Source organism: Entomobacter blattae, assembly GCF_014672835.1.
GTDB lineage: Bacteria > Pseudomonadota > Alphaproteobacteria > Acetobacterales > Acetobacteraceae > Entomobacter > Entomobacter blattae.
In genome coordinates this window covers 1,015,686-1,131,028 of sequence record NZ_CP060244.1, presented here as the reverse complement: position 1 = coordinate 1,131,028, position 115,343 = coordinate 1,015,686, and the positions used below count along the sequence as shown (strand labels likewise).

Here is a 115,343-nt window from a genome sequence, read left to right as displayed (position 1 = left end):
CTCAGCGCAGAAATGACGCTAAAAACCGTTAAGCTTGCCTCAGCCCGTCAACTGGATAACCTACCCACCACCGGCTCTGCCCAGGGCCGCGCCTTTCGTGATAGAGAACTGGAAGCCGAAATTCTGACCCTGACCCGCCAATTTGGTATTGGGGCGCAATTTGGCGGCAAATATTTCTGCCATGACGTACGGGTCATTCGCCTGCCGCGCCATGGGGCCTCCCTCCCTGTGGGGATTGGGGTTTCCTGCTCAGCCGATCGGCAGATCCGTGCCAAGATTACCCCTAAAGGCGTGTTTTTGGAGGCTTTGGAAAAAAATCCGGCCCGCTTTCTCGAAAACATCACCCATCATCATCTCGGCCCTGCCGAAGCGGTTCCCATCTCCCTACACCAACCTATGGACCAGATCCTTTCTGCCCTTTCTGCCCTGCCACCTGGCAGCCGTATCACCCTGACGGGGCCCATGATTGTTGCCCGTGATATAGCCCATGCCCGCTTTGATGACCGACTGAAAAAAGGCCAACCTTTACCGGACTATCTCTTAAAACATCCTATTTATTACGCCGGACCTGCTAAAACGCCGGCCCATCGGCCTGCTGGTTCCTTTGGCCCGACTACGGCAGGCAGGATGGACCAATATATGGAAGCCTTTCAAAAACAGGGGGCTGCACTGATTACCCTTGCTAAGGGTAACCGTTCTGCCATTGTACGGAAAAGCTGTAAGAAATATGGTGGCTTTTATCTGGGGTCTATCGGTGGGTCAGCCGCAGAGCTCACCCAGGATTCCATCCGCACCATGGAATTGCTGGATTTTGCCGATTTAGGCATGGAAGCCGTTTGGAAAATTGAAGTACAAAATTTCCCCGCCTTTATTATTATTGACGATAAAGGACATGATTTTTACGAGAATTTAATATAATCTTTACTTATTCTTTGGTTTCTGTCTTATTTTCGGGCCTTGTACCCAAGGCAGAATCGCCATGACCGCCAACCCTATTCATGAGTGACAGGTTTATACCCATTATGCGCTTTACTGTTGACAGACTGGACCATATCGTCATCACTGTTCGGGATATTGAAATCTCAGCGTCATGGTATCAAAGAGTACTAGGCATGGAGCGGATAGAATATGGCCGCCATAACAGGACAGCCCTTTTATTTGGTGGCCAAAAAATTAACCTGCGCGCTTATGGCAATAATGAATGGAAAAGCGCTGAAGATGCCCTACCCGGCACTCAGGATCTCAGCTTTGTTACAGCCGTAAAGGCAGAATTTACAGCCCAACATCTGCAAAAATGTGGGGTGAGCCTTGTTGAAGGGCCCGTAGCCCGTATAGGGGCTCTTGGGCCTATCACCTCGCTTTACTGCCACGACCCCGATGGCAACCTTATTGAAATTGCCACTTACCAAAACTAGATTTCCCTTTTTTAAAGATTCCCCTCACAAAGCCCAGAACCAGGGCTTATCAAAGGAGCTCTTAAAAAAAAGCCCGGGCCATAAACCTGGGCCAACGACCCTTCCCTCTCTACCCTGCTGACGAAACTTTGTATCATCACGCGGCTTGCATCATCCTACGCGAGAGGGTTATTTCAACCTTTTACATTTCTTACTCATCTCTTTTCCATACCCGCATTTTCCATATCCGCATATGATGACACCCTCAAAAAACAACCCAGACCCTTTTTCAGTCCCTTCCTCCACAACCCCTCCCAAGGCCCCTTTCAAGACCCCTGCCAAAAGCGAGCCCTCGTCAGGCCTCCCCGAAAACCCACCATCTGCAAGCCTTAAAAAGGGTTCTCATTCTCGCTATCGCTGGGCCGATCGCTTTTTATACCCTTATATTAACGACCGCCCCCTGGCAGGCGAGCCCAGATCAGACCGCCCCTATCACCCCCGCCTTTATGCCTGCGAGTTTGCTGCGACAACCATTCTTATGCTTTTTGGCATTTGCAGCAACGTGATTATTGGCTCCCCTTATAGCCCCATCAGCCATTTTCTCTCACAAACACCCACCCTTCAAGTGGCCCTTGAGGGGTTGCTGTTTGGTTTTGGGGGTACCTTGGGAGCAATTTCCCCTTTTGGCCGGGTCAGTGGTGGACACCTTAACCCCTCTGTCAGCCTGGCCTTTATGATCTCCAGTAAATTGGTCTGGCGCGACATGCTGGGGTATATGGCCGCCCAGATCACGGGGGCCACGTTTGCCACCTTCCTGGTTGTTTTCCTAGGGATGTTATGGCCCTTATGGGGGTTGTGGGCTTCCTCTCTGCATTATAGTGCTACCATTCCTAACCCTCATTTTCCTATTGGCATTCCCCTTTTGGGAGAAATCTGCGCTACGGCATGCTTGATCATCATGATCTTTTACTTTGGCTCGCGAACCAATAGCTTTTACCAAAAGCTTACCCCATGGTTGGTAGGACCACTGTATTTCATGATCAACCCTTTTGAAGCCTGGTTCTCTGGCGATAGCACCAACCTTGCCCGCAGCTTTGGCCCAGCCTTGGCTTCTGCCCAATGGTATCAGTTCTGGATTTATGTCATTGGCCCTTTCATTGGGGCAGCCCTGGTACCGTTACTGCTTAAAGCAAGCTCTTTTGGTATTCTGAAAATTCGCGAAGCCCGTATTACCAACTTTGGCCATCGAGGTTACGCCCCTTACCTTATTCCCCCTGAAATTCCACTTCATCACCTTCACCCCCTGCCTCCCCAACAAGCTTCAACCACCCTTGCAGAGCACCCTACCCCTTTAGAAGAAAAATAACCCCAAGAATCAAGAATGTTGGGCTGGCTTTCTCTTGCTCTTGCTCCACCATCTCAGAACAGCCCACCCCATACCCCCTTCTCACGAGAGACCCCCAACAAAGAGGAACTCTTACTCCCTCCCCCCTGCAAAAACCAACAATACAAAGCGGGAAATCCATGGACAAAGGGTGTAAGAAACGGCTGAAGCCTAGCTCATCCCCCCTCCTATGGGGGATGCTTTCACGGCCGGTATACCCACTTTACCAGAGGCTGTAATCCTCCAAGGGTGAAGAATACCAAACTATACCTTTTTGCTTGGCTATATTCCAAGCCATTTATCCCCGCGTAGGCGGGGAAAGCCTTTGGTCATATACCTTGCTATACACCATTCAGGTTCATCCCCGCGTGAGCAGGGGCTCTTATCTTACCGATAGAACAATAAATTTTCAACCCGGCTACTCATACCCTCTCTAAAAGAATATACCCCCAGCAGAAATATACCAATCACCTCAATGAGTTTCCCCGCGTGTGCGGGGAACACGTTCCGGCGCAGGAATACCTTACCGTCACGGTCGGTTCATCCCCGCGTGTGCGAGGAACACTACAGGAGAATATGGGGGTGGGCGATGCAGGGCGGTTCATCCCCGCGTGTGCGGGGAACACCTCTAATAACGTAAAAAACGATGTAATTTCCACGGTTCATCCCCGCGTGTGCGGGGAACACAAGGGCAACCCCTATATGACCCACCCTTTCGCGGTCACCAATATCCTTGATGATCGGCCATTTGCACCTTGAGAAAAAACCAAAAAACCATCCCATCCCCTTCTGCCTGATAACACCCCTAAAAAAAATCAATCCTCTCTTGCCAAGAGACTCTCGCTCTAGGGGAAATCCGTGACCTGATCTCTCACCTTAAGAACCATGGCATCGAGATGTTTATCGATCATCATGTCAGAGAGACGCGAGAGATTATTGAAGAGATCTCTTTATGAGTTCGGCTATTTGGCTACTCATTGACCGAAAGGTTCTGGCCGCTAGTTTTACCCACTGAAGGGAATAGGCATGATATAAAAGAGACCCATTTTATGGAAAATACAAATTACAGAGAATATAAGGGGCCAAAATCCTCACAAAATGCCTCACTCAGGAACCGGGACCGCATTGAGCCAAGAGCAAAAAAAGCCTGAAAAGGGCCATCTATCAAGGTGCCTTCTTCTAAGGATAATCCAAAGATAATCCAAGGTATGTTAATCTCATAAAAACCTGCCCCTCTCCCTTGGCATCCCTTTTGGCGTCCCTTGTAAAGACCCCTTTTTGGAGCGCCTACCCCTCCACATTACCCTTTAGGGGCCCTTACACCATTAACACGCTATTACCGCATTCTTCGAGTGTAAGCCCCGATTCTCAGCCACTGCGAACGTTCCAGATCCCTTTCGCTCTGTGAATAATTTCTAAAAGCTATCTTTCTATTTTTAAGGATTGTTCTTCCAAAAAAAGCTTGCCGCCTGGAATTTAGCGTTTTATCTATAAAACCACCTTATAAAGAATTTCTTTTAAATCTTACTGACACAAACGATTAGTCATTGACACAAAAATGTTTAATAGTGTCGAGAACCCGCGAGTAAGCCCTTTTTTTATTAAAATAATTTTCATTTTTGGTCCCTTTAGTTTATCAGTAGGGGTCTCTCTTATAATTTGTTATTTCTTTTGCCAGGCTTTTATTTTCTTTTTTCTCTATGCCTTTATCCATTTCTGATTTTGATTTTCCTCTTCCTGCAAGCTGTGTAGCCCAGCATCCGGCCACACCGCGTGATAGTGCCCGCTTGCTCTGTGTCCAACCCCATGTCCCTTTCAGGCAAACCCATATGAACGCCCTGGCCGAAGAGCTCCAAGCGGGGGATGTGCTGGTGGTCAACAACACAAAGGTTATCCCTGCCCAGCTGGAAGCCCTTAAAAACACCACACGCATTGGTATTACCCTTGACCGACCCTTACCAGCAGGCCTGACAGATCCTCCCCATCCCCTTTACCCCCCCGAGCCAGAACCCCCCTCCCATCATGCTTCTGGCCAGTCTCCCTTGGGGCAGCCTCCCTTGCCCGAACGGCCTTATGGGCAGACTTATGGGCAAACTCATGGAGGGCAAAAGCTCGCCGAACCCTTTGCTTCAGCCTCCGGCACCAAGACCCAAAACCCAAAGGCCGCGAGTGCCCCCTTGATCCCTCAGGATAAAGAAAGCCCACAAGATAAGGAAAACCCCACAGCACAGAACATCAAGGAGCGCCCAATCCTCTCCCACCCCAATGGGGAAGGATGGCCAGAAGAATGCTGGCATGTGCTGTTTCGTAAAGCCAAGCGCCTAAAAGTAGGCGATATCCTGCATTTTTCAGGCCATCCCGGCACGGTTCATATCCTCCACCTTGAGCAAGGAGGGGCAGGAATTGTCCATTTTGACACCAAAGGGGACAGTTTCGATGATTTCCTGAACACGGTAGGCCAACTGGCCCTGCCCCCTTATATTACCCGCCCCAACGGCCCCACCGAGCAGGACAACGCCCAATATCACACCATGTTCTCTCGCTATAAGGGCGCCATTGCCGCCCCCACAGCTGGGCTTCATTTTACCCCAGAATTAATGAACAAGCTGGAGCAGAAAGGCATTATCTGCAAAGCCGTAACACTCCATGTAGGCCCTGGTACCTTTTTGCCGATCCGCGGAGATGACTTGACCCACCATATCATGCATGCCGAAAATGGCATGCTTGATAGCGAAACAGCCGCCTATCTTAATGCTGCGCGCAATGAAGGCCGTCGAATTGTTGCGGTAGGCACCACAACCTTACGCCTATTGGAAAGTGCGGTAGATGAGCAAGGCCAGCTCCAGCCCTTTGCTGCAGATACTCGTATTTTTATTAAACCTGGTTATCAGTTTCGTGTGGTTGATATTCTTCTCACCAACTTTCACCTTCCCCGCTCCACACTTTTTATGCTGGTCTGTGCCTTTTCTGGGGTACAAACCATGCAGCAGGCCTATGCCTATGCCATAGAGCAGGGGTTTCGTTTTTACTCCTATGGGGATGCCTGCCTGCTTTACCGCACCCCTAAGAAGGATACGCCATGACCCCCCTTTACTGGCAAAAAAATGCCCAAGACCATCTTGCCAGAGCGGGGAGCCTCCATACAGCGCATGGCGTTGTGCAAACCCCAACCTTTATGCCAGTGGGAACAGTAGGCACGGTTAAAGCCATGACGATGGAGAGCGTACGAGCAACGGGAGCCCAAATTGTGCTGGGCAATACCTACCACCTCATGCTGCGCCCTGGGGCAGAGCGGGTCAAAAGGCTTGGGGGCCTGCACCATTTTATGGACTGGCCCGGCCCCATTCTTACCGATTCTGGTGGGTTTCAGGTTATGTCGCTTGGCCCCTTGCGCAAGCTGGACCAAGATGGGGTGACGTTCCGCTCGCATATTGATGGCTCTGAGCATCGCCTGACTCCAGAGCGTTCTACCGATATTCAAAACGCTCTGGATGCCACCATTACCATGTGTTTTGATGAATGCCCTGCCCTGCCGGCGCCCCCTGAAGCCTTAGCAGCTTCCATGCGACTTTCCATGGCATGGGCTGCCCGTTGCCGTGAACAGTTTGTGCCACGTGCAGGCTATGGCCAGTTTGGTATTATTCAAGGAGGAACTGAGCGCCTATTACGGGAGGAAAGCACCAAAAGCCTCATCCATATTGGTTTCGAGGGGTATGCCATCGGGGGGCTGGCCGTTGGTGAAGGCCAGGCGCTGATGTTTAGCACGCTTGATTTTACCGTCCCGCTAATTCCTGAAGGGTCAGCCCGCTACTTAATGGGGGTCGGCACGCCAGAGGATATTTTGGGGGCCATAGAGCGTGGTATCGATATGTTTGACTGTGTCATGCCAACGCGTGCCGGGCGCACGGGGCGAGCCTATACAACACGTGGCAAGCTGAACATGCGCAATGCCATCCATAAGGATGACCCACGCCCCATTGCCCCAGACTGTACATGCCCCGCCTGTACAAAATTTAGCCGTGCTTATCTTCACCACCTCTTTAGAAGCGGCGAAATCCTGGGCCCCATGCTTTTAACCTGGCATAACCTGACTTATTATCAATCTCTGGTGCAATCCATTCGCCAGGCGATTATGGTGCAAAACCTTAAAAACCATGCGACCAACTTACGCGATAACTGGCAAAAGGGAGACTGGACAGAAGAGGACTGGCCCAAAACATTCCCCCAACCCTTCTCAAAACCCTTTTCTGCCCCTTTTTCTCCGCAGGCTTCTGATTCTCCACAAACTTCTAATTCCACCCAAACTTCTGGTTTCCCACAAGCCTCTAGTTTCCCACAAACTTCTGACAGTTCTTTTCCCCAACCAGACTCCACCCCTGTAGCCCAAACGCCTGCCAGCACCTCTTCTAACGTTGTGGGAAACACTCTTGAAGCCCCTCCTGTAGGACCCCATGTAAAACCCAATCCCAATGTAGAATCAGGATCAGAAACGGTTTTGGGCTCATCTTCTGTGTACTCTTCTCCCCTCGTGTCTGATACACTCTCTCATACACTCTCTCATACACTCTCTCATACACTCTCTCATACACTCTCTCATACACTCTCTCATACACTCTCTCATACACTCTCTCATACACTCTCTCATACACTCTCTCATACACTCTCTCATACACTCTCTGGCACGCTCTCTCATACGTTCTCTCATACGTTCTCTGGCACGTCTACGCCTGCCTCTTCTCATGGGGTTTCGCTCTCCTCTTCAGAGCGTGCCTTAGGGGAACATCGTGCGCAGCACTTGCCAGAAACATCACAGCCCCTCCCCGAAACAACCTATCTTGGGACAGCCTATCTTGAGGCAACCTCACCTGGAGCAGTCCATCAAGAAGCCTTTCACAAAAAGCCGGCCCAAAACCCAAGTCACCCGCTAGCACCAGACCTCCAAATTCATGCCCCTCATGCTCAATCCCAGCAGAAAACCCCTGGTGGCCCCTCTCTAAAAGTTTCGCCAAACGAGTTTTCACAAACATCAGAGTTTTCGCAAACATCTTTACCCCACACCACAGAGACACCCTCAGCAGCTCCTCCCCATAGCAGGGGGGATAACCTGTGGAGACCGCTTGACCATGATAGTACCGACGAACCCCTTTAAGCCCGCCTGACAGAAGGGCATTCCTTTCCGCCAGGCAGGCACCTCATTGGTTTTTCTGCTCCTTGCCTTTTTTTTTCATGATCTGTTTACGCTCAATCTGTTTTTACCCAATCTGTTTTCGCTCAAAAGGTTAACCCTATTGTCCCTGCTTTTCGCGACCCTGAAAACCCGTATTACCAGTAAAGCCCATGCCTTGGGGTTTGATACCATAGGGTTTACCCAGGCCATGCTCGACCTTTCCTGCCAGCAACATCTGCGCTGCTTTATCAGAGAGGGACGTTATGGCACCATGGACTGGCTGGCCAATCGGGTGGAGCAACGCAGCGCCCCTCAAGGCCTGTGGCCGGAAGCTATAAGCATTATCTCTCTGGGCACCAATTATGGCCCCCCTTACAATCCGCTGGAGTTCCTTCAATATAAGGAGAAAGGACTCATCTCAGCCTATGCCCAAAACCGTGATTATCACGATGTGGTCAAGGGCAGGCTTAAAGAATTGGGGCAGTTCATTCTTAAAATGGCCCGCCAACATCACCACCCTATCCTCCCTAACCATCATCATCTTACCCCAGGTCTCACCCCGGCAAACCCCCAAAAACCCTCCCTTCTTGATTATTCACCCCTTCCCATGGGGCCACGCCCCCCTGCTGACAGCGCACCCCTCTCCCCCCAAGCGCTCGCTCAGCCCCGCACGACTCTACCTCCCATGAAAAAACCCTCAGAGAAAGCTTCTGGAAAAGCTTCGAGGAAAACTTCGGGGAAACCCTCCCAACCTCTTCTCTCCCGAAGCAGCCCTGAATTCAAAGCCTCTCCCCTTTTTCTTCCACCCACCCCCCAAGGAGCATCCCATGAGCCCCCCCAGGGAACGCCCCAGGGAGTGCTCCAGGGAGTAGTGCCCCAAAGAGTGCTCCAGGAATTACCCCAGGCGAGTGCCTTAAACAGCACTCCAAACAGCCCCCAAAGCAATGCCCAGAGCAGTGCCCAGAGTAATACCCAGAGCCATACCCAAGGCAACGTCCAAAGGAGTGCCCAAAGCGGTATCCAAAGCAGTATCCAAAATGGTGCCCAGAAAAAAAATAGTGCCCAGAAAAACTCCCCCAACAACTCCTCAAAAATCCCTCCCCAAAAACACCAAGAAAGCCCCCTAAAAAGCCTTCAGGAAACCCCTCGGAAAAGATCCCAAGGAGAAACCCAGAAAAGAGAAGCCCAAAAAGAGGCCCCTCAGGGAGGGCTCCCGAAACTCTTGTGGGAAGACCCCCCACAAAATACTGAACATTTGGCCCCACCATCCCGCCCTTCTTATGGCCCTGAACAATCCTCTGAGCTATTCTCTGGGCTATCTTCTAAGCAATCCTCTGGACCATTCTCTGAGTCATTCTCTGGGTCCTCCTTTGAACCATCCTCTCCTCACGATCCACACTTACAAAACCCCCGTTTAAAGGTGTTTGTTGATACGGCACCGGTGATGGAAAAACCCCTGGCCCAGCAAGCCGGCTTGGGTTGGCAAGGCAAACACACCAACTTGGTTTCCCGCCAGTTTGGTAGTTGGCTTTTTCTGGGCGAAATCTATACCACCTTGCCCTTACCTCCAGACCAACCCCATTCCAACCATTGCGGCAGCTGCCAGAGCTGTATGGATATCTGCCCGACACAAGCCATTACTGCGCCCTACCAGCTCGATGCTCGGCTTTGTATTTCCTATCTGACCATTGAGTTTGCAGGGCTTATTCCCCACCATTTACGCCCTGCCATTGGCAACCGGATCTATGGCTGTGACGACTGCCTAGCCGTTTGCCCCTGGAACCGCTTTGCACAAGCCACCCAGCATGCCAAGCTCCAGGGTAGGCCAGAGCTTTTAGCCCCTGATTTGGGCTTCCTCATCGCTTTTGATGAAGAAACCTTTCGGCGCTTTTTCTCAGGCAACCCCATTAAGCGCATTGGTCACAAACGCTTTTTACGCAACGTGCTGCTGGGTATTGGCAATTCTGGCCAGCCCCATCTGCTTGAAAAAGCCCGAAAATTTACCCACCATCCAGATCCCATCCTTGCCGAGATGGCGCAATGGTCTGTCTTTCAACTTGAACATCTTCCCTTCCATAGCCAGCAGAATGATACCCAATGAGTAATACCAAATCTTTACGCTCTGATTCCCACCTGATTAAACGCAGCTTAAGCCTTTCCGGCCACCGCACCAGCATTGCCCTTGAAGCCGAATTTTGGGAGGTCTTGCAGGAAATGGCCACCATACAAGACCTTAAACTGGCCACAATGATTAACCAGATTGACAAAAGCCGCCATGCCGACCATCCTTTGGCTTCAACCTTACGCATTCTGGCCCTTCGCTATGCCTTACATGGAAAAAGAAAAAGCAAAGTTTGAATTTCCTTTCAAATTTTCAGGATTTTACAGTATTCTCTACCCACTCACTTCAGGCCATCCACTTCAGGCACAACCAGGCAAGGAAACCACACATCATACTGTGCGATACCTATAAAGAAGGGCAATCACCCATTAGGCAGCATTTTTAGAAATCACGGATCAGGACATTATGAGCATTTGGGGTAAACTGTTTGGGGGCGTAGCAGGCTTTGCAGTCGGGGGGCCCGTGGGGGGAATTGTGGGCACCATGCTGGGCCATGCAGCCGATAAGGGCTCACTGTTCAATACGCCCCCTGGAGGCTGGTCAGAAGGGTGGAAAAACCGCCTCGCCCCAGACCCTGCCGGGGCATCGGCCTTTATTGCTGCTAAAATGGCTGCCACTTTTGGTCAACGAGAGCAGCTTTATTCCTTATGCCTCATTATTCTCTCAGCCAAGCTGGCCAAAATAGATGCCCCCGTAAACCGCACCGAAATTAATAGCTTTAAACAGTTGCTAAATATTCCTACAGCCCAAACCAAGCCCGTGGGCCAGCTTTTTGATGCCGCCCGCCAGCGCACAGATGATTACGAAAACTATGCTACCCTTCTCGCCCAAAGCTATGCCAACGACCCCTTACCCCTGGAAGACTTGCTGAGAATCCTCTACCGGCTTGCCCTTTCTGACGCAGGGCCCACCAAGGCCCTGCACTCCAGTGAGCTCCGTTTTTTACAGCGGCTTCATGGTATTTTTGGCCTTTCAGATGGCGCATGGGACCGAATCCGCGAGGGGTCTGCCCGCCCGAGCGCTAACCCCCATAAGGCTTATCAGGTTTTAGGGTTAAGCGTTTCAGCGACTGATGAAGAAATCCGCATGAAGTGGAAGGCCCTGTTGATGGAATACCACCCAGACAGGCTTTCTGCCAAAGGGGCCAGTGAGGCAGACATTGCCAAGGCCAGCCAAAAAGTGGCCGATATTAATGCTGCCTGGGACCAAATTAAACGCGATAGAAAAATCTAACCGCCTAAAAATCTAACCGCCTAAAAATTTAGCCGCCCAAATCTGGCCACCCCGTGCATGGTCTTATCCTTTTACCTCTGCCGCAGTTTTCTCATTTTGCAGCTTTTATTTTGCAGCTTTTATTTTGAAAGCGTTGTTGCTGATGGAGGGGCCTCCTCAAGAGTACAGCTTCTATTTGTGCAATTTTGGTTACAAGTGCCTTGCACCATACGGCTAACCCCGTATTATTATGACACCCCAGTTATGACACCCCAGATATTTCCGCTTTATTCCTATTTCTCTTTGATAGGGTTGGGGCTGGTGACTGCCCTGGTTGGGATATTGGTCATGTGGAGTGTTACGGTTTCTAAAAATATTTTTAGGAAGATTCCGGTGCCAGGGTTTATCCGCCCTATGATTGGGGGGGCAATCGTGGGCAGTTTGGGCACTCTCACGCCTGCTGTATTATCATCGGGGCATGCAGCCCTTCGGATCGGGTTGGATGGAGGGTTTTTATTTACGACTGCCCTCCTGGTTTGGGTGCTGAAAACCCTTGCAGTCAGCTTTTCCATTGAGCCTAGTTTTCGCATGGGTCTGACTTTCGTGGGGGCTTTTTTTACCTCTTTATTTTTGGGGGTGCTCACGGCCTCATTTCCTCCCCACACCAGCACGCACAGCCGCATCACTCTAAATCTCTTCCCAGCAGCAAAAGAATGCCTGGTTCCATTGAAGAAATGAACGAATATTTCAAAAAAGCCACTTCTTCTGGCCCCCTAAATAGGCACTTGTTATGGGCACTTGTTATGGCTGCTTGTTTTATGCCCTCCCTATTTTAGATCCTCTGTTTTTATGACCCCTGATTTTTATGCCTCCCTGTTTTTATACCTCCTAGAATAACCTTACCAGAGAAACAGGAATGGCCTTGGCGAGCCCTCTTAAAAATCCCATCCAATATTTCCCATAAGGGCCAAAGGAACCAGTGTGAAGGCCCAATGACGAGGAAACCTCTTAAGGGAAACCCCGTTAAGAGAAACTCTTAACGGGGTAGATAGGAGCGGGGTAGATCGGCGGGTTTCTAGTTCTTGTTAACACCAAAATGATACTGGGTTGTATAGTCAAAGACCTGGCCGGGACGCAATTCCGTACTAGGAAATTTAGGATGGTTTGGGCTATCTGGAAAATGCTCTGCCTCAAAGGCTACAGCATCTGTCTGGCGAAAGGCCTTATGAGCAGCCCCGGCATAGGTGCCATCCAGTGAGTTAGAGGTATAAACCTGCAAGCCTGGCTGAGATGTCAGCACCTCCATGAAGCGGCCTGTTTTTGGATCTTCAATCCGGGCGGCCAGGCGTGGGGCCTTGCCATACTCGCCATCGATCACCCAGTTATGATCGTACCCACGCGCATACATAATTTGGGGCACGTCATCACGCAAATGTGTTCCAATCACCATAGGCTTACGGAAATCAAATACCGTGCCTTCCACGGGAGCAATCTCCCCCGTAGGAATGGCGTACTGGTCCGTTGGGGTGTAATGGCTGGCATTAATCTGCAAAACCTCATCGGCAATGGAGCCAGAACCCTGCCCCCCAAGGTTGAAATAGCTGTGGTTGGTCAGATTCAGCACGGTGGGTTTATCGGTTGTGGCCTTATAATGCAGGCTCAGCGTGTTCTGATCATCCAACGTATAGGTTACGGCCACCTTGAGATTACCCGGATAGCCTTGGTCTCCATCATGGCTTTCCATTGTCAGCTCAGCGCCCACACTATGCTCAGCCACAGGCAGCGCCTTGACATGCCACACCCGTTTATCAAACCCATGAATGCCGCCATGCATGCTGTTGGGCGGAGCGGTAATCGCTAAATGATAGGTATGGTGATCCAGGCTAAAGGTCCCCTTGGCAATACGGTTGGCGTAACGCCCGATCAGGGCACCAAAATATAACCCACCCTTGGCACTGTCCTTGGTGTAGCCATCCAGGTTACCAAAGCCTAAAACAACATTATCGGGTTTGCCATTTTTATCAGCAACGTTGATTTCGGTAATAATGCCCCCGTAAGATATAAAGCTGACCTGCATGCCGTTATGGTTTGTTAGCACCCATCGTTCCACCCGCTCGCGGTTAGACGTCAGCCCATAATAGCTGTGCGTTACAGAAAGCCCCCCTGTCGCTCCCTCCTGGGAACCTTGAGCGGCTTGAGCTGGAGTAGCTTCCCCCTGTTCCTTGGCCTGGCCCGTTATGTTCTGGGCACTGGCATTTCCTGCGAGCCCCAGCCCCAAAAAGCCGGCAGCTAGGCTAAAAGTTGCCATACGAGATGGTTGCGCCAACAACCATGCCCACCCCCCTAGTGAATGCCTTAGTGAATATCTTAGTAAATGTCTTTTCATGCTCTTATCTCCTTGTTCCTATGTAATCTGGGTTCATGTGTCATCTAGATGTGTCATCTGGTAAGCCACAAATTTGGTTCCATCGGGTTTCATGCAATCTGTGGCCTACGGGCAGAATGTCTCTTATAATCCTTTAGCACTGTAACGAGGAAAGCTCTTATCGTCTGTGTTAATAACAACACACACACTATAAAAGTCATCTCACCTTGTCAGAGGTTTTTAAAGCCCAATTGCGTAAAATCCTTTAAAAACTGCCATTTTATTGCAAAGTTGTACTCACTGATTTGACCCATCACCCGACATTTATTCCCCAGCACGATTAAGAATCCCTTGGCAAACACCATCTTTTTGACATATTGAAAAATGCCATAAAGGCTCCACAGGCTTGACAAACCCTTTTATGTCTGGCTGTTAAGGGAAGGGGCAAACCTGCTGCTGGATCGTAAGGACCAACCAGAACAATCAAGTGGAATGTTATCAATGTCTGTAAAAGTGTATTTTAAATCTTTTTTCAAACCGTTTGCAGAACTGTCCTTATCCCGCAGTGTAACACCGCTCTTCCTGGTTGCTGTTTTAGCAACGCTGGCCACTTCCGCCTGTAGTACAGCCCCCAAACCGACAGACCCAGAAGCCCTGGCAGAATATAACGCCACAAACGATCCGTATGAGCCGACAAACCGTGACCTTTATGACATTACCCATTTTGTAGACAAAAATGCCTTTGCCCCTGTTGCACGGGCCTATGTATGGGCTATTCCCGAAGAAATCCGCAACGCATTAGGCAACCTGGTTACCACATGGAACGAGCCGGTCGTCTTCTTCAGTGACGTAGGCAACGGCAAGCCGCGCTTAGCAGGCGATACCTTTATGCGCTGGGTGATTAACATGACTGTGGGCCTAGCCGGTTTTATTGACGTTGCAGGCGATGTTGCCGATATCCATCATCATGATGATGATCCAGGCGTTGTTTTGGCCTCGTGGGGGGTTCCTTCTGGACCTTATCTGTTTGTGCCATTCCTGGGGCCAAATACCTACCGCACCCTTGGAGGGTACGTGCTGGGGATTGGGGTGCAGCCCCTTAACTATGCGCCACGGGGCTATGGCCTTTTAACCTTTAACTGGGCCTACAACATTATGGGCGCCATCAATACCCGGGCCAATTACATTGATGCTATTGACCAACTTGAAAAAGATGCGCTAGACCCTTATGCTACCATACGAAGTGCCTGGATGCAGCAGCGCAAGGCCCTGATTAAAAAAATTCAGGATGATCACCGCGCTACAACGCCAGACTGGTACTAAACAAGGTTAGGATCAACGTATATATGTCTACAAAACGTTTTTTATCTGTTGCCGGGTATGCCAAAAAGGCCGCCAGGTTTGCCGGGTGCAACCTCGCCGCCTTTACATTCCTGGCCGGGGCAGCTCCAGCTATTGGCACTTTATTGCCAACTTCTCATGCCCTGGCGGCAATTTCTCCCCAACAGGCCTCGCAATTTATGCAGGAATTTGGCAACAAACTGCTTACGGTTATTAATAGTGATGAGCCTTTAAGCCAAAAACAGGCCCGCATGGCCCCTTTGCTTTTTAGCAATGTCGATGTAGACGCCATTGGACGGTACTGCCTTGGACGCTACTGGAATGTTGCCACCCCTGAGCAAAGAACACGCTTTCTTAAGCTGTTCCATCAGGTTCTCCTCAATGCTGTAAACGGCAAAATCGGGGATTTTAAAGGGGTTAACTTTACCATTGGTAAGGTCAGCAGCAATGCCGATGGCGATACTGTGGTTGAAACTGTTGTCATCCGCCCTGGCCAACCTCAGGCCAGTGTCCACTGGATTATTAGTTCAGAAAGTGGTCGCCCACAGGTTATAGACCTTATTGGGGAAGGAGCCAGCTTGCGCTTAACCCAACGTAATGACTATTCTTCCTATATTGCCCATAACGGCAACAATGTTGAAAACCTACTCGGGGCCATGCAACGCCAGATTGAGCGCAATGCCCACCCAGCGGGTGAACAATAAGCTCGCAACAATAAGCTTACAGAGCTAACCCATAAAAAACCACCCCAAAGTCAGGGTGGTTTTTTTGGCTGATCTTCCGGAACACTCACCTATCCCCATAGAGGAAGGCTAAGCTTACGCCCCTGCCGTGCTCTATACCGCTATGGCCACCATGGTGTTAAGCTTTGGCTTCTACCAAAATTGTAGACATAAACCCCCTAAAGAACCTCCTCAATGAACAACACGGTCAATTAACAAAACCCAAGAAACCAGTGCTGTTTTCCTTAAAGCCCTTCCCTTTATAGACTTCATATAAAAAATATCTCTTCTATAGCCCGCATCATCTCCTATAAGGGGGCAACCTGTCCGATTGGCTCCTTTTTTAAACCAGAAGCCAACCCAACTTTGAATCTGATACCAACCCAACAATAAGAGAAGTGCTTTTTTGCCTCCCCAGAGTCCGTCCCCAGGGTTGGATGGAAGCGTTATACCACTCAGAAAATTTCCCCTTATTCTCCTCTCTGAAACTCACCAAACAATAGCATAAAAAATTCATCCCCGCGTGTGCGGGGAACACGGCCGATATTTCGGGTGGATTTACTGTCTCGTTGGTTCATCCCCGCGTGTGCGGGGAACACACGGTTTTGGTGGTGGGTGGTTCTTCGGCGTCCGGTTCATCCCCGCGTGTGCGGGGAACACGTTTGTAACAGCAGATTTTACACCCGTTTGGGCGGTTCATCCCCGCGTGTGCGGGGAACACTTGGGAGTGAACATAATGGGCCAGATAAGCTGCGGTTCATCCCCGCGTGTGCGGGGAACACCGGCGGGTAGTGTGTGCTCCACCAGGGGTCGTCGGTTCATCCCCGCGTGTGCGGGGAACACGCCACAATCTAGCATCAGATCAAACATTACCTCGGTTCATCCCCGCGTGTGCGGGGAACACGGCTCCCACGCAGCGGCTGCATCCTTGCGAACCGGTTCATCCCCGCGTGTGCGGGGAACACAGTGGGGCAAGGACGGATAATAATGATTAGGTCGGTTCATCCCCGCGTGTGCGGGGAACACTCCCCATCATAGGTCACCCTGACTATTTTACCCGGTTCATCCCCGCGTGTGCGGGGAACACAGGATTTATACAACCTGCTCAACGCCTGGACACGGTTCATCCCCGCGTGTGCGGGGAACACGGATTTTTGGGCGCTCCTACCTACTACCGCAGCGGTTCATCCCCGCGTGTGCGGGGAACACCAGGACAGGGCATTGTTACGTGAGGCAGAAACCGGTTCATCCCCGCGTGTGCGGGGAACACTTTAGCTATAGCTATTGTACTTAAGATTTCTTCGGTTCATCCCCGCGTGTGCGGGGAACACTCACGGTGGAAATCCCGGAGGGGCAGAAAAAACGGTTCATCCCCGCGTGTGCGGGGAACACGCCATACGTGAGAGGAGGCGGTGATGCTAACCCGGTTCATCCCCGCGTGTGCGGGGAACACGCAGTAATGGCTAGCCGAACAGATTTTGATACCGGTTCATCCCCGCGTGTGCGGGGAACACGTTGAGCTCAGGGTTTATGTCTACAGTATCCCCGGTTCATCCCCGCGTGTGCGGGGAACACCCTGCACCTGTTAACTCTTCTTCCACTGTCAGCGGTTCATCCCCGCGTGTGCGGGGAACACATCTGGCGACCTCTTTGGATTTATTTGTCACCCGGTTCATCCCCGCGTGTGCGGGGAACACCCTTTTGGATAGGATTAGGCCGCTTACAAAAGCGGTTCATCCCCGCGTGTGCGGGGAACACTGCTTCCTTGTTATACAAATCTAATAAATTTTCGGTTCATCCCCGCGTGTGCGGGGAACACTCTTCGTGTAAGTTATTGATTTGGCATCATTATTTTACTGTCAAAGAATCTACCAATAAAAATACACTCTATCAGAGCCTCTAATCCCCTGTCGAGAAAAAGATATCCAGAAGAAACAGAGAGGAGGGCCAAGGGCTCATTTTACAGGAAGGTTGAGCTATTTGGGGTCATAGAGTATGGCAAGGTCATGGGCTGTTGCTTTTAAATATCCCCTTGGATGATGATGCTGGATGGTTTCGTAAGTGATTTTGCTTGCAGGTCAATGCTTCTGCTCTATCTGCTGTAATATTTGGGGCAATATTTTTGGCAATATCGACCAATTCAATGAGGATTCTCATAGGTTATTCTCACAGGCCCTATTGCGCGCCACCACTCTTCTCTACCTCCTGCTCTTCTGGATAATTCACCGCGCAACTCACTCTTTCTATAACGTCGGTTCCCATGATCTTTGCCAGTAAAGCAACCTGCGATAAAACAGCCTGCAATTGGAATTCTACAGGCTATACCTCCTTGCTGAGCAGATTTTCTCTCCCCCAGAGGAAAGTACGCCGCTTCCAGAAATAGCCAACCACACTGACTCTTTCCCACTGGCTTGCCCTGGTAGAAAATACTCGTCTGAAGCAGGTTTCGCATTGATCCCATCGTGAACGCACCCATCATGAAAGAAAAAGCTCTCTTGAGACTAACAGAATACCTGCATTCCTTATGGCCTATTTCCGGTGGGGGCTATTCCAGATTTCGAATCCTACAAAATAATGGGCGCCATGGCCTTAGTGACCGGTTCTGCTACTGGTGGAGGCTCCAAGATAGAATTTCGGTTATGGGATATGTTAACAAGGCAGCAAATTCCAGGGTACAGCTTTTTCTACTGACCAGGCTCATTGGCGCCTCATTGCCCATATGATTGGTGATAGTTTAGGGCCATATTGAGGAACACACGCGGATAAATGGTATGTGCTGCCATAGCAGCCTCGCCAAAACCTTGCAAGATCAGCTTTATTTTTTCTCGGATAGGTTGCAACATCCCCAATGGCGTATATACTCAGGTGAGTGGTTTCACACGAGCTTGGGGTTACAGGGATATGAGTGGCTGTACACTCCAACCCCCATTTAGCAATAGGTCCTAAATCAAAAGCCAACAGATAATCAGCAGCCAGTTGTTTTTTATTGCCATCCAGTATGAACGTATGTTGGGGGGAAAAGCTATTTTGATACCCGCAGCATGGCCTATATTGCCCGTTCTGTACCCGCTCTGTACCTATTCTGGACCATTCAACGTCTGGCCATCCATACACAATCCCCCATAGGCAACAACCAATAGGATACGGGTTTCCCACTCCTTCACCAGAAAAACGAATACGATGTAAGACCCCTCCTCGCACCTCAACCAGGCGAGCCATACCAACCGGCAGAACAGGAACAGAATTGGAGAAGGTCTTTCCCTACGAACCGTGTTATAAGAGGAGTTATCTCCCCAATCGCTTGAAAAAGGACAGGCTGGGGCCTGTATTCCAGCAAATCTCTCCATAATAGCCGCCATAAAACGGTTCATCTGGAATGTTCATAACCTTGGCTGTTGTTCCCAGAACCCAAAAAACGATCAGGCTGCGGCGTTATTCTAACAAATTTCCCTTAAGGAACAAATCGACAAACTATTGAGCAACCAACCCTAAACAGCAGGCCAAAGCCCGTAACAAAGGCCGTAGATGTTATGCTGACCCAATGCTTATTTCTGGACATATCTCAGGGAGAGATCCCTTGGTAAATCTCCCTTGATAAATCCCTTTTTAGGGGTACAAAATTTTTTGCTTTGCCTGTGAGCGATCACTTTCGTAAACTTGCATAATATGGCCAGCCCTTACAAAAGAGTTACAAAGCTGCATACCGATGCTGCCCAGAATTGTGCATGAGGCCACATTTTCCTTACGGGCAACGGCTACAATGCGCTCTATTCCCTGCCCATGGCCAAACCATAAGGCAGCCGAAGCCGCCTCTCGCGCATAACCCTTGCCACGCGCCCAGGCCCATAAGGCAAAACGCAAGCCTATGCCGCGGCCATCGGGGCGTTGGTGCAGGCCTGTTATGCCCACAAACTGCTCTTGTTGCCAAATGGTAAAAATACCCACCTTATGTTGGGCCCAAAAAGAAATATCCTCTGCCATATCCTGCTCGGCCTCAAGGCGGTTTCTAACCCCTCCAAGCATTTGCCCGAACGAAGCGGCATCAGCCTTGAGCTGGCTAATATGCGCCATATCCTGCCAGTTAACCGGCGTAAGCAAAAGCCTTGCCGTTTTAATGGAATATAATGAAGAAGAGCCCACCATACCACGCCCTGAAATACCCCATAGCCCTGAATGCCTCTTTTCAGAATTCTCCCTATAAGGCCGAATCTAGGAAAAATTGGCCCTACAAAAAAACAGCAAGCCCCTTCTCTCTTTGAACATCCCGCAGTCTGGATATTCTTGAGCTTCGAATATCACTAACCGAAAATGCCACGGAGAGAAACAAACTTCTCACTATGCTCCTTAACCCCTTTTAAGAACAAGTCCGCCGATCTTTACTTCCCCCATCGAAGCCTCCCAGCCTGGTTCCCTGGTCCTGATAGTGAAGGCCTGATAGACCTTCTTCATAACTGGCGCAGCGATCCTTTAAAACCCTTTCACCTTGTGCCCAAAACCCCGAATATCCAAAATCCTGAGCATCAAAAATAGGCGTCAAAAAGCCCTCTGGACATCAAGAAACCCTAAGCCCCCCAAACTTTTGGGCACCCAAAATCCTTGGCAAGACTTTGTAGGCTTTTCCCTTTTCTCACGACCCTAGCACATCAAGAAGGCAGAAAAAGGAATAGACCTCCCTAAAGATGCCTCTCACCTCCATCCCGTACTGGCTTTTAACAGCCAGCCCTTCAGGAAATGCCCCCTTAGCTTGTCTTGAGCCCTTAACTGGCCTTGGGCCCTTAACGTGTCTTAGAAACAGGCCTTAGGATAGATGTTTTTTGAGCAAAACAGGCCCAAGAGACCCCCAACCCACGCCTGCACATACCCAATCTTAACGTACCAGTTTTAAAACGTACCAGTTTTAACACGCTATTCTTAACGCACCAATCTTAACGGAATAGGCAGTAAAGAACGCCCCACCAGCCTCAGCCAAAATTTTTGTCATCGCTGCTATGAGGGGGGTCTTCCACGATCAACGTGACCAACGTGATCAACGTAACCAATCGCTCCAATATTACTGTGCGGGTTTCTGCTCAAACTTTGCCTTTGCCATTATTCACTATCTCAGTTTTGGTCCCCACTAGGCCAAAATAGCATTCCGTCTTACAACCGGCCCATCTTAACGGGCCAGTTTTAACGAGCTATTCTTAACTTACCAGTCCTAACGTTCCAGTTTTAACGTGCCAATCTTAACGCGCTAGAGGGCGATATTTAATACGGCTGGGCTCTGTGGCATCGGGGCCCAGGCGGCGGCGCTTATCTTCCTCATAGTCGGCAAAGTTTCCTTCAAACCATTCCACATGGCTATCGCCTTCAAAGGCCAGGATATGGGTCGCCAAGCGGTCTAAAAACCAGCGATCATGGGTAATCACCACAGCACAACCGGCAAATTCCTCGAGGGCTTCTTCCAAGGCGCGCAAGGTATCGACATCCAGATCGTTTGTTGGCTCATCAAGAAGAATAACGTTACTTTCCTTTTTAAGCATTTTGGCCAGATGCACACGGTTACGCTCCCCACCAGAAAGAATTCCTACCTTTTTCTGTTGGTCAGCCCCTTTAAAGTTAAAGGCCCCCACGTAGGCCCGCGAAGGAATGGTCCGCTTGCCCTGATAGATCACATCGGTACCACCAGAAATTTCTTCCCATACGGTTTTGCTCCCATCCAGATCATCACGGGATTGATCGACATACCCCAAAGCGACTGTTTCACCGATGGTCAGGCTGCCAGAATCGGGCTTTTGTGCTCCGGTAATCATCTTAAATAAGGTGGATTTCCCCGCCCCGTTAGGCCCAATAACCCCCACAATACCCCCTGGGGGCAATTTAAAGCTCAGATCATCAATCAAGAGGCGATCGCCAAAGGATTTGCTCAGATTTTTGGCCTCAATCACAGTGCCACCCAAGCGCGGCCCGGGGGGGATAACAATTTCTGCCACACCGGAAACACGCTCCTGGCTTTGAGCCAGCAAATCTTCATAACGAGTGATACGGGCCTTGCTTTTGGCTTGGCGGGCCTTGGGGCTAGAGGAAATCCACTCCTGCTCAGCAGCCAGGGCACGCTGACGCGCACTTTCCTCTTTTTCCTCCTGGGCAAGGCGCTTTCTTTTCTGCACCAGCCAGGATGAGTAATTCCCTTCAAACGGATAGCCCCGCCCGCGCTCAATCTCCAAAATCCAGTTGGTAATGTTATCAAGGAAGTAGCGATCATGGGTAATCACAATCACGGTGCCTTCATAATCCCGTAAAGTACGCTCCAGCCAGGCCACACTTTCAGCATCCAAATGGTTGGTAGGCTCATCCAGCAATAACAGATCGGGCTTTTCAAGCAGCAATCGGCACAGGGCCACGCGGCGCCTCTCCCCCCCAGAAAGATGCTCAATGGAGGAATCAGCTGGGGGGCAACGTAGGGCATCGAGGGCAATTTCTATTTTACGGTCAAGCTCCCAGCCATCCCCCGCATCGATTTTCTCTTGCAGCTCAGCCTGCTCGGCCAGCAGGGCTGTCATCTCATCCTCCTCCATTGGCTCGGCAAATTGCAGGGAAATCTCGTTAAACCGATCAACCGCAGCCTTGAGAGAGCCAAACCCCATCGCCACATTCTCGCCCACTGTTTTTGTAGGATCCAGCTGGGGTTCCTGCTCCAGATAACCAACCCTTACCCCTTCTGCAGCCCAGGCCTCGCCGCCATACTCCTTCTCCTTTCCCGCCATAATCCGCAGTAAGGTGGACTTACCAGCCCCATTCACCCCCAGAACCCCAATTTTGGCCCCTGGCATAAAGGAAAGGGTAATACCCTTAAAAACCTCACGCCCGCCAGGATAAGCCTTGGTCAGATCTTTCATAACGTAAACATATTGATAACTGGCCATAGGGGTTCTCCTAAAGGTAAAGGCTTTTTTAGAGTAAGGCTTAATAAGCGTGAAGGTTTATGATCGTGAGGGTTTTATCACACTCATTGTTTTATCACACTAAGGGTTTTATCATTGGGGGGGGTCATATTCCAAAACGGGGCTGTTCACCTGAAAAGATCATTGTTACAAGGCTGTGATGGAAGTTAGGCATTCAAGAGTAAGATATGCGCCCGGCAGGACTTGAACCCGCAACCTAGCCGTTATGAGCGGCCCGCTCTAACCAGTTGAGCTACAGGCGCATAAGAAGAACTCTGCTCTTTACCATTTTATGCAAATGAGGCATGCAAGCAAATATGTTTTGCCTGAGTGCATGTTTAGTTTTTCTTTGCGTTCTTGGCAAGCACCTGTTTGCATTATATGATTAAAAAATTTCAAAGGAGAATAACTTTATGGATATTTCCAAAATCCCTGCGGGAGAAAACCTGCCTGATGATTTGAATGTGGTGATCGAAATTCCCCAGGGGTCTTCTGTTAAATACGAGGTGGATAAAGCAAGTGGTGCCGTTTTTGTTGACCGATTCTTGTTTACCCCCATGTCTTACCCTACGGCTTATGGATTTATTCCCCAAACCCTGGCTGCCGATGGTGACCCAGCCGATGCCCTGGTGTTAGTGCCCAATAATGTCTTTCCTGGCTCTGTCATTCGCGCTCGCCCCATTGGGGTCTTGAAAATGGAAGATGAAGGCGGTCAGGATGAAAAAATTATTTGCGTCCCCCACACCAAAATTACCTCTTTATTCTCCACCATTCAAACCATTGCCGATTTACCAGAGCTGACCAAAAACAGCATTGAACATTTTTTCACCCACTATAAAGACCTCGAACCCGGCAAATGGGTAAAAATTACAGGGTGGGGCACCTTGGATGACGCCAAAAAGGTTATTATGGAGTCTGCTGCAGCCTTTACCAAATAATAAAAAACCTATTCGCGCGAGGAAAACTCCTCCCCAGACTTTAATTAAGACTTTATATTAGGCTTACAAAAGCCTCATAAAAGGCTCTCCAAGAAAGGCTTGTTCCTCTGCAAGGGGTGTTCAACCTGCCCGGTAAGGGCACCCCTTTCCTCTGAAATACGAAATGCCGCCCGCAAACTCACAGGTCGTGCCCGGACCTTTGTCAATACAAAGAAACCTGCCAGCCATATAATTACGCTATATCCTATAGCAAATACCCAAATGGAAAGGCGCGGAATTTCTCCCATAAGAGGTGCGCGCATAATTTCTATCAGCGGGAAAAACGGGTTGAGAAGCATATATTGTCGCCCAAGATAGATGAGATCAGGTTTCCATATCATCGGGGTCATAAAGAAAAGGATTGGGAGGATACTGGCAATCATGGGAGAGACATCCCTATAACGTGCCCCCAGAGTGCCTAAAAACAAGCATAGAAAAAAGGCATCTACACTAAAACTGGCCTGCAAGAATGGGCATTCCTTATCCAATTTTACTTACCCAATTTTGTTGATGCGGCTACTTCTCATGGTGAAAGACCGCCCTTTTTACCTTTGGGTGTTCCTTTTGTATTGGCCTTGGGGAGGTTCCATACAAACAAAGCATTTGATGTTCTTTTACATGCCGTATTTATGCCCTAACCTGCATGTGATGATTGCTGGAGACGGGCTAGAGCGAATCACTTTAGAGGCGATGGTTGAACAACGAAAACTTCAAGGTCGGGTTCATATGCCTGGGTGGATTGAGCAGCCAGGTCGTTGGATAGCCGCCTGTGATGTTTTTGGTTTGCCCTTCTCGTCATAAGACCAGAGCTGGCCATGTCATGAGCGGGTTAAGAAGAATACGGTCAATGGCCAATACAGCAACGACAACGATCATGTTATGAAGACAAGATAAAGATTACGCATGAGTGTTCTAAAAATATGGATGGAGAAAGGAATCCTTAAGGAGGAAATAATATTTTGTGCTGTGGTGAAGGCTATTGTTCCATCACGAACTGAATGGATTCCCGTTAAAGACCAGAAAAAAATGGATCGCTGCAGAAGAAGCCGTGGAAGATTCTGGTTGGAAGTCCCAAACAGAAGAGGAGTGCTGCGCTACCGGGGTCATGATTGATTCCGGCACCGGGGGGATTAAAAACCATTTATGATGCCTCCATTACCGTTCACGAAGGGAAGGCGCGAAGGCTTTTGGTAGCATGAACACACCGCTACAAGAGGCAGTTCCCAAAGGATTTTCTCAGATTTTTGGCTCAATCGCAGTGCCACTCAAGCGCGGCCCGGCAAAATAATGGAAATGGTTAAAAATGGAAGCTTTCTTTAAGGCTCATATGAAAAAGACAGGCATACAGAAGGAAGATAGGTATACAAAAGAGCAATATGGTTTGGCTGGGTTTTTACCCCTCCTGATCAAATGCTCCTCTTGCTTTGATGAGAGAGGTAAAAAATACCCGAATTTCTTACCATAAGGCCACTCCTCTTACAGTAAGAGGCTTAAACCTCTAGAAATTATTCCCCCCCTAAAGAGGAAAGCCTGAAGAGAAAAACCTAAAAGAGGAAAAATCGTGAAAAAATCCCTAAAAAGAGTGCAAATTCTGGGTCAGGAGATCCCCAGCCAGATCCCTAATAAGGAAGGAAAAGCAATAATAAGCAATGAAGGGGATGGGTTTTACTAAAATTTAGGAGCGGTCTTTGATATTCACTCTATTCCACGCCATGCTCACTTTAAGGCCGCCACCTAGGGAGGGAAAGCCGTGAATACACTCCCTCTCTCTCGGTCTTAACCTTAAAGAGACACTGAGGCTTAAGGCCTCAAAAGCCTCAAAGGCTTAAAAAACTCGCTCAGCTCAGGTAAACCCCACTGAAAACTTATAACACGTAAAAAACCAAACAAACCATAAGCTTTGTGAGAAAGACCCACGCAACACCTATACCGTTTTAAGTCAGTCTGGTTTGGGTATCAGCCCGAGAGGATGATTTTTAAAGAGCATATAAGCTTTCTCTGTGCCCCCCTGCCCCCCTTGGTGCACGCGTGGCCATTGTGGGGCCAACAGGGGCAGGGAAGAAGTCCACCATTAGTCGGCTTTTATTTAGGTTTTATGATGTTAATCAGGTTGCCTGTATGCCGTTTGTCTATGTATGGTTTGCCTGTGTATAGTTTGTCTGTGGCTCTACCAACTGGCAAGCTATGGAATAACCGCCAGCTGGTGGATGAAAGCCATGCTATCTTTGTTCCCCAATCTTATTGCCTTTTTTAACGGGCTTTTTGGCCTTGCTCATTTTAACAGACCGTTTGAAGGCTTCAGCTTTACCCCCTTCTGGACCGGTAACTTCTGGGCTGGCAATTTCTGGACTAGTAACTTCTGACCTAGCACCTTTTGGAGTGGCATCTTTTGGGCTCGTAGAAGAAAAGGCAGCATCACCCTCAAAAAGTTCACTCGTTTTTGGTGAGCTTACTATAGGCTTAGCGGGTGGCTCAGAAGAGATAGCTTGAAGATCTGCCGAGGAAGAATCCGCAGAAGAAGAGTCTGAAGAGAAAGAAGCTGAAGAGTCTTGGGAATCTCGTTTGGAAGACCCTGAGGATCTCACTGAAGAACCCACTGAAGACTTCCCTGAAGAACTCTCTGGGGACCCTACTAAAGGCCCCACTGCTGGCTTTTCCTTTGAGACATCCTGTTTCTCTTCTCTTTTCCCGTCTTCTGACTTTTTAAGTTCTGATTTTTCTTCTTCTGGCTTTTTAAGCGCCAACGCCTTTAAAGCCATCTGTTCTGGCGGAGGAGAAAGCTCAGCTGTGGGAGAAGATTCAGCTGTGGGTTGAGGAGCTGGAGCCGCTGGCTTGGAAGATTTAGAAGAGACCGACATCACCACCACAGCAGGTTTCTTAGCAGTTTCAGAAGCTGGTGGTTCGGCAACCGGCTGCGCTCCCTCCGGCATAACGGCCTCAACAGGAGAGGGTTCGGGAATGGGAGGGGGAGCAGAAACCCCAGCTGGTTCTTCATGAGACCCACGGGCAGCCCTACCTTCCTCAATCACCCGATTGATCAGAGTGTCGTAATTCCGCAGATAATCCGCTAAGGAAAGGTGCGTTTCTGCATAAGAACGAGCATTCTTGCTTATCTTATGGGCTAAGAGTTGGTCGTTCAGAACAGTAAGAACCCCTTCTGCAATCTTTTCAGGCTCATGAAAAGGAACCAAATACCCGTTCTCCATATGGGTAATAAGCTCCTCAACAGGAGCGGTTGCACTCGCAATAACCGAACACCCACTGGCCAAAGCTTCACGCAACGACCATGAAACCACAAAAGGATAGGTGAGATACACATGGGCATCGGAACGTTGAAGCAGGCGGCAAAACTCGCTATAGGGCACTTTACTGAAAAAATGCACCCGTGAGAGGTCCAGCTTGCTGCCCACCTCATTCATCATCATTTCACGCCATGTGCCGTTTGGTAAGCGCGAGCCATAGCTCACACTATCACCGCCAACCAGAACCACCTGAACATCTTCCCGCTCCTCTAAAATTTTGGGCAGGGCACGCATAAATTTGTTAAATCCCCGATAGGGCTCAAAATTGCGGCTTACATAGGTGACCAGTTTGGTGTTGGGCGAAAAGACCTCTCCTTCAAATACAAAATCCTTTTTCTTAACGGTTGGGTCTGGGTAGCAGAGCTCCAAATCCACCCCTTCACGAAGAATGGTAATTTTATCACGAGCCCACTCGGGGTAGGTTTCCAGCTGGAATCGGGTAGGGGTCTGGCCGTAAACAGGGTTTTGCAGGGCTAAAAGGTTTACCCCGTTTTTGGAGCGCACATTGGGAAAGCTGGCACTATGCATGGGGAATTCTGGATCAAACCCCACATCGTTACGATCTGTATGATAGAAAAATTCAAAATATCCCAATACGGGCACACCAGGGAAAACATCTGAAATATTCAGCAGCTCGCCCCATCCTTCATGCCCAATAATAATATCTGGCTCAAAGCCCAGATTTTTAATATTGGTTGCTGTTATGGCAACTTGTTCAGCCCGCCGCATGGCCAGGTCAAACTCATTGGCAGCGGGATGAACCGTTTCCTGCCTATGAGGGGGAAGGTTTAACCGATAAACCGCATGCCTTACCTGCTCCATTTGCGTGTTGCTCGGCATGGAAATAAAAACGATTTCGTTATCCCCTTTTGCCAGAAGGTGACGTATAATATGCAGAAACTGCCCCGGGAAATTCTGGTGAATAAATAAATACCTCACCGCTTGCTCTCTTTCTTGTCGTCTCTATTCATAATTGCTTTTACAGTTCTTGTTTTTTGGAAAAGGAAATTCCCTTTCCTACTCACTCACTACCTGACCTTTTTTGGCTTTGCGTGAAGACGAAGCAGCAGAGCTTATTTCCTTAACCACAGGCTTCTCTTTTTTCTCCGATTTTTCAGCCTGCTCTTCAACAAGATTGACATCTTGTGGCATCATAACGGGCTCTACTGGATTATCCTGGGCTTCCTTGTGGGTAAGAACCTCCAGCCTGAAGGATTCCAACGGGGCCAATGTGTAAGAACTTACGGGCTCACCATCGGTAACTGGGCCTAAATGAGTGCCATCAATAAAGCTTGCGGTCAGCCGGCAGATATATTTTTCGGCAGCCTTACCTTTAAGCCTGACAGCCAAACCCAAGATTGGCAAGGCCATCCCACGGCTTCCGCAGAATTTTCCCCCTTCCTGCCAGGGAGAATACCACCCCTTGCCCAGCACGGCCTGGTACTCAATATCCTCTGGGGCAATGCTGGCAGGTGGGATAATACCAAACCCTTCAATCCAATGCTGACTGCCAGGGGTTCCCATCCATTCCCCAACGGGAAGGGCCACATCGCCTTGCATCTGCAAGTGGGCAACAACCTTCATCCCTTCTTTTTGGAGGTCGAAGCGCAATCTCGGGGCTGGAGCCTGCACTGCTGAGGCCCCAACGGCTGCCTCAGCCGCTTCAGAAGGAACAGGTGCAGCAGCAGGCGCATGATAGGCCGCTTCACTGGCTACAGGAGGGAAGGCCACAAGACTATCGGGGGCATCATTCAGCCTGACCACCTGTAGGCTGGGCACTGGGTGGGCAGAGGATGGGTCTTGATAAATCGTCACCAATACCTGAGTAGACTCTTTTCCGGAAACCTGAACAAGGAGCGCCCCTTTTTCTGCACCAATCCACCCATCCCCTTCAAAACCCGTAATCTGCACATTGGGGTTATGTTTTAAAAAGGGAGGAAGAGAAATACGAATACCAGGAAAACCATGATCATCAGCGGGTTTCTGGTTCTTGGTGTGAAAAATACAATACAGACCAGGATCCAGTGTCATCAGATGGCCTGTTACTTTCAGGTCATAAATTCTCTTTTGTATCGAAGCCTGATCAGGGGTATTGGGCATATTATCTATCTCTCTGCTTCAGCAATAAGGTATGGGTATTCAACTTTTATTTTTATTCAAACGATTATAGTTCATATATTATTTTGAATCATTTTTTAGCGCAAAGGTTCCGTTTCTATCATTTTTTCATTGCTGTTCGTTCATTATTTCCTATCCTGTGATATAAAAACCAGCCTTTTTGATTGTTACACAGCAACAATGGCTAAAAGGTGATCGGCCAAGGCTTTTACCGTTGCTGCTGCCGTATCGCCTGCCTGAGCTGAATAGGCGATTAGCGAAAGGGGCAAAACCTTGCCTCGCCCGGTATGGGTAATCCTTTCTGCCGGTGCACCAAGGTTAAACGATACGGCTTTTAGACCGGCTCGCCAGGCCAAAGCCAGGGTAAAGCTCCATGTTTCTGGCCATATGGCAGGGAAAAAAGCATAATCGGCCTGCTGGGCTTGAATAAGGCCAATGGCTTCTTCCTCTTGATAAGGGCCGGTGACAAACACTTTTCCGGTCTCCAGCAAGGAATCATCATCAATAGTATAACCCACCACAACAAACTCAATCGGTAAGCGTTTTTCCTGGGCATGGCGGGCCAGATCATACAAAATATCAAACCCTTTTTCTATCCCCAATGCACCAATCAGACAAAACCGGGCCACGCCAGCCTTACGGGGAAAGGGGTGTTTCTGCCACTGGGCTGAGGGAGCAGCAAGCGAGGCCAATTGCGCCAGTGTAAGGCTGGGCAGATCATCTTCCAGCTCTTCAACTTGCGGAGCCAAAAAGGGAAAATGGTTTTGCAAGCGCCGAGCGACATCGGCTGAGGGAGCATAGACGGTGCGCGCCTTCTCCAACACGTGCTTTGAACGCCTGAGCATAGCCCGCACAGTGATGGGTTCCACCAACAAGCTCCCTTGGCGCGCAATACAGGCCTCGCATCCTTCTACTGGGGGTTCATAACAATAACTCCGATGAACCCCCACCAAGGTAATGCGCTGGCAAAACCAGGCATAGTCGTGCATATGCACATCATAAGGTAAGTCCATATGGGAAAATAACGTATAAATTGCTGGATGATGGCCAAGAAAATGGTGCCATTCTGCATGGCTGGCCTGCTCTTCCTGAAGCTGGGCCTGCATAAAGGACAAATCATCAGGTAGGTGAAAAATAAGGTTGGGAAACAATCCTTCTAAGGGAGGAGCCCGAAAAACCGAAGCCCCCAACTCCAAACGACAGCCTTCTAGGGTTGGACGCAGCAAAACAACACGTTGCTGACGTTGGGCAAAACGGCGACAACGTTCTTTCACCACCCGTTCTACCCCGCCCCCTTCATCATGGGTCAGGATCACCACCGTGGCGGTTTTTTTCTCCTTATGAACTGTAACCTCGCTATGGCGCCTTTTCTCCCACCGATACAAATCCAGGGCAAAACGATAAGGCCGCAAGGGATCAACAGCTTTCCACTCGGCAATCATCTGGTCATAACCAGGGTGGAGCCGATTAAGAATTTCAAGATTACGACGCATTAAATCCATACGCCGTTGCCCAAAAGAGACCCCCCCACAATGGGCAACAAACACCCCGGGCGCTGCTTTGTGCTGCCAACCCATCTGGCTGGCTCGCAGACAAAAATCGTTTTCCTCCCCATAGCCTTGCGCAAAAATATCTTCCCGTAGCAGCCCAGTTTGCTTAAGGCAATCATGGCGGATATACATGCAAAAACCATTTGCCGTGGGAACATCACAGGCAGCAAACCCATTGGCAGAAAAGGCCGCCTCCATCAGCTGGGCTGTGGCAGAAAGGTCGGGGATGGGGTTTTCCTTCTCAACAGAAGGGTAGGAAAATATGCTTGCCTCGTTGGAAAAAGGTGTAACCGTGCCCGTATTTGCATGGCTGTAGGCCACTTTTTCTAAGACCTCCAGCCAACGGCCACTCACCAACGTATCACTATTGAGCAAAACAGCATCATAGCCCGGCCAAAGCCTAAGGCCAGCATTCACACTGGCTGGAAACCCCCTATTCACAGGCTGAGTGTGCAGAGCAATATGGCCGTGTTCGGCATAATTGGCCAACAGGGCCCGCAAGGCCTCATCGTCGCTGGCATCATCAATCACCTGAACAACCACCTTACGCCCCCTTGGCCCCGCAGGCGCAAGGCTTGCAAAAACACTTTCCAGACAGGCTTGCGTTTCAGCCCTACCCCGATAAACCGGAACAATAATAACAATCCCCTTGACCTTGACAGCAAGAGGTTCAAAGCCCGCAGTTTGAGAAGTGGTAGGGGTGGCTGCCATAGGAGAGGCCGGGCTTTCCGTGCGCATAGCTACGGCATCAGACTGGGCTGCCACGTGAGATATGGCTACAGCATTAGAAGTGAGCGCTAAGGATGAGACCTTCTTAGAAGACGAAGCCTTGGACGTTAAAGCCTGAGAGGCCCCAGAAGGAGCGAAACCGGAAGAAGCGAAACCAGATGGAACTAAATCAGAAGGCGCGGAAAGCGTTTGGGAGAGGGGTTGGCCTCTTCTGCCCCGCACCTTCTCGCCAGCCCTGTCACCAGACTCATCACCAACCTCGTCAGTCGTCTCAGAAACACTCTGCTCGTTAGTGGCCTCGGGAGCAGCCTCAGGAATAGTCTGGATGGGGGGGGACTGTAAAGAGGATTGGGAAAAGGACTGGGAAGGGGACTGAGAAGAGAACTGGCGGAGAGTCTCAGAGGGAGCGGTAAGGGCTGCCGCATTATGTGCTTTGGAGCGTTTGCGCCTTTTTTGGGGCTCCTCTTCCCGATTTTCTTCATTGTCTTCTTCTACTTCTTCTCCTACCAAAAAGGCCGTTGGAGGAGCGCCTTGCAGATCAAGTGCTTCTCCCTTCAAAGCGACGGCTTCTCCCACATCCCTGCTGGCCTCTTCGAGAGGAGCAAGACCATCCGTAAGGAGCTGTGATGCTTCTCGCCCTTCACGAGGAGCAAAAGAGGCAACTGGTAAAGAGGTAATCGGTAAAGACGCCACTGGTAAAGAAGTCACTGGCACGGGCAAAAACCGGCGCATTTTCTGCAAAAGGGCAGCGCTGGCTTTCCCGGTGGCCAAAAACTGGCTTAATGCTTGCCGGGCTGCGAATTCCAACCCAATATCCAAAGGTGAACCAGCCAGGTTATAACCACCTTCCGCCTCTATCCGCAGCACGCCTTCAAGGGGCCCATCCGGCCAGTCTTCCCGTTTAACCTGAAAGCGGTACGATTGACGAAACCCATGCTGGTCTACTTCTTGCTGAAGGGAGGGCGTGTACGCCAACAGGGTTTTCTTCCCTGCGCCTTTTGCACCCTTCCCTTCGGGCTCCATCAGAAAAAACTTAAGGGCTGGCGTATAATCGGGGTTGGCCCTATTGGCAATCCAGCCTGAAAGTGTGCCTTCCTCATCCACCTCAACAAACCCTTCACATGCCTTAAGCCTATGAGCCTGCAAGGGGCACCCCATAAGGGGCTGGCCTGCACATAACAGCTCCACCATCTGGGCCTTCTGCCACAAGGGTTGAGGGATTTTTAAAGGAGAACGCCACTGGGCCACCTTCATCTCTTGCCCATCTATCAGCAAGCTCAGAGGCTTGGCGTAGGCCTCAAACCGTATATTGGCCCCCCCATCCTCTGTAAGCTCAACCGCACACCAGCCTTTAAGGGAAAAATGCTGGCACAATTTCTGGGCAACCGGAACACCCAATGGAGCGTACCCATAGTAGGAAAAGGCCTGTTGTAAAAGCTCTCGCGCCTCTTCCCAACGCTCAAGAAGGGGGCCAAGGGCAGCCTGAACACAAAGAGAGGCGGCAAAGGCCTCCTCCTTGTTAAGCGCCTGGAGCACCGACCACGCCTGAAGGTAACTCCCGCTGCCCATATACTCATTAGCCAAGGCAAACATAATCGTCGTATTCTTAGGCGCTAAGCGCCAGGCACGCTCCAACCATCGCCGAGCTTCATCTGGGCGGGCGGCCTTTTGAAAGGCCATGGCCTTGTCCACAGCAGACTGGGCCTTTCGTTCTGCCCATTTTTTCCAGGTTGCCCGATCTTCACTCGTCACTTCACGCCGCACCAGCTCCTCTTGGCGGTGGGTAGAAGAAAAAGCAGAAACCAGGGCCTTTTCAGAAGGTCGAGCCATAGAATTCCCCCAACAGTTATTTTGTTGGGGTTGTTGTCAGCACAACGCGATAGGGAGAAGAATAAACAGGACGATAAAAAGATGAGGTCTGCGCGGGCTGACCCTGACTTGAAACCGCGCCCTCCGCCCCATTCGGCACGGGGACCTTAACTGGGCCTTGCGGCAAAGACTTGCCTTCTGCCAGGGCATTTTCCTCGGTCTGGCGGATGCGGTCCAGATCCTCCTGGGCTTGCTGAAGACCCTTCTTTAAAGCAGACTCCAAAAGCCTTTTGGCCCGAGGCAAATCTTGCTCACCCCCAAACCCATAAGCCAAATACCGCCCGAGCATCAGCTCCCCTGCTGGAAAGCCTGCATCAGCAGCGTGGGTAAACCATTTCTGGGCTTCCACCTTATCCTCAGGCACATCATGCCCGCCGCCATACATCGCCCCAAGCGAGAACATAGCCCCCACCTGGCCATGCTCAATAGCCCTTTTATAATATTCCATAGCCGCTGGATGGTCTTTCTCACCACCACTGCCATCCACCAGCATGGCGGCATAAATCATCTGGGCCTCTCCCATTCCGGCGTCAGCTGCCGTTTTAAGATGCTTGCGGGCTTCGGTAGGGTCTTTCTCAACCCCTTCTCCCTGCAAGAGCATTCGCCCATAAATCAGCTCGGCGTTCACAATCCCTTTTTGGGCGGCGACCTTCATATAGCGTGCCCCTTCTGTCATATCTACGCCCCCCCCAATGCCATGAATGAGGCAGACCCCATAATTAAACAGCCCCAAGGGAATATCTTTTTCAGCCGATGCCTTGAATTGCTCCCGCAAGGAGGAGGCCTCACGCTTATCGACCTCGCTGGCAATAAGGGTTTTAACCAGCAGATTGCCCGCTTCGTTACTACCCAGTTCCAGGCCGCGCATTAGCCACCGAATGGCCTGTTTTTTATCGGGGATCACTCCCTTGCCTTCAAAAAACAAACCGGCCAGGGCAATACAAGCTTTGGCATGGCCTGCTTCAGCAGCACGAATATACCACTGCACCCCTTCCAGATAGTTGATATCCTTGCCCTCAAGCCCTTGGACATATAAATCCCCCAGCAGGGCAGCGGCCTCCCGATCTCCTCCCAGGGCTGCTCGCCTTAACCAGCTTTCCCCGTGGAGATTATTCTTCTCAACGCCAACCCCTTGAAGCAGGGCCAGCCCATAGCGCGCCTGAGCAGGGCCAACCCCTTGCTCAGCCGCGGCCTTAAAATATTCCATCACTTTTTCAAGATCAGGCCGGCCAGTGACCCCCTGCTCTATCAAACAGCCTAACATATATTGCGCGGTAGAAAGCCCCTTTGCAGCCGCTTCTTCCAAATAGTTTGCAGCCTTTTTACGCTCTTCATCGGTTTGGGCTGCCTGAAGGGTCATCAAACCTAAGCCCAGATAAGCCTGGGGCCTTTCACTGGCCAAGGCTTTTTCGTACCAGATCTTGGCCTCTTCCTTATTCACAATATCTTTCGGGCCTGAAGCCAGGATATAGCCATAGAGCGATTGCGCATCGGGGTGGCCCGCTTCGGCTGCTAACTTGACCCAGTCTCTAGCCTTGTACAGATCTGGCTTAAAGTTCTTACGCTCCTCACCGCCTTCCAGGCTTAAAACCACATTAGCGCCCGGCTTGCCAATCTCTTCAGGCAGCCCATGCAAATACAGCACAGCCAACATATATTGGGCTTCGGCCCACCCTTCAATGGCGGCTTGCTGAAGCCATTTGGCGGCTTCTGTTACGCTGGCAGGCACCCCTTTGCCTTCCATATAGGCCTTGCCCACCAAAAACTTGGCCTCGACCTCGCCTGCCAGAGCGGCTTTACTTAAAAAATCAAACGCCTTGATATAATCGCCAGCTTCTTGAAGCTCTTTGGCATGCTCCAACTGTTTTGATGTTCCAGAAACAGAAGCGATCCAATTGCGAATTACACCAACCATTTTCTTCCTATCCTATTTTATGGCCCGAACCTAAAAACCTCGGGGCTAAAACCTAAAAACCAGAACCTGCATATAACTAACCTGCATATTACTATAGTTCCCCTTCCTTTAGTTAACCCTTTATTGCCTTTTGAGGTTTCCTCTCCTGCAAGGCAATTGATCGGCAAGGCGATGATCAGGGCTCTCGCATTCCTTCTGTCGCAGCAGGAACAACAGTGTTAAGAAAATATTGGACAATCGTCCGTTTCCCAACCTTGATATCAGCCGTCACAGGCATACCAGGCTGGGGATGGAAAAACTCCGGCACCCCATGCAGGCTATAGTGATCAATATGAAGGGTAACCCTATAAAAAGGAAGCTGGTTATTACTAGGGCTGCCCCCACTAGAGGGCATCCCGTTGGGCCCTGGTTTTTCTTCCCCCGCAGTTAAGAAGGAGTCGGCACTAATGTTACGCACGGTTGCTTCTGCGCCCCCATATTGGGTGTAGGGGAAGGTTGCAAACTTGATAAGGGCCTTATCGCCAAGGCGAATAAAGCCGGCATCCTGGCTTCTGACCTGAACCTGAACCTCCAGCCCACTGCCTACAGGCACCAAGGTCAGTAAAGGTGTGCCCGTAGAAATAACCGAGCCTTGGGATAATTTTGAAATAGTGAGCACAATGGCATCTTGCGGGGCTTTCATCAAAACCAGTTTCTTACGCAGATCCGCCTTTTCAAAATTACCCCTTATCTCATAAAGGTGATGTTGGGCCTCGGCCAGCATTTTATAGTTATCCGCCTGAAACGAGTCGATATATCCCTGTTTTTGGGCCTCCATACTCCGCAATTTATCACGCGTGCTATTGGCACTTTGCTGGGCTGAAACCTGCGAGCGCTGCATTTCCATCAGGTTATCCTGTGAGGCCAGGGTGGAAAGCTTACTTCCGACAGACTCCTGCTGAAGGCGCAGGCGCATATTGGTAACATCTTGAGCCACCTTTGCCCGCCCACCATACATGGCCACATTGGCTAAAAACCCTTGCAGATCGCTTTGGAGCTCTGCAATTTTATGGTCAAAATCGGCCACTTTCTGGTTAAATTCCTGACGCCTTTTCAAAAAGGTCTGCCTTTGCTGTAAGGAGGCAGGGTTATTGATATCGGCCTGATAATCCTTCCCTTGCACTTCAGCGATCAGACGATCCACCTCAGCCTGGTAGCTGTCCATCTGCTTACGCAGTGCTTCAACATCGGCGGTGGAAATCGTAGGGTCAAGATGGGCTAGCACCTGACCCTTATGAACAAAGTCTCCCTCGTGCACATCAATGGAATGGATGATCGAGGTATCAAGCGGCTGCACCACAATAGTAGCCTCTGCCGAAGTGATTTTTCCAGGCGAGGTAACAACCTTGTCCAATGGGAAGATGGCCATGCCAAGAAAACAGAAAATAGCCATGCAGGAAATAATCCACCCCATATATTCCGCAGCCGGCGTGGGCGGCAAATTGATCAGGGCTGCACTGGGAGAGTAAAATTCTAGCAAAGCGGGTGGCACGTCGACCAACTCTGGAGACGTGGCATCGAAAATCTGTTGGGTGGGGGGATTTTTATCCACCTCCTGACCTTCAGCCGCTTTGGTAATTTCCTGATGTTTATCGTTCTCGGGAACTGGAAGCTGAGACATTACACTTCTCCCTCTTCTTCCATGGCTGCCGCTTCTTCTTCCTCATAAAGGTGCCTGTTTTGCTGCATCCAAAGGGTGCGATAAATTTCACACCGCTCCAAAAGAATATTATGAGGCGCAATATCGACCATCTTACCAGCATCCATCACCAAGATCAGGTCACAATCGACAAGCGAGGAAAGACGATGGGAAACAATCACCATGGTACGCCCACGCCCAATTTGCGTCAGGTTAGCATTCACCAAGGCTTCACTTTCTGGATCAAGAGCAGAGGTTGCCTCATCCAAGATCATCAATTTCGGATTTGAGATAACAGCGCGGGCAATCGCCAAACGTTGCCTTTGCCCCCCGGAAATATTGGTTGAACCTTCCTCAATAAAGGTTTCATAACCCGCTGGCATTTTCTCAATAAAGTCTTCAGCGCCTGCCAAGCGGGCTGCCCGTACCACATCATCCAGCGTCAGGCCGGGACGACCGGCGGTAATATTGTCTTTCACTGTGCCGCGAAAGAGGAAGTTATCCTGCAACACAACCCCCAAGGAGCGGCGCAGATAATGAAGGTTGATCTCGCGCAGTTCCACCCCATCCAGCTTCAAATAGCCTGAATAGCCCCGGCTGACCCCTTGAAGCAGACGGGTGATTGTGGATTTTCCCGACCCGCTTCGACCAACAACGCCTACCATGGTGCCGGCTGGTACATCAAAACTCACTGCATCCAGGGCTTTCCGCTCAGAACCAGGATAAGAAAAGGTGACATCCACAAAAGAGAGCGCCCCTTTAACAGGGGGACGCATCCCCATGGTCAGGGCCTTACTCTCTGTTGGGTTATTCAGCACCGAACCCGCCTGAGCAAGAGAAGAGCGCGTTTCGTTAATATCATCAAGCAAGCGTGCCATATTCACCAACGGGGCTGCCACACGACCGCCCAACATCATGAAGGCCATAAGCCCACCAGCTCCGATACTGACAGAGCCCGTAATGGCCAAATAGGCCCCGATCAGCACAATCCCGCGGCTAACAAAAAACTCAAAAGGCTGCACCAACGTGCTGGGAATATTGTTCATCCGCCCCACCGCAAGCTTGCGGCGAGCGACTTCGGCTGAGTAAATATCCCATTCCTGCTTACGAGCAGGTTCAAGGGCTAAGGTTTTTACAGTACGAATCCCCGCCACTGTTTCATACATAATGGCGTTTCTATCCATTTCAGCGGTGATCTGTTTTTGAATACGATCTGACACGGGGCGCATAAAAATCACCACAATCAGGCCGATCATCCCGGTGCCGGCCAGGGTCATCCAGGCTAGCGGGGCAGAAAGGTAGAACAGCACTGGCAAAATCACCAAAAGCGTAAAGAGATCGAGGAAAGTGGTCATCAGCTTTCCGGTTAGAAAGTGGCGCACCTTGTAAATTTCCATCACGCGGCCAAGAAGGTGACCAGCCTGCTGGCGTTCAAAATACTCCAGGGGCAACACCAGCAATCGCGAAAAGACGTGGGTGGAAATGCGGGTATCAAGCCGAGTACTGAGCACTTCTGTCAGCTCCCTTCGGCCATAGCTGAGCAATACTTCGTAAAAGCTGAAGATAATCAGAATACCGGAAATGGAGATAAGAGTGGACATGGAATGGTAATTCACCACCTTATCGACAATCTGCATAACGATAAAGGCAGGAGCTAAGGCGAGCACACTCAGCACCATGGAGGAGAGGCCTATATCACGCAAAATTCTTTTTTCATGCAGCACCATGCCCGCCAGCCAGGTAAAGTTGATTTGGGCATCGGCCTCGCTCTGGTTAAGATTTTTCTTCACCAGAAGGATATCGCCTGTCCATACCTGCGAAAGGCGCAACTGGTCTACAGGAACGGGGGAAGCCCCCGCCTCCTTCAACGGGTCTTTAACCCAAACAACACCATGGTCTGGATCGGCGGCCACCATAATGGCTGCTGACCCATCGCGAAACATCAGAGCAATAGGGGGAGCACCCCGCATTTTAACCAGGTAGCGCCATTTCACACGCATCCCTTTGGCGATTAGGCCATATTCCTTTAACCAGCGAGTAAGCGTGGCGGGAGAGGGGCTATCTTCACCGGCTTCGGCGGCAAAATCGCGTAGGTCCAGCTCCACCCCATGGTATTTGGCAATGGCCATAACCGCCTTCAGCCTGATCATGGCAGGCTGGGTGGGGGTTACTGTATGCTGTGTACTACCATTGCCCTTGTGGGGATCTGCACCATCAGTAATTTGTTTAGACTGCTCCACAGAATTTCCTTCACCAGAATAAATTACAGTAGAAAACCGGGCTCAGGCCCAACCTTTTCTGACTGGTTCGCTTCCCACAGGCTGCCCAGGCCTGCCTCCACCTGCCTTGGGCTACCCATATCAAATTGAGATATATCTATCAAATGTAAACAGACCATAATAGTTTTATTTTGTGGAAGGTAACGGATATTCAACATTTTTTCTCAGAAAACATTCCCATAGGGTTGAATTATGCTTTTATTATAAATTTTTCTCCACAATCAATGTAATGACGTTATCATAACCTGATTGGCCAAATGCGTAAATCCCATCTCAAAATCCCTCTTCAAAACGTGGTCAACCTGTCTAGTCGCCAATCATCAATAGGCGGGCAGTTATTGGCATCGAAATCATCCATGCCGGTCAGTGGAGGCCGAAGCGGGGGCCGGTAATGTGAGAGCCAGTAAGTGAAGGCCGAAGCGGAGGCCGGTATGTGGAAGCTAGTACGTGGGGCCTGGTCAGTGGGGGCGGGTAAGCGAGGCAATCCCTGATAAGGCAATTTCCTTGCGAGGATGTAGCCGAGATGTTTGTAATTTTGGCATGGCTCACCTCATTTCATGGCTCACCCCATTTAGAGAAAACGGGGATAGGGCAAGAATCCCACATCAAAAATGGTTGAATCCCCAAAAAATGGTTAACCCCAATGGTTAACCCCTCGGGCGGGTGCCGGGGTGGATATGACAGCGAAAGGCCCCTTCATTGGCACCCGCCTCATACCCCATGGCATACCTCATGATTTTGCCTCTGTTTTGGGGCATAATGGGCATTCTTAAGCCAAGAGCAGGCGATGACTCAGCCCATTCCTTACCCTCATTTAGGTTTCTTTAACCTCGTTTAGGTTTTTAAAATTTAACACACAAATACAGAACACCTCTCCAAAACCATACTTAAGAGGCCAACATTCTATAAAAAATGCTCATCTCTCCTTCATCCCTCTTCTCGCCCACTTAATACCCGATAAGGGCGAGATCATTGCCAAATTACTACCAGATTACTGACAAATTACACCTCTTCCCCGTACGCCTTCCCTCATGTGCCTTCCTCACCAAGACCTCTCTTTATCTACGCCTTAATTTTACGCCCTAAAGCCTTTAAAGAACCTCTTGAAAGCCCCTGCGGGACTGGAAACTAGGGGGTTTCCTCTACTACACTTCATCATGTTTTTCCTCTATTATACTTCGTCATGTTAGTGATGATCCCTTTATTGATCATCCCTTCCTTAAGCTCTTAATGATTTTTCTTAACTGGTCTTAACTAGCCTTAGTCTTACTCTTATTAGAGTGGCTGGAGCAGGCCAGGAAATAAGCACACGCCCCTTTCAGCTGGTTATAGGCCAACGTTCGATTGGTTCAGCTATCTGACCTCTTATTATCACTTTATGGGCTTGCATTCTTGGCAACCCTTGATAAAGCCTTTTGCAGGCCCACTCTCTGAGTGATATCCCTTTTTGGGTTGTCTCCCTTTTGGGTCATATTCCTTTATTTGATCATAGATCTTTTTTGGTTATAGATCTTTTTGGTCAATAGATTTAGGAGAACGCCCAAAGAAAGCCTGCCCTGTTTTTAACCGACCCCATTTTTGTTGTAACAGCTCAAGACCAGAAGAGAAAAGAGACTGTCTGATTATAGACATTACAAGTGTTAAGCTTTAGTCAATCTGATTGTAAAAATTTATGACAAAATTTCTCCTAAGCTTTTTTGTTGCGATACACCCGTGCCTTGGCATAATGCTCAAACAATGCTTTACCTTTTTACTATGCTCCCTCTTTTTTACCTTTTTACCACGTCCCTTCTTTATGGTCATACCGATTATGCTTGAGCCTCTTTTTATGGTTATACAGTTTATGGTTCGTTTGGGCCTACCCCTTCACTATCAAACAGGAAGACCCACCCTATGAGTACCCCCAAAAGCCCCCCTCCCCTTTTGGATCTTCTCTCCTCACAAGTGCTGCTCTGTGATGGCGCCATGGGCTCACGGATCCAGATGATGGAGCTTGATATTGAGAAAGATTTCTGGAACTGTGAAAACTGCACGGAAGTTTTAAACCTGGCCCGCCCCGATATTGTGCGGAGCATTCATCACTCCTACTATGCCGCTGGGGCCGATATGGTGGAAACCAACTCCTTTGGGGGATCGGTAATCACCTTAAGGGAATTTGGCCTGGATGATAAAACTATAGAAATCAATCGCCGGGCTGCCGAGCTGGCCCGCGAGGCCTCAGAAGGGTTTACCGATGGCCGACCCCGCTACGTGCTGGGTAGTATTGGCCCAGGTACCAAGTTGCCCTCTCTGGGCAATGTGGATTACGATACCCTTGTCGATTCGATCTACCAGCAAGCTCTGGGCCTTATCGATGGCGGGGTCGATGCCTTTATGATTGAAACCTGTCAGGACCCCCTACAGATCAAGGCTGCTGTCTACGCCACCCGCAAGGCCAATGCCGCACGCAAAAAGGAAGTTCCCGCCTTTGTTCAGGTTACGGTAGAAACCACCGGCACCTTGCTGGCTGGAACCGATATTGCCGCAGCAGCAACCGTTTGCCACGCCCTTGATGTGCCCTTAATGGGCATGAACTGTGCCACAGGGCCCCAGGAAATGGCAGAACATGTCCGCTGGCTGGCCCAGAACTGGCCGGGGATGATCTCGCTTCAGCCGAATGCGGGCTTGCCAGAACTCCATCATGGCCACACCCATTACCCCTTAACCCAGGAGGAAATGGTCAGCTGGATAGACCGCTTCTTAGAAGAAGATGGCCTGAACCTTATCGGCGGGTGCTGTGGCACCACAACTGAGCATATCCAAGCCCTTGATAGCCTGTTGCGCCGCAAGGGAGGCAACACCCGTTACCGCCCTGCGCCCCTGGAACGTAAACCGGTGTGGATTCCCTCTGTCAGCAGCCTGTATACCCCCACCCCCCTGCGCCAGGAGAACAGCTATTTCTCCATTGGGGAGCGCTGTAACGCCAACGGCTCCAAAAAATGGCGCCAATACCAAGAAGAGCACGACTGGGACAACTGCCTGCTTATGGGCCGCGAGCAAATGGAGGAAGGCTCCAACGCACTGGATATCTGCACCGCCTATGTCGGGCGAGATGAGATTGCAGAGATGAGTGCGGTCATCCAGCGTTTCAGCACCTCGGTTGATGCCCCACTGGTGATTGATTCCACGGAAACCCCAGTGCTAGAGGCCGCCCTTAAGCTTTACGGGGGAAAGGCCATTATCAACTCCATTCACTTTGAGGATGGCGAACAGCACGCCGCAGACCGGATGCGTCTCGCCCGCCAGTTTGGGGCTGCCGTGGTCGCCCTGACCATTGATGAAGAGGGCATGGCCAAAACCCCCACCGATAAGCTCCGCATTGCCAACCGACTGATTGAATTTGCCTGCACACGCCACGGCCTGCCCCAATCTGACTTGCTGATAGACCCGCTGACCTTTACCATCGCCACCGGGGTAGAGGAAGACCGTAAACTGGGGGTCTGGACCCTGGAGGGGATTCGCCTGATCCGGGACAAATTTCCCGATGTCCAGATTGTCTTGGGGCTATCAAACATTTCGTTTGGGCTAAACCCTGCCGCCCGTGCCCTGGTGAACTCTGTCTTCCTTGATGAGGCCCTGAAAGCTGGGATGACGGCAGCCATTGTTCACGTCTCCAAAATCCGCCCTCTTCATGAGCTGGCTCAAGAAGAAATCCAGATTGCCCGAGACCTGATTTTTGATCGTCGCAGCGAAGGTTATGACCCCCTCCAAAAGCTGCTGGAACTCTTTGCCGAGCGTAAAGCCACCGATGTGGTCAAGGCCTCCACGGCCACTACCGTGGAAGAAAAGCTCAAGGAACGCATTGTTAAGGGCCGCAAACCAGGCCTTGAGGATGACCTTACGGAAGCCCTGCAAACCTACTCCCCCCTTGAGATTATCAACACCATCCTACTCGATGGCATGAAGGAAGTAGGAGAATTATTTGGGTCTGGCAAAATGCAGCTTCCTTTTGTGCTTCAATCTGCTGAAACCATGAAGGCCGCCGTAGCCTTTCTAGAGCCATTCATGGAACGTCAAGAGAGCTCACAGAAAGGGACAATTGTGCTCGCAACAGTTAAGGGCGATGTGCATGATATTGGCAAAAACCTGGTGGATATTATCCTCACCAACAATGGTTATCGGGTGGTTAACCTGGGGATTAAGGTTCCCATTGCCACAATGATTGAAGCCCTGAATGCAGAAAAGGCCGATGCCCTGGGCATGTCTGGCTTGCTGGTTAAATCCACCGTTATCATGAGGGAAAACCTTGAAGAACTCCGCCGCCAGCAAATTGATATTCCCGTGTTGCTGGGTGGAGCAGCCCTAACACGGCGTTATGTGGAAGAAGACTGCACCAAAGCCTATAGCCCCAATGCAGAAAGTACGGGCAAGGTGGCCTATGCACGCGATGCTTTTGATGGCCTGACCCTGATGAACCATATTACCGAAGGCTCGTTTGATAGCTACCTTTCTGCAACACAGTCCCGCAGCAACCTGCGCTCTGCCTCTGAGCGCGACAAGCGCGCAGAGCCTATAGCCCCTACCGTGCTCCCACGCGAAGAAGCCCAAGCCCGCAGGCGCACCTTGGAAGAGGGATATGCCATACCCGCACCTCCTTTCTGGGGGGTTAAACATCTATCGGCTTCTAGCCGTGCCTTACTCCCCTTTATTAACGAGCGCTCTCTTTTTCAATTTCAATGGGGATTTCGCAAACAGGGGCGTACCTTGGAAGAATTTATGGATTGGGCCAAAACAGAATTACGCCCGGTATTGAAACATACATTGGACCTTTCCGAATCCTTCCTCCATCCCCAAGCCGCCTATGGTTATTGGAAAGCCGCCGGCGAAAATAACGATCTGATTATTTTTGAAGAGGATGGCACCACCGAGATCACCCGCTTTACCTTGCCCCGCCAAAGCCGCCAGAATGGTGAATGTATTGCCGATTTCGTTAGAGATGTAGATGATAACGAGCGCGACGTAGTCGCCTTTCAGGTGGTAACGGTTGGGGCTGAAGCCAGCCAGAAAGCCCAGGAGTTTTTTACCACCGATCGCTATCAGGACTATCTTTATCTCCATGGGCTTTCTGTGGAAATGGCGGAAGCCATGGCCGAATATACCCATAAACGGATCCGTGCCGAGTTGGGCTTTTCGGGCGAGGATGCCCGCGAGATCGATAAATTGCTGGCCCAAGGGTATCGCGGATCTCGTTATTCCTTTGGGTATCCCGCTTGCCCCAACCTGGCAGATCAGGAACCCATTTTGAAATTGCTGGAGGCTGAAAAAATCGGCATCTCCCTCACAGAAGGCTTCCAGCTTCACCCTGAACAATCCACCTCGGCCCTGGTGATCTTTAACCCCAAGGCCAAATATTTCATTATCTAGCCCAGCCCATTTCATGAGTTTTTGAGATCATGGGTTTTTAAGAGGATTACATACAAAATTGCACTCGTAACCAACAATTTGGAAGAGAAGTTCAGCAACATCTCTTCCAAAAAGGGGTAAAAAGGGGTGGAAGAGACCAAAGCCAGGGCCACCTCCTTTAAGAAAGTCTGTAACCAGCACCGAGATATTATCGGGGGCCCATTATTTCCTATCCCATCCCTGTGGGAACCTATGAAAAGATGTTGACACCATTCTATTGAAATTGCCCAAAAAATGGCGAGCGTCTATGGAAAAGTCAAAGCAGAAAAAGATCAAGATCCAACTGCGATAGAGCCACTGGCCTTTATTTCTCCTAAAGAGCGCAAAGCGGCCTTCGCATTCGCTCCATAAAACACTCATTCCATAAAAATATTTTACGACACCACTCTATTTTAGGGTTGATGTTAACTTCTGATCCACAAACTTATCCACAGAAATGGTAGATTGTTTTCTACAGCAGTGGGTGAGGAGAAGCCGTGGGCAAATAGACGAATAAACTAATAAACAGTTGCCTTCTCTCATTTTGTTATGATATAAGAATAAATCTGACGGGCATGATGACAGACGAAACAAGAAAAACGGGTGCAGCACAGATTAACCAGTCTATACGGGTTAACAGGCCTACTCCTTTCTGATAGGGGGTAGGCTAAAGTGTTAGGGGTACCCTAAAATATGGTTGGCTGCCCATGACGTATCACCCCTTCTACCTCATGACCCTCCTAAAATTACCCGACCGTCTCAATCGCCTAGCCGTCTCAATCTTCTGGGCCGTCCTAATCTCCTAACCATCCCATTCTCCTGACCGTAAAATGGGCTGAATGTACCTTAAAAAAATCGCTCAGCATTTGCCCTCCCCTTGGTCTGTCCTCCTCTAGGTCTATCCTCCCCTTGGTCTGTAAAGAAAAATCTTATGGAAAGTTTTTTAAGGAAAGGGATTACCCTATCGCTAAAGCGGCGTTGCAACATCTGTCCAACCCTTGTAATTTCCAAAAAAACTCTAATATTTTAGGGTTAAGCTAGCCTTCTTTTTTGGTCTTTTGCCCATTTTTTCCGCCCTTTCTGCATGGTTTTTTAAAAACTGGCACAGTTTAGGCATTTTAATGCTTTACAGCATTTAGGCTATTCCTTAATGCCAATGCAGAGCCAATAGGAAAAATCGTCAATTATCGTCTCTACAAGGGCTTCCATACCAAGCCCCAAACCTGAAGGAGCAGTATCTGGTGGGAATCATCGCCTTTATCGATCTGGCTGGCAGTGTTGCCCTGCTCCTGTGGGGCGTACATATGGTGCAGACTGGAGTACAAAGGGCCTGTGGGGCTCACCTAAACCAGTTTCTGGCTCATGCCTTGCGCAACCGCGGGCAGGCCTTTCTAACCGGGCTGGGCATTACAGCGCTACTTCAGTCCTCCACAGCCACGGGGTTGATGATCACCGGTTTTGCCGCCCGGGGGGCCGTACAACTTGTACCCGCCCTGGCAGTCATGCTGGGGGCCAATGTCGGCACCACCTTGATTGTGCAGGTCCTTTCCTTCGATGTGTCCAGTATCGCCCCGTTATTTGTCCTGCTCGGGGTCATTCTTTTTCGGAAAGGCAGCAACAGCATCCGCGATTCTGGGCGTGCCTTTATTGGCCTGGGTCTGATCCTCATCTCTCTTCATCAGTTCCTGGAGCTGCTTAAACCCTACACCAACAATCCCCATCTGCATCAGATGCTGGAAACCTTTTCGGCCCTTCCTCTTATGGAGCTGGTCATTGGGGCCATTATCACCTGGGCCATGCATTCTTCTGTGGCCATGGTGTTGCTTGTTACCTCTTTTGCAACCCATGGAGTTATTTCCCCCCAGGAGGCATTTGTTATGGTGCTGGGTGCCAATATTGGCACCTCGGTTAACCCCGTGATTGAAGGCGGTGCCGTAAGCCCAGAAGCCCGCCGCCTGCCCGTTGGCAACCTGCTCAATCGTTGTGCAGGGGCCTTGCTGGTCTTGGTGTTTATTAATCCCATTGCCACCTGGTTCCTACAGCTTGTCCCTAACACTTCACGCGCCATTGCAGACTTTCATACCTTGTTTAACATGGTCTTGGCTGCAATAATGTTGCCCATCCTTCCGCTTTATGCACGCTTTTTGGCGTGGCTTCTGCCCAAACCCCAAAGAGAAAAGGTAGAAGACCCCTCTGCCCCCCGCTATCTTAACCCCAGCGTGTTAAGTGAAGCCCCTTCCATAGCGGTGGGCAATGCCGTACGTGAAGCGCTGCGCCTGTGCGATAACCTTGATACCATGATTTTAAGTGTCAGAAAGGCCCTGGAGGAAAAAGAACCCCAGCTTGCCGGTGCAGCACGGCGGGTGGAAAACACCCTCGACAAGCTTAATACAGCTATTCGCAATTATGTCACCTCAATCGATACTGACGGAATGAATGAAGAGGAAATGTTTCGGGTAGAGCAAATCCTGTCCTTTTGTACCCAAATCAATAATGCTGGCAACGTGCTCGACCGCAATGTTATTCCCGCTATTCAAAAAATGGCCAAGCAACGCATCGCCTTCCCCCCTGAAATGCTTAAACCCCTGATGACCATGGTGCGGCAGATGTATAAAAACCTGCAAGTTTCCAGCACCTTGCTCATGAGTGAGGATGAAGCCGTTGCCCGTAATCTGGTCGAGCAGAAAAATATTTTTCGTAATATTGAAGCCAGCTCCACGGCCTCTTATTATCGTAAATTGCGTGCCGGCGATAAAACGACCCAAACTGTCGGGCCCTATCTTTTAGAGCTCCTGCGAGACCTTAAAAGGGTAAATACCCATATTATTGCAGCGGCTGCCTACCCTGTTCTGGAACGCCAGGGGGCCTTACTGCCCAGCAAACTCCAGCCAGACTATACCACCGCCACGCCAGAGGATGAGGCTTCTCAAGCCGATGACCTCACCCAAGAAGAGACAGAATCCTTGAAGTTACAGGATTTTGAGGAGAACTTATCAAAAGACGACTTCCCAAAGGACACTATGACAGAAGACGATTTGGCAGAAGAGGGCACCTCCTATGCCACTGCCACCCCCCTGAAAGGCCCCCACCACCAAGAAAACGCAGAACCAGCCCTTTTCACAGCTCTCGATACCCCCAAAAACCCGCCAACGCGCTTGCAGACGCCTCCAAAACCATGACCCAGCCTCCTTCCTCCCATTCCCCCAAAGCTGGCAGCAAGCAGCCCAAGAGCCAACAAGCCCCCATGAGCGGGAAAGTTTTAACCGCGAAAGAGGCTTTTAACCTCCTGGGGCATTACCACAAGCAAAGATCCTCACATGCCCCACCGGCTGCCGCCAAGCACTGTACGGCTTCTATTGTGGCTTTTGTCGCTGAAGACCACGCCCGGCTTAAAAAAGAAAGCGCTGCCTTTCTTGAGCAGCTTTTTCTCATCTGGCAAAATGCGGGCATAGACCCAGAAAAAATCTGGAAAGAACTTAAAAGGCGAGAAACCTTAGGAGGCTTACTGGTTAGCCTGAACAAAAAAATAACCACCCGCAAAATTCCTGGCCAACTCAAAACCCACAGCACCAAACTCCCCTAACCTTGCTAAACCCAAACCTCTCACCTTGAAAAATAAGGCTATTATTATCGAGGACTCTCTTATCGAGAAATCGCTCAAGAGTTTTTTCAAAATCCTATTTTAGTTTTTTCAAAACCCTATTTTGTGGTTCAATGGGCTTTGTGATTCAATGGACCCTAGAGGTTGCAAAACTAATGCAAAAAGTTGCAAAATTGGCGAAAGAAACAAGGCTGATGCAGGAAAATACGGCATTACGCCTTAAGGTTGGCCCCCGATACACCTCTATGCACAAAATTGCACTCGGGCCATGTTCGCCAAGATCAACCCTATACCGTTTGGAAAACTCGTGTTCAGGAAAACCCTCCAGTAAAACCCGTTCCTGTACAATTCTTGTCCCGTATAAGCTTGAGACCCCCAATATTGGTCTTATTGAAGATATAATTTGCTGCATTGTATGGCGAGAGCCAGATTCTCTACAGCGTTAGGAACCAAACAGCCCAATAGGAAGCGTTGCTCTAACCGCCTTACGCATACTAATTTCTGATACCAATTTCTGGCACAGCCAGTACTAGTAAGGACATTGCAGCTATAAACGAGATGTTCAACGTGCCAGCCGCAAAATTGAGCTGCATATTAGCAAAGATCGGCAGTTTGTTCCTATTGTAAAATGACGAGGCAGAGACCAGATCACGGATTTCCCCTACAGCAAGCAGGAAGAGGGTAAACCTATTAACTCTGTCTGAATGATGAGTCATTCAGGAGCCCGTGGGTCGCCAGCGCAGATGAAACAGCTGGCGGGGATGCGTGGGCTTATGGCAAAACCTTCGGGGGAGATTATTGAGCAGCCCATTATAGCTAACTTTAAGGAAGGGCTATCTGTACTCCTACAGCAATAGGGTCGATCCCGGCTAGGGGGTCATCAAGCAGAATATCATGAGATTAGCTTGCCAAAGCCCAGGCGATTTCAAGCAGGCGTCTTTCCCTCCCCCGTAAGGTAAAAGAAGGAGAGTGCTGGAGATGGGGGGAGATGCCAAATTCGACCAGAAAGCCACCCCGTTTAATTCCTGGTGCTTTTTCTTCACCCACAATAATAATCTGAATTTCCACGCGGATATACTGGCCTGCAGCAAGGCGTTGAAAATCCATATGTAGGGGATAATCCCCAACCGGATGAAGCTGGATATCGCACATAAGGCCACGGCCGAAGGAGCCATTTTCCCCCTGAATATCAAACAAGCGTGAGCGCCAACCAGGGCGGCTTAATTCGCGCATAACCAGGTGTGGATCCAAGGCAATAAGGGTTGAGGCTTGTTTATCGCCATACACAACGGCTGGTACAAGACCTTGACGCCGAGCGGCGCGAGCTGTCACTCTACCTGCTTTCTCGCGCATTGTCAATAATTCGGCTAGCCCTTTATGCAATGTCGTAAGGCATTCTGGCACAGTCTTGGACGATTCAGTTGCGTATAACACCATCAACCACAGAGCTAGGCGGTTACCGTCGCTTCCTTAGCCCCTCTTCGGGCCCTCTCTCCCTAAAAGACCCATGCCCATGAACTGGATTGACGGCATCACCCTGATCTTCAAAAGAGAGGCCCCCTCTTCCACCCATCACCCTCTCAAGGTTTCTGAAGGCTTCTGGCCATGGCCTAGTCTTGATGGCCTAGTCTTGATGGCCTAGTCTTGTCAGAATAAAAAAAGGGCACTACAAAAAACAAAGATTCGTAATAATACACTCCATATACTACGCCTCCATGATAAAATACCGAATAATACACCCGATAATACACCCCCATGAGACATCTGCCCTTAGCCCCTCTTCGGGCCCTCTCTCCCTAAAGGATCCATGCCCATGAACTGGATTGACGGCATCACCCTGATCCTCATAAGCGTTGCTGCCCTTTATGGCCTTTTGCGTGGGTTCATTCGGGAAGCCTTTGGCATTTTATGCTGGATAGGGGCCTTCTTTTTTGCAGGCCAGCTCAGCCCGGCCATTCTTCCCGCCGTAGAAAGCCTGGTGAAAACCAAAGGAGATACCCTTTCCGTTATCAGTTGGACGGTAGCCTTTGTTGGCCTGTTGATTGTCTTCTCCCTCAGCGCTTCTCTGTTGGCCAGTCGAGTCCTTCTTCCTCTCTTCGGAGGGTTCTTTAATCATATTCTAGGCGCTGTCATTGGCGCAGCCAAAGGGTTTCTGGTGGTTTGTATCTTCTATCTGGTGGCAAGCGGCTTTATCTCGCAGGAAAACTGGAGCCTCCTAACCCAGGGTAGTGTCAGCAATGCTTATGTGCAGCCTTATGCCCTTTTACTTGAAAAATATGGAGCTCATGCTCTACACTACCTCCCAACAGGGCAGACCCTTCTCCCCTCTGGCCTTTCTGGCCAAACCCCTGCCCCAGAGGGAAACCAGGAAAGGGGAAACCAGGAAGGCGGGTAGGAAGGGGCTCAAGAACATGGCTAAAAAGGGATCAAAAAGAAGCCTAAAATGGAATGCCAAACTCAGAATGGAACACCAAAAGGGGTACAACCCCCTTCACTTTAACCTCTTGCAGTTTTACGTAACACCACATATATGGCAGTAATACTGGAGCATAATACCCACCCCTCATCGGGTGATATTTTACCTAAGGAGTGAGCAGCCTTGATGCCTATCTCGTCCCATTCTGGGTCTATTTCTGGAAACGATGCCCCCACCCCCTGGTATGACGAAGAAAAACAGCAAGAAGAGTGTGGTGTTTTCGGAGTCTGGAATGCGACAGATGCTGCAGCCCTTACTGCCCTTGGCCTGCATGCTCTCCAACATCGTGGCCAGGAAGCCACAGGCATTGTCGCTTACGATGGCAAAGCCTTTTCTGCCCACAAGGGGCTTGGCCTGGTCAGCGATGTTTTTAACGACACCCGCATTATGGCTGGCCTGCCGGGTCATATGGCCATTGGCCATAACCGCTATGCAACAACAGGGGCCACCCTGGTAAGAAACATTCAACCTCTCTATGCCGATTTTGAGTTTGGCGGTTTTGCAGTAGCCCATAATGGCAATTTGACCAATGCCGAAACTCTGCGCAAGGCCTTAGTAAGGCGTGGCTGTATTTTTCAGTCGACCACAGATACTGAAGCCCTGATCCACCTGATTGCCGTCTCCCTCTACGCCAACGTGGTGGATCGCCTGATTGATGCCCTCAAACAGGTTGAAGGTGCCTATTCTATTACGGCCCTTTCTAAAGAAGCCCTGATTGGAGCCCGAGACCCCAACGGGGTACGCCCCCTTGTGCTGGGAAAGATTGAAAATGCCTCCCCCCATAGTACCCCCGCCTGGGTACTGGCTAGTGAAACCTGTGCTCTTGATATTGTCGGGGCCGAGTTTGTACGGGATATTGAACCTGGGGAGATTGTTATTATTAACGATGCAGGCGTACGCTCCCTGATGCCTTTTTCTGAGAAACAGCGCAGGTTTTGTATTTTTGAGTATATCTATTTTGCCCGTCCCGATTCCCTGGTGGATGGGCGCTCGGTTTATAACGCCCGCAAGTTGATTGGCCAGGAATTAGCCCGTGAAAGCGCCATAGAGGCCGATGTCGTAGTTCCCGTGCCAGATTCAGGTGTGCCTTCCGCTATGGGATATTCTACAGAAAGTGGTATTCCGTTTGAACTGGGTATTATCCGAAACCATTATATAGGGCGCACCTTTATTGAACCCACAGACCAGATTCGCCATCTGGGGGTTAAGCTTAAACATTCAACCAACAAGAATGTGCTCAATGGCAAGCGTGTTATTCTGGTAGATGATTCTATCGTTCGAGGGACCACCTCTCGCAAGATTGTCGAAATGGTCCGGGCTGCGGGGGCTACAGAAGTACATATGCGTATTTCCTCGCCGCCAACAACCCATTCCTGTTTCTACGGAATCGATACCCCAGAGCGTAGTAAATTACTGGCTGCCAACCACACGGTTGAAGAAATGGCAAAGTTGCTCGGGGTAGATAGCCTTGCCTTTATTTCTCTGGATGGTCTCTATCGTGCCCTCGGAGAGCATGGCAGGGACATAGAGAATATGCGCTATTGCGATGCCTGTTTTACAGGCTACTATTCTCTTCCCCTTGTAGATAAGGAAGAGGAAAGCCGCCAAAGCCAGCTGCCCCTTTCTGCCCCTTTTCTGAAACAGGTGAGTGGCCTTTAACGCCGCACCTCATTTTTCTCTTATGGCCAAAACAACCCCCGCTACCCTTATCCTTAAGCGCTCAGGCATTGTTTTTGCCCTTCATGAGTACGCCTACAACCCAGAGGCCGACCAAAGAGGTGTGCAGGCTGCCGAAGCCCTTAACCTGCCACCAGACTGTGTTTTAAAAACCCTGATGACTGAAATAGACGGTAAGCCTTATTGCGTTATTATTCCCTCAGACAAGCAAATCAGCATGAAAAAACTGGCACATGCCGTGCAGGGCAAGACCGCCAAGATGATGAGTATACCAGCAGCTGAGCGGAGCACAGGCTATCATGTAGGGGGTATAAGCCCCTTTGGACAAAAACGGGCTGTGCCCACCCTTTTGGCACAAGAGGCCCTCTATCACCCCACCATCTATATCAATGCCGGCCATCGGGGGTTATTAGCCAGCCTTTCCCCCCAGGATGCTCTCACCATTCTACAAGCCCAAACAGCCGACCTTTTAGGCTAAAATCAGGAGTGAGTGATGTTATGGTATTGAGCCTCTTAGGTATAATACTAGGCTACTAGGCTACTAGGCTACTAGGCTACTAGGCTACTAGGCTACTAGGCTACTAGGCTACTAGGCTAGAGGTAGCTGGCCGTGGGGACTTTGGCAATAGCCCCGAGCAAGAATTATTCCATAATGGCCAACACCCCCATGATGATAATTGTAAAACCATAGAAATACGGGGATGAAAACTCTGTACAGTCGTTTTATACGATAGAACAAAAAGTGCTAAAGCGTCTGCAAAGACAGTATAAATTCTGCCCGATATGGCAATTTACAGCTATTTAAAAATGAAGAAGAGAGGATTAGGCACGCCGGTGGGCCTACCAGAACCCACATATCGCAAAAGCTACGGCAGATAGAATATCACCGTGTCACAGCGCGCCCTAGGAGATGACGTAGCACAAACGAGACGAGTTTTTCTATGAAAATCACCAGAGGGGAAAAATGGCCTTTTTAATGATTAAGGACAGTGCTGCACCCATTCGTTCAGCACTACCCTCACTGGTCAACCTGCACAGCCCTGAGATATTGGGTGAGGTTCTCGCAGCTGTTTGGGTAAAACTGGCCACCAAAACCCGGCACAGGATGTTAAAAACGTATCTTCTCTCTTGTCTGCTGGGTTCCCCCCTATGGAAACCTACCCTGGCCATGCCCTGTGCTCTTCTTATCTCTTTATTATCCCTTTCTTATTTTCTCCCTTTCTTGGTTGACAAAGAGGATATTCCATATCTAGGGAAGAAGATGCTTGCTGCCGCTACCACCGCCTGCATCCTGCGGGAGATATTCCATAGCTAGGGGAGAGCACTCGGTATAGAGGTGGATTATTTTCCACTATTTCGGATATTCCACACATAATCGGCAAGGTGGCCCCACCACCGGGCTTTGCGACCTACCCGTATCTGGAGATTATTCCACACCTAAAGGGTAAGGTTCCTACCTCGCTTTTGGTGTCGGATCAACCCAAATGATGAGGCAAGAAGCCCAAGTCCAGAAAAAACTTCATCTTTAGCCTGACCTTTGGCAGAACCATTGTTAAGATGATCAGGATGAAAAGCCTACGCTTTGAAGATGCAGCCCTGCGCTTTAATGACCTGAGCTTTCAGTATAAGAAAGATCCGTTCGATAATAGGTTAAGCCTGCCTTACAGTGGCTTTGCCCTCTCTTATCTTCCCTCCCATAAAACTCGCCAAAACATATTCCTTCAAACAGCCTTCCTTTCGCATGTTTATAAGCACCCCCAAGAGGCATCTCCAAGAAAGTAAAAGATTGAATTTGCTAACATTTTTACTTTTGCAGCTTTACCTTTGCAGTGCCAATTCTCAGCTGAAGGGTCGTGTAGCCCGCTCTCTTTGCTTTTTCTCTCTACAACCTGCCCATGATCACTAGGCAAGGCTGTATCGGAACATGAGTACTGTCTTCTTTGAAGATATGGGCCATCTCTCACTTTTTACGATCCATCCAGTGCTCATCGTCTAGATCTTATAAGCCTTACCCCAATATCCATGCCAACAGCGAGGTCGAACTCCTTACAGGCATTCATGGTAGAACAAGGTTTGCAAAACCACGCTTAAAACCAAGCCTAAATGGAAACTCCTAAAACCATTTTTAACAAAATTTTCTCGAAAAAATTTTCGATCATTGAGAATACTCAACCAACTCCTGCCTACCCACACCCCCCCATACCTTTTGCAGGCCAATAATCTACATTACAGAAACCACCATACCCTCTCCTCTTGAAAGACAACACACTCCTTCTTGATACACTATCCCCGCGTGTGCGGGGAACACTCTTTATAGCCCTCAACGTTTTTATAGTCCATCGGTTCATCCCCGCGTGTGCGGGGAACACCAAAACCTAAAAACTCCATCCCTACTCTCCCGCGGTTCATCCCCGCGTGTGCGGGGAACACTTAACGTAAATATAGGGGTTTATGCCCTCGTGCGGTTCATCCCCGCGTGTGCGGGGAACACAAATGGCTGAATCAAACCGCCAGATAGCACGGCGGTTCATCCCCGCGTGTGCGGGGAACACGAACAGATTGACGTAACCCAAAATGGAAAAGCTGGTTCATCCCCGCGTGTGCGGGGAACACCACTATTTGCTGGACAACAACCGTTTGCGCTCCGGTTCATCCCCGCGTGTGCGGGGAACACGGCTTGTAACATTCAGCCAAACCCTCACTACACGGTTCATCCCCGCGTGTGCGGGGAACACTCTGCACTTTTATTTTTTAACCCTCTTGCGACCGGTTCATCCCCGCGTGTGCGGGGAACACGCATTGGGTCTCGTGGTCAGATGCCTGTTATGCGGTTCATCCCCGCGTGTGCGGGGAACACTCCATTTTCCGGTGCACAAACTCTTATTGTAACGGTTCATCCCCGCGTGTGCGGGGAACACTTATTGAATCTAAAGCAATAAGAGGAAAACAGCGGTTCATCCCCGCGTGTGCGGGGAACACGCTATATTGCTCGCTATAACATCAACCCCTGCCGGTTCATCCCCGCGTGTGCGGGGAACACAATTTTTTGAAATTTTATTTTCAGAAAAATGTCGGTTCATCCCCGCGTGTGCGGGGAACACAGGCATTGAACATAAACACAGGTGGAAAGCCGCGGTTCATCCCCGCGTGTGCGGGGAACACCCTCATTACGGGAGAGCCTGCTCAGCCCCGCCCGGTTCATCCCCGCGTGTGCGGGGAACACCAATACACAGCAAACAGATGTGGACGTTTACGCGGTTCATCCCCGCGTGTGCGGGGAACACCTGTCTGTATCGTTATAGAGGTGGGTCATAGACGGTTCATCCCCGCGTGTGCGGGGAACACCTCTCCACTCTCAATGGCCCTGCGCGCATTGGCGGTTCATCCCCGCGTGTGCGGGGAACACATCCCATACAGGTCAGGGAAGGGGAGATAGACCGGTTCATCCCCGCGTGTGCGGGGAACACGTGACGTAGAGAAATCCGAAATGAAATGTTTCCGGTTCATCCCCGCGTGTGCGGGGAACACACGTTAAATGACAGAAAACCGCCACCTCGCGGCGGTTCATCCCCGCGTGTGCGGGGAACACCTTACTAACCTTTCTTAAGGCTCGTGAAACCTCGGTTCATCCCCGCGTGTGCGGGGAACACTTGATAAAACTGTGAGAAGAGTTATTCGTTGACGGTTCATCCCCGCGTGTGCGGGGAACACTCTTCGTGTAAGTTATTGATTTGGCGTCGTTATTTTTCTGTCAAAGAATCTACCAATAAAAACACACTCTATCAGAGCCTCTAATCCCCTGTCGAGAAAAAGATCTCCAGAAGAAACAGACAGAGAGAGAACAAGCCCACTCTTGGGCAGACTAAAAAACCAGAGGAAAAGATGATCTTAAGGGAAAAAAGAACCCAACCCAAGAAAAAACCAACGAAGAAACCAGAACAAACACAATAAGCAGACACAATAAAAAGTGTAAAGTTGCTCAAGAGAGTTTTGACCAAATCCATGTCCGCGGTGATCATAATGAAGTTCAATACCGGATTAATGGCATTCAACTTCCAGAAGATAAAGAGCCCGCCTAAAAGGGCTACCCCTCTTGGTAATGCCTTTTGAGTGGATAAAATCCTATACTCTAAAAGCTGAAACGAACATTCCGCAAAAAACTTATGCCATGGCCCTAAAGGCTCATTTTGGCTCAACCCGAAGCAATAGGGCAGGCCGTTAGGATGGGGGATGCTGCTGGCCGTTATGTTAAAAATATTAAATCTTCTTTTCTAAAGGCTTATAAAGACCAGAAGCCAGAAACTCGCCGATAAGGGCAATCCCTATATGACCCACCCTTTCGCGGTCACCAATATCCTTGATGATCGGCCATTTGCACCTTGAGAAAAAACCAAAAAACCAATCCCATCCCCTTCTGCCTGATAACACCCCTAAAAAAAATCAATCCTCTCTTGCCAAGAGACTCTCGCTCTAGGGGAAATCCGCCTTTGTGCGGAGTCAGCGCCCTTCATATGAATTGGTGCAATAATAGGGACGACTATCCTCCTCTGCACGGAAGCAGCATTGCTAAAAACTGTTCGGCCTCTAAAGCTGCCGACTATCTACCTCTGTGTGGGGGCAACACCAATAATTAGGCACCCTGTTTTTAAAACAACCCTAAAAACCCATCATCGTCTTTCTTATCCAGCCGCGCCTTGCAGCTGGCATATTGCCTTTTATACCGCTCCGCCCTATTGCTCACTTTCCCAGCAACCCCCATAAGCCATTTTTTGGCACGATAGGTTCCCCGGCGGTATCCCCCCCACCCTTCGTGATAGTTCAGATAATGGGCATAAGCATTGCTATAGGGGACTTTATTGTAATGTCGGCTTTTAGACATATACCAGGCCATAAAATCAAGCGCGTCACCAAAATCTTCTCGATCCGCGCTGGTATGGCCAGTGTTATCTTGGTAATCTTCCCACACTTCATCCTTCGCTTGGGCATACCCATAAGCAGAGCTCACATACCCCCATGGAATAAACCCCAACAAATAGGTTTCAGGCGGGTGAACATCACTTTGAAAGCTTGATTCCTGCTCCATCATGGCCAGAGGAACATAAAAGGGAATATGCCACTTGCCTTGCATCTCTTTGGCAGCGTCGTACCAATCGGATTTTTCAGTAAAGATAGCACACACATTTTCGTGTTGAGCCGGAGGAGACTCAGCACAACCTGTTAGCAGTACGAACACAGTAACAAAAAAGAGAGCTTTGCATAAAGAGCGTGTCATACCTTTTTACGTATCAAAAACATAACAGGAATGCAAAACGGGTTACCACGACCCGCCTTTGAGACTATTTATTCTCCCCCATGATCCTCATGAATCAAATTCTTATTTTAAGAATCATTCTTAAAAAAGTAAAAATTACAATAAATATCTATCATACTAAGTAATAAAATTAGTTATGGAACTAAAAAGAACTAAAATTATTTTTTATTCGTTAACACACAAAGACATATTTTTTCGAATAAATGAAATATAAAAGTAAAATCTATTTTTATATTCGTTTTTTCTCTGTATCGTTAATATTGTTTTTTATATCACTATCTCAAAGAGAGTATAACGTATCATGGCAAGTCAAAATTTTAGCTTTTTAGGTGGCAAACAAAATTATTCAATCTCTACCACAGAAGGTGATGATGTGACGGTCAACGTGACTTCCAACAGTAGTGGCGAGATCAATACCATCCAAACAAGCGCAACAAAAATTGAGCGCCTTTCTATTATTGGTACCCCCACCACAGGTGTTATTGCGATTGACCCTGGTATTGTCCAGTTTGGTACTATTGCTGTTTTTGCGCTGGGAAATGGCTCTTTCCTGAGTCTCGGAGCACCTACGGCAACAAGCAATATTTATGCCACAGGGCACTCCAACACGGACCACTTTATTATTTTTGATAGGAGCAGTGCCGCTGACCCTACTCAGCACCACATTACGGCACTCTATTCAACCATCGTTCTAAATGGAGAGGAAAGCCCTCTTTCCGCCTATGTGACAGATTTAGGGGGCAATGATGTCTGGGCAAACTCTGGAAGGCTTGAGTATGAACTTCAGGCACCGGCCAGCTTGGGGTATCAATCCAACATTTTTGCTGCCAAAAACAGGGGCGAATTCATTATCTATAATGCCCTTCCCACCATCACTGATGAAGGGACATCAGACGAAAGTCCCCAAACAAGCTCTACCGAAAGTATGGGCAGCCTACTCCCTGGTGGGTTAGAGATGAACGGCTCTAAAATGGCAGGCAGCCTTTCCCTTGTGCTGGATGTAGCCCAACGCGATACTTCCGGATATGCCCCTTACTACTATACCGTTACCCAAACCTCCGACGTGCACACCATCCTATACCAAAAAGAGGGGGTTCTGAACTTTTACGGGCAAGATACAACCCTTGTTTTAAACGGGAAGACATCTTCTGTTCTGAGTTCTTTATCCCTCAACGACAACAATACCTTGTGGAATGGTAATAGCACCAGTTTTGTTAATATAGGGGGAACCAACAATAGTATCTATTCATCCGGCAGCGGCGATATCGCCATTAATCTGGGAACGTTTCTAACCCCTTCAGATGGTGGAACCACCGCTCAGGCCAATAGTCTTTCTTTACTGACGCTGCTAGCTAGCGCCTCTAGCCTGGAGCCCTTAGCTGCTGTTCCAGCATCAGACGATTGGGAACCCATCACAGGAACAGAGAAAACTTTGGTCATTAAAGGGGTAGGGGATACAACCGGCAGAATATATTATAACCAGAACCATGAGAATGTTACGGTCTCCGATCTGAAAAACACCTTTATGGGGATATTGCGCGCAGGGGTTTCCAATATTGATGTGGGCACCTTTACTCCCAAAGGCGAAACCACCTTCTATGTGCTGAGCATTGGGCAGGGGGCCGACTCATCTACCGCTCCATCTGCCATCTCCTCTGAAGGAGAAAACCCAGAAACTCCACAATCAGAGACCCCACAAGCAGACTGGATAAACGAGGTGGATGTTACCATTAAAAACTTCTCCCTCTCCCAGGGCATAGACCCCACTTCCCACAATATTCTCCAGCTGGCGACAGGTGTTACGGCTACTTCTTCCTTTGATGGGAAAAACACCATTTTCGCCCTATCAGGGGCCACTACGGGAAGGGTCACCTTTACCAATGTCGACCTTTCAGGAGCAGACCCCTTTACCCACCTTAACGCCTTTTTACCTGGTGCCTGACCCTTCCTCATTTCCTTCTTTAATGTTATTGGGCTTTAATGTTGTTGGACGGAATGCGCGGCATTGCCAATAAGGGGCATCGTACAGAACAGGGTAGCCCGTTTTGGGCCATAATCGGCAAGCCGCACATATCATTAATGAGGATATGATAACTAAAAAAGGTTCCACGCTCACAAATTCAAGCTCACAAAGGAGAATATTATGATTATCGGTGCCGGAATTTTTTCTACGAAATTTTTCTATTAAATTTTTCTGCGACATTTTTTCTGCAACGTTTTTCATATCCCACGAGACAAGAAGTTGAGTAGTCCCCGTATCCCCCATCACTATAGGGGGAATATGTTTGCTAAAGAACCAACCAATAGATGCCCCACATACTCGGGTGACGTTAACTTTTCCAGCAATTCACTCAAGCCGTCATGTTGTCTTTATGTTAAACGGTGCGAGCAAAAAAGAAGTATTTTCTCGCGTTAGGGTTGGTGATCCAGCAGAAGTAGCAAGCCATATTACAACCGAAGGAACACTTGTGTGGTTGGTTGATCCGGTATAGAAATCTTTCTTCTCATTGCCCCCAATAGTGATCGGGAGCGCGTTAAGGAAATGCTTCATGCTTCTGATATGATAGAGCTCATCATTCCACGAGGCGAGAAATCGCTTGTCGGATTCGTTCTTCACGAATCTCGGGTGCCAATGAGGGCCAATGAGGGCCAATGAGGGCCAATGAGGGCCAATGAGGGCCAATGTTAACGCATGCTGAAGGGTTATGCCATATTTATATCCATACGGATGCAGAACTGGAGATGGCCCGTAAGATTTTGCTGAATGCTAAAATGCGCCGGGGAGGGATTTGCGGAGCAACAGAAACGTTATTGATTGATGAAGTCGTTGCACCGTCTTTTTTGCCTGTATTGGTGGAAGATGTACAGCTTCCCCCAAATTTTATTTTTCCACTGTTTTTTATTTTCTCACTATTTTATTTTTTTCCCGTACGACCAAGGCAGAGAAAATGCTCATACGCAACAAGACCGCAATACGGGTTTTGCGAATATCCCCCCAAAGCTGCAATCCCTTCTTCACTTGGCCCTAAAACTACATCCCTTTTCCAGGTGTAAAATGGTCAGCTTCCAAGCTGCTTTCAAAGACAGGGTTCAAAGACGGGGTTCAAAGATGGGAGAAGAATCAGAAAAAGCTCCCACAAAATGACCAATACCCCACTCTAGGAAAGAAGAGGCTTTCCTGAATTTTTTCCTGATCTATGGAAATATGTTTTTTAATAACTTCCAGAATTTCATGGTTAAGTTTTGCTAAAAGATCAGAAGGAAGATCGTTGTTGGAATGCTCATGAGAGAGGAGAATCTGGAGCCTGTCTCGTGCGACGGGGGCAGAGCTATTACGAGCAAAGAAATTGGAAAAGAAACTCATGCAATACTCCTTTTAAACAGGCGGTCAAAGAAGCTCTTCTTTTCAGTAGGAGTTTCTATAAAGAAAATGAAAAAGTTCTTCCCCCTCTTCCTTCCTTAGTTCCTTACTTATTTCCTTGCTTACTTGCTTCCTTCTTTAACTTCTTTGCTTACTTATCTTCCTCACTTCCTACCAGCCGTCACGCCAGAGCCCCTATCATACTATCCCTCAAGACTTATCTCCTGAGAAGATATGGGGGGATAGGGAAGGGCCACTCTTTTACAATGATTTGCGCCTGGGCAAAAACAGCGACGTTCTTTAAAATTTTCACTCCTGTTATCTTAGCACTTATGTCAGCTTAGCATCCATATCAACTTAGCATCCTGCCAGCCTAACACCTATATCAGCTTAGCACTCTGTCAACTTAGCATCCATGTCAGCTTAGTACTCTGTCAGCCTAGAACGTTTAACAAAAAAATGCTAACCCTGCCTTCACTTAAACTAGAGCGAAAAATGCAAGCCTTGAAACCTTGGGCAATAAAAAATAAAAATTTATTGATTGTGAAAAAAACCAAACTCCTCTCCAGACTGTTAAGACAAAAAATGTTTTTTTCGAATGGGCTTTATAACCTGCCACCCTGGTAGCCGTTCGTTTTTTTGACAACCCATTTTTAAGCGAGAAAATACGATCATGACTGATTATTTCTACACTGGCGGCGATCAATCCTTTACTCTTCCTGATAGTGATAATTATATCAATACGCTCCCCGATGCTACCGGCACGATTACCCTCTCTGGTGGAGGAACGAGCGGAAGAGTAACGATTATTGGCAATGAGTCCGCGGGCCCTATTGCCATTGATGCAGGCACACTCACTGCAGTAGCATTTAACGTGTTAGGATTGGGCAATGGCTCTTTCCTCAACATCGGAGCAGGACATGCCACAACAGATTTCCGCACCCAGGGAATCTCAGCCGAGAACAAAATAACCGTTTATGATAATGGCGGCGATACCACCAGCACAGACCCCCGCTCCATTACCGCTCTTTTCTCTACCCTTATCCTTGATGGCGATCAGGGACCAACCGATACAAATATTACAGATATTGGCGGAAATGAAGTTTGGGCCAATTCTGGCACAACCACCTATAACATTCTGACTGATACAGCCAGCTTATTCCCCTCTCATCTCTATGCAAGCAAAAGTACGGGTACTTTTGTTATTGGCAATAGCGCAAACACAAGCGCTGATTCGTCAACAACTAGCCCCTCAGCGGCTAACCCCGTAGCAAATGATAGCCCCGCTGCCCTGAACGTGGTTTTAACAGTTGCTGATTCCACCACCCCACTGGACTATACCGTTACCCAGAATTCCGATGCTACTATCTCCCTTTTCCAACAGCAAGGTACCCTGACATTCACAGGACAAAACACAACCCTGGTGCTGAATGGTGAGAATGCTGATGTCACGAGTACCCTCACACTCGGAGATAATAATACGATATGGGCAGGAAATGGTTCCAGCACCGTAACTGTAAATGGCACAAACAATATTATTAACACCGCAGGCACAGGGGACATAAACATTCAGGCAGGCAGCAGCCAAGTTGCAGATAGCCACCTAAGTATTTTGGGAGCTGGTGATACCACAGGCCAAACCGCTTATCAGCAGGGCCTGGAAGATGTCACTGTTTCTGGCATGCATAACAATTTTATAGCTGCCCTAGGCACCGGTACTGCTGATATTGATGTCGGCACGTTTTCGGCCAATGGGAGCCCTTATCGTTACGGGCTTGAGCTCGCCAGCAACCTCGGCGGCGGCAATATTGAGAATATCATCATCCGGAACTTTACTGCCTCTCAAGCCACAGATCCAACCTCACAAAATATTATTGGCGTAGGAGCCAGTACAACCGTAACGTCAAGCTACGATGGTACAGATACGATCTTTACCCTTGCCGACGGTACTATTGGAACTGTTACTTTCACAGGTGTTGACCTACAAGGCATAGACCCCTTCACACGGGGTACGACATTCTCAGATATCCTTCAGTCCTCTTCTAACGCCCTTATCGCTGCATAAAGCATTGAGATACCCTGTATTCTCACCACACTTACGAGATACATCTATCAGCCAATGAATGCCAAGGCCTACTAGAAGGCAATGTGCCGATGAGAACCCCGCAGGCTTGGCAAAAGCCTCTTTCAACACAGGTTGCCTCTTATCTTTTAATAGGCCGCCTGTTTTTGTTGTCTGTTCTTTTAAGAAGCTACCTGTGTTTTGTTTTGCCTTTTCCCTAACCCTTTTCCAAACTCTCTTGTCAAACATGCCCACCTATCAGGCAAGCCCAGCTGTCAGACAAAACCACCCCGTAGCCCTGCTCTTTATGCCTCCTATCACCGTAATGCCTTATAGAATCTCACGTTTTTTATGAAATCTCACCTTTTAAGAGAGGTTCTATGGTGGGTTCTTATGGTAGGACAGTTCCTGTTTACTGGTCAGCTAAAGGTTCTTCAAGAGATCATTATCCATGGAAAAATACCCAAAATATCCGCCAAAATATCCATGGGAAAAATGCCGCCGATCTTGTTATGATGGGTGAGAGTGACCTTCTGAGAACGTGTAGAAGCTCCTCATCAGGGGAAAAAATACCTTATTCGCTTTACAGCGCCAGAATGTACCTCTCTCTGCCCCATTACTGGGCAGCCAGATTTTGCGCATATTGTTATTGATTACATTCCTCAAAAATGGATTGTAGAAAGCAAATCCTTAAAGCTCTACCTGCATAGCTTTAGAAACCACGGGGCTTTTCATGAGGCCTGTACCCTTTTTTTCCTCCGCTCTTATAAAAACGTCTTGAACCCTTCTGGTTACGAATAGGAGGGTCTTGGTACCCCCGTGGGGGTATACCAATAGACATTTTCTGGCAAACAGCACCCCCACCAGATAAGGTTTGGATTCCCAATCAAAATGTTCCCCCTTATCGCCTGTCAACCCTTATCACCTGTTAATAAGATAGGAAGTCTTAAAGATAGTATGGTAGAAGACGATATGCTGGAGAGGGAGGTAATCTTGATTATTCCCTTACCGCTTCTGACAGATTTCAGGCAAATTTCTGACAGTCCTTTGGCAGTCTTCTCGTAGATTCCAGGCAAACTTCTGGTAAACTTCTGGTAAACTTCCGATAGGCTTCTGATAAACTTCTGATAGACTTCTGGCCCAAAGCCATGACCTTAGGCGGGTTCTGTAAAGACTCTTTATTTTTTGTTAAAAAATGAATTTACAATTGCACGTAAATCGTCAACAAAGAAAAGGGCTTTTCATGTAAAATCAGCTTATAAAAAGCTAGAAAGGGTGTGTTATGGATCAGGATGAACATCATTTTCGCCGTCGTCTTTCTACATTTGATCTCACCCTTATCGGTTTTGGGGCCATTTTTGGCTCTGGGTGGTTATTTGGTGCAGCCCATGTGGCAGCCATTGCTGGCCCTTCCAGCCTTATTTCCTGGCTCATTGGGGGAATAGCCATCCTTCTGCTGGCCCTTGTTTTGGCAGAATTGGGCGCATGCCTGCCATTAGCTGGCGGAATTATCCGTTATCCAGACTATACCCATGGGCCAGTAGCTGGTTTTATTATGGGGTTTGTCAGTGTCATCTCCCTTTCCAGCATGAGTGCCATTGAAGTGGTGGCTGCCCGTTCTTATGCCAATAGCTGGGTTCCCGGGCTGACACAACCTAATAGTGGAGATCCCACCCTTATCGGGTGGGGATTGCAAGCTTTCATCTTGCTGTTGCTCTACCTTATCAACCGGCAGGGCATTACCTCTTTTGCCATTACCAACCTGATTATGACGGTGATTAAATTTGTCGTTCCGGTGCTGGTGGTGGTCTGCCTTCTGGTCTATTTCCAGCCTTCTCAAATGACCCAGCATGGGTTTTTTGCAGGCGGCTTTTCTGGTATGGAAGCTGCCATTTCCACTGGAGGTATTATTTTTGCCTATTTGGGGCTAACCCCTATTATTGGCGCTGCCCGAGAGGTTAAAAACCCCCATAAGGCAATTCCCATTGCCGTAATCTCCTCGGCATTGCTGGCTACAACCATTTATTTTCTGCTGGAAACCGCCTTTCTGGGGAGCATCCCCCCCGCTTTTATGACCACAGGCTGGGTCGGGATTGAAAAGAAATTTGCTCTACCCTATCACGATATTGCCCTGATCTTGGGGTTAGGATGGCTTGCCACCCTGGTGGTGGCCGATGCCATTATCTCCCCAACAGGGGCAGGAAATATTTACCTGAACTCGACCTCCAGAATGATTTATGCCTGGGCAAAAACAGGGACGTTCTTTAAAGTTTTCACCCATGTTAACAAAAAAAGTGGCAACCCCGCCCCCGCCTTAAACCTCTCCTTTGGGCTGGCCTTGTTCTGGACGCTGCCTTTTCCTTCCTGGCAAGCCTTGGTGGGGGTTGTTTCTTCTGCGACCATCCTCAGCTACGGGATTGCCCCCGTTGCTGCAGCCTCGCTTCGGTTTTCCTCTCCCACTTTGAACAGGCCTTTCAAAATCCCTTTTTTCAATATCATCACCCCAGTTGCCTTTGTCATTTCCACCCTGATTGTTTTTTGGTCAGGCTGGGAGATTGACTCCTGGCTCCTGTCAGTTACCCTCATCTGTGCTTTACTGTTCATGGCATGGAGAAGCTATAAAAGCCATAACCCTTTTGAGGAGGAATTTATAGCTCTTCTACGGCCTTCCGCATGGCTGCTGGTGTGGTGTATGGGGCTCATCATTTTTTCCTGGGCAGGGCAAATGGGGGGCATCGGCCTGATTCCCCACCCGCTTGATGACGGGCTGATAGCCCTTTTCTGTCTGGGTATTTATCACTGGGGCAAAACCAGTGGCAAACCCACCATTGCCCAAGAGGAGTCCATAGAGGAAACTATGGAAGAAACCATGGAGGAAGCCCTGCCAGGCAAATAAGTCCTGTTTTTCGTCAGGAAAGTTTTTGGGGTTTGTAAGCCTGCCTTTATTATCGCCTTACCCCAACAATTAGCCTTATAGGCTCAAAATTGATCTTACAAAATTGGCCCTATAGGAAGATGTGCTGTGAGAAGGAGATGAGGCCAATCCTCTCACAAATCTTCTCACTGAGGAAAAGACTCACCCCCTCCTCAAACCTTTCCCAAACCTATGGAAAAGATAAGGGTTAGAATGTTCTGAACACTTATTTCAGAGCCCTTATTTCTGATTACTTATTTCTGGGCGCTTATAAGAACCAATATTTCTCAAATCTATGGATTTCTCAAACCTAGACAAACCTAGGACAGTACACCAATAGAGCAAAACTCCCCTTGTTGGGCACCATAATCCTTACACATAGGGAAATCACAACTTCTCCATGCTGTTATGCTGGTAGGTGTCCATAGTCCTCACATAGGGAAATGACCAGAACAAACAATTTATTCTAAACCTGTCACGGCCCATAGTCCTCATATGTAGGGCAATTATGTCCCTAATCTTTTTTGTGAGAAAAGCCGTCCCCCTCTATTGTCTTCACATGTAGGGAATCACGACTCACCCAGTGCTGTTATGCCGGTAGGCGTCCATAGTCCTCACATGTAGAGGAAATACGGTTAAAAATGTGGGAGGGATCTTCCTGTCCACAGCTTTCCTCACACGTCCAGAAATTGCCCTTTCTCTTTTTATCCCAGTGTTAAGCCATGATGAGAACAATATTCCTGTTTCGCTGCCCACAGAGCGGGGCGACTATGGCCCTACTCTGATAGAGGCTCTGCACCCTCCCTAAGAAGGATCTTTTGAAGTTACTGTTCAAGAGAAGCCTCACATCGAGAAAGCAATGCCCATGGTGGCTGGACACTGAGCGATACCCCTCGCAGAAAGCCCTTTTTAAGGTTACTGCCCAAGAGAAGCCTCACACAAGAGAGCAACACCCATGGTGGCTGGACACTGAGTGATGCCCCCCCTAAGAAGGACTTTTTGGAATTACTGTTCAATAGAGGCCTCACATCGAAAGAGCACGCCCATGGTGGCTAGACACAGAGCGCAAAAGCGTATTTTGGTATAAATTTTTCTCTCTTTAACCCGCGTAAGCCCTTACCCGCATAAGAAGTTCGCCCCAATGCTCAGACCTGTGCTCCGATCCGTGCTCCAACAAGCACTCCAAACCCTCGTATTTGGATATGGGCTTTTGACATAAACTTTTGACACGGGACTTTTGATATGAGCTCCGACTCTTCTCGGAGGAGAAAAACCCTCGCACCTATTGCCAAAACGCACTCTTTCGTCGGAAATAATATGCAAATCTGATACATATTTTTTGTATGGCTCTTTATTTTTTCAGAAGTATTTTTTTTATTTTGATTTCGATCTTATAATTTTTCTATTATTAGTTTTATCAATGAAAAAGAGAACTTTCATACATAAATCTTATAAATGGCATTCAATGCAAACTTTATCCTTCTTTCAGAAAACCTCTTACTTTTCAAGCTATTGCATCATGAAATATTAAAGCGCGGTTTCCAAATAAAAGCGGATTATTCTTTTTCTTTCCAAGAAAAATAAAGATCTAAACTTCTTAATTATAAATAAAAATCATTCTTAACTAGCAGCTTAATATTATTTCTATACATAAGCAGTACTAATTTAGTTCTGTTTTTCATTAGGTTATTCTTAAAAAAACTATTGAATTCTTTTATATTTCTTGAGAGTATCTTGCTCAAATTGTCTTTTATCAGGAACCTATGCGGCAATAATATTTTAAAGGACTTTATCAACGTCCTCTTCTAGGCGTTCATTTCTGTTAGGCGCTGCATTTTTTGGTTATTCAATTTTCATTATTAATATGTACAAAATATTTATTTTTATGGAATACACAATGACGACATGGCATTTCGGAATTTGTAATGGAGCCCAGGTATGAGTCTTTTTCTCAATCAATTACAGTTTTTCAAACGCGCTAAAGAACCTTTCTCCAACGGCCATGGAATTACCACACAAGATTCCCGCGCATGGGAAGATGCCTACCGTAAGCGCTGGCAGCAAGACAAAATTGTTCGTTCCACCCATGGGGTGAACTGCACAGGGTCTTGCTCGTGGAAAGTTTATGTCAAAGGGGGATTGGTCACCTGGGAAATCCAGGCCACAGACTACCCCCGCACCCATCCGGAACTGCCCAACCACGAGCCCCGTGGCTGTAATCGTGGTGCCAGCTATTCCTGGTATCTCTATTCTGCCAACCGGTTGAAATATCCTCTTGTGCGGCGTCACCTTCTGCAGCTTTGGCGCGAGGCTCGCCAAACCCAAACCCCTGTGGCTGCCTGGAAATCTATTGTAGAAAATCCAGAAAAACGTAAATCCTATACGTCTCGCCGGGGGTTAGGCGGTTTTGTGCGCTCTTGCTGGGAAGAAGTCAACGAGATGATCGCCGCTGCCAACGCCTATACCATTAAAACCTACGGGCCAGACCGCATTGCAGGCTTTTCGCCTATTCCTGCCATGTCCATGATCAGCTATGCCTCTGGGGCCCGCTATCTTTCGCTTCTTGGCGGGGTTTGCCTCTCGTTCTATGACTGGTATTGCGACCTCCCTCCCTCTAGCCCCATGACCTGGGGTGAGCAGACGGACGTTTCAGAAAGTGCTGACTGGTATAATGCAGGCTATCTTATTCTCTGGGGGTCCAATGTTCCGCAAACCAGAACGCCAGATGCCCATTTCTACAGCGAGGCCCGCTATAAGGGCACAAAAAGTGCGGTTGTCTCTCCAGATTACGCCGAAGCCACAAAATTCTCTGATCTGTGGTTGCGCCCCAAACAGGGAACTGATGCGGCTCTAGCCCTGGCCATGGGCCATGTTATCCTGAAGGAATTCCATGTTCAGCGCCAGGTACCCTATTTTAACGACTATGTCCGCCTCTATTCCGATATGCCGATGCTGGTTAAGCTGGAAAAACACGAAAATGGGCTTGTTCCTGGCAAAATGCTGCGTGCTGATGACTTTACAGATGCCTTAGGCGAGCAGAATAACCCAAAATGGAAAACCATTGCCTTTGACGAAAACGGTAACCCTGTTGCCCCGCTGGGCTCCATTGGGTTCCGCTGGGGTGAGGAAGGATTGTGGCACCTTCAACCCCATGACAAAAACAACACCAAGATGCCCCTTAAACTCTCTTTACTAGAGGGCAACACCCAAGCGGAAATTGAATCTGTTCTGTTCCCCTATTTTGGAGGAAAAACAGCCCATGATTTTGCCAGCACAACCCATGGGGAAGTTCTGGAACGCAAGGTTCCGGTAACACGGCTGACCCTTAAAGATGGAGAGGCCCTGGTTACCACAGTTTACGACCTGATCTGTGCCCATTACGGGATAGATCGTGGCCTGAACGATCCTTCTGCTGCCACCAGCTATGATGAAGATAAACCCTTTACCCCGGCCTGGGCTGAACATGTTACAGAAATTCCCCGTAACCAGATTATTCACGTTGCCCGGGAATTCGCCATGAATGCCGAGCAAACCAACGGGAAATCCATGGTCATTCTGGGTGCTGGGCTCAACCACTGGTATCACATGGATATGGCCTATCGTGGCATTATCAACATGCTGGTTTTCTGTGGCTGTATTGGTCAGTCTGGGGGGGGATGGTCGCATTATGTGGGCCAGGAAAAACTACGCCCACAAACCGGCTGGGCCCCTATCGCCTTTGGGCTGGACTGGAACCGCCCACCACGGCACATGAATGGTACCTCTTTCTTCTATACCCATTCCAACCAGTGGCGGTACGAAACCCTGAATGTTTCTGACATTCTCTCTCCCCTTGCCCCGGAAGGGGATTGGAGTGGCTCACCTCTTGACTATAACACACGGGCGATCCGTATGGGTTGGCTGCCTTCTGCCCCGCAGCTCAAGCAAAACTCCATTACCCTGGCCCAAAAGGCTGAACAGGCTGGCCAATCCCCTGCGGAGTACGTCGCCGCTGGCCTGCATAATGGTTCACTGGAAATGGCGTGTGAAGATCCAGACCATCCTGACAACTGGCCACGTAACCTCTTTGTCTGGCGTTCCAACCTGCTGGGCTCTTCAGGGAAAGGCCATGAATATTTCCTGAAATACCTGCTGGGTACAAACCATGGGGTATTGGGCAACGAACTTCCCCCCGAAAGCCCCAACCGCCCGCATGAGGTCCAGTGGCACGAAAAGGCCCCAGAAGGTAAGCTCGACTTGTTGGTGACACTGGATTTCCGCATGTCCACCACCTGTGTGTATTCAGATATCGTGCTACCAACGGCCTCATGGTATGAAAAGAACGACCTGAACACTTCCGACATGCACCCCTTCATCCATCCGCTCAGCGCAGCGGTTGACCCGGTATGGGAATCTCGCTCGGATTGGGATATTTACCGTGAGCTGGCCCGCACCTTCAGCAAGGTGGCCCCCGAAGTCCTCAGCAGGGAGACAGATGTGGTGCTGACCCCCCTCCATCATGACAGTGCCGAGGAACTGGCCCAACCAGACGTAGTGGATTGGAAAAAATCCGGCACGCTGCCGATCTCAGGTGTAACCATGCCCAAAGTCACCACCGCGGTACGTGATTACCCTAATATTTACGAGCAATATATTTCCATAGGGCCGTTGCTAGAAAAAATTGGCAATGGCGGGAAAGGTATTGGCTGGGATACCAAGCATGAGGTGGAATTCCTGCGCAAGCTGAATGGAACGACCGCTACGGGTGGAGCCAGCCTGCACGATGATATTGATGCTGCTGAGGCTGTGCTTTCCCTGGCACCGGAAACCAACGGTGAAGTAGCGGTGAAGGCCTGGAAGGCCCTGGGCAAAATTACCGGGCAAGACCATACCCACCTTGCTGTAACCCGCGAGGATGACAAAATTCGTTTCCGCGATATTGTAGCCCAGCCTCGCAAGGTGATCACCTCTCCGACCTGGTCTGGGATTGAAAACGAAAATGTTTGCTACAATGCCGGCTACACCAATGTTCATGAGATGATCCCCTGGAGAACCCTGAGCGGGCGCCAGGAGCTCTATCTCGACCATGCCTGGATGCGGGCTTTTGGTGAGGCTTTTGTAACCTGGCGGCCCCCAGTCGATACCAAAACCATTGGGAGTATGCTGGGCAAACGCAGTAACGGGAACAAGGAAATTGTGCTCAACTTCCTCACCCCGCACCAAAAATGGGGTATTCACTCCACCTATTCCGACAACCTGCTCATGCTCTCTCTTAACCGGGGTGGTTCCGTTGTCTGGATTAGTGAGAAGGATGCCGCAGAGGCCGGCATTGTGGATAATGACTGGATTGAGGTTTTCAACACCAACGGGGCTCTTACAGCCCGCGCTGTTGTCTCCCAGCGTATTCTCCCCGGTATGACCCTGATGTACCATGCCCAGGAAAAGATTATTAACATCCCTGGCAGTGAGCTTACGGGCCAGCGTGGGGGTATTCATAACTCCGTAACAAGAACCGTTCTCAAACCCACACATATGATAGGTGGCTACGCCCAGTTCTCATACGGGTTTAACTATTACGGCACAGTGGGCTCAAACCGCGACGAATTTGTGATTATACGAAAAATGAAAAAAATTGACTGGATGATGGAAGGGGCAGCCCAATGAAAGTAAGAGCGCAAATCGGTATGGTGCTGAACCTGGACAAATGTATTGGGTGCCATACTTGCTCTGTCACCTGTAAAAACGTTTGGACCAGCCGCGAGGGAATGGAATATGCGTGGTTTAACAACGTTGAATCCAAGCCCGGTGTCGGGTTTCCCAAGGAGTGGGAAAACCAGAACCGTTGGAAAGGAGGGTGGACCAGGAACAGTTCTGGCAATATTCGCCTGCGGATGGGCACAAAAAGCATGATTCTGGCCCAGATTTTTGCCAATCCTCACCTTCCCCAGATTGACGATTATTACGAGCCTTTTACCTTTGATTACCAAAACAACCACACTTCGGGTGATGTTCGTACCATGCCTACAGCACGGGCCCGCTCCTTGCTGACAGGCCAGCCCATGGAGAAGATTGAGGGAAGTGCCAACTGGGAGGAAATCCTTGGGGGAGAATTTTCTAAACGCTCCAAGGATGCCAACTTTGAAGGCGTGCAAAAGGACATTTATGGGGAGTTTGAAAACACCTTCCTAATGTATTTGCCCCGCTTGTGTGAACACTGCCTTAACCCGGCCTGTGCAGCGGCCTGCCCTTCTGGAGCTATCTATAAGCGCGAAGAAGATGGTATTGTTCTGATTGATCAGGATAAATGCCGCGGCTGGCGTATGTGTGTTTCGGCATGCCCTTATAAGAAAATTTACTATAACTGGTCTTCGGGCAAGTCAGAAAAATGCATTTTCTGTTATCCACGCATTGAATCTGGCCAGCCAACCGTCTGTTCAGAAACCTGCGTTGGGCGTATCCGCTCTTTAGGCGTCATGCTGTATGATGCTGATAGAATTGAAGAGGCTGCTTCTGCTGTTGACGATAAAGACCTTTATCAGGCCCAGCTGGATATCTTCCTAAATCCTTATGATCCCGCCGTGCAGGAACAAGCCCGCAAGGATGGCGTTCCCCATGAGTGGATAGAAGCGGCTATGGAGTCTCCGATCTGGAAAATGGCGATTGAATGGAAGGTTGCCTTCCCGCTTCATCCAGAATTCCGCACCCTTCCCATGGTGTGGTATGTTCCCCCGCTTTCCCCTATCCAGAACGCTGTCGCCCGCGGTAACCTCGGAACAGAAAATGGCATGCCCGATGTAAGCTCATTGCGCATTCCGTTAAAATACCTTGCCAACCTGTTAACCGCTGGCGATGAAAAACCTGTTGAGATTGCCCTTAGAAGGATGCTGGCGATGCGCAGCTATATGCGGTCTAAAAAAATTGCAGGCCAGGCCGATGAATCCCTAGCGCAAAATGTTGGGCTAACCGGTGTACAGATCGAGGAAATGTACCGCTATATGGCCTTGGCCAATTTCGAAGACCGCTTTGTTATTCCGACCACCCATCGTGAGACCAGTGAAGATGCCTATGACCTAAAAGGCAGTTGTGGCTTTACCTTTGGAAATGGCTGCCAGGGCGATGGCAAAACCACAGGCTTTGAGCTCTTTGGTAAAACCGTTTCCGTCCCTGCAGTTGATTCAGTAGCGGAATAAGGCCATGTCTCATAAGCAACCTTCTCCCTCCCCCTCTTTGGCGCATCCGCCAGAGGAGGGGGGCGATAACCCCACAAAGATGCACATCCCACAACCAGGGACGACAAAACCGCAGGGCGTAACTTTTCGGGTGCTCTCTATCCTCCTTTCCTATCCAACAAAAGGAATGCAGGCTGCCCAGGAGGAAATGATTGCAGCCATCGAGAACGAGCAGCTGCTCTCTGCGTCTTCACAGCAAAAGATTACCGCCCTGATCAAACAAATGGCCAATACCAACCTCTACGACCTGCAAGAACAATATGTAGAGCTTTTTGATCGCTCACGAGAACTTTCACTCCACCTATTCGAGCATATCCACGGGGAAAGCAAATCGCGTGGGCAGGCCATGGTGAGCCTAAGCCAGCTTTATGAGCAATATGAGGTTTTTAACGTCACCAATGAACTGCCAGATTACCTACCCCTGTTCCTTGAGTTCCTGTCCATTGCTCCGCAGGAAAAGGTAAAAACCACCCTGGTAGAACCTTTGGCTATTTTTAAGGCCCTTACCGAGCGGCTGGAAAAACGCGATTCCCCCTATGCCGTAGTACTTGCCGCCTTAACTGAACTGGCTCAAAACTATGCTGATCAGCTAACCCAAGCAGTTAAGACCCAAGCAGTTAAGACCCAAACGGTTAAAATACCGACGGTTAAAACACCGATAGTTAAAACCCAGGGGGCTAAGACTTCAACGGCTAAGATCCAGGCCGCCAATAAGGCAAAGCCAGCGTAATGGGTCTAATGGGTCTGTATATTATGATACAACACAAAATATTACGATAAAACAACAAAATTATTTGAAGAGGGTCGACCAATGAGCCATTGGTTAAATACATTTTTATACGGATTTTATCCCTATATTGCCTTTACTGTCTTTATCCTGGGCAGCTGGGCACGTTACGATTATTCCCAATATACTTGGCGTTCGGGCTCCAGCCAATTGCTGCATCGTGGCCAGTTGATGATTGGCTCCAACCTATTTCATATTGGTATTCTTATTCTTTTTTTCGGGCATTTTGTCGGATTACTCACCCCATTCTGGGTGCTTGATGCCTTACATATCAGCCATGGGTTCAAGCAGGTTATGGCCATGATAGTTGGAGGTATTGCTGGAACTGCCGCCTTTATTGGGCTGACCTTGCTCATCCATCGGCGCTTGTTTGTAGCTCGTATCCGGGCAACGTCCTCTACGGCTGATATTGTGGTGCTCCTAGCCTTGTATGCCCAGCTTATCTTAGGGCTGTTAACCCTACCGCTCTCTGGCCAGCATCTGGATGGATCAGAAATGGTCAAATTCATGCATTGGGCTCAGGGGATTGTGACCTTCCAGGCCGGGGCTTCCGCCTATGTGATGGATGTGCCCTGGATTTTCAAGCTGCACCTGTTTTTGGGCATGACCTTATTCCTGATCTTCCCCTTCACACGTCTTGTCCATATCTGGAGCGCACCCGTATGGTATTTGCTTCGCCCAGGCTATCAGGTTGTCAGAACTAAACTTAAAAAATTGCAATCCTAGCCTTTCTTTCAAGGCCGTAAAATACTGTCTTCCTTCCTAAGCCCTTAACACCATCCCCTATGAACTGGAGCGTTCTTATGGTTTTCCCTGTTTTTAAACTCTGTCAAAAAACAACAGGGATTTTCTCCCACACGATTTTTTCGCTTCTTGCTCTTACGGTTTGGTCTAGGGTTGGGTATGGGCAAACTTGCCCACAAAACCAATGGATTTTTGGAAAAACAGAAAAAACAGCAAAGCTGGCATCAACCACCTCTCCAACGCCTGCACCGGTTAGCGCTTCTACTTCTTCCAAAACCCTGACTTCCTCCTTGGCTTCAGCTTCCGCGGGAGGTGTTTCTTCCTCTGCTTCCAAACCCGCTACGATGACGGCTAAGGATATTATGGTGGAGGCATTTAAAAAAGAATATGGCGTGTTTAGCGCTCAAAATGGTGCGGCCAGTGGAATGGGTGCTATTGGCAATGCCGACTGGGCCCTGGATTGGGGGGGGCTGTGCGGCAAAGACCAGAAAGATTTTCTTACCTCCCTAAAATATATTCCCCTCAATGACGATGGCGATATTTACCTTACCCTCAGCGGGGAGGCACGGTTGCGCTATATTTTTGATAGCCACCCCCAAATGGGGCAAGCCGGTGTGAGCAATGCCAGCCGCGTGCTGAACCGAGAGCTTTTCGGAGCTAATCTGCGAATTGGCCCCCATATTAACACCTACGTTCAGTTTGTGCATGCGGATGCGGGGGGGTCTAACACATGGGGCTATGCCACTGGCTTTCAACGCTCACGCATTGATCTGCAGCAAGGAATCTTGGAAGTTAAGGGAGAAGTGTTAGGGGCAAAGGTTGGGGCCATTGGAGGGCGCATGTTTTTTCTGGATGCCCCACCAGCCTTTCAAGCCAAGCGCGACCTTACCAACCTGAACCAGACATGGGATGGTTTCCGTGGCTATGCCCGATGGGAGCGTTTTAGATTTGAAGTGTTTGACCTCTGGCAAACCAATCTTTCAGACACCGATGCCTTTGCCCATACCACCAACTGGAATGCCCGCCTGTATGGGGCCTATACCAGCTATGCCTTGCCAGACTTTCAAGCGTTGGATAAAAAAAGCCAACTGTTTTTTGATGTCTTCTTTTATGGCTATCTTTATGGGGGCACACCAGCAAGCTTTGCCACCGCCACCCCTCTTGGGGGAGCCAGCACCTTTAGTGGTTCTTCTCGCAGGGACAATATTGGTTCACGGCTCTGGGGCAATGTGGGGCCGTTTTCTATTGATATTGACGGTGTCTACCAAGGCGGTGAAGTGCGCCCGGCCAATCAGGGCCAAAGCAGGCCAGTGCGGGCCTATGCCTTTAACTCCACCATTTCCTATCATTTTAACGAAAAAGATGTACCAGGAAAACTTTCTATCGGCCTGCAAAGTGACTATTTCTCGGGCGGAAACTACAACAAAAAAAGCGGCTCTGTCGGAGGGTTCCAGGCTCCCTACTTTCCCCTGCCAGACTATAATGACCTGACCACAACCCTAACCTCTACCAATGTCATCAGCACGGGACCCCTCATCTCTTATAACCCTACCAAAGGGGTATTCCTAAAACTGCATGTCCCTACCTTCTGGCGTGCTAGCACCAACGATGGCCTATACAGTGTAGGGAAAATTTACAGCTTTAGAGATAACCTGCAAGGCGGCTTTGTGGGATCTATCCCCCAGTTCAAAGTGGCTTGGAGTTTTCTACCACATTTCACCTGGACCCATGATTTTGCAGGTTTTATTGCCTCGCACGGTGTGCATAAAGCCGGCGGAAAAAGCAGCGTCTTTTATATGCAAACACTGGATTTCTCCTTCTAATCCCCTAGAGGGCCCTTTACTGGTAGAAAACCCTTCTAAGGGGGGGTAGATCCTCCGTTTGTCTTTTGGCCCTTTCAAAAATGTTCCTTATTTTTGTTTAATCCCTTATTTTTATTTAAATAGGATACTCTTCTATTATTATGCTTTGGAATAATAGCTCTTCTTTAACATCACGTTGAATAAGAAAACTTATTTGTTCATAATACTTTGTTCACAATAAAGAAATATAATAACGTTATAGAAACTATTTCCTGAATACCTATACATATACGCTAAGCCCACCTTGCCACCATAGAGTGTGGCTCACCATGCACTGATCGCCTACTCTCTTTATCATATACCTTGCAAGTTATCAGGTACCTTACAAGAAATGCAATATGGTACACATAGCTATTCATATACATCACCTCTTTTATGGAAGAGTCGTCACATCAACCTTTTCAAGGTGGATATGACTGCTTTCAAAACTGTCCAGTTTCATAATCCCATTAATCCACGCTTTCATATTGGTCACAATCTCGTCTTTCTTCGGGATGTCTTTAACGTAAATCGCAAAATGAGCCCTTTTACTACAACCCTCTGTACCCACTGGAGCACAAGGATAGTAAAGAATACCAGCCCCCACCATCTTCCCCTTCTCCGTAAAAACAGCTATACCTTTTTCAAACAGTGACTGATATCTTGAACCGGTAAGGTAATAATAAATACCATTTTGCTTTATTGTTACAAAAGCTGTAAAAACGTCCCCAAACTGTTTAAATAGTTTCCCATTATACAAATAGGAAACAATTTTATCATTCTTACTACCAATTAAATAATGAAACTTACGCCTTAATTCTAGTATATGTATATAGACTATACTACCATGGGTATTACATTGATCAATCTTATCAGTAGTGCATGAGTAAGTTCCTAGATCAGCTGCTTGTTTGGCGTAACTAAAATTTAGACTAATAACATGTAAAAACACCATAATCCAAATAGACAACAATGCTTTTTTCACTTTCCCTCCCTATTTCAACCGATCAGGTTTCAAATACCCAGCCCTGATATCCGCTTCTATCAACAATGTACCTTCAAAAGGCAATGCAAGGCACTTTTCCAACCTATGTCCGACCCAAACACAACCAGCAACACCACCGTTTTTCTCACTGGAAATGGTAAAGAAGCTCCCCTGCAGAGAGTATTTGATACGCTTTTTTCCCCAATATTCCTTTAGTACTGCTCCGTAGAGCCACTCTATTTAAACCATGCCAAAGCTTAAAATTAAACCATGCCAAAGCTTAAAACCCATATTCTTGCCCAAGCCATGATCCGATAGGCAGAACTTGCCAATGCATGGCCCATGCTCATCACCAAAGGAGATGACGATACGGGAAGTATTCTGATTTTACTATACAACTCTCACTATATTAACCAAAATAATGATTAACTAAAATAATATTGAGCCCGGAATATCGCGCCTAAAATGTCAAGCTGAGAATGTCGAGCTTGGCAAGAATGCTCTTATTGGGTATCGGGTCAATCGTAGTAAGGATAGAAGCCTTCATATTTCCCCGAAAGGCACACAAACCAACGGTACCAGGATTTGCTGACTAAAACTTTAAAACTTAAACTTTAAACTGGGCCCCTTTGATAATGACCAGGTACTGGCTACTTCTCCTGATCATTCACCCTTATATGCCACCAACCCTGGCTCTAACACCATTGTGGCTTTCCATATCCCACTCGATGATGTATTGAAGGACATTCCCAGCTGGCCTCCCTCCCGATAGCAACAAGCCGTGAAACCCCGGTTTCTATTGGGGTAGACCATGATGGGCCTAACCCTTCTCAATAGAGGTAGTAAAGCATAGGGATAGTAAAAGCCCAAATGTAGAAAACCCAGCAGAAGAAAATCCAATAGCAGAAGGTAAGGCGCCTCATTCCAGCACTTATGGTAACCTCAAACAAAAATTCACATCAATTCTCGGAAAAAAACGTCTACTTCAGCTTGGATATATCGGGCATTGCCAATTCCGGTTTAGACGATAACGTACTCTATCGGTCTCATGACATTACCTTTGGTAAAGACAATATCTTTGGTACAGGCCATGATGTGCTAAACACCTTTCCCTCAAAGCCAACACCTCATGCAGACTCTCACTATGCCCATCTTTTTTGGGCCCATCTTCTTTTAGGTTCATCTTCATCTGGGCCATCTTCTTTTGGCACAAGAGCAAGCTATTGTGGGCAGCATTTTTGCCTACGGGAATACAACCTTAAACCTTAATACCGGCAATATGGTTGTCTTTACTCAGTTCTCTTTACTGGTGCTAAGCTTAAAAGCAGCCGTTTTCGTCTAATGCCTTCTTGCTTTAGTCTCTCCTCACTTACTCTTCTCCCTAAGAAGAAGGAGTTTTTTATTCCCTATCGTTTTCCACAGACTATGGTTTAATATTCTGATATACTCTTCTGCGTTCATCCGTTTTTACTCTTTTTTGTTTTTTATCACTGTCTGGCCATGATCACCCACGATAATATTCTTTTTCTGCTCATCCTTTTCGTTTTGTTCCTTATGGGCTGTATAGCCTATTTTGTGCCTTCCCTTATTGCCTGGTATAAAAAACGCCCTAACCTTAAAAATATTTTTTTGCTCAACCTTCTTTCAGGGTGGACAACCCTTGGCTGGATTCTGGCATTAATTTGGGCTTTAAGCGATGTTAACAAGGTGATTATCGTCAATAATGGTAAAGGCCCCTCTTCCCCCTCGGAGGGAAAGGGGAAAATTATTGATATGTAGCCCTTTTTAGGGCGTATAAAACCGTAAAAGAGCTCTGTACCAAACAGATGGCCCATTGACCTTTACGGGTAAAAACACGAGCATTTTTCTGCAACATATAACAAAAAATGCTCGTGTGGGCTTTCATCAAATACCCTTCGTAACAGCCCCAAGATACCTATTTATAGAGCCTGTTCTAAAGCACATATGCCGAGAATATTGCTTGGGTAATATTCTCAAGCTGACCAAAGGAAAGCCCATTATTATGCTGCCCCAGAATTGGACTGACCCAGAATTGTGCTGACTCAGAATTGTGCTGACTCAGATATTTTGTGTCCGGGCCTTCTCATCTTGCCCCCCTGTGCTTAGCCATAGATCTGACAAGAGAGAAAGGAGAGACAGGGCCAGCTGGTAAAGACAGAGGCTACGCACCCGATGGGCAAGAGAGGGATGTTGAACAGCGAAGAAATACGCATATGCACGCTACGCCCTCGATAGGCGAGGGAAAACTCTACCCCTCATGAAGTGTGATTAAAATTGAGTGTAATCAAACAAAAAAGCAAGATCTGCACCCATTAAGAGGCAATGGAGACTGAGGAATACGTTGTTTGCCAGACTGGGATGACCACACCGGAAAAGATGCACAATCACAGGGTTCCTCCCAAAACCCAGCATGCTCCTTTACCTTTATACATAAACAGCGTACCCTTCCTGTAACAACAAGTCTCTGTCATGACTCTCAACAGCTTTATAGGCTGGTGGCTGTAGAGATCTTCCTTCTAGGGGTTTTTCCCTACTAGAGGGGGGTTGTTTTCCCTCATTTCTTGTTTGATTTTATTTTGTGCCCAACCGAAATTGCCCGCTAACCAGCTGATCATCTGATAAGCATAGACCAGTTTGCTGCCCTCTTGCGGGGGCTTAACATGGGAGGCAATCAAATTACAAATAATCACCAAAAGTGCAACATAACAGGAAATATCTGAGGGAAGCAGATTCATATCTCCACTGACGACCGCCAGCATAATACCAAGCAAATAAGTGGTAGCCATTTTCGATGGTTTCATCATCTTTCTCCTAGTCTTTCTCCTGGGAAGCCCTTCCTTACCCACAAGGGGAAGGGATAATTTGGTACGGGATAGAACAATCGACATCGGTTCTCCCATACCCACGAAGATAAGGGTAACCTTTGCGCACACTGGCCTAAAAGCCAGCCCCACGACATCTTCCCCCACGGGGGAAGAGTAATCTGGAACAGCGCATGTGATGGAGCGATGTGGAAGCCATCTTCCCCATGAGAGGAGGGTAATCTTCCATACCGTCCCTTTTGCAGATGGGACCCTTTTGCAAATGAACTATTACCGCACTTATTTATGCGGCAATGGCATCGGCAAAAAACTGGACATTTCTTTCTGGATCCGCCTTCCCCTGCGCTGTGTTGTAAACCTGTTTATGGTACAGGCTTAGGGCCTTGGCATCGGCTGCATTGGGCAGAGCCAAGGATGAGCGTAAATAGAGGATACGACACATAACGGCAGCATAGGCCAAGTTCGTAACAAGTTGCTGCTTTCTATCCTGGGCTGTCATAAGAAAATTTATTTTTGCCGCAAGATCCTTGTGGTAATAAAGAAAATTGACCCAGATATCCTTATGAGTGTCTGGTTCCATCTGCCACAAACCCAGGGCAGGGCCACCCCCAAATTGGTATAAATACCGGCAATGGCTTTCAGCAATAGCGGTACCTGTCACCAAATTAATAGCAGCGCCCTCATCAAGGCCAACCGCTTTAAGGGCAGGGCTTACAACCCCATTTTTTATATGGGAAATATCTAACCCATATCCGTTTGTGATAAGCATTGTTTTCATCCAATAAAAAATCACCCTTCGGGGTGATTGCCATTATTCAGATGCTGACCTTTGATTGTCCTCTATATTATACCATTCCCATGACACATACCGCTTATGGCTCCATAAGCGCCCCCATACGGCCTTTGCATCTATATTCACACATGTCCGGGTTCACTCATACCGGGTTCACCCATGTCCGGTTAGGCTAACATAAAGGTATAGAAACCTTTTTTAACCTTTATTATTTTTATTTTTACAGGTCTTGTCTTTACAGGCATCATCCTTTGCCACTTCCCGCTCAAACATAAATTTCTGTCGCTTATAATCAAAATATAAGCGAATAACACTGTGCAGGGCATGGAGTATAAACATGCCAAAAACGGGTAAAAGTGTAATAAGCAGGTAAATATCAGGATGATGAGTAGCAAGCCAGGCAAGTTGTGAAGCATCCATATCATCTCATCCCTCCGAGACTGCGGCTAAAAGCAAATACATTCACACCAGCCCAACCAAGCGAGAGCGCAAGCCCAGGATGAAACCCGTATCCAAAAGAATAAATATTCAGGGTAACCCAGCATGCCAACCAAAAAGCCAACACCGAGAAAAACCCCCTTAAAAAGGGTTTTTCAACCCCTAATGAAATCAACTGTCCAACTCCTGTTACCAGCATAATTCCCTGCCATACCGTATCGGGCAATACATGGGTAAACCCTAAATCCGGTGGCCATTCCCTATGAGCCTCAGGCATATCCACCTTAGCCCATAGGGCATAACAAATAAAAACAATGGATGACCAAAACTCGGCATACCAGTGTTCCTTCTGTACTAGCCTTTTTGCCAAATTTTTAAAAAAAACAAACATAACCCCCTCTTCTCAAAAAAACCCTCTCTATAGAAAAAGAGAGAAATAACAGAAATGTTAAAGCCTTTTTAAGGCCCATCCTCCCCGACTTTTTTTGGAACAGAACCCCAATAATGGCCTTTATCAAGGCCATGAAATATGAAGGGCTAAATGATTTTCATCAGCCTTATGCCTTTCACAGGATGCGTCTCTTGGAAGAGAGAAAAATCACTCTTGCAATATAAAACCGGTCAACATCGACCTTTCCTGTAATTTTCTTTGATATTTTATTGGAAGCCTATGATTTTGATGCCCTGTCTATTCAAAATAGGCTATTCAAAATAGGACAACATTCTTCAAACCGCATTTGAATACGGTTTCCACTTGGGCTGATAGGATGGGGAAAAAGCTTCTTTTATAAAGTAATGACAAGGAGGGAAAAACCCACCACTACTGCCCTTTTTATTACACTTCTCCCTTATAGAAAGGGCAGATCAATGAATTTGTAAGCAGTTAATAGAAAATGATTACTTTATTCTTTATAGATAGCATAAATGTGAAGTTTTAAAAAGTTAATTCTCTTACTTTTACTTCCTAAAGGGGACGAAAATTTCTATTTTCCATCAAAATTATTCTTAATAAAATACCGCTTCATAAAATACTGCTGCTCTGTCTCCCGCAAAAAGGGCTAACTTCTCAAGCAGAAATTTCAGGCTCTGAAGGCTCTGAAGGCTCTGAAGGCTCTGAAGGCTCTGAAGGCTCTGAAGGCTCTGAAGGCTCTGAAGGCTCTGAAGGCTCTGAAGGCTCTGAAGGCTCTGAAGGCTCTGAAGGCTCTGAAGGCTCTGAAGGCTCTGAAGGCTCTGAAGCAAAAACCACCTTTTTCAATAATAATCAAGCACTATGAGCTCTTTTCCCAAAAGAAAACCGCCTTCCCCTAAAGGAAGACGGCAGAAGGATGTTTTTAGAAAATTTTAAGCCACTTTTTTTAACCTTATATCCTTCTGTTTTAACTTTAGTTTGAGTATGTGTTTTTTATATGAAAAATCTATGCCTTTATCGAGAATAATAATAGGAAAATCTTATAAAGATGATCATAAATCATAGGGTAATTTTTATTAAAATTTACTCTAGCAATAAAAGGCTAAATCCCTAAGGATTGATATCCCTAAAAATCGATGAATGACCAAGACATTAAAATCTCTTTATAAAAAAGAGAGTCTTATGGTTTTTTACCATACTTGTTCGAGGGTAAGGTCTTCGAAAGTAAGGTGCCTGTCTCGATCATCTGTCATCATTCGTCTTGCAAAGCTGAGAGTTCACCCAATTCATCTCCTCAGTCTCTCAGTCCTGGGGGTATGGGGCTTTGGGGTTTATGCCCTGGGTATGATATGTGCTCGCCCGCTATTCCCCCTCAGGCGCAAATGGTACGACTGATGGAAAAAGCGATGAAAACCTTACCTAATCAACCGACTTTGGATTAATCTAGATTATGGGCTTAAAACAAGGCGGTGGGAAGAGGTTCTTCCCTCCTTGCGTCATATGGTTCAGGCAGCTATTCAGTTACGCGAGAAGGTTAAGACGCTCCGATTGGCTGAGTAATACTGAATAGTCAGCCCCTTCAAAGCTTACACAGAGGTGTAAAATCCCTTTCTTTTCATAAAAATCTCCTAAACTGGCTGCCATTCTGTACCCCACGTCCACGAAAGCCCTACCTAAAAGGAGAAAAGCCACACCAACAGGAGAGGCATACCCCAAGGAAAGACATACCCCAGCGTGCATAAAAATTTTAAGGGTGCTACGTTATCATGCCGATTGAAAAGGGGACCTTGCAAATGATCCCTCCTGTAGGAGCTCCTCAAATTTATAGGATTAATGGGCGTTATATACCCGCCTGCTCTACCCCTTGCTGAGGGATCCTGAGTAAAGCTCTGCTCTAAAACTGGACGTCCCCCATCCTACGCTCAGCTTTACTCACAAAGGGGAATAACCACTTCAGAAAGACAGAGATCTGTTCTAGAATCAACGCCAATAAGCTCAAAGCGCTCATCTTTCTCGGTGTAATCAGGTCTGGGCAAGCGGCATATAGCTCATGTTATTAGAGTCCTTACAACCACGATGAATACAATGCTTGATCATACGATACTTGATCATTTTGGCCTCTAAAAGCAACTGGTGATTAGAAGAAAGCAGAAATAAATCCAGCTTCCCATTACGCTTATTCGTACGTCCGCCATGTGTTGTAACCAGACTCTTACTTGAAGCAGACACTTATAGGAAAAGAGGAGTGTCCAGTGACAAATAGCATATCTTCATAAACAGGTGTTTCATATAACTGAAGCAGAAAATGCCGGAATGAGTTTCTTCCTTAATTCCCTGTTGATTGTGGGGAAGGTCGTAATTCCCCTTACCCCTTAAGAAGCCCCATTGAACAGCGGATAACACCCTTTCCTGAAGCTTCATTCTCAAAAGAATAAGTCATATTCCCGCTTTACGACTCCCGCCCACGTTTGATAGAGAGAGCCCCCATACTCAAAGGAAAATCTCTATTTCTCTATCAATACGAAAAATTCTCTGTGAATAGGAAAAAGCATCTGTGAAAACAGATTAGGCCCCGATCTTTTACAAAATAAAAAATACCCCCGCTCATATCTCTGCTGATGGAGAGCATTGCAAAATCCATAGACTACTGTTTTGAAAAGACGACCTCCCAAGTTTTATCCTCATACATCTGCCTTATATACCTGCCTGCAAGACCCATACTCAACCCAACGAAGCCCACCCTCCATTTTATCCTCACATACCTGCCTGCTAGGGTTCTCTACCCAAAAGCCAGGTCTCTCTAACCCCAAAAAAAGAATAATTCCTTTTTTAAAAACATTCTGGACTAAGCCCACTTTCCCCTCCTTTTTCCCATAAAACAGGAATATTTTACCGAAAAACCTTACCCTTACCCGAGTGGAGAACAAAAAATACACCCGTGAAGAAGAAAGAAACTCCGAGGAGACTAAAAATATTTCTTGATTTATATCTTTAGATATGTTTTAAGATATATATCCAAAGATATAATAAGGACTTTTATTAATGACGATAAAACTATTTAAAATGAAAAAACGCCATCACCCTTTGACCCGTAATCCCTTTTTTGACCCTGCGCATGCTCGCCATCATTCTCAGGAAAGAAAACCGCACCGGCATCCCTTTAAAGGGGGCAGCAGAAGAGAGGGTGGCATTCCCATGCGGTTAGGGCGTAAGTTGCGCTCTGAAGATTTGCAACTTCTTCTTTTAGCCCTGCTTGCAGAAGCCCCCGCGCATGGATACGAGCTTATCACTCGTCTAGAAGCCCTTTCTCAAGGGTTTTACAAGCCCAGCCCGGGAATGATATATCCGGCCTTAACCTATCTGGAAGAAGCGGAATACGCCACGGTGAATCAGGAAGGATCCCGAAAACTTTACGCCCTAACAGAAGCGGGCCACCACACCCTGGACCAACAAAGGGAGCTAGCCAACCAGTTGAAAGCCACCCTCATTTCGATGGGAAAAAGAATGGCTGAATGGCAAGATACTTTCTACACAGAAGGTGATCCCGCCCACGAAGGCCATACGGAGTATTTCCAGGCTCGTAAAGCCCTTAAAGAGGCCCTACATCAAAAAAAAGGATGCTCCCCCGAACAGGAGAAAGCCCTCATCGCCCTATTAAAAAAGACCACCCAGGACATTCTGGATATTTAGCCCAAATTGGATATTTAGCCTAGATTGGGTATTTAACCCAGGCCTTATGTCCACAGGTTTTATGCCCCCAGGTCTTATGCCCAATGGACCTCCTCGTAAGTGGGAAAAACTTCCCACTATCCCCGAAAGGGAGCCATGCCACTAGGGCAACATTAGAGCAAACTGGGATAAACTGGGGCAAAACGATAGGAAAACCCTCTTCTCCCACGGGCAAGTTTTACCCATAACGATGAGTACTGGGGGGATTGACGAGAAATACTCTTTATTTCTTTTTTCTCCCCTCCTTTATTATCCACAATTTATTATCCATAATAAGGGAGAAAGCAAAAGCTCTTCTCATGGGCTCTATCATGGTGGTAATCCTCACACATGGTGGAAAACTTCACAAGGGAGAAAACCTCTCCACCTTGCCGAAAAAAGGGGGTATCACACCGCCTCTCTCCTATTGCCAATTCTCCATAGCGCACCTCGCAGGCGAGAAAGCTCTCCTCTCCTCTCCTCTCCTCTCCTCTCCTCTCCTCTCCTCTCCTCTCCTCTCCTCTCCTCTCCTCTCCTCTCCTCTCCTCTCAAAGATCCTACCATACACTCCCCTGCGTAAAGCATTTTTCTTCTTCAAACCCAAATCTTTATCCCCGACCAACCCCCTTGTGGACAAGAGCGATCTGAATGGCCGGAAGACTCCACGCGCATCTATTGAGCTGCCAGCTCTATGGAAAGGGAAACTACAGGGCATAATGTTCCACTGTCTTTTTTTTGATAACCTGATAGCTGTGGGTAGGGGAGCTACGTTGTGCTTGTTTCTAAAATAGAGGTCTTTGTTCTGACAGCTCTGTGGAGAGGGGAACTACGAATAAAATCCTGGTAGGCTGGTAAGAGAATCTGACAGCTCTATTGATAAGAGAGCTACTCCAGACCATGATCTCAAGCAAACCAAACCGTCATCTCAAGCCAAAATTCGTTGAACAATAAGCTTATTCTTACATTTTCCTAAAGAACACACCCCTTTTTTACACTTATGAAGAGGTGCGGCAGGCCTGATTCAGCACCGCTGAGGAAGGCGATGCGCTTTGAAGGTAAACATTTAAGGGTGAATATAAGAAAACCTCTTTAAAGCAGCCCCTAAGCCAGAAGGGAAATACCCACACCGACAAGCAGCTCAACCTTACGTTTCCCGGCCCAAACCGCAAACAGCCTGCACAAGGTGGAGGACACTGGACCATCCTTTTCATGGCCAATGGCTTTTAAAGCGGCTTGCATATCTCCTCCCTAAGAATCTCCTCCCTGAGAAGAAGAATTGTGGTCTTTTCCCTTTTCCTGCCCTGAAGTTTCCTTCCCTGAGGAAAAGCAGGCTGCCTGCTGGTTTTTTTTACCGTAAAGAGAAGGGTCTACCTTATTCCATCACAAATACATTCGATCACAAACAAAGTAAAAAACAATGTCGTGAAAATGGGCTTTTTGTCCATTTATCCCCCCCCTTTTTAAGGTCATTCTATGGGGTGCGGATTGACACCAACCATCATAATACCAGCTAAAAACGCGTGTATATTCGAGGCGTTATCACACTATGAAATAAGTTCACACCCTGCAACAAACTGGCAGAGGCAATGATAGAGGGACTCTATAACACCGGTAGAAAAACACCAATGGAAAAATACTAATGATAGAAAACACCAACGGTGGAAAACACCGCAAAGACAAGGTAGAGATTCTTTCTCTTAAAATAATGCCCACCATTCCACCTCCATCTTCAAACGAGCAAGCGCAAGAGTAAACAGGCCTGAATCAACAAACCTTTGGAACATGGCCCTATTTTTTTGAGGATGTAAACACAAGAGAACGCTTTAGAAACAGCGATCTGGTGGAGGGGGTTGGATTCGAACCAACGTAGGCGCACGCCAGCGGATTTACAGTCCGCCCCCTTTAGCCACTCGGGCACCCCTCCAGCTTTAGGTATTGGATAGGCAATTAGGGCCGATTGAAAAAAATGTCAATATCCTATGAGGATTTTCTGGTATTTTCTCTCAAATCTTTTATTTTTTTGCCTCTATGAGCCAAAAACAGCCTTAAGACTTCCAAAAACGCCCAGGACCCAGTAAGAAATAAAAATGACCACAAGAGGTCAAAAAATCCCAAAAGAGGCTTTCGCCTTTCCTCCTCATGCGCCATTTCCAAGTACCCTTTCATGCCGAAACCCCCTTCTTCCTTCAAAAATACCCGAGCTCGGCCTAAAAAAAATAAAAAGGCTGGCTTGCCTTTCTCTTCCGCCCCAAGAGCTTTACCCTTAATAAAAGACCGTAAAGCCAAGGGAGAACCCTTTGCACCTGGCACAAAAGCTGATCGGTCTGCTTTTAAAACCGAAAATGGAACTTATTGGCTTTACGGCCTTCACCCCGCAGAAGCTGCCTTACTCAACCCCCATCGAAAAATCCGCCATATCCTTGTAACGGCTGAAACCGAACTACAGCTCCTCAAGCGTCTTTCTGAGCGAGAGCCGGATTTTCGCTGGCCAATCCCCCCAGAGATCACCCAGAAAGAGACCTTAACAAAAGTCTGTGGGGAAGAAGCCGTACACCAAGGGGTTGTCTTGCTTGTTTCTCCACTTTCCCCGCCAGATATTCTAGACATTGCTGAGCAGCAGCGCACCCCTCTTTTGGTATTAGACCAAGTCACAGATCCCCGTAATATCGGGGCCATACTCCGCTCTGCTGCTGCTTTTGGGGTCGGCGCAGTGATAATGCAAACACGCCATGCCCCAGCAGAAAGTGGTGTTTTGGCCAAAGCTGCATCGGGGGCCCTAGAAAAAGTGCCCCTGCTACAGGTTGTTAATCTTTCCCGTGCCTTGGAAAGCCTAAAAAAAGCAGGATATTGGGTTGTAGGCATGGAAGTTTCTGAGAACATCCTGAACGGGGAAGCCTACCACGGCAAGCCAACTGTTTTGGTATTGGGGGCAGAAGGCAGCGGCTTGCGTCGCTTAGTAAGAGAGCATTGTGATGAACTTGCGGGACTTAAAATCCATAACCAAATAGAAAGCCTGAATGTCTCCAATGCTGCAGCCATAGGGCTCTATGAGCTTACCCGTAGCACGCGCACACCCTCATAAACCAACCTAACTCCCTCATCCCCACACCAAGCTTTTAACCCCAACACGCCTGACCAATACACGGAACAACGTGCCCTTATTTTTTGCAGGTGCCAGCTCATTGCAGCTTCATGAACATTTCCACGATATGACCCCATAAAACCACCTATTGCAAAACCTTACCCTCTTTAAAACCATGCCACTTTGCCGCGAGCTCACACTCTGGCTGACAAAAAGGGCTCCTTTCTAAGCCAGGAGAGAAATTAATCTAAGAGTAGATCATTGCAGAAGGGTGATGGTGACTTGGGGGACTATCTTTTCCACATTACGAGATGTTTTGTCTAATCTCGCTGCATGAGCGCCATCTATGGGGGATGATGAGCGATGTCGAGTAAGCCTGTTTTACTCCACAAAGTTTTTCCACCTATCGGTCAAGTAAGACAACCTCTCCCAATAAGACCAGAGGGGAGGATGACCACTCCTCAGCACCGCTCAACTACCCTTTGAGGCAGCATCAATCGAGCAGCCGTTCAAATCTCCACACGACCCAAGCCCCTGAGATAGGCCCTTGAGATAGGCCCTGGGATATTTCTCCAGCCCCCCTGAAGCAGGGATAGCCCAAACAAAAACACCGAACGTTCAAGAAGGCTGAAAAAGCCAAAAAACGCTTTTCCAGCCCAAAAACCTTCCCAAAAACCTCCGTAGAAAAACCCCCAAACCATAAGGGCCAACCTCTCCCAAAGAGACGAGAAAGCCATCGTTTGTTTCATTTCTATGCTTTTATAATAACAGAAAGGAAGAAGCCCCGCAAAACCCGCTAGATGATATAGTCTATGGGGGGTAAGGTTTGATCCATGGTTAAAGCTGGCATTGCGGTATTTCGTACACCCACACGGCGCGCAGGATTGCCTACAACAGTGGTATAGGCATGAACCGATTCCAACACGATGGACCCAGCTCCAATTTTGGCCCCTTCACCAATCACGATATTCCCCAGCACCTTGGCCCCAGCCCCAATCAACACCCCGCGCCTGACCTTGGGGTGGCGATCACCCATATTTTTTCCTGTTCCACCAAGGGTTACCCCTTGCAAGAGGGAAACATCGTTTTCCACAACACAGGTCTCGCCAATGACAATTCCTGTGGCATGGTCCAGAAGGATCCGGCACCCCATGCGTGCTGCTGGGTGAATATCGACCCCGAACACCTCAGAACCGCGGCTTTGTAAATGCAAGGCCAGATATCGTTTCTCCTTCAGCCATAACCAATGGGCCAATCGATAGGTTTGCATAGCATGAAAGCCCTTAAAAAACATAAAGGGTGTAATCAGGTCGGGGCAAGCAGCATCACGCTCAAAAATAGCCTGAAGATCCTCGGCAGCGGCATTCAGCGGGGCGGCATAATTATGGTAGATATCTGCAAAGACATCCATAAGATTTTGGGCAGAAATAGCAGAGTTCCCAAGCTTATGCCCCAGCAAGGTGCAGAGGGCAGAGGGAAGGTTCTCATGTTGGAGAATGGTGGCCTCCAACAACTGGCGAGAAAGAGGGTCACGACAAGATTGGGCCTGCTGACGCATGGTTTGCCATACCTGCAATGTTTCAGCCTTAAGGTGCTCTGCACAATCGTAAAGAGAGGCTCGCCGGTCTTGAACTGTCATATGAATAAACCCCCTTTTATGCCAATTCTTTTAAGCAATCGCTCCATCGTCATTCTCTTTAGCCTAACTTTGCCTAGGGTGGGAAGTGCTTGCCCAGTGCTTGCCCCAAGTCGGTAATGCCCAATCGTTACTGGCAGGGTACTGACTGACAGACCACTGACTGACAGGCTATCCTTATTAAGGCAAGAAAGCATGAAAATATCTTCATAAAAAGAAAAAAAGAAACAAATAACAAAAAAAACTATACAAACCATTCAAATATGGCATGAATAAAGGTATGAAAGGATCCTATTTGCACTTTTTCACTTGCCTCTATAACTTTTTATCCGTCAATAGAATTTTATCCGTCACTACAAAAGGAAGTCCGTCCTGTTCAGTCCTTCCTCCCTTCTTGCTTGATGGCAGGCCAGCCTTTGGATCTTGCTCTCTATTTTTTCTGCCTACCTCCCTATGACGACAGACAGCAAAAGAGAACAACTATGATAACCTCTCCTCCCATAAAAATTCCATTAAGCCTGCTGGCTTTTACCCTCTTTCTTCTCACCCCCTTATTACCCAACCAGGCTTTGGCTGCCTCTCCCCAGATCAACACCGGTGATACTGCCTGGATGTTGATGAGCACGGGCCTTGTGCTACTTATGACCATTCCTGGGGTAGCCCTTTTCTATGCCGGGATGGTCAGGAAGAAAAACGTTCTTTCCACCATGATCCAGTCTTTTGCCTTGTGTTGTATGATCAGCATTGTCTGGGCTGTAATCGGCTACAGCCTGGCATTTGGCACCGGCACCCCTTTTATTGGTGATCTTTCCCAGGTTTTCCTCAATGAGACGGTTGCCCACCTGGTAAAAGGCATCGATACACCCTTTACCTTAGGAGCAGATTCTTCCAACCCCTCAACAATGACAATTCCGGAAAGCGTGTTTTTGGTATTTCAGATGACGTTTGCCATCATTGCTGCGGCCATTATCACCGGTGCTGTTGCGGAGCGAATCAAGTTTAGTGCCTTATGTCTGTTTTCCGTTGCGTGGATCCTTTTGGTTTATATCCCCATTGCCCATTGGGTATGGAGCCCTATGGGCTGGCTGGCGCAGCTCGGGGCTATTGATTTTGCCGGGGGCACGGTTGTCCATATCAATGCTGGGGTGGCAGGGCTTATTGCTGCCCTGGTTGTAGGCCGGCGCACTGGCTATGGGCGTGATGACCTTTCACCCTATAATCTGGTTTACGCCATTATTGGTGCAAGCCTTTTATGGATTGGATGGTTCGGCTTTAACGCAGGCTCTGCCCTGGGAGCGAATGGCCGGGCCGGTATGGCTATGCTCACCACCCAATTGGCTGCTGCTGCTGCCGGCATAAGCTGGATGATCATTGAATGGGCCCACCATGGCAAACCTACGGCTTTGGGCATTATTTCCGGATCTATCGCAGGGCTGGTGGCCATAACACCGGCAGCAGGGTTTGTCCTGCCGGGAAGTGCGATGATCATTGGCTTTATTTCAGGAGCTTTATGTTATTTTTCAGCGACAATCATGAAGCGCAAACTCGGCTATGACGACACACTCGACGCATTTGGCGTTCATGGTGTAGGGGGAATTGTGGGCGCCTTGCTGACTGGCCTTTTTGCTTATGGCCCCCTTTCTGCCACAGAGGCTAACCCCACTGGTACAGTTGGTTCAATGGCGCAAGTTCTTATTCAGGGGAAAGCCGTTGGGGTAACCATTATCTGGTGTGCCGTGGTCAGCTACATCATTCTTAAAATTCTGGATATAACCATTGGCCTACGCGTCAGCCGTGATGAGGAACGTGAGGGCCTGGATATGACCCAGCATGAAGAACGCATAAGTTAAGCCCTTTTAAACCAGGCCCGTTCATAAAGGCCGCTAATAAAAACTTACCAATAGCTCGTTCTGTGCACTGTTTTTTCCAAAATCAAGGGAAAAACAGTGCACAAACAACACAAATCTTATAAAAAACGCATAAAAACGTTATAATTTCCGTAGAGATATCCTGCGTGGAATGTTTTCTTCTGTAGAAAAATGCTATCTTTTCCCTAAGAGTTAATCTGGAGACGACATTTCAATGAATACATCAGAACTTATCAACCAACTGGCTGCCCGGCATAATATTACCAAAGAGCTCAGTAAAGATATTATCCACGATATGCTTCACCTCATCGTTTCTACCGCAGCCTCTGGTCAAGACGTCAGCATTGCAGGCTTTGGCAAATTCAAGGTTACCAATCGCCCAGCCCGTCAGGGAAGAAACCCCTCTACTGGCGAAGTCATCAACATTCCGGCTTCTCGCAAGTTTAGCTTTACCACCGCTAAAGCCGTGCGTGATGAATTGAATGGGGCTAAAGCTGCACCGCCCACCAAAAAGAAAAAATAACCCATTCCCCTTCACAATAATGGCCCCTCCTGGGCTCCACCCAAAAGAGTTTAGAAATCTCTCTACTTCCCTCACAAGAAGTAGCTGTGATGCTCTTTAGGCTGGATTATTAAGGGGCGCATTATTTGATAATATAGATTGCATTTCCTTCTTCTGACCGCTTGTCCTTCTCCTCAGACAGAAATAATAAACCACTCCAGAATAAGGAGTGGCTTATTGCAGCGTTCTCATTACAGAAGGCATCCCGTTTGCCCATTATGACAACTTTGTCAGTTTTTTAGTCCTCTATACAATTTTAGCTCTATACCTACCTCTCTACTTGAAAGAATATGGAGTTCTCGTCACGTGGGCAGTGCTGGCCAGGCTCAGGCCTTCATACCCCAATATAAAAGTCCTTGTCAGCTTCATCTGAATGCGGGTTTAGATAAAAATAAGCCTGCTCCCAAGGCTTTGGCTTTGTTGACTTTCTCAAAGCGGCGCATTGCACAACACATCAAAAAAACCTTGCAAAGTGGGGGTGCCCACACAGAAAACAACCATTGGCCCCATATGAATCCATGGGTTGCTGGCATATATGATTTAGCAAACCGTTGGTTATTAACATCACTCATCATCATAATCTCATTGCCTATATGAACGTGGACAAGCCGTTGGTTGTTCATATCACCCATCACAATAATCTTGTTACCTATGTGGATAGGCAAGACAGCGCCCCTCACCCAGCACGATACGATTCACATTCGTTGTCTATGTGGACGTAGGCAAACCCCTTATTATGCGCGGTTTTTATCCACATAACACGCCATGACCCCAAACGGTAAAAACACTGTTTGCCACGGTTACGAACCTTATCGTTACAGAGATAAAGCAAGAGAGCAATTGGGTTATAAAACTTTATTTCTTCCTGCCACGTCTCAGAAGGAGCGGTAAGGGCCATCGCATTATGTGCTTTGGAGTGTTTGCGCCTTTTTTTGGGCCCCTCTTCCCGATTTTCTTCATTGCCTTCTCCTACTTCTTCTTCTGCTTCTTCCCTACCACAAAGGGTAAGAATGGAGAATTTCAGTTGTTCACCACCCCTATGAGCACTTTCTTCTACTAGGGTTTTCTGCCTCAAAACCTCCATCATCATAAATAGTCTCACCTCTCTGCACGTAAAACCCTTTTTGAAACCTCCCACAGAGGAAACCTGCATTTTTTGGCCTGTATTTTTTGGACAGAATATGGTGGTCTATTTTGCCTTTTCTTATTCCCTTAGCCCTATGGATTGTATTTTTCAAAACCCGTTATGGTTTGAATATTCGGGCTGTTGATGAAGCACCAGCCGCAGCAGATCGTAAGTGTTAAGGTAAAGGCAGTGGTGTTGTTATGTTATTGCCGATTCTGGCCTTACAAATATGGCAGGGGGCCATTTAACCTTATCATTGGTGCCTCTCTGGTCAGAGGGGATGATGAGCTGGATGCGGCTAGAGTGCGATAATCCAGAACGTGATGATATCCCCAGGATGGTTATCTCCTCAACGATCAGGAAATATCCTCTGTAGCCAATGCTGCTGTCATGGTAGAATAAACTGATCTTCAGGAGGACCCTGCGGGGGATCCCCAATGACTAGTCTATCAGTCTGCCAATGTTGGGCAATATATTCCCTCTTCCGGATCAATTATGAGCAATGGAAAATTCATCCTTCGTAAAGATCAGTAACTGACCTCAAGAGAAATTGGCATACTGGCAGCGGTTGGGTTGAGCAAGGTGCCTGTATGGGAGAAGCCCGTTGTGGCTGTTTTTCAACAAGAGATGAACTTGTAGCCCCAGGAAACCCTTTACCGTCAGGCCAAATTTACAATAGTCATGCCGCTATTTTGGGGTCCGCTGCTGAGGAAGCCGGTGCAGAAGTTCTCTATCTGGGCATTGCTGTAGATAAAAGAGAAGCCGTAATAAAAAAAGGCCATAAAGGAAAAATAGTACATCCTCAATGATCTGTGAAAAAAGTCCTACTCAAAAAGACTATTACCAGCTCCTATCCCCTCTCAGCTCAGGCCTCGCCACCAAACTCCTTCTCCTTTCCTGCCATAAAAAGAGTTCCCCATAGCTAGGAATAGTGAGGGTTTTCATGGCTGCGAATCTTAACTTTTAGGGGTCTATCTGCAGGGGCGTCTGAGCTGAGAGGGGATAGGAGCTGGTAATAGTCTTTTTGGGTAGGCAAGGAGAAGGAGTTTGGCGGCAAGGTCTGGGCTGCAGAAGGGGTAAGGATTGATTATCTGGAATAGGAACCCTAGCTGAATCCTACAAAAACCGTGTGCGAAAATGTGGCGATGGGGTTTGGCCCTCTCAAGGCTGCGGTCGGTTGGTTTAACGAGATTTCCCTACAGTTTGTCGAGCCAATGGATGATGATGAGATGACGGCCCTACTGGCCGAACAGGCTGAGCTGCAAGAGAAAATCGATGCAGGCAATGACTGGGAGCTTGACCGTAAAACAGAAATTGCCCTCGATGCCCTGTGTTGCCCCTATAAGTAAAAGGCAGAAACGAAGGCTCAGATAAACCCTCATTTCTGCCTTATCGGGCAGTTATTCCTTACCCCTGAAAAGATGGGGTGCCCTGGAAGGATAGGTTAGAAGAACACGACATGGCTTTTAAAGCCAATAAAAGCGGCATCATTGAGGTCTTTCTGCGCATTGGGGCGGAAATAATATTGGAAATCCGGAGCAAAAACCACACCATCCATCACATGGATAGAGTAGTTTAACTCTATAACCTGAGCATTGCTCTGGATACCGGTGACGGTAGAATCAATAAAAGGCTTTCCTTGGTCTTGCAAGAGATGCTCAGCGCGAATACGCGAACCAGAAACCTTTACAAAACTATAGGCAAAGCCAAGGGTATCGTAAGGCCTATCTTCAATAAAACCACGGTTAAGAATAGCCCAGTAAAACTGAAAATCACGCACAGAGGAATAAGCCGCATTGTGCACAGCCCCCCCTAATAGGGTAAGGCCAGAATCCTTCGTATGAGTTTCGGGGTAATGTAATATCCGCTGATCCATCATCAGCCACATGGAGTAGGTATCCCTACGGGTACGTGCACGATTACCAGAAATAGGGTAAGGAACGTTGTCTCCATCATAAAGGTTATCGGCTATAGGCACATTCTGGTAGGTTGCGCCAATTTTATAATGGCCAGGCAGATCTTTTTCTGCATCATCCAGATAAGGTTCCCAACCCGCTTCTACAGGAATGGTCTGACCGACAATGTTAGAGCCGCTAAAGCGCCAACCTGAACGGTTGGTAAAATTGCCTGGCCCAGGAAACATCCCCTTTTCAGGAAAATATATCCCTGATTGGATATAGAGATCCTTTGCAGGCCGACCACGAACCCTAAGCGCCCAGCTAGAACCAGGATAAGTGGAAATATAGCCGTTATCACCAGCAGATTTAGGCCGCCCACAAAAAGAATTGTTCATAAAGTTACAAAAAAGATTGCTTGAAGCAAAATCTGTCAGCAAGGGGATACGGCCTGCAGCAATGGAAATACGCCCCCCCAACAGGTTTTCCTCGGCAGAAAGGATAACCAATTTGACAGCAACATTTCCCCCACCGCCGTAAATTTCTGATGTATGAGCAAGCCAATCCCCGTAATAACGGTTTGAGGGGCGACCGTAACGGCTTGTTGTAACCAAGTGGGTAGCAAACCCTGGGATCCCGGCAATTTTATCCCAGTCCAAATCAAGCTGAAAACCAACCTGCCCCGCATTTGACCCCCCACCTTTAAGGTTTTTCCCCGGTGTAACCGAGGACATCCCTTGGGCAAACTCATTAATCGTATCAAGAATAATCCCAATTCCATGGCTACGCAGCCAAGGATCTACCCCACCGGCATCCCCAATCATAGATTCTGGGTTGGCAAAAGGAGGAACAATCGGGGAAGAATTTTTCTCGCTTACGCTTGTTAAGGGCGTATCAACCCGTTCCCTGTAACTGGACTGCACCCCTTGTTCGAGTGTTTGGGCCTTTATGGGGCCAACACTCAACAAAGAAGCCATGCAGAATGCCGAGGCAAGCAAAGACCCTTTGAGCATAGGGGCACGGTTTTTAGCCAATAAGCTGTTTTTAAAAGTTTTTTTTTTCGTTGCTTTGTTTCGAGTGTTCAACTTCAACAATCCTTGATACATCATGAGAGCTTTTAATCAGAAAATCTAACCGGTAGATTACAAAAAAAAATTATTTCTCAACATAACTTTTAAGTTATACAAGATCATTAATTAGTTACTAAAAATTCCCATTATTTGGATACCGTAAGAATAATGAAGTTTTTATATGTTGCTTATATACTACATTCTATTGGCCATAGGTGGCTTTTCCTTGCTTTATAAGGCTTTTATTTCTTTTCTTTTTCTATTTGTTTTGGGTACTATTTCTATAGTTCCGTAACTAAAAAAATACAGGCCAACTCTTATAATAAAATAATCCCGCTTTTAACCCCTTTCCCACTAGCTATTACGGGCCCAATAGAGCACGCGCACGGGTTATAAGTTCTATTTATCTTATTTTATCTTAATTTCTGGTCTGTAAAAAACTCACAGAGTCCAGTTTACAGGGTCCTGTCTAGAGTAAGGCTTTGCTAGAGAGCTAATCATAACCCTGAACTAAAAACTGTCTATTACTGCCCAAAAACTATCCCTGCAAGGAAAGACAGTATGAGCCTTTACCAAACAGCCTTATCCCTTACCCTTCTTTAAGGAAGAACGGGTTGCCCTTCTTCTGCCAACCACCTTATTCGATCAAGCCTTGCCCCTCTTCAAACGAACTACGATATTTTCTATAAAAATACTCTTTATGAAAAAGCCGATGGGTCATTACGATGCTTGGCCTTATAGTCCTTCCCAAATTCAACATGACCCCGGTGCTTCAACAATAATAGCATGATCCTTCGGCTGGCAGGCTTCAAACAGCTCTACCAAAGGGCATAGGGGGAAAGCCACTGCCGTTTTGAGATTCATTCAACTGGGCCTTCCTGCTTCAACCACCAATGCACTCAGTCAGGTTTCTCTGCTGAATAAGCCGTTGGATCAAGCTATTATGATAAGCCCTAGTGGGAACCGGTAGGATCAGCGTCAGCTATTACTGACAGAGGGATAGGGATCGTTAATACCAGACAGCAGTGAACGATTCTGTGTCATCCCTCTTTCTTGCTAAGAAAATTCTGCGTAAAGACACGTCTCTATATAACAATCATATTATGATATAAGCTGCTACTATATCAGCCGCTCTCTGAGACCCCCTCTGATGCCCTCCACGCCATTCAGAAAAAATGAGCCCAGCCTTACTCCCTTTACCGAAGGGGCAAAAGGCCATGTGGATCATCCATGGCCCCTCATGAACAGAATAGGCTATTGCCTAAACAAAGGGGGTCATAAAGAAAGATCGACGCGATGAAATGACCTTACAAACCAAGCGGTTTATCTCAACTTCTTCAAAAAATTCAACAGGCGCTCCGTGCCACACGGAAAAAGCTAAAAATCTTATAGAGGTTTGCGGGAACATCTCCTCATATGGAGAGAGCTTATTTGCCCCGTAGCCCTCAACACGCCCACGGCCGAGTATCCTCTCATACGGGGAGAGCTTCGGTTCATTGCCACCAACCAGGCAGCCCATGGGTATCCCCTCATACGGGGAAAATTTGACGCTGGCTTCAATACCCTGGCTTCAATGGAAGCGATTTCACCACTGGGGCATCCCCTCACATGGGGAGAGCTTTGCACCATTGTTTATTTTTTCATCCAAGCTAACGGGCTATCCCCTCATATGGAGAGAGGTTGGATAATATTCCTCCGCGTAACCCCACCCCATATGAAACATTTTCGCATAAGGGGGGCTTGGTCATCATAAATTGTTAGAATTAAATTATTGGAACAAGTTTGACGAGAAGCCCCTCCCTAGGGGAAATGCTGAATACAGCCAAGAGGCGGATAAACCAGAAATCATGGTATTTCCTCCATCTATTGCCCTGGCTATGGGTTTGTTCGAAAAAACCATTACCAACGAGTATCCCCTATGGAAAGCCCTAACGCTTGAAATTAAAAACCACAGGAAAGCTGAAACCTCTCCACAGGAAGCAAGTTTTAAAGGCCGTGCCTCCGTTCAGACCCTTTAATGCACCAAGAGAGGGGCCTTTTAGAGCTTTGCCCATGGTAGGGATAGAGGGGTAATATCTGCCACATTAAGGGTAATGTTGCCGCTTTATCTACGGTAGGGGGATAGGGACTCTTGCGTGACGGCTGGCAGGAAGGCTTTGCTCACGGTAGGGAGCATAGGGAGTCAAGTTGTTTCTTTCCTATTATGTCAAACTATGTCAAACTATGTGAGGTGTAATACATAGAATTGCCATGTTTGGAGCGTTATGTAGGAAAAACTTTTTGACATCTCTACTATTCTGCGTTCTGGCTTTCCATTTCGACCTTTTTTTAATATTTTCGCTCTTCAGGAATATCCATAATGAAAAAATATTTTCTTGGCTGTGCTACCGCTATAACCCTCCTTTCTACAGGGGTCAGCCTTTCGGCTCAGGCCGCACCCCTTTCCAACAAAGAGTGTCATACCCAGTTTGAAGCCGCCCGGAAGGCAGGCACCCTGAATGGCCTGAAGTTTAAAGATTTCAAGGCGAAAAACTGTGAAAACCCCACAACCTCTGAAGAAAGCGCTGCCGCTACAACACCAGCTGCTGCCGCAGCAGCAGATGCCCCTGCGGCAACATCAAAACCAACCGATACCGCAACTACTGCCGGGGTGACCTTTCCTACCGCAATCTCCCCCAAATATACCAAAGAATCTGCTGGCAAAGCCAGAATGCATACCTGTCTTGACCAGTACAGGCTTAATAAAGCCACCAATGCCAACGGGACCCTTAAATGGATTCAAAAAGGAGGCGGTTACTACAGCCAGTGTGTTAAAAAACTGAAGGGTACTGCATAAGCCACCCCCCTAAAACCACCCCTTTTTACAAGGCTTCTGCCAGTACATATAAGACAGTGCATATAAGACAGGATCTTTCTGGGCAGGCAGGGCCAGAGTAAGGTGAGTTGAACGGCATAAAGACCGTAAGGTTATCAAACGCCGGCTATTTTTTAAACATCGGCTATTTTATTAAATACCGGCTAAAGAGTAGTTCTAAAAAAGGGCCTCGTTAGGAGGCCCTTTTTCCATTATCTTGCAACAAACCGTAGCGGTGTAGCGATAACCTCTTGCCACGTCTTCCTTACACCCTTCCCTTATATCCTCTTTGAGGATTCTCCTGGTTCTTGCCGATACTCGGCTTACCGCTCTTTCCGAAAGTCTTTCTTACTCTCAGCTTCTCCTTGAACAAAAAGCTGGCCACTCCCATAAGAAACCCAAATACGCTTGTTGGCAAACCAACTCGCGCCCAGCAACATATCGACCAGATCATTTAACGGTAATACGGTAATGACAGGGGTTTTCTCCCTATAGTCTCCCACGGCAAACGTCTTAAACCGATACCAGTGATACACCACCTCCTGGCCTGCAACACTACTGGCAGTGCCCCCCGGCTGGCTGGCCAAAGCCGCCTCACTAATGCCGATTCTATGGGCTGCCTGGGTGCTGAGAACCAGGGTACGAGCTCCACTATCAAGTAACGCCACCAAGGGTTTTGAGTCCAGCGCCACCTCCAACATCACCCTATGCCCTACACGGCTGAGGGGAACACTGGAATAAGCCCCCGTCCATAACGGCTTAACATTACAGGTAAAAGCCGGCTTCGAAAGAGCATAAAATGATAGTCGCCCCCTGGCAACGTCAAACTCTACTTCCAGATTGGAGAGCATATCCCCCCCGATCAGCCCCACAATAGGGGGGAAAATACGCGGCCTACCGGGCAGTTCCCCTAAGGGAACCGAGACATGATGGAAAGAAACTCCACCCACTTCCACCTCAGGAATTTGCACGTTACTGGTGACATGACTGTTCCCCCGAGAGCCGTAAATCACTGTTTTTCGGTTTGGGTCTGGCTTAAGGGTAAGTTCCCGGGCAATTTGCGGGCTTATCAGGCTGCCTTCCGAGCCCGTATCAACAATCATACGAAAGGCCTTCCCTCCAATATGAACAGGTACTGAAAGATAGCCTTCATCATCCCGCAAAGGGGCTTCGCCCACTTTTTGCATGGCACAAATATTATGGAACTGGGCCAATTGGGGCGTGGTGTTGTGGCCAGCAATATTATGGCCAACCAGAGAAGGAGCTTGAGGTTTAGCGTATAAAGAAGCTGGCATAATACCCGCCATCAAGAAGGCCATCACCCACCCATAGGCCCAGAAAAAACTCTTCTGCACCCCGCTTCCATCAACACCATTTCCTCGATGGGGCCTAAGGACAGGGCAAATTATAGAAACGTTCTTAAGGACTCTCTGCAAGGAGAAAAAATAGCCTTGCCTGTAAAGGAGGTTCTGCACCGCCTGTAAAAAGGGCTGCCACGGCCGGCCAGAAAATGGCAAGACCTTTCCAAAATCCCTAAACACCCTAAAGCCCCCGTAAATCCTAAAGTCACTGGACATCCTAAAGCCCCTGGGCACCCTAAAACGCCAGGGCACCTTAAAACCCCAGAGCATCCTAAAGCCAATAAAGGCGCGCATAATGTTTCATATTTCCCTAAAAAACCTGTCTGCCAACAGGTTTGTATTTTCAATTAGAGCGTGCATGATCCCCGGCTCTAACATGGCATGACCAGCCCCGTTCACCAGACAAAATTTTGCTTCCGGCCAGGCCTTATGCAAATCCCACGCTGTTTTTACAGGAGTGGCCATATCATAGCGGCCTTGTACAATAACTGCAGGAATATGGCGTATTTTCGGGACATCGTCCAGAATCTGGCCTTCTCGCATCCACCCACCATGCATAAAATAGTGGTTTTCTATCCGGGAAAAGGCCAAGGCATACTCAACATCCAAATGCTGGGAAACCATAGAAGCATCGGGATAAAGGGTTAAGGTGCTGCCTTCCCATACGCTCCAGGCAATTGCAGCTTGCTCACGCTTTTGGCGATCCTCACCGATAAGGCGCCGCTGATAGGCAGCCATGATATCGGCCCGTTCCTCCAGGGGAATGGGGGCAAGAAAATCGTCCCATTTATCGGGGAAAATCCACGAGGCCCCTTCCTGATAGTACCATAGCAGCTCTTTTCGGCGCAGTGTAAAAATTCCGCGTAAGACGAGGGCTAAAACCCGTTCAGGGTGGGTTTGGGCATAAATAAGGGCAAGGGTAGACCCCCACGACCCCCCAAAAACCATCCACTGTTCCACGCCAAGCATAATGCGGAGCCGTTCAATATCGGCCACCAAGTGCCAGGTGGTATTATTTTCAAGAGAGGCATGCGGGGTTGAACGGCCACAGCCTCTTTGGTCAAATAATAAAATATTATACCGTTCGGGATCAAACATCTGCCGCTGAAAAGGTGAACACCCCCCTCCTGGTCCCCCATGGAGAAAAACCACCGGCACCCCTTTTGGGTTACCGCATAACTCCCAATAAATGTCGTGGCCATCGCCTGTATTAAGCAGGCCTGTACGGTAGGGATTTATGGGCGGATAGGGTTTGATATCTGCAGAAGGTTCATCCATGAAATTCTCTTTCCATCAGTCATAAAAATTGCTTAAAAAATTACTAAAAAATCAATATCCCCACCAGATTCTCTTAACCTTATTACAAAATCTGTTTTCCCCAAAAGGTTTCGACATGAGCCGCCTTTTATACCCCTACTTATGCCCCCCTAACCTTGGCCCCCCGTCTTAAACCACCGTCTTAAACCACCGTCTTGGACCACCCCGCGTTGGACCTCCACCTTGAGCTCCTTGTTAGGCTCAACCATACACCAAGATTGCATCACTTTTTCCCAGTTGGGAAAAGAAAGACGCCCTTTTCATACAAACAGCTGCCATAAATATAAAAAATAAGAAGGTATAAAAAAGAACAAGATATTTTGCAGCCTATTCTCCGCATTAGAAAGCTTAATCCTTCCCTTACCCTTCATGATTTTCCCTTATTTTCTCATTGGCGATCGCGCCATTAATCACGGATCCCTTTTTTACAGTTGACTGATAAAAACAAAAAACAGAGACAACAGAAGATCTCATTGCCCGTGTTAACAAGCGCCTGCGCCATATGGTGGGCCAAATTCTATAGGTTTCCCCCGGCGCAATCCAAGCAGGATCCATTTTTCTCATTATCCATAGCTTATCCTCAGCCATGCTTTATTCATACTTTACCCTATGCCTTTTGAGAGCTCAATACGGCTTAGCTACCTTTCAACCTTGGCTACTCTTCCAAAATGCCTACATGGAACAAAATATATGGCCTTTCACGCTTTACCCTTTTTCACCCTTCAGGAAAACCCAACCCCTTAGCTCGTATCCCCAAGAACGGTTCTTGACCTTGAGGGACACCAGATAGGATTTTAACAAGATGATATTAGGGGGTTCAACGGCACTTAAACGCTGATTCTGCCCATATCCTTTCTACCCTATATTCCTTCTTTCCCTCATACTCATCCTTACTCCTTTTTGGGCCACCTCCCTTTTTGGCACCATAACAGGCTCTACAGGGTTACCCTGTGGTCTTAGGCTTCCTTGTTTTTAGCCCCTTTCCCCTCTGGTCTACCGCTTTACCGGAAACCCTGCCCTTGCCCCAGCCTTGGCTTTAGCCTTAGCCTTAGCCTTAGCCTGCGGGCTTGCTTTTGCCTGTGGACTTTTTATACGTGTTTTTGACTCAGTGGGCCCTAACCCGATCCTCGATCTTATGCCCAATCCAACACCTGGCTCTTCCCTTATCCCTAATCCTGTTTCAGGTTCCGTTCCTGAGGATGTTATAACGGGATTTGGAGCAGATCCGGCACGGGGATGAGCCTGTTGCCAGACCTTTTTTAAATAGTCTTCATCCGCTAGGGCATAACGCTGGGTCGAAGAGAGGCTGGCATGGCCCAAAAGCTCCTGAATAGTGCGTAAATCCCCACCTTCTGTCATCAAATGGCTCGCAAAAGAATGGCGTAGGCTATGTGGGGTTGTATATTCTGGCAACCCTGTCAGCCTACGGTAATCTCGCAGGGCCTTTTGGGCAATCGCTGCTTGCAAGCGCCCCCCCCTGGCCCCTACAAAAAGCGGAGCAGCCAGATGATTTCTTTGGGGATGAACCACTAACCATTGGGTTATGGCTGCCATCACTTCCGGAAGCAATGGCACCAAACGCTCTTTGCCCCCTTTTCCCCTCACGGTAAAAATAGCCTCTCCATCCCCTGTTAAGGAGGCAGCCTTGATATCGGCAATATCCAGCCCCAGCGCCTCGGAAATACGCAAACCTGTACCATAAAGCAAAATAAAAAGGGCATGATCGCGCAAGCTTGCCTCTGGATGGCGGGCAAAATCGCCAATATGGGTTACCACATCCTCGGCCTGCGCTTTATCTAAGGGGCGTGGTAACGGCACACGGGCCCGCATACGGCTGACCAGGGCGGGGGCATTGCCCGTATAGCCATGCCTTTTTCCTAAAAAGCGAAAAAAAGAACGAATACAGGAAAGCCTACGCCTGCGAGTTCGCAAGGCCCCTTCACTTGTATGGTAACCCCCTTGATGATGGCCCTTTGGCAGAGGGGCTTCTGTTTCATAAACCAGCCAGGCACGCAAATCCATATGAGTAAGAGTTTTAAGATGAGAAAGGCTACACTCCCCCCCAAGGTGAAGGGATAAAAATACCCCAAAACGCCTTAGATCTTCTGCATAAGCCATAATCGTATTGGGGGCCATTCGACGCTCTAGGCGCATCCAGGACAAAAAGCAGGTCACCAGTTCCGAAAAAGTGAGCTCCTCGTGATTTTCCAACTCATTATGGCCTATGGGGGGCGATTCTATCGCCTGGCCATGGACTGCACCACCCGCTACGGAATCCCTCGCCGTGTCACTCTCATAAGAGGAAAAATCTGTCTTTTCGTGCTTCTCTGCTCCCACTATTGACCCTTCCAACACGGAGGCATGACCACGCTGGGGTTTATCAGGCTTGGATTTATCACGCTGAGGTTTGTCAGACTTAAGCCTATCAGGCTCAGACTGGCCAGGCCCAGACTGACCAGACTCAAACTGAGCTGGCTCAAACGGACCAGGTTTGGGTTCTAACGCTCCGTTCTGGAATGGATAACGCTGCCTTTTTCGTGCTGATAATTCAGCCATATCTGTTCATCCGTATCTTTGTTTTGTCACTGTTTTGTCACTGAGCCTTTGTTCACTGCACTGCCCAACATTAACCCGATCGATCCTCACCAGACCAGCGACCAACCCAAAGCCATCAAAGCCTTGCCCCACAGTTTTCTCTGAAATATTGACCAGACCTTACGCCCCACACTTTATACCCCAGGCCTTATCCCTCAAATCTTATGTTCCCAATCTTACGCCCCAAATCTTATGCTCCAGACCTTACGCGAGAAGAAAGGGCCAGAGCATGCGCTATGAGATCCTTTATCAAAAAGCTTAGCACTTTTTATGGTATTCTCCACCCAATAACGTTATTATAACCCCACAATCGGGGTAAAATAGCGCCATCAACACCCTTTCCTTCCTGTTCCAGCCTTTCTTACTTCCTTCTTCTCACTTATCTCTCCTCCTACTCCCTTTTCTTGAATTTTAAGATTTTTCCTTGCCAACTCTTGCGCCACCCCTTGCCACTTCCTCCCCTGCGGTAACCGATACGAATGCCAGGCAAAAAAAGACTGTCCTGATTGCCCTCCCCTACCCCTTACCGGGCTGGGGGTTTCATTATAGCCTCCCTCAGGGAATGGCACTCCGCCCAGGCGATATTGTACACGTCCCCTTAGGCAAAAGGGTGGAAACTGGCATTGTGTGGGAAGAGCCTACCCATTTGCCAGCCCCCCTCAGGCCCCCTGCAGCGCCCCCCCTTAATCCTGCCCGCCTACGCCCTGTTATAGCGTGTCTGCCTCTGCCCCCTTTACCACAAACCTTGCGCCAATTTATTGACTGGGTCGCTGCCTATACCCTTTCTCCTCTGGGTTTGGTATTGGCAACCAGCCTACGGGCCATGCCGGCAAAGCCCGTCATGGAAAAGGCCAACTGGCTGTGGCAACCCCTCTCCTTTACGCCCCCCACCCCATTCAGCCCATTGGCTAATATGGATAAACACCCATTGGCCAAGACGGATAAACCCGGCCCCTTTGAATATTCTCAGCATCACTCTGCTTACCCTTCCTTTACTCAGCCTGAACCTTCCCCAAACTTACAGCCTGCCAAACTTTCCGGCCCATCCGTACGGATCACCCCACAGCGCAGCAAAATCCTACAATGTTTAACCCAGGCCATTGAAGAGGGAAAAACAGGCCTGTCTACCGCCGAACTGGCCGAGCAGACCCAAACCAACCCCACCGTTATTAAGGCCATGAGCAAGGCAGGGCTGATTAAACAAGGAGCCGGGCCTGCTGCCCCTTTATTTTCTCCTCCTGATCTTACCTATAACGTCCCAACTCTTTCAGAACATCAGGCCAAAGCCGCTGAAGCCTTAAGTGTGCCCATCCGACAAAATATTTTTTGTGTCACCTTACTAGAAGGGGTCACAGGGTCTGGCAAAACGGAAGTTTATTTTCAAGCCATGGCTGAAGCACTGGCTCAAAACCGCCAGGTTCTTGTATTATTGCCGGAGATTGCCCTTTCTGCCCAGTGGATCAGCCGATTCCAGCACCGTTTTGGTGTGACCCCTGCGGTATGGCACTCAGACATGACGCCCAAGCAGCGCCGAAAAGTTTGGCAAGGCTGCATAACCCACCAGGCCAAAGTGGTGGTAGGAGCTCGCTCGGCCCTGTTTTTACCCTTTGCTACCCTTGGCCTGGTGGTGGTTGACGAAGAACATGAAACAACCTTTAAGCAAGAAGAGGGTTTTTCTTACAACGCCCGGGATATGGCTATTATTCGCGCCCAGCTTAGCCAAGCACCTGTCATTTTGGCGTCTGCCACCCCCAGTTTAGAAACCTATGCCAATATCCAGGCTGGCAAATATCGCCATGTGCTTTTGCCCAACCGCCATGGCCACGCCACCACCCCGCAGATTAAGCTGCTTGACATGCGTCAACACCCGCCCTTACGGGGGATGTTCCTCTCCCCCCTCTTGACCGAGGCCATGGCAGAAACCATGGATAAAAACCAGCAGGTCATGCTCTTTTTAAACCGGCGCGGATATGCCCCCCTTACCTTGTGCCGTAGTTGCGGGCACAGGTTGCAATGCCCGCATTGCACGGCGTGGCTTGTAGCCCACCATAACCCACCCCGCCTGATCTGCCATCAATGTGACCACCAAGAACCCCTTCCCTCGGTTTGCCCCGCCTGTGGAGCAGACCATAACCTAGCCCCCATTGGCCCTGGAATTGAGCGTATTGCAGAAGAGGTACACACCCTTTTCCCCCAAAAGCGGGTGACTATTATGGCCAGTGATACCCTAACATCTCCCCAAAAGACCTCCCAGATTGTGGAGCAGATCACCGCGGGGCAAAAAGATATTATTATTGGCACCCAAAGTGTAGCCAAGGGTTGGCATTTCCCCCACCTGACCCTGGTTGGGATTGTTGATGCCGATTTAAGCCTTGCCGGTGGGGATTTAAGAGCCGGTGAACATACATTACAATTACTGCACCAGGTTGCAGGGCGAGCAGGGCGCGAGCAGGTGCAAGGCCATGTCCTCATCCAAAGCTACATGCCAGAGCACCCCGTTATCCAGGCCCTGGCCAAAGGGGATTTCACCGCTTTCCTCCGACAGGAAAGCAAGATCCGCCAGGCCGGCTTCTGGCCCCCCTATGGGCGAATGATTGCCCTGATCATTACCGCTGAAACTGAACAAAAGGCCGAGCTCATTGCCCTACAGCTTGCCAAAACAGCCCCTCATCACCGCACTGACCTCCAGATATTAGGCCCTAGCACCCCCGTTTTGGCCATCCTCCGGGATCAGCACCGCAGGCGAATGCTCATCCGCGCACCAAAAACCATTTTTCTCCAACCCATTATTCAGCACTGGCTGAGCCTTATTCCCAAAGAAAGCCAAAAACATATTGATATTGATGTAGACCCTTATTCCTTTTTCTGACATCTCTTCCCCATAAGAAATGTTTGTAAGGGCAGCGCACTTCATGAAGAGAGCCCTCAAAGAGGTTGCCTAGTAAAGCGTTTAGCTTGGCCAGTATGAGTCTACCCCCGTAGAACGGGACCTACCAAACAAAAATATCACTAGAGCAAGCAAACTCTCTACAAGGGCAGTAACCCACCCCCAGGCTGCTCCACTTTCTTCCTCTGAGTGCCTCACTTCAGCCCGATCAGAGAAACTTGGCTCCTAATGCCTCATTCTAACGCCTCATTCTCAGGAAAATAAAGGGTGTTTATTCACCGGTGGTTCTCCTTGCCCTCCCAGAAGTCTCCTTATTCTCTTCTTTTTAGACTATGAGGGGTATTGGCTCTCCTTCGATCAGGAAACCCATCTGCGTCATACCTCTATGATTATTGAGATCGAACGTAATAAACAGCCCCTTACCATTCAAGCCCAGCATCTACCTGCACGAGGGGTAACGGAAATAACCATTTATACGGTTGACCATTCCGGGCTCTTCTCCCGCATCTCAGGGGCCTTGGCCCTGGTGGGGGCCAGCTGCCCCTAACTCAGGCAGATACAACAGCAAGAAACCTTCTAGACAAAAAAACAGGACCCTATTTTCAGGATCCTGTTTCATTCTCGAAGAGGAAGGCACACAATCTATCGTCCTTCTTGACCATAGAACCAGAGACTGCTCCTCATAGCCCCCAACAGGGGCCCATAGCCCAAACGCAATTTTTCAAGAACAAAAAAGGCTTAAGCTACGAGCTATTGGCGAGGTTAGGCTTGCAGGGAAGAAGATGGTTCAGACGCTCTTTCACTAGCCTGCTGGGCGTTGGCCTGAGAGGAAGAGCCCGCTGATTCTATAACGCGTTTCCTCTCTTGACCTTCAACAACTGCAATTTTACGGGGTTTAAGAGCTTCAGGCAGCACCTGCTTTAAGCCAATATGCAATAACCCCTTAGAAAGCTCTGCCTTTTCGACCACAACATGATCAGCCAAGGTGAAATGGCGTTGGAAAGCGCGCGAGGCAATACCACGATGGAGGATTTCGCCCGTTTTGGGGGCCTCATCAATACGGCCAGAAACAGTAAGGCTATTGCCTTCTACCTCAATATCAATATCCTGCCGATCAAATCCTGCAACGGCCATCGTTAGCAGATATTCGCCTTCAGCCAACTTTTCAATATTATAAGGGGGATAGCTTGAGGGCAATGTGCTGCCTTGCTGGACAACATCCCCCACCATATTCATGAGCCGGTCAAACCCAATGGTATTTCTTAAAAGTGGTGCAAAATCATAGGTCATCATCATGACAAACCTCCTTCAAAAGCAAGGTTAGAAAATTCATTAACTCCCATCATGGCGAGTTATATAAGAATTACCGATAAACAATAATTATCTCATCGGTTAAAATTGATATAATTCTCTTACAGGGCATTTCAAGAAAATTTTTTAAAAAAATGAGAAATTTTTTCCTCATTTTAACCATTCCCAATGCTGCTTATGCGCAACCTACGGGAAGCTCAAAAAGATGAGGGCGGAACTAAAAGGAAAGTAAGAACGAGAAATTTTGTGCTTACGAAAAAGGAAAGAAAAGGCAATGCCATGACAGCGTTTTAGTTCTAACGATGTAAAAACTATAGTTCGGAAAAGTCCTTTCCACAAAGGACGACCTCTCCCCTCCAGTCTACTGTAAATCCAGTCCGCTGTAATGCGGAAATGATAGGGATGGGAAGGTTTTGATGGGGAGGCTTTAGGGTGGGATTGTAAGCCATATTTCTATCCCCACCACCCCCCAACCAATTTGAATGGGGTTATCACTGTTACTGTTAACGATCCTTCGAAAAATTGACGATGAAAAAGGCAGGATTCTCCCACTTCTTTATTCTTATTCTCCTTTAAAATCCTGTTTGAAGACAATAGAAAATAGAAAATAGAAAATAGAAAAGAAGAACCCTTAGTGAGTGCCCCATTTATCTTATGCCCCCAAAGCCCTCACACTGCCGAATGGGCCACTCCAATCACTGATAAGGGGAATAAAAAGCAACAGAAAAATAAGTAAACAGGAAAGACACATTTTTACACTTCAGAAAATGGTTGACGCACAAATCCGTCCACAACAAATTAACGATCCGCGTATTGTCTCTATTATGCGCCATCTCCCACGAGAGCAATGCACCCCAGACTCTCTCAAGGATTTTTCCTATATTGATGGAAACCTTTCTCTAGGGGAAGGTCGCGTATTGACAGAGCCCCGCATTACTGGCCGAATGCTCCAGCTAAATGATGTCAGGGAAGAGGAGAACGTGCTTGTTATTGCTGCCGGTACGGGACACTCTTCTCCCTTACGCCTTCCTTTATACTTCATCAAAAACCCTTGTGCCTGATCAAAAGCCCTTACGCCTGATCAGACATATCCTGGGCCAACCATTCTGCGACCCGAATACCATCCACCGCCGCTGAGAGAATTCCCCCTGCATAACCTGCCCCTTCTCCTGCGGGATAAAGCCCTTTAACGCCCAGACTTTGCCCCTTTTCATTCCGGGGAATACGCACGGGCGAAGAGGTGCGGGTTTCCACCCCCGTCATCATGGCATCCTTTTTGGAAAAGCCAGGCAGCTTACGCTCAAAAACCGCAATCCCATCTTGTAGGGCATTGCTCACAAAAGCTGGCAGGCAAGCCCGCAAATCCGCTGGTGTAACCCCAGGTTTATAGGAAGGGATAACCTCCCCTATATGAGTGGAAGCCCTATGGGCTAGGAAATCCTCAACCCTTTGGGCAGGCGCAAAATACTGGCCACCACCCACCTCATAGGCCAATTTTTCCCATTTCCGCTGAAAATCCACCCCCGCCAGAACCTGGTTGGGAAAATCCTTTCCAGGGGTTACCCCCACCACCAACCCAGCATTAGCATTGCGTTCTGCACGAGAATACTGGCTCATCCCATTGGTTACAACCTGGCCCGGCTCTGAAGTGGCTGCCACAACGCTTCCCCCTGGGCACATACAAAAGGAATACACACCGCGCTCATCATCTGTATGCCAAGCCAGCTTATAGTCCGCTGCGCCCAGCGCTGAATGGCCAGCATAGGCCCCAAAACGGGCTTGATCAATCAAGCTTTGGGGATGCTCAATGCGCACGCCAATCGAAAAGGGCTTGGCGTGCATTACAACCCCCTGCTGGTGGAGCATGGCAAATGTATCTCGTGCACTATGGCCAATAGCCAGGATCACATGGCTTGCCGCAATTTCTTCCCCCTCTTGCGTACAAACCGCCTCTATATGGTGCTGGCCTTCTGCGGTTTTTCCTAACCTTAACCCTGTGACCTGCGTATTGAAACGATACTCCCCCCCAAGGGCCTCAATCTCAGTGCGGATATGCTCGACCATAGACACCAGACGAAAAGTGCCAATATGGGGCTTAGACAGGTAGAGAATTTCTTCCGGAGCGCCCGCTTTAACAAATTCCTGCAAGACCTTGTAGCCATAATGGTGAGGATCACTAATCTGGCTATGCAGCTTACCATCGGAAAATGTACCGGCTCCCCCTTCGCCAAACTGCACATTGCTTTGCGGGTTAAGAATAGACTGGCGCCAAAAGGCAAACGTATCGGCTGTACGTTCACGCACCACTTTGCCCCGCTCCAAAATCAAGGGGCGTAACCCCATTTGTGCCAGAATAAGGCCTGCCATAACCCCACACGGGCCTGCCCCTATAATAACCGGACGCAAAAATGCCGGATGGCTGGCAAGCTGTGCCCCATTCTTTAAAACAAAATGATACAGGCGGGGTGTAGCAAGGCTAACCCCTTTTTGGCCCTTGGCCTTTTCTAGCAGCTGGGCTTCTAAGGCTGGGTCTTTCAAATAGCATTCCAACGTGTAAACAAAGCTGATCTGACCGCGTTTACGAGCATCGTACCCCCTACGGGTTACCTCGTAGCGCTCAAGGGCATGGGGGGCAATGCCAAGCCGCTTACAGATCGCCTCTGTCAACGCCTGGGGGGAATGGTCCAGGGGTAATTTCAGTTCAGTTAAACGCAACATCTAAAAAACTCACTCCCAAAAAACCACACTCAACGCACAATCTCATAAGACCCATCATCGTCTGCTCAAACATGGCGTAAGGTAGAACGTCCCGCCCCTTTACGCAACCAGCAGCGTGGCCCTATATTCCTCCGTAAAGGGCATATAAATACTTCCTGTTAAAGGGCTTGACGTGCATCACAACCCCCTGCTGGTGGAGCATGGCAAATGTATCTCGTGCACTATGGCCAACTGTTAAAATACTTCCCGTCTGAAGAGAGCTCGCCAGTTTCATGCCGGATGACAAAATCTCCGTCACCATTGTCCAAATAAAACCACGACAACAGCGCAGCATCGTATTTTACATTCAGCGTTATACTGATCAGACGAGGAGAAAAAACGATACCAGAAAGTCACAATACCAGGAAGGTAATACCAGAAGGTAAAGTTAAAAGAGAAGGGCCAAAAGAGGAAAACACCATGCTCTCTTCCTCAGCCGCATCAAAGGGCTATCATCCAAAACTTGTCAAACCCCCAAACTTGCCAAAACATTGGCTCCTTCTTCCAGCCTCCCCTGCCACCCTTGCTGATCTTGCTGAGCCAGGGCCAGTTTTTGCCGTTATCTTCTCTCCTCAGTGCCTCTTTCCTCAGCATCTGCTGGTTACCAATATCCCTCCTTATTCTACATTCTGCTTATTCTGTGGCAACCTGTTTGCGTATTCCCTTATCTTGAGTTTGGCTTTAGCCTGATCTCTGCCTCTCTTCATACTTACGATAAGGAGCGTGCTCAACGATAGGTGTATTTCCTTTTTGTCTGGTCGGGTTTGTCTGATCTAGTTTGTCTGACCTGGGCCTGTTGAGCTGCCAGCGGTCTGATTGTTCATTTTGGTCTCCCCAACCTATCATTCAGATGTTTCAGACTGATCATGACTGCTGATCTGCTGAAGTTACGCTTGCAAGCCTGCGGTTTCTTCAGAGGCTATTTCTTCGGAGGAAGACTGTTCCTGATCTTCTGGTGGGTTTTCAGAGGGAGGAAGAGAATCTTCCTCTCTGTGCCAGTCACCTATTTGAGAAAGTTTTAGCTCCCTAGCTGCTCATACGTGTTATTACGTTATTTACACTCCCACTGATCCTCTCCACTAATCCTCTCCTTGGCTGACATTATGGTTTTATAGGGAGAGGGGAAGGAATCGTTCTTGGGGGCCCTCTATACCATACTCTATGCCATGAGCGGTACACCACACTCCGCCTGGCTGGGGATTCTTATCGCACTGCGTGGCCGCACTGGGTCGGATGATCGTTCCCATCCAGGGGGTAGTTAGCCAATCACATAGCATAATCTGGTGACCTCAGCCCAGCGGGGAGATGTTCGGTTGATTGGCGTTGTTTTAGGGGCTCATAACAACCCGCAAAGAAGCTCCATTATGGGCCAATATCCTTGATGATGGATTCGCTCGAAAAGGGCCCCCTGTAGTGGCGCATCCTTTGGTACTCGCCCCGGGCTTCGTCATCTTACCCCGCCCATACTGTGCGGCATCGGCGTAAGACTGTACGTCATTTGGCCTCTCCTAATACTTCAGAAGTGGCAGAAGCTCCTTTATCTACCCACCAGCGCAAGGCTCGTTCTTACTGCTCTGGATTCTTTCTACACTAAGGTCTTACCGCACTGGATTTTTTCTGCACTGGGTTCTTATAACACTGGGGGGATGATCCATTTTTGCTCTTAATATCCTTATCCCCAAAGGGATCTTCCTCGTACAGGGTACTAGCAGCCTCCCACCTAATTATCCTACACAGCTTTCTCCTGGAGAGTCTTCCCCATGCAGGATACTAGCATCTTGCAAGGAATCTCTTCCATGGATCAGTCCCACTTTTTTGATGCCAAGATGTTTGTTTGATACCAAGATTTTTGATGCCAGGTTTTTAATATCAGGAAAAAAACAGCAAGATTGGATAAAAATTATTCCGGCTCATCCAGATATCAGAAACCTTGTCCCCTTAGCAGCGCGTATTGGGATGGATAAGGTTAAGACAGAACTGCAAAATCTCTCTTTTGCAGAGCTGGAACCCAAAGCGAATTCTCCCATACGCGCTCGTTTGAATGATCTACGTGCTCAGGAAACAGATGGGTTTCATCTTCTGTTTTTTCCCCTCATCCACTTGAATGATCTGCGTGGCCAGGGGGTAGATGCTATTGAGGATATCCGTTAGGAAGTATTGGGTCTTCTGCAGAGTTTGGGGGTAAAAGATGCTACTGTAACAAAGAGAGAAAAATCGCCTGATTTGATCTGGGGAAACCTGACTCGATCTGGGAAAAAATGCAGCTCTGTCTTGCATGGGAGTGGATGAGCAGAACATGACACTCAACCAGGGGTGGGATTCGGGCAAGTATAAGGGGAGAGGTTGTTTTTCTTTTTCTTCCAGAAAACAGTCATGTATATAGTAAGAGCGTAAGGAAGACCTCCTTATAAAAGCAGAATAACAAGCCTCTTTCAAACTCTCTCTATGAAAGTTTAACCCTGCCCATGCCTCTTTTTTTGCAGCCCAGGCCCCCAGCCCCGCTTCTCTCCCCTGATGACCCCGCAGGCCAGAGCCCCCACCCCGACCCTGGGCAACAAGATCACAGTGGTTATCACCTCCAAGGGAAGGAAGGGCCTCAGGATCATAACCATAATCATACCACCCACGACAAGAACTTTCCCCATGGCAAGAACTCCCCTGACAAGGACCCCCATAACAAAAGCCATGATAAAGACCTTAACAAAGCCTACGATAACAAAGGCTACGGCAGAAACGATAATAGTGGCCATGATAGAGAACACGATAATGGATATGACAATGAGCATAACAACGGGTATGCGGAGAACCATAGCGAGGGACATCATCATGATCATCCACACAACTCCCCTGAGAATCATGATGACCATGGCCATGATGAGCACACCCCTCATAGCCATCACACCCATACCCATGGAGTAGGGCACCACCATGTTCACGCCCCTACCTCTTTCGGGCGCGCTTTTGCTTTGGGAATTATCATTAACAGCCTCTATATTGGCATAGAAACTCTATGGGGGCTTTTTGCTGGCTCATTGGCGCTGCTTGCCGATGCAGGCCACAATCTCTCAGATGTTTTGGCCCTGGCGGTTGCCTGGACGGCTGAAGTCCTTAGTCGCCGCAAGCCCTCTAATCGATATACTTATGGTCTTAGGCGCTCATCGATCCTGGCATCGCTGGCCAATGCGCTGTTACTGGTGCTGGTAACGGGGGGGATTATCTGGGAAGCAATCCTCAGGCTTTTCAACCCTCAGCCTGTTGCCAGCCTGACTGTGATGATTGTCGCTGGTCTGGGTATTCTCGTTAACGGGGGAACGGCCATGTTGTTTATGGCAGGCCAGAAGGAAGACTTGAATATCCGTGGGGCCTTCCTGCATATGGCTGCTGATGCCCTGATGT

78 protein-coding genes, 2 tRNA genes, 13 pseudogenes and 2 CRISPR repeat arrays (2 of these 95 cut by a window edge) are annotated in these 115,343 nt (G+C 48.4%); of the genes and pseudogenes, 58 read left to right on the top strand and 35 right to left on the bottom strand.

The window, feature by feature from the left end; translation table 11 throughout:
* From JGUZn3_RS04985 to JGUZn3_RS04945, 11 genes and pseudogenes are all read left to right on the top strand, one after another.
* Positions 1–918, top strand: partial view of a FumA C-terminus/TtdB family hydratase beta subunit gene (locus tag JGUZn3_RS04985; RefSeq protein ID WP_408871766.1) — the 3' portion only. Its footprint begins 687 nt before the window's first position; 918 of the gene's 1,605 nt are visible here — the last part of the coding sequence; its start codon lies beyond the left edge, outside the window; it ends in the stop codon at positions 916–918.
* 104 nt (positions 919–1,022) lie between these two features.
* Positions 1,023–1,415, top strand: a complete 393-nt coding sequence (locus JGUZn3_RS04980) for a VOC family protein (protein ID WP_203414563.1) — start codon at positions 1,023–1,025, stop codon at positions 1,413–1,415.
* Between the two features lie 232 nt (positions 1,416–1,647).
* The gene (locus tag JGUZn3_RS04975) at positions 1,648–2,760 is read left to right on the top strand and encodes an MIP/aquaporin family protein (RefSeq protein WP_238996907.1); all 1,113 of its coding nucleotides are present in this window, start codon (positions 1,648–1,650) and stop codon (positions 2,758–2,760) included.
* An 851-nt stretch (positions 2,761–3,611) separates the two neighbouring features.
* Positions 3,612–3,719 (top strand): annotated as a pseudogene (locus tag JGUZn3_RS12375) (LPS export ABC transporter ATP-binding protein); the annotation flags it as partial.
* A gap of 759 nt (positions 3,720–4,478) precedes the next feature.
* On the top strand, positions 4,479–5,861 hold the full coding sequence (gene queA / locus JGUZn3_RS04970; protein ID WP_238996906.1) for a tRNA preQ1(34) S-adenosylmethionine ribosyltransferase-isomerase QueA: 1,383 nt from the start codon (positions 4,479–4,481) through the stop codon (positions 5,859–5,861).
* A pseudogene (gene tgt / locus JGUZn3_RS04965) lies at positions 5,858–7,015 on the top strand (tRNA guanosine(34) transglycosylase Tgt); the annotation flags it as partial. The gene queA and the pseudogene tgt, both read left to right, overlap by 4 nt.
* A 1,138-nt stretch (positions 7,016–8,153) precedes the next feature.
* Positions 8,154–8,435 (top strand): annotated as a pseudogene (locus tag JGUZn3_RS12370) (QueG-associated DUF1730 domain-containing protein); the annotation flags it as partial.
* Positions 8,436–9,353: 918 nt separating this feature from the next.
* Positions 9,354–10,046: pseudogene (gene queG, locus JGUZn3_RS12365) on the top strand (tRNA epoxyqueuosine(34) reductase QueG); the annotation flags it as partial.
* On the top strand, positions 10,043–10,303 hold the full coding sequence (locus JGUZn3_RS04955; RefSeq protein ID WP_203414561.1) for a ribbon-helix-helix domain-containing protein: 261 nt from the start codon (positions 10,043–10,045) through the stop codon (positions 10,301–10,303). The pseudogene queG and the gene JGUZn3_RS04955, both read left to right, overlap by 4 nt.
* 169 nt (positions 10,304–10,472) lie before the next feature.
* Entirely contained in the window at positions 10,473–11,300 is an 828-nt protein-coding gene (locus tag JGUZn3_RS04950) for a J domain-containing protein (protein ID WP_203414560.1), read from the top strand.
* 57 nt (positions 11,301–11,357) lie between these two features.
* Complete coding sequence (locus JGUZn3_RS04945) at positions 11,358–12,017, top strand: chloride channel protein (RefSeq protein WP_238996905.1); 660 nt, start codon at positions 11,358–11,360, stop codon at positions 12,015–12,017.
* Between the two features lie 337 nt (positions 12,018–12,354).
* Here JGUZn3_RS04945 and JGUZn3_RS04940 read toward each other — a convergent pair whose 3' ends face one another.
* The gene (locus JGUZn3_RS04940; RefSeq protein WP_238996904.1) at positions 12,355–13,665 is read right to left on the bottom strand and encodes an aldose epimerase family protein; all 1,311 of its coding nucleotides are present in this window, start codon (positions 13,663–13,665) and stop codon (positions 12,355–12,357) included.
* Positions 13,666–14,145: 480 nt separating this feature from the next.
* On the opposite strand from JGUZn3_RS04940, the gene JGUZn3_RS04935 reads away from it, so the two are divergent.
* From JGUZn3_RS04935 to JGUZn3_RS12360, 3 genes are all read left to right on the top strand, one after another.
* Positions 14,146–14,967, top strand: coding sequence for an MlaA family lipoprotein (locus tag JGUZn3_RS04935; protein ID WP_203414558.1), 822 nt, complete (start codon positions 14,146–14,148; stop codon positions 14,965–14,967).
* 23 nt (positions 14,968–14,990) lie between these two features.
* Positions 14,991–15,689, top strand: coding sequence for an MlaC/ttg2D family ABC transporter substrate-binding protein (locus tag JGUZn3_RS04930; RefSeq protein ID WP_203414557.1), 699 nt, complete (start codon positions 14,991–14,993; stop codon positions 15,687–15,689).
* Between the two features lie 527 nt (positions 15,690–16,216).
* Positions 16,217–17,526: a CRISPR direct-repeat array (repeat unit 29 nt; unit sequence CGGTTCATCCCCGCGTGTGCGGGGAACAC).
* Between the two features lie 755 nt (positions 17,527–18,281).
* The gene (locus tag JGUZn3_RS12360; RefSeq protein WP_338030801.1) at positions 18,282–18,398 is read left to right on the top strand and encodes a hypothetical protein; all 117 of its coding nucleotides are present in this window, start codon (positions 18,282–18,284) and stop codon (positions 18,396–18,398) included.
* Positions 18,399–18,415: 17 nt separating this feature from the next.
* Here the strand turns inward: JGUZn3_RS12360 and JGUZn3_RS12355 are convergent.
* From JGUZn3_RS12355 to JGUZn3_RS04905, 5 genes and pseudogenes are all read right to left on the bottom strand, one after another.
* Positions 18,416–18,704, bottom strand: a pseudogene (locus JGUZn3_RS12355) (ferredoxin--NADP(+) reductase); the annotation flags it as partial.
* Between the two features lie 80 nt (positions 18,705–18,784).
* Positions 18,785–19,078, bottom strand: coding sequence for a hypothetical protein (locus JGUZn3_RS04920; protein ID WP_203414556.1), 294 nt, complete (start codon positions 19,076–19,078; stop codon positions 18,785–18,787).
* A 235-nt stretch (positions 19,079–19,313) separates the two neighbouring features.
* The gene (locus tag JGUZn3_RS04915) at positions 19,314–19,850 is read right to left on the bottom strand and encodes a GNAT family N-acetyltransferase (RefSeq protein WP_203414555.1); all 537 of its coding nucleotides are present in this window, start codon (positions 19,848–19,850) and stop codon (positions 19,314–19,316) included.
* Positions 19,851–20,932: 1,082 nt separating this feature from the next.
* Positions 20,933–22,612 carry an energy-dependent translational throttle protein EttA gene (gene ettA, locus JGUZn3_RS04910; protein ID WP_203414554.1) on the bottom strand — a complete coding sequence of 560 codons (1,680 nt, stop codon included), beginning with the start codon at positions 22,610–22,612 and terminating at the stop codon, positions 20,933–20,935.
* Between the two features lie 207 nt (positions 22,613–22,819).
* Positions 22,820–22,893 (bottom strand) — tRNA-Ile (locus JGUZn3_RS04905).
* A gap of 150 nt (positions 22,894–23,043) precedes the next feature.
* Between JGUZn3_RS04905 and ppa the strand changes: the two genes are divergently transcribed.
* Entirely contained in the window at positions 23,044–23,568 is a 525-nt protein-coding gene (gene ppa / locus JGUZn3_RS04900) for an inorganic diphosphatase (protein WP_203414553.1), read from the top strand.
* A 74-nt stretch (positions 23,569–23,642) separates the two neighbouring features.
* Here ppa and JGUZn3_RS04895 read toward each other — a convergent pair whose 3' ends face one another.
* The gene (locus tag JGUZn3_RS04895; protein ID WP_203414552.1) at positions 23,643–24,074 is read right to left on the bottom strand and encodes an ABC transporter permease; all 432 of its coding nucleotides are present in this window, start codon (positions 24,072–24,074) and stop codon (positions 23,643–23,645) included.
* Between the two features lie 139 nt (positions 24,075–24,213).
* Here JGUZn3_RS04895 and JGUZn3_RS04890 point away from each other — a divergent pair, with 139 nt between their 5' ends.
* Together JGUZn3_RS04890 and JGUZn3_RS04885 are read left to right on the top strand one after the other, a co-directional pair.
* A complete protein-coding gene (locus JGUZn3_RS04890) occupies positions 24,214–24,408 on the top strand; it encodes a glycosyltransferase (RefSeq protein WP_203414551.1) in 195 nt (64 codons plus the stop codon).
* A 192-nt stretch (positions 24,409–24,600) separates the two neighbouring features.
* Positions 24,601–24,794 (top strand): annotated as a pseudogene (locus JGUZn3_RS04885) (beta-ketoacyl-ACP synthase II); the annotation flags it as partial.
* A gap of 1,032 nt (positions 24,795–25,826) precedes the next feature.
* Here the strand turns inward: JGUZn3_RS04885 and JGUZn3_RS04880 are convergent.
* The 6 genes from JGUZn3_RS04880 to JGUZn3_RS04855 form a co-directional block, all read right to left on the bottom strand.
* Entirely contained in the window at positions 25,827–27,848 is a 2,022-nt protein-coding gene (locus tag JGUZn3_RS04880) for a glycosyltransferase family 4 protein (RefSeq protein WP_203414550.1), read from the bottom strand.
* 78 nt (positions 27,849–27,926) lie between these two features.
* A complete protein-coding gene (locus JGUZn3_RS04875) occupies positions 27,927–29,009 on the bottom strand; it encodes a hypothetical protein (RefSeq protein WP_203414549.1) in 1,083 nt (360 codons plus the stop codon).
* A 185-nt stretch (positions 29,010–29,194) separates the two neighbouring features.
* Positions 29,195–33,136 carry a glycosyltransferase gene (locus JGUZn3_RS04870; protein ID WP_203414548.1) on the bottom strand — a complete coding sequence of 1,314 codons (3,942 nt, stop codon included), beginning with the start codon at positions 33,134–33,136 and terminating at the stop codon, positions 29,195–29,197.
* A 16-nt stretch (positions 33,137–33,152) separates the two neighbouring features.
* The gene (locus JGUZn3_RS04865; RefSeq protein ID WP_203414547.1) at positions 33,153–35,090 is read right to left on the bottom strand and encodes a tetratricopeptide repeat protein; all 1,938 of its coding nucleotides are present in this window, start codon (positions 35,088–35,090) and stop codon (positions 33,153–33,155) included.
* 175 nt (positions 35,091–35,265) lie between these two features.
* Positions 35,266–36,750 (bottom strand): HlyD family type I secretion periplasmic adaptor subunit, encoded by a 1,485-nt coding sequence (locus JGUZn3_RS04860; RefSeq protein ID WP_203414546.1) that lies wholly within the window; start codon positions 36,748–36,750, stop codon positions 35,266–35,268.
* Positions 36,750–39,008 carry a peptidase domain-containing ABC transporter gene (locus JGUZn3_RS04855; RefSeq protein ID WP_408871758.1) on the bottom strand — a complete coding sequence of 753 codons (2,259 nt, stop codon included), beginning with the start codon at positions 39,006–39,008 and terminating at the stop codon, positions 36,750–36,752. Before JGUZn3_RS04855 ends, JGUZn3_RS04860 begins: the two co-directional genes overlap by 1 nt.
* 1,932 nt (positions 39,009–40,940) lie before the next feature.
* Here JGUZn3_RS04855 and metH point away from each other — a divergent pair.
* From metH to JGUZn3_RS04840, 3 genes are all read left to right on the top strand, one after another.
* Complete coding sequence (gene metH, locus JGUZn3_RS04850; RefSeq protein WP_203414545.1) at positions 40,941–44,450, top strand: methionine synthase; 3,510 nt, start codon at positions 40,941–40,943, stop codon at positions 44,448–44,450.
* Between the two features lie 1,259 nt (positions 44,451–45,709).
* A complete protein-coding gene (locus JGUZn3_RS04845; RefSeq protein WP_238996903.1) occupies positions 45,710–47,647 on the top strand; it encodes a Na/Pi cotransporter family protein in 1,938 nt (645 codons plus the stop codon).
* A complete protein-coding gene (locus JGUZn3_RS04840) occupies positions 47,644–48,051 on the top strand; it encodes a phosphoribosyl-ATP pyrophosphatase (protein WP_203414544.1) in 408 nt (135 codons plus the stop codon). The genes JGUZn3_RS04845 and JGUZn3_RS04840 overlap by 4 nt, the downstream gene beginning before the upstream one ends.
* Positions 48,052–48,563: 512 nt before the next feature.
* Here JGUZn3_RS04840 and JGUZn3_RS04835 read toward each other — a convergent pair.
* Positions 48,564–48,785, bottom strand: a complete 222-nt coding sequence (locus JGUZn3_RS04835) for a hypothetical protein (protein ID WP_203414543.1) — start codon at positions 48,783–48,785, stop codon at positions 48,564–48,566.
* Between JGUZn3_RS04835 and JGUZn3_RS12850 the strand changes: the two are divergent.
* Positions 48,735–48,914: pseudogene (locus JGUZn3_RS12850) on the top strand (hypothetical protein); the annotation flags it as partial. The gene JGUZn3_RS04835 and the pseudogene JGUZn3_RS12850 sit on opposite strands and share 51 nt — an antisense overlap.
* A gap of 265 nt (positions 48,915–49,179) precedes the next feature.
* Here the strand turns inward: JGUZn3_RS12850 and JGUZn3_RS12350 are convergent.
* Positions 49,180–49,422 (bottom strand): annotated as a pseudogene (locus JGUZn3_RS12350) (50S ribosomal protein L25/general stress protein Ctc); the annotation flags it as partial.
* Positions 49,423–49,582: 160 nt separating this feature from the next.
* Between JGUZn3_RS12350 and JGUZn3_RS12590 the strand changes: the two are divergent.
* The 5 genes from JGUZn3_RS12590 to JGUZn3_RS04805 all read left to right on the top strand — a co-directional run bounded on the left by JGUZn3_RS12590 (position 49,583) and on the right by JGUZn3_RS04805 (position 53,537).
* Positions 49,583–49,711: a hypothetical protein gene (locus JGUZn3_RS12590; RefSeq protein ID WP_275402855.1), complete on the top strand. Its 129-nt coding sequence runs from the start codon at positions 49,583–49,585 to the stop codon at positions 49,709–49,711.
* A gap of 171 nt (positions 49,712–49,882) precedes the next feature.
* Positions 49,883–50,464, top strand: coding sequence for a CvpA family protein (locus JGUZn3_RS04820; protein WP_203414541.1), 582 nt, complete (start codon positions 49,883–49,885; stop codon positions 50,462–50,464).
* A gap of 207 nt (positions 50,465–50,671) precedes the next feature.
* Positions 50,672–52,204, top strand: a complete 1,533-nt coding sequence (gene purF, locus JGUZn3_RS04815) for an amidophosphoribosyltransferase (RefSeq protein ID WP_203414540.1) — start codon at positions 50,672–50,674, stop codon at positions 52,202–52,204.
* Positions 52,205–52,226: 22 nt separating this feature from the next.
* Positions 52,227–52,700 (top strand): Cys-tRNA(Pro) deacylase, encoded by a 474-nt coding sequence (gene ybaK / locus JGUZn3_RS04810; protein ID WP_203414815.1) that lies wholly within the window; start codon positions 52,227–52,229, stop codon positions 52,698–52,700.
* 486 nt (positions 52,701–53,186) lie between these two features.
* Positions 53,187–53,537 (top strand): hypothetical protein, encoded by a 351-nt coding sequence (locus tag JGUZn3_RS04805; protein ID WP_203414539.1) that lies wholly within the window; start codon positions 53,187–53,189, stop codon positions 53,535–53,537.
* A 1,025-nt stretch (positions 53,538–54,562) separates the two neighbouring features.
* Positions 54,563–55,933: a CRISPR direct-repeat array (repeat unit 29 nt; unit sequence CGGTTCATCCCCGCGTGTGCGGGGAACAC).
* Positions 55,934–56,867: 934 nt separating this feature from the next.
* On the opposite strand, the gene JGUZn3_RS04800 is transcribed toward JGUZn3_RS04805, so the two are convergent.
* A complete protein-coding gene (locus tag JGUZn3_RS04800; protein ID WP_203414538.1) occupies positions 56,868–57,494 on the bottom strand; it encodes a transglycosylase SLT domain-containing protein in 627 nt (208 codons plus the stop codon).
* A gap of 340 nt (positions 57,495–57,834) precedes the next feature.
* On the opposite strand from JGUZn3_RS04800, the gene JGUZn3_RS04795 reads away from it, so the two are divergent.
* Positions 57,835–59,475 (top strand): hypothetical protein, encoded by a 1,641-nt coding sequence (locus tag JGUZn3_RS04795; protein WP_203414537.1) that lies wholly within the window; start codon positions 57,835–57,837, stop codon positions 59,473–59,475.
* On the opposite strand, the gene JGUZn3_RS12845 is transcribed toward JGUZn3_RS04795, so the two are convergent.
* On the bottom strand, positions 59,461–59,757 hold the full coding sequence (locus tag JGUZn3_RS12845) for a hypothetical protein (RefSeq protein WP_203414536.1): 297 nt from the start codon (positions 59,755–59,757) through the stop codon (positions 59,461–59,463). The two genes, JGUZn3_RS04795 and JGUZn3_RS12845, sit on opposite strands and share 15 nt — an antisense overlap.
* Positions 59,758–59,797: 40 nt before the next feature.
* Here JGUZn3_RS12845 and JGUZn3_RS04785 point away from each other — a divergent pair, with 40 nt between their 5' ends.
* Both JGUZn3_RS04785 and JGUZn3_RS12340 read left to right on the top strand, forming a co-directional pair.
* The gene (locus tag JGUZn3_RS04785; protein WP_203414814.1) at positions 59,798–60,025 is read left to right on the top strand and encodes a 6-phosphogluconolactonase; all 228 of its coding nucleotides are present in this window, start codon (positions 59,798–59,800) and stop codon (positions 60,023–60,025) included.
* Between the two features lie 14 nt (positions 60,026–60,039).
* A pseudogene (locus tag JGUZn3_RS12340) lies at positions 60,040–60,398 on the top strand (hypothetical protein); the annotation flags it as partial.
* A gap of 304 nt (positions 60,399–60,702) precedes the next feature.
* On the opposite strand, the pseudogene minE reads toward JGUZn3_RS12340, so the two are convergent.
* Positions 60,703–60,897, bottom strand: a pseudogene (gene minE, locus JGUZn3_RS04775) (cell division topological specificity factor MinE); the annotation flags it as partial.
* A 670-nt stretch (positions 60,898–61,567) separates the two neighbouring features.
* Here minE and JGUZn3_RS04770 point away from each other — a divergent pair.
* The 10 genes and pseudogenes from JGUZn3_RS04770 (at position 61,568) to JGUZn3_RS04725 (ending at position 76,432) form a co-directional block, all read left to right on the top strand.
* Positions 61,568–62,959, top strand: a complete 1,392-nt coding sequence (locus JGUZn3_RS04770; protein WP_203414533.1) for a beta strand repeat-containing protein — start codon at positions 61,568–61,570, stop codon at positions 62,957–62,959.
* Positions 62,960–63,493: 534 nt separating this feature from the next.
* Positions 63,494–63,888: pseudogene (queF, locus tag JGUZn3_RS04765) on the top strand (preQ(1) synthase); the annotation flags it as partial.
* Positions 63,848–64,021, top strand: a complete 174-nt coding sequence (locus JGUZn3_RS04760; RefSeq protein ID WP_203414532.1) for a hypothetical protein — start codon at positions 63,848–63,850, stop codon at positions 64,019–64,021. The pseudogene queF and the gene JGUZn3_RS04760, both read left to right, overlap by 41 nt.
* 217 nt (positions 64,022–64,238) lie before the next feature.
* Entirely contained in the window at positions 64,239–65,852 is a 1,614-nt protein-coding gene (locus JGUZn3_RS04755) for an APC family permease (protein WP_203414531.1), read from the top strand.
* Positions 65,853–66,513: 661 nt separating this feature from the next.
* Positions 66,514–66,678, top strand: coding sequence for a hypothetical protein (locus JGUZn3_RS04750; protein WP_203414530.1), 165 nt, complete (start codon positions 66,514–66,516; stop codon positions 66,676–66,678).
* Between the two features lie 1,130 nt (positions 66,679–67,808).
* Entirely contained in the window at positions 67,809–71,513 is a 3,705-nt protein-coding gene (locus JGUZn3_RS04745; protein WP_203414529.1) for a nitrate reductase subunit alpha, read from the top strand.
* A complete protein-coding gene (gene narH / locus JGUZn3_RS04740) occupies positions 71,510–73,039 on the top strand; it encodes a nitrate reductase subunit beta (RefSeq protein WP_203414528.1) in 1,530 nt (509 codons plus the stop codon). The genes JGUZn3_RS04745 and narH overlap by 4 nt, the downstream gene beginning before the upstream one ends.
* Before the next feature lie 4 nt (positions 73,040–73,043).
* Positions 73,044–73,808, top strand: coding sequence for a nitrate reductase molybdenum cofactor assembly chaperone (gene narJ, locus JGUZn3_RS04735; RefSeq protein ID WP_203414527.1), 765 nt, complete (start codon positions 73,044–73,046; stop codon positions 73,806–73,808).
* Between the two features lie 81 nt (positions 73,809–73,889).
* Positions 73,890–74,591 (top strand): respiratory nitrate reductase subunit gamma, encoded by a 702-nt coding sequence (narI, locus tag JGUZn3_RS04730; protein ID WP_203414526.1) that lies wholly within the window; start codon positions 73,890–73,892, stop codon positions 74,589–74,591.
* 77 nt (positions 74,592–74,668) lie between these two features.
* Entirely contained in the window at positions 74,669–76,432 is a 1,764-nt protein-coding gene (locus JGUZn3_RS04725; protein ID WP_203414525.1) for an alginate export family protein, read from the top strand.
* Positions 76,433–76,844: 412 nt separating this feature from the next.
* On the opposite strand, the gene JGUZn3_RS04720 is transcribed toward JGUZn3_RS04725, so the two are convergent.
* Complete coding sequence (locus tag JGUZn3_RS04720) at positions 76,845–77,435, bottom strand: hypothetical protein (RefSeq protein WP_203414524.1); 591 nt, start codon at positions 77,433–77,435, stop codon at positions 76,845–76,847.
* A gap of 990 nt (positions 77,436–78,425) precedes the next feature.
* Here JGUZn3_RS04720 and JGUZn3_RS04715 point away from each other — a divergent pair.
* Together JGUZn3_RS04715 and JGUZn3_RS04710 are read left to right on the top strand one after the other, a co-directional pair.
* On the top strand, positions 78,426–78,704 hold the full coding sequence (locus tag JGUZn3_RS04715) for a hypothetical protein (RefSeq protein ID WP_203414523.1): 279 nt from the start codon (positions 78,426–78,428) through the stop codon (positions 78,702–78,704).
* A gap of 231 nt (positions 78,705–78,935) precedes the next feature.
* Entirely contained in the window at positions 78,936–79,214 is a 279-nt protein-coding gene (locus JGUZn3_RS04710; RefSeq protein WP_203414522.1) for a superinfection immunity protein, read from the top strand.
* Between the two features lie 758 nt (positions 79,215–79,972).
* Here JGUZn3_RS04710 and JGUZn3_RS04705 read toward each other — a convergent pair.
* The 4 genes from JGUZn3_RS04705 to JGUZn3_RS04690 all read right to left on the bottom strand — a co-directional run bounded on the left by JGUZn3_RS04705 (position 79,973) and on the right by JGUZn3_RS04690 (position 81,900).
* Positions 79,973–80,260: a hypothetical protein gene (locus tag JGUZn3_RS04705; protein ID WP_203414521.1), complete on the bottom strand. Its 288-nt coding sequence runs from the start codon at positions 80,258–80,260 to the stop codon at positions 79,973–79,975.
* A 301-nt stretch (positions 80,261–80,561) separates the two neighbouring features.
* A complete protein-coding gene (locus JGUZn3_RS04700) occupies positions 80,562–81,056 on the bottom strand; it encodes a hypothetical protein (protein WP_408871757.1) in 495 nt (164 codons plus the stop codon).
* A gap of 213 nt (positions 81,057–81,269) precedes the next feature.
* Positions 81,270–81,491 (bottom strand): hypothetical protein, encoded by a 222-nt coding sequence (locus JGUZn3_RS04695; RefSeq protein ID WP_203414520.1) that lies wholly within the window; start codon positions 81,489–81,491, stop codon positions 81,270–81,272.
* Position 81,492: 1 nt separating this feature from the next.
* The gene (locus JGUZn3_RS04690; protein ID WP_203414519.1) at positions 81,493–81,900 is read right to left on the bottom strand and encodes a hypothetical protein; all 408 of its coding nucleotides are present in this window, start codon (positions 81,898–81,900) and stop codon (positions 81,493–81,495) included.
* 1,440 nt (positions 81,901–83,340) lie between these two features.
* Here JGUZn3_RS04690 and JGUZn3_RS12840 point away from each other — a divergent pair.
* A complete protein-coding gene (locus JGUZn3_RS12840; protein ID WP_203414811.1) occupies positions 83,341–83,478 on the top strand; it encodes a hypothetical protein in 138 nt (45 codons plus the stop codon).
* Here JGUZn3_RS12840 and JGUZn3_RS12585 read toward each other — a convergent pair.
* Positions 83,440–83,562, bottom strand: a complete 123-nt coding sequence (locus JGUZn3_RS12585; RefSeq protein ID WP_275402854.1) for a hypothetical protein — start codon at positions 83,560–83,562, stop codon at positions 83,440–83,442. The genes JGUZn3_RS12840 and JGUZn3_RS12585 overlap by 39 nt on opposite strands.
* Positions 83,563–84,960: 1,398 nt before the next feature.
* Between JGUZn3_RS12585 and JGUZn3_RS04675 the strand changes: the two genes are divergently transcribed.
* The gene (locus JGUZn3_RS04675) at positions 84,961–85,608 is read left to right on the top strand and encodes a PadR family transcriptional regulator (RefSeq protein WP_203414518.1); all 648 of its coding nucleotides are present in this window, start codon (positions 84,961–84,963) and stop codon (positions 85,606–85,608) included.
* 229 nt (positions 85,609–85,837) lie between these two features.
* A complete protein-coding gene (locus tag JGUZn3_RS04670) occupies positions 85,838–86,206 on the top strand; it encodes a hypothetical protein (protein ID WP_203414517.1) in 369 nt (122 codons plus the stop codon).
* Between the two features lie 521 nt (positions 86,207–86,727).
* Here the strand turns inward: JGUZn3_RS04670 and JGUZn3_RS04665 are convergent.
* Both JGUZn3_RS04665 and JGUZn3_RS04660 read right to left on the bottom strand, forming a co-directional pair.
* On the bottom strand, positions 86,728–86,865 hold the full coding sequence (locus tag JGUZn3_RS04665; protein WP_203414516.1) for a hypothetical protein: 138 nt from the start codon (positions 86,863–86,865) through the stop codon (positions 86,728–86,730).
* 599 nt (positions 86,866–87,464) lie between these two features.
* A tRNA-Tyr gene (locus tag JGUZn3_RS04660) sits at positions 87,465–87,550 on the bottom strand.
* Between the two features lie 240 nt (positions 87,551–87,790).
* Between JGUZn3_RS04660 and rlmB the strand changes: the two genes are divergently transcribed.
* Complete coding sequence (rlmB, locus tag JGUZn3_RS04655; RefSeq protein WP_203414515.1) at positions 87,791–88,708, top strand: 23S rRNA (guanosine(2251)-2'-O)-methyltransferase RlmB; 918 nt, start codon at positions 87,791–87,793, stop codon at positions 88,706–88,708.
* 796 nt (positions 88,709–89,504) lie between these two features.
* On the opposite strand, the gene cysE is transcribed toward rlmB, so the two are convergent.
* Complete coding sequence (gene cysE, locus JGUZn3_RS04650) at positions 89,505–90,347, bottom strand: serine O-acetyltransferase (RefSeq protein ID WP_408871756.1); 843 nt, start codon at positions 90,345–90,347, stop codon at positions 89,505–89,507.
* Between the two features lie 479 nt (positions 90,348–90,826).
* Between cysE and JGUZn3_RS04645 the strand changes: the two genes are divergently transcribed.
* Together JGUZn3_RS04645 and JGUZn3_RS04640 are read left to right on the top strand one after the other, a co-directional pair.
* The gene (locus JGUZn3_RS04645; RefSeq protein WP_203414514.1) at positions 90,827–92,194 is read left to right on the top strand and encodes an ammonium transporter; all 1,368 of its coding nucleotides are present in this window, start codon (positions 90,827–90,829) and stop codon (positions 92,192–92,194) included.
* A gap of 232 nt (positions 92,195–92,426) precedes the next feature.
* Positions 92,427–92,735: an HU family DNA-binding protein gene (locus JGUZn3_RS04640; RefSeq protein WP_203414513.1), complete on the top strand. Its 309-nt coding sequence runs from the start codon at positions 92,427–92,429 to the stop codon at positions 92,733–92,735.
* A 715-nt stretch (positions 92,736–93,450) separates the two neighbouring features.
* Here JGUZn3_RS04640 and JGUZn3_RS04635 read toward each other — a convergent pair.
* Positions 93,451–93,864 carry a hypothetical protein gene (locus JGUZn3_RS04635; RefSeq protein WP_203414512.1) on the bottom strand — a complete coding sequence of 138 codons (414 nt, stop codon included), beginning with the start codon at positions 93,862–93,864 and terminating at the stop codon, positions 93,451–93,453.
* 626 nt (positions 93,865–94,490) lie between these two features.
* On the opposite strand from JGUZn3_RS04635, the gene JGUZn3_RS04630 reads away from it, so the two are divergent.
* Together JGUZn3_RS04630 and JGUZn3_RS04625 are read left to right on the top strand one after the other, a co-directional pair.
* A complete protein-coding gene (locus JGUZn3_RS04630) occupies positions 94,491–94,709 on the top strand; it encodes a hypothetical protein (RefSeq protein ID WP_203414511.1) in 219 nt (72 codons plus the stop codon).
* Positions 94,710–94,931: 222 nt separating this feature from the next.
* Positions 94,932–95,240, top strand: a pseudogene (locus tag JGUZn3_RS04625) (energy-dependent translational throttle protein EttA); the annotation flags it as partial.
* Positions 95,241–95,344: 104 nt separating this feature from the next.
* Here the strand turns inward: JGUZn3_RS04625 and JGUZn3_RS04620 are convergent.
* The gene (locus JGUZn3_RS04620) at positions 95,345–96,880 is read right to left on the bottom strand and encodes a carbohydrate porin (RefSeq protein ID WP_203414510.1); all 1,536 of its coding nucleotides are present in this window, start codon (positions 96,878–96,880) and stop codon (positions 95,345–95,347) included.
* 1,832 nt (positions 96,881–98,712) lie between these two features.
* Here JGUZn3_RS04620 and JGUZn3_RS04615 point away from each other — a divergent pair.
* Together JGUZn3_RS04615 and JGUZn3_RS04610 are read left to right on the top strand one after the other, a co-directional pair.
* Positions 98,713–98,883 (top strand): hypothetical protein, encoded by a 171-nt coding sequence (locus tag JGUZn3_RS04615; protein WP_203414509.1) that lies wholly within the window; start codon positions 98,713–98,715, stop codon positions 98,881–98,883.
* Between the two features lie 341 nt (positions 98,884–99,224).
* The gene (locus JGUZn3_RS04610; RefSeq protein WP_203414508.1) at positions 99,225–99,701 is read left to right on the top strand and encodes a hypothetical protein; all 477 of its coding nucleotides are present in this window, start codon (positions 99,225–99,227) and stop codon (positions 99,699–99,701) included.
* 341 nt (positions 99,702–100,042) lie between these two features.
* Here JGUZn3_RS04610 and JGUZn3_RS04605 read toward each other — a convergent pair whose 3' ends face one another.
* The 3 genes from JGUZn3_RS04605 to JGUZn3_RS04595 all read right to left on the bottom strand — a co-directional run bounded on the left by JGUZn3_RS04605 (position 100,043) and on the right by JGUZn3_RS04595 (position 104,953).
* Entirely contained in the window at positions 100,043–101,296 is a 1,254-nt protein-coding gene (locus tag JGUZn3_RS04605; protein WP_203414507.1) for a retroviral-like aspartic protease family protein, read from the bottom strand.
* 84 nt (positions 101,297–101,380) lie between these two features.
* The gene (pip, locus tag JGUZn3_RS04600) at positions 101,381–102,358 is read right to left on the bottom strand and encodes a prolyl aminopeptidase (protein ID WP_203414506.1); all 978 of its coding nucleotides are present in this window, start codon (positions 102,356–102,358) and stop codon (positions 101,381–101,383) included.
* Positions 102,359–103,390: 1,032 nt separating this feature from the next.
* The gene (locus tag JGUZn3_RS04595) at positions 103,391–104,953 is read right to left on the bottom strand and encodes a tyrosine recombinase XerC (protein WP_238996902.1); all 1,563 of its coding nucleotides are present in this window, start codon (positions 104,951–104,953) and stop codon (positions 103,391–103,393) included.
* Between the two features lie 463 nt (positions 104,954–105,416).
* Here JGUZn3_RS04595 and priA point away from each other — a divergent pair, with 463 nt between their 5' ends.
* Positions 105,417–107,861 carry a replication restart helicase PriA gene (gene priA, locus JGUZn3_RS04590; RefSeq protein ID WP_203414505.1) on the top strand — a complete coding sequence of 815 codons (2,445 nt, stop codon included), beginning with the start codon at positions 105,417–105,419 and terminating at the stop codon, positions 107,859–107,861.
* Between the two features lie 403 nt (positions 107,862–108,264).
* Positions 108,265–108,426 (top strand): hypothetical protein, encoded by a 162-nt coding sequence (locus JGUZn3_RS04585; protein ID WP_203414504.1) that lies wholly within the window; start codon positions 108,265–108,267, stop codon positions 108,424–108,426.
* A 215-nt stretch (positions 108,427–108,641) separates the two neighbouring features.
* Here the strand turns inward: JGUZn3_RS04585 and JGUZn3_RS04580 are convergent, their stop codons facing one another.
* Positions 108,642–109,175: an Hsp20 family protein gene (locus JGUZn3_RS04580; RefSeq protein WP_238996901.1), complete on the bottom strand. Its 534-nt coding sequence runs from the start codon at positions 109,173–109,175 to the stop codon at positions 108,642–108,644.
* Positions 109,176–109,957: 782 nt separating this feature from the next.
* On the opposite strand from JGUZn3_RS04580, the gene JGUZn3_RS04575 reads away from it, so the two are divergent.
* Positions 109,958–110,251 (top strand): protein-L-isoaspartate O-methyltransferase family protein, encoded by a 294-nt coding sequence (locus tag JGUZn3_RS04575; RefSeq protein WP_203414503.1) that lies wholly within the window; start codon positions 109,958–109,960, stop codon positions 110,249–110,251.
* Between the two features lie 10 nt (positions 110,252–110,261).
* On the opposite strand, the gene JGUZn3_RS04570 is transcribed toward JGUZn3_RS04575, so the two are convergent.
* Both JGUZn3_RS04570 and JGUZn3_RS04565 read right to left on the bottom strand, forming a co-directional pair.
* A complete protein-coding gene (locus JGUZn3_RS04570; protein WP_203414502.1) occupies positions 110,262–111,908 on the bottom strand; it encodes an NAD(P)/FAD-dependent oxidoreductase in 1,647 nt (548 codons plus the stop codon).
* A gap of 121 nt (positions 111,909–112,029) precedes the next feature.
* The gene (locus tag JGUZn3_RS04565; protein WP_203414501.1) at positions 112,030–112,242 is read right to left on the bottom strand and encodes a hypothetical protein; all 213 of its coding nucleotides are present in this window, start codon (positions 112,240–112,242) and stop codon (positions 112,030–112,032) included.
* Between the two features lie 125 nt (positions 112,243–112,367).
* Here JGUZn3_RS04565 and JGUZn3_RS04560 point away from each other — a divergent pair, with 125 nt between their 5' ends.
* From JGUZn3_RS04560 to JGUZn3_RS04550, 4 genes and pseudogenes are all read left to right on the top strand, one after another.
* Positions 112,368–112,637 carry a hypothetical protein gene (locus tag JGUZn3_RS04560; RefSeq protein ID WP_203414500.1) on the top strand — a complete coding sequence of 90 codons (270 nt, stop codon included), beginning with the start codon at positions 112,368–112,370 and terminating at the stop codon, positions 112,635–112,637.
* Between the two features lie 446 nt (positions 112,638–113,083).
* Positions 113,084–113,209: a hypothetical protein gene (locus tag JGUZn3_RS12580; protein ID WP_275402853.1), complete on the top strand. Its 126-nt coding sequence runs from the start codon at positions 113,084–113,086 to the stop codon at positions 113,207–113,209.
* A 673-nt stretch (positions 113,210–113,882) separates the two neighbouring features.
* Positions 113,883–114,194: pseudogene (locus tag JGUZn3_RS12330) on the top strand (hypothetical protein); the annotation flags it as partial.
* Between the two features lie 218 nt (positions 114,195–114,412).
* On the top strand, positions 114,413–115,343 hold the 5' portion of the coding sequence (locus JGUZn3_RS04550; RefSeq protein ID WP_203414498.1) for a cation diffusion facilitator family transporter. It continues 419 nt past the right edge of the window; only the first 931 of its 1,350 coding nucleotides appear in the window; it begins with the start codon at positions 114,413–114,415; the stop codon falls past the right edge of the window.

What these genes read in the sequence shown, in the direction of transcription:
- JGUZn3_RS04980 (WP_203414563.1), top strand. Translation starts at nt 1,023, where the DNA reads ATGCGCTTTACTGTTGACAGACTGGACCATATCGTCATCACTGTTCGG.
- JGUZn3_RS04975 (WP_238996907.1), top strand. Translation starts at nt 1,648, where the DNA reads ATGATGACACCCTCAAAAAACAACCCAGACCCTTTTTCAGTCCCTTCC.
- queA (WP_238996906.1), top strand. Translation starts at nt 4,479, where the DNA reads ATGCCTTTATCCATTTCTGATTTTGATTTTCCTCTTCCTGCAAGCTGT.
- JGUZn3_RS04955 (WP_203414561.1), top strand. Translation starts at nt 10,043, where the DNA reads ATGAGTAATACCAAATCTTTACGCTCTGATTCCCACCTGATTAAACGC.
- JGUZn3_RS04950 (WP_203414560.1), top strand. Translation starts at nt 10,473, where the DNA reads ATGAGCATTTGGGGTAAACTGTTTGGGGGCGTAGCAGGCTTTGCAGTC.
- JGUZn3_RS04945 (WP_238996905.1), top strand. Translation starts at nt 11,358, where the DNA reads ATGGTCTTATCCTTTTACCTCTGCCGCAGTTTTCTCATTTTGCAGCTT.
- JGUZn3_RS04940 (WP_238996904.1), bottom strand. Translation starts at nt 13,665, where the DNA reads ATGAAAAGACATTTACTAAGATATTCACTAAGGCATTCACTAGGGGGG.
- JGUZn3_RS04935 (WP_203414558.1), top strand. Translation starts at nt 14,146, where the DNA reads ATGTCTGTAAAAGTGTATTTTAAATCTTTTTTCAAACCGTTTGCAGAA.
- JGUZn3_RS04930 (WP_203414557.1), top strand. Translation starts at nt 14,991, where the DNA reads ATGTCTACAAAACGTTTTTTATCTGTTGCCGGGTATGCCAAAAAGGCC.
- JGUZn3_RS12360 (WP_338030801.1), top strand. Translation starts at nt 18,282, where the DNA reads ATGGGCGCCATGGCCTTAGTGACCGGTTCTGCTACTGGTGGAGGCTCC.
- JGUZn3_RS04920 (WP_203414556.1), bottom strand. Translation starts at nt 19,078, where the DNA reads ATGAACCGTTTTATGGCGGCTATTATGGAGAGATTTGCTGGAATACAG.
- JGUZn3_RS04915 (WP_203414555.1), bottom strand. Translation starts at nt 19,850, where the DNA reads ATGGTGGGCTCTTCTTCATTATATTCCATTAAAACGGCAAGGCTTTTG.
- ettA (WP_203414554.1), bottom strand. Translation starts at nt 22,612, where the DNA reads ATGGCCAGTTATCAATATGTTTACGTTATGAAAGATCTGACCAAGGCT.
- ppa (WP_203414553.1), top strand. Translation starts at nt 23,044, where the DNA reads ATGGATATTTCCAAAATCCCTGCGGGAGAAAACCTGCCTGATGATTTG.
- JGUZn3_RS04890 (WP_203414551.1), top strand. Translation starts at nt 24,214, where the DNA reads ATGTTCTTTTACATGCCGTATTTATGCCCTAACCTGCATGTGATGATT.
- JGUZn3_RS04875 (WP_203414549.1), bottom strand. Translation starts at nt 29,009, where the DNA reads ATGCCCAATACCCCTGATCAGGCTTCGATACAAAAGAGAATTTATGAC.
- JGUZn3_RS04870 (WP_203414548.1), bottom strand. Translation starts at nt 33,136, where the DNA reads ATGGCTCGACCTTCTGAAAAGGCCCTGGTTTCTGCTTTTTCTTCTACC.
- JGUZn3_RS04865 (WP_203414547.1), bottom strand. Translation starts at nt 35,090, where the DNA reads ATGGTTGGTGTAATTCGCAATTGGATCGCTTCTGTTTCTGGAACATCA.
- JGUZn3_RS04860 (WP_203414546.1), bottom strand. Translation starts at nt 36,750, where the DNA reads ATGTCTCAGCTTCCAGTTCCCGAGAACGATAAACATCAGGAAATTACC.
- metH (WP_203414545.1), top strand. Translation starts at nt 40,941, where the DNA reads ATGAGTACCCCCAAAAGCCCCCCTCCCCTTTTGGATCTTCTCTCCTCA.
- JGUZn3_RS04840 (WP_203414544.1), top strand. Translation starts at nt 47,644, where the DNA reads ATGACCCAGCCTCCTTCCTCCCATTCCCCCAAAGCTGGCAGCAAGCAG.
- JGUZn3_RS04835 (WP_203414543.1), bottom strand. Translation starts at nt 48,785, where the DNA reads ATGACTCATCATTCAGACAGAGTTAATAGGTTTACCCTCTTCCTGCTT.
- JGUZn3_RS12590 (WP_275402855.1), top strand. Translation starts at nt 49,583, where the DNA reads ATGAACTGGATTGACGGCATCACCCTGATCTTCAAAAGAGAGGCCCCC.
- JGUZn3_RS04820 (WP_203414541.1), top strand. Translation starts at nt 49,883, where the DNA reads ATGAACTGGATTGACGGCATCACCCTGATCCTCATAAGCGTTGCTGCC.
- purF (WP_203414540.1), top strand. Translation starts at nt 50,672, where the DNA reads ATGCCTATCTCGTCCCATTCTGGGTCTATTTCTGGAAACGATGCCCCC.
- ybaK (WP_203414815.1), top strand. Translation starts at nt 52,227, where the DNA reads ATGGCCAAAACAACCCCCGCTACCCTTATCCTTAAGCGCTCAGGCATT.
- JGUZn3_RS04805 (WP_203414539.1), top strand. Translation starts at nt 53,187, where the DNA reads ATGGCCTTTTTAATGATTAAGGACAGTGCTGCACCCATTCGTTCAGCA.
- JGUZn3_RS04800 (WP_203414538.1), bottom strand. Translation starts at nt 57,494, where the DNA reads ATGACACGCTCTTTATGCAAAGCTCTCTTTTTTGTTACTGTGTTCGTA.
- JGUZn3_RS04795 (WP_203414537.1), top strand. Translation starts at nt 57,835, where the DNA reads ATGGCAAGTCAAAATTTTAGCTTTTTAGGTGGCAAACAAAATTATTCA.
- JGUZn3_RS12845 (WP_203414536.1), bottom strand. Translation starts at nt 59,757, where the DNA reads ATGAAAAACGTTGCAGAAAAAATGTCGCAGAAAAATTTAATAGAAAAA.
- JGUZn3_RS04770 (WP_203414533.1), top strand. Translation starts at nt 61,568, where the DNA reads ATGACTGATTATTTCTACACTGGCGGCGATCAATCCTTTACTCTTCCT.
- JGUZn3_RS04760 (WP_203414532.1), top strand. Translation starts at nt 63,848, where the DNA reads ATGTTCCCCCTTATCGCCTGTCAACCCTTATCACCTGTTAATAAGATA.
- JGUZn3_RS04755 (WP_203414531.1), top strand. Translation starts at nt 64,239, where the DNA reads ATGGATCAGGATGAACATCATTTTCGCCGTCGTCTTTCTACATTTGAT.
- JGUZn3_RS04745 (WP_203414529.1), top strand. Translation starts at nt 67,809, where the DNA reads ATGAGTCTTTTTCTCAATCAATTACAGTTTTTCAAACGCGCTAAAGAA.
- narH (WP_203414528.1), top strand. Translation starts at nt 71,510, where the DNA reads ATGAAAGTAAGAGCGCAAATCGGTATGGTGCTGAACCTGGACAAATGT.
- narJ (WP_203414527.1), top strand. Translation starts at nt 73,044, where the DNA reads ATGTCTCATAAGCAACCTTCTCCCTCCCCCTCTTTGGCGCATCCGCCA.
- narI (WP_203414526.1), top strand. Translation starts at nt 73,890, where the DNA reads ATGAGCCATTGGTTAAATACATTTTTATACGGATTTTATCCCTATATT.
- JGUZn3_RS04725 (WP_203414525.1), top strand. Translation starts at nt 74,669, where the DNA reads ATGGTTTTCCCTGTTTTTAAACTCTGTCAAAAAACAACAGGGATTTTC.
- JGUZn3_RS04710 (WP_203414522.1), top strand. Translation starts at nt 78,936, where the DNA reads ATGATCACCCACGATAATATTCTTTTTCTGCTCATCCTTTTCGTTTTG.
- JGUZn3_RS04705 (WP_203414521.1), bottom strand. Translation starts at nt 80,260, where the DNA reads ATGATGAAACCATCGAAAATGGCTACCACTTATTTGCTTGGTATTATG.
- JGUZn3_RS04700 (WP_408871757.1), bottom strand. Translation starts at nt 81,056, where the DNA reads ATGAAAACAATGCTTATCACAAACGGATATGGGTTAGATATTTCCCAT.
- JGUZn3_RS04695 (WP_203414520.1), bottom strand. Translation starts at nt 81,491, where the DNA reads ATGGATGCTTCACAACTTGCCTGGCTTGCTACTCATCATCCTGATATT.
- JGUZn3_RS04690 (WP_203414519.1), bottom strand. Translation starts at nt 81,900, where the DNA reads ATGTTTGTTTTTTTTAAAAATTTGGCAAAAAGGCTAGTACAGAAGGAA.
- JGUZn3_RS12585 (WP_275402854.1), bottom strand. Translation starts at nt 83,562, where the DNA reads ATGGCAGCCAGTTTAGGAGATTTTTATGAAAAGAAAGGGATTTTACAC.
- JGUZn3_RS04675 (WP_203414518.1), top strand. Translation starts at nt 84,961, where the DNA reads ATGACGATAAAACTATTTAAAATGAAAAAACGCCATCACCCTTTGACC.
- JGUZn3_RS04670 (WP_203414517.1), top strand. Translation starts at nt 85,838, where the DNA reads ATGAGTACTGGGGGGATTGACGAGAAATACTCTTTATTTCTTTTTTCT.
- JGUZn3_RS04665 (WP_203414516.1), bottom strand. Translation starts at nt 86,865, where the DNA reads ATGCAAGCCGCTTTAAAAGCCATTGGCCATGAAAAGGATGGTCCAGTG.
- rlmB (WP_203414515.1), top strand. Translation starts at nt 87,791, where the DNA reads ATGCCGAAACCCCCTTCTTCCTTCAAAAATACCCGAGCTCGGCCTAAA.
- cysE (WP_408871756.1), bottom strand. Translation starts at nt 90,347, where the DNA reads ATGACAGTTCAAGACCGGCGAGCCTCTCTTTACGATTGTGCAGAGCAC.
- JGUZn3_RS04645 (WP_203414514.1), top strand. Translation starts at nt 90,827, where the DNA reads ATGATAACCTCTCCTCCCATAAAAATTCCATTAAGCCTGCTGGCTTTT.
- JGUZn3_RS04640 (WP_203414513.1), top strand. Translation starts at nt 92,427, where the DNA reads ATGAATACATCAGAACTTATCAACCAACTGGCTGCCCGGCATAATATT.
- JGUZn3_RS04635 (WP_203414512.1), bottom strand. Translation starts at nt 93,864, where the DNA reads ATGATGATGGAGGTTTTGAGGCAGAAAACCCTAGTAGAAGAAAGTGCT.
- JGUZn3_RS04630 (WP_203414511.1), top strand. Translation starts at nt 94,491, where the DNA reads ATGGGAGAAGCCCGTTGTGGCTGTTTTTCAACAAGAGATGAACTTGTA.
- JGUZn3_RS04615 (WP_203414509.1), top strand. Translation starts at nt 98,713, where the DNA reads ATGGTATTTCCTCCATCTATTGCCCTGGCTATGGGTTTGTTCGAAAAA.
- JGUZn3_RS04610 (WP_203414508.1), top strand. Translation starts at nt 99,225, where the DNA reads ATGAAAAAATATTTTCTTGGCTGTGCTACCGCTATAACCCTCCTTTCT.
- JGUZn3_RS04605 (WP_203414507.1), bottom strand. Translation starts at nt 101,296, where the DNA reads ATGTCCAGTGACTTTAGGATTTACGGGGGCTTTAGGGTGTTTAGGGAT.
- pip (WP_203414506.1), bottom strand. Translation starts at nt 102,358, where the DNA reads ATGGATGAACCTTCTGCAGATATCAAACCCTATCCGCCCATAAATCCC.
- JGUZn3_RS04595 (WP_238996902.1), bottom strand. Translation starts at nt 104,953, where the DNA reads ATGGCTGAATTATCAGCACGAAAAAGGCAGCGTTATCCATTCCAGAAC.
- JGUZn3_RS04585 (WP_203414504.1), top strand. Translation starts at nt 108,265, where the DNA reads ATGATTATTGAGATCGAACGTAATAAACAGCCCCTTACCATTCAAGCC.
- JGUZn3_RS04580 (WP_238996901.1), bottom strand. Translation starts at nt 109,175, where the DNA reads ATGATGATGACCTATGATTTTGCACCACTTTTAAGAAATACCATTGGG.
- JGUZn3_RS04575 (WP_203414503.1), top strand. Translation starts at nt 109,958, where the DNA reads ATGGTTGACGCACAAATCCGTCCACAACAAATTAACGATCCGCGTATT.
- JGUZn3_RS04570 (WP_203414502.1), bottom strand. Translation starts at nt 111,908, where the DNA reads ATGTTGCGTTTAACTGAACTGAAATTACCCCTGGACCATTCCCCCCAG.
- JGUZn3_RS04565 (WP_203414501.1), bottom strand. Translation starts at nt 112,242, where the DNA reads ATGCTGCGCTGTTGTCGTGGTTTTATTTGGACAATGGTGACGGAGATT.
- JGUZn3_RS04560 (WP_203414500.1), top strand. Translation starts at nt 112,368, where the DNA reads ATGCTCTCTTCCTCAGCCGCATCAAAGGGCTATCATCCAAAACTTGTC.